Source organism: Enterococcus sp. DIV1304_2 (assembly GCF_050555445.1).
Classification (GTDB): domain Bacteria; phylum Bacillota; class Bacilli; order Lactobacillales; family Enterococcaceae; genus Enterococcus_B; species Enterococcus_B pernyi.
In genome coordinates this window covers 2,273,381-2,388,723 of sequence record NZ_CP187851.1, presented here as the reverse complement: position 1 = coordinate 2,388,723, position 115,343 = coordinate 2,273,381, and the positions used below count along the sequence as shown (strand labels likewise).

Annotated in this window: 89 protein-coding genes, 2 pseudogenes, 2 riboswitches and 2 other annotated features (1 of these 95 cut by a window edge); of the genes and pseudogenes, 82 read left to right on the top strand and 9 right to left on the bottom strand. The window is 38.6% G+C overall.

Annotation, left to right across the window (positions count from 1 at the left end; all coding sequences use genetic code 11):
- From IGJ14_RS10975 to IGJ14_RS10920, 12 genes are all read left to right on the top strand, one after another.
- Positions 1-112, top strand: the 3' portion of a protein-coding gene (locus tag IGJ14_RS10975) for an ADP-ribosylglycohydrolase family protein (protein ID WP_229078364.1). It extends 224 nt beyond the left edge of the window; the window shows 112 of its 336 coding nt (coding positions 225-336); its start codon lies beyond the left edge, outside the window; the stop codon is at positions 110-112.
- Between the two features lie 150 nt (positions 113-262).
- Complete coding sequence (locus tag IGJ14_RS10970) at positions 263-1,150, top strand: hypothetical protein (RefSeq protein ID WP_195475678.1); 888 nt, start codon at positions 263-265, stop codon at positions 1,148-1,150.
- Positions 1,151-1,207: 57 nt separating this feature from the next.
- Positions 1,208-5,173, top strand: a complete 3,966-nt coding sequence (locus IGJ14_RS10965; RefSeq protein ID WP_195475680.1) for an Eco57I restriction-modification methylase domain-containing protein — start codon at positions 1,208-1,210, stop codon at positions 5,171-5,173.
- Entirely contained in the window at positions 5,174-8,485 is a 3,312-nt protein-coding gene (locus tag IGJ14_RS10960) for a DEAD/DEAH box helicase (RefSeq protein WP_195475682.1), read from the top strand. It begins immediately after the preceding gene.
- A gap of 1,341 nt (positions 8,486-9,826) precedes the next feature.
- Positions 9,827-10,174 carry a hypothetical protein gene (locus tag IGJ14_RS10955; RefSeq protein WP_430607780.1) on the top strand — a complete coding sequence of 116 codons (348 nt, stop codon included), beginning with the start codon at positions 9,827-9,829 and terminating at the stop codon, positions 10,172-10,174.
- Positions 10,165-11,517, top strand: coding sequence for a T7SS effector LXG polymorphic toxin (locus tag IGJ14_RS10950; RefSeq protein ID WP_195475686.1), 1,353 nt, complete (start codon positions 10,165-10,167; stop codon positions 11,515-11,517). The genes IGJ14_RS10955 and IGJ14_RS10950 overlap by 10 nt, the downstream gene beginning before the upstream one ends.
- 12 nt (positions 11,518-11,529) lie before the next feature.
- Positions 11,530-12,015 carry a DUF2247 family protein gene (locus IGJ14_RS10945; RefSeq protein WP_195475688.1) on the top strand — a complete coding sequence of 162 codons (486 nt, stop codon included), beginning with the start codon at positions 11,530-11,532 and terminating at the stop codon, positions 12,013-12,015.
- Positions 12,016-12,412: 397 nt separating this feature from the next.
- On the top strand, positions 12,413-13,033 hold the full coding sequence (gene yqeK, locus IGJ14_RS10940) for a bis(5'-nucleosyl)-tetraphosphatase (symmetrical) YqeK (protein ID WP_195475690.1): 621 nt from the start codon (positions 12,413-12,415) through the stop codon (positions 13,031-13,033).
- Complete coding sequence (locus tag IGJ14_RS10935; RefSeq protein WP_195475692.1) at positions 13,018-13,230, top strand: hypothetical protein; 213 nt, start codon at positions 13,018-13,020, stop codon at positions 13,228-13,230. Before yqeK ends, IGJ14_RS10935 begins: the two co-directional genes overlap by 16 nt.
- Positions 13,231-13,649: 419 nt before the next feature.
- Positions 13,650-14,501 carry a PRD domain-containing protein gene (locus IGJ14_RS10930; RefSeq protein WP_195475694.1) on the top strand — a complete coding sequence of 284 codons (852 nt, stop codon included), beginning with the start codon at positions 13,650-13,652 and terminating at the stop codon, positions 14,499-14,501.
- Complete coding sequence (locus IGJ14_RS10925) at positions 14,491-16,326, top strand: beta-glucoside-specific PTS transporter subunit IIABC (RefSeq protein WP_195475696.1); 1,836 nt, start codon at positions 14,491-14,493, stop codon at positions 16,324-16,326. Before IGJ14_RS10930 ends, IGJ14_RS10925 begins: the two co-directional genes overlap by 11 nt.
- 14 nt (positions 16,327-16,340) lie before the next feature.
- Complete coding sequence (locus IGJ14_RS10920; protein ID WP_195475698.1) at positions 16,341-17,753, top strand: family 1 glycosylhydrolase; 1,413 nt, start codon at positions 16,341-16,343, stop codon at positions 17,751-17,753.
- A 148-nt stretch (positions 17,754-17,901) separates the two neighbouring features.
- On the opposite strand, the gene IGJ14_RS10915 is transcribed toward IGJ14_RS10920, so the two are convergent.
- Positions 17,902-18,537 (bottom strand): VanZ family protein, encoded by a 636-nt coding sequence (locus IGJ14_RS10915; protein WP_195475700.1) that lies wholly within the window; start codon positions 18,535-18,537, stop codon positions 17,902-17,904.
- 462 nt (positions 18,538-18,999) lie between these two features.
- On the opposite strand from IGJ14_RS10915, the gene IGJ14_RS10910 reads away from it, so the two are divergent.
- From IGJ14_RS10910 to IGJ14_RS10880, 7 genes are all read left to right on the top strand, one after another.
- Positions 19,000-20,562, top strand: coding sequence for a hypothetical protein (locus tag IGJ14_RS10910; protein WP_430607775.1), 1,563 nt, complete (start codon positions 19,000-19,002; stop codon positions 20,560-20,562).
- Positions 20,559-21,452, top strand: coding sequence for a hypothetical protein (locus tag IGJ14_RS10905; protein ID WP_195475704.1), 894 nt, complete (start codon positions 20,559-20,561; stop codon positions 21,450-21,452). Before IGJ14_RS10910 ends, IGJ14_RS10905 begins: the two co-directional genes overlap by 4 nt.
- 440 nt (positions 21,453-21,892) lie before the next feature.
- Positions 21,893-22,053: riboswitch (cobalamin riboswitch) on the top strand.
- Positions 22,054-22,242: 189 nt separating this feature from the next.
- On the top strand, positions 22,243-23,211 hold the full coding sequence (locus tag IGJ14_RS10900; RefSeq protein WP_195475766.1) for an ABC transporter substrate-binding protein: 969 nt from the start codon (positions 22,243-22,245) through the stop codon (positions 23,209-23,211).
- Positions 23,204-24,202, top strand: a complete 999-nt coding sequence (locus IGJ14_RS10895) for a FecCD family ABC transporter permease (RefSeq protein ID WP_195475764.1) — start codon at positions 23,204-23,206, stop codon at positions 24,200-24,202. Before IGJ14_RS10900 ends, IGJ14_RS10895 begins: the two co-directional genes overlap by 8 nt.
- A gap of 13 nt (positions 24,203-24,215) precedes the next feature.
- A complete protein-coding gene (locus IGJ14_RS10890) occupies positions 24,216-24,740 on the top strand; it encodes an ATP:cob(I)alamin adenosyltransferase (protein ID WP_430607772.1) in 525 nt (174 codons plus the stop codon).
- A 13-nt stretch (positions 24,741-24,753) separates the two neighbouring features.
- The gene (locus IGJ14_RS10885; protein ID WP_195273275.1) at positions 24,754-25,530 is read left to right on the top strand and encodes an ABC transporter ATP-binding protein; all 777 of its coding nucleotides are present in this window, start codon (positions 24,754-24,756) and stop codon (positions 25,528-25,530) included.
- A gap of 278 nt (positions 25,531-25,808) precedes the next feature.
- Positions 25,809-26,801: a virulence RhuM family protein gene (locus IGJ14_RS10880; protein ID WP_229053919.1), complete on the top strand. Its 993-nt coding sequence runs from the start codon at positions 25,809-25,811 to the stop codon at positions 26,799-26,801.
- Positions 26,802-27,018: 217 nt separating this feature from the next.
- Here IGJ14_RS10880 and IGJ14_RS10875 read toward each other — a convergent pair whose 3' ends face one another.
- Positions 27,019-27,222, bottom strand: a complete 204-nt coding sequence (locus IGJ14_RS10875) for a substrate-binding domain-containing protein (protein ID WP_324249545.1) — start codon at positions 27,220-27,222, stop codon at positions 27,019-27,021.
- An 856-nt stretch (positions 27,223-28,078) separates the two neighbouring features.
- On the opposite strand from IGJ14_RS10875, the gene IGJ14_RS10870 reads away from it, so the two are divergent.
- Together IGJ14_RS10870 and IGJ14_RS10865 are read left to right on the top strand one after the other, a co-directional pair.
- Complete coding sequence (locus IGJ14_RS10870) at positions 28,079-35,329, top strand: isopeptide-forming domain-containing fimbrial protein (protein WP_430607770.1); 7,251 nt, start codon at positions 28,079-28,081, stop codon at positions 35,327-35,329.
- A gap of 475 nt (positions 35,330-35,804) precedes the next feature.
- Positions 35,805-37,295 (top strand): peptidoglycan DD-metalloendopeptidase family protein, encoded by a 1,491-nt coding sequence (locus IGJ14_RS10865; RefSeq protein WP_195273272.1) that lies wholly within the window; start codon positions 35,805-35,807, stop codon positions 37,293-37,295.
- Between the two features lie 182 nt (positions 37,296-37,477).
- Here IGJ14_RS10865 and IGJ14_RS10860 read toward each other — a convergent pair whose 3' ends face one another.
- Positions 37,478-38,671, bottom strand: a complete 1,194-nt coding sequence (locus IGJ14_RS10860) for an ATP-binding protein (RefSeq protein WP_065096402.1) — start codon at positions 38,669-38,671, stop codon at positions 37,478-37,480.
- Positions 38,672-39,233: 562 nt separating this feature from the next.
- Here IGJ14_RS10860 and IGJ14_RS10855 point away from each other — a divergent pair.
- The 6 genes from IGJ14_RS10855 (at position 39,234) to IGJ14_RS10830 (ending at position 44,841) form a co-directional block, all read left to right on the top strand.
- Positions 39,234-40,118 (top strand): diacylglycerol/lipid kinase family protein, encoded by an 885-nt coding sequence (locus tag IGJ14_RS10855; protein ID WP_066025473.1) that lies wholly within the window; start codon positions 39,234-39,236, stop codon positions 40,116-40,118.
- A 349-nt stretch (positions 40,119-40,467) separates the two neighbouring features.
- A complete protein-coding gene (locus IGJ14_RS10850) occupies positions 40,468-41,496 on the top strand; it encodes a phosphate/phosphite/phosphonate ABC transporter substrate-binding protein (protein ID WP_066025507.1) in 1,029 nt (342 codons plus the stop codon).
- A 12-nt stretch (positions 41,497-41,508) separates the two neighbouring features.
- Entirely contained in the window at positions 41,509-42,261 is a 753-nt protein-coding gene (gene phnC, locus IGJ14_RS10845) for a phosphonate ABC transporter ATP-binding protein (protein ID WP_019722481.1), read from the top strand.
- A gap of 11 nt (positions 42,262-42,272) precedes the next feature.
- Positions 42,273-43,070 carry an ABC transporter permease subunit gene (locus IGJ14_RS10840; protein ID WP_195273271.1) on the top strand — a complete coding sequence of 266 codons (798 nt, stop codon included), beginning with the start codon at positions 42,273-42,275 and terminating at the stop codon, positions 43,068-43,070.
- Between the two features lies 1 nt (position 43,071).
- Positions 43,072-43,962, top strand: coding sequence for a PhnE/PtxC family ABC transporter permease (locus tag IGJ14_RS10835; RefSeq protein WP_066025474.1), 891 nt, complete (start codon positions 43,072-43,074; stop codon positions 43,960-43,962).
- A 42-nt stretch (positions 43,963-44,004) separates the two neighbouring features.
- Positions 44,005-44,841: a PHP domain-containing protein gene (locus IGJ14_RS10830; RefSeq protein WP_195273270.1), complete on the top strand. Its 837-nt coding sequence runs from the start codon at positions 44,005-44,007 to the stop codon at positions 44,839-44,841.
- A 306-nt stretch (positions 44,842-45,147) separates the two neighbouring features.
- Here the strand turns inward: IGJ14_RS10830 and IGJ14_RS10825 are convergent, their stop codons facing one another.
- A complete protein-coding gene (locus IGJ14_RS10825) occupies positions 45,148-45,837 on the bottom strand; it encodes an N-acetylmannosamine-6-phosphate 2-epimerase (RefSeq protein WP_104871300.1) in 690 nt (229 codons plus the stop codon).
- Positions 45,838-46,077: 240 nt separating this feature from the next.
- On the opposite strand from IGJ14_RS10825, the gene IGJ14_RS10820 reads away from it, so the two are divergent.
- The 16 genes from IGJ14_RS10820 (at position 46,078) to IGJ14_RS10745 (ending at position 63,575) form a co-directional block, all read left to right on the top strand.
- Entirely contained in the window at positions 46,078-47,271 is a 1,194-nt protein-coding gene (locus IGJ14_RS10820; RefSeq protein ID WP_019722476.1) for an MFS transporter, read from the top strand.
- Between the two features lie 302 nt (positions 47,272-47,573).
- Complete coding sequence (locus IGJ14_RS10815) at positions 47,574-47,906, top strand: nucleotide pyrophosphohydrolase (protein WP_065096396.1); 333 nt, start codon at positions 47,574-47,576, stop codon at positions 47,904-47,906.
- 28 nt (positions 47,907-47,934) lie between these two features.
- On the top strand, positions 47,935-48,648 hold the full coding sequence (locus tag IGJ14_RS10810) for a class A sortase (RefSeq protein WP_019722475.1): 714 nt from the start codon (positions 47,935-47,937) through the stop codon (positions 48,646-48,648).
- Positions 48,649-49,005: 357 nt separating this feature from the next.
- Positions 49,006-49,854 (top strand): BglG family transcription antiterminator LicT, encoded by an 849-nt coding sequence (gene licT, locus IGJ14_RS10805; RefSeq protein ID WP_195475736.1) that lies wholly within the window; start codon positions 49,006-49,008, stop codon positions 49,852-49,854.
- A 118-nt stretch (positions 49,855-49,972) separates the two neighbouring features.
- Positions 49,973-51,844: a beta-glucoside-specific PTS transporter subunit IIABC gene (locus tag IGJ14_RS10800; RefSeq protein WP_065096503.1), complete on the top strand. Its 1,872-nt coding sequence runs from the start codon at positions 49,973-49,975 to the stop codon at positions 51,842-51,844.
- 16 nt (positions 51,845-51,860) lie between these two features.
- Positions 51,861-53,306 carry a glycoside hydrolase family 1 protein gene (locus tag IGJ14_RS10795; RefSeq protein WP_104775898.1) on the top strand — a complete coding sequence of 482 codons (1,446 nt, stop codon included), beginning with the start codon at positions 51,861-51,863 and terminating at the stop codon, positions 53,304-53,306.
- Between the two features lie 289 nt (positions 53,307-53,595).
- On the top strand, positions 53,596-54,297 hold the full coding sequence (locus IGJ14_RS10790) for a GntR family transcriptional regulator (protein WP_010734698.1): 702 nt from the start codon (positions 53,596-53,598) through the stop codon (positions 54,295-54,297).
- A 279-nt stretch (positions 54,298-54,576) separates the two neighbouring features.
- Positions 54,577-55,911: a PTS sugar transporter subunit IIC gene (locus tag IGJ14_RS10785; protein ID WP_071867193.1), complete on the top strand. Its 1,335-nt coding sequence runs from the start codon at positions 54,577-54,579 to the stop codon at positions 55,909-55,911.
- Positions 55,912-55,935: 24 nt separating this feature from the next.
- Positions 55,936-57,024, top strand: a complete 1,089-nt coding sequence (locus IGJ14_RS10780; protein WP_195273268.1) for a DUF871 domain-containing protein — start codon at positions 55,936-55,938, stop codon at positions 57,022-57,024.
- A 9-nt stretch (positions 57,025-57,033) separates the two neighbouring features.
- Entirely contained in the window at positions 57,034-58,146 is a 1,113-nt protein-coding gene (locus IGJ14_RS10775) for an amidohydrolase/deacetylase family metallohydrolase (protein WP_195273267.1), read from the top strand.
- Positions 58,130-59,230, top strand: coding sequence for a DgaE family pyridoxal phosphate-dependent ammonia lyase (locus tag IGJ14_RS10770; RefSeq protein WP_335884519.1), 1,101 nt, complete (start codon positions 58,130-58,132; stop codon positions 59,228-59,230). The genes IGJ14_RS10775 and IGJ14_RS10770 overlap by 17 nt, the downstream gene beginning before the upstream one ends.
- A gap of 5 nt (positions 59,231-59,235) precedes the next feature.
- Positions 59,236-59,985: a 2-dehydro-3-deoxy-phosphogluconate aldolase gene (gene dagF / locus IGJ14_RS10765; protein WP_195273265.1), complete on the top strand. Its 750-nt coding sequence runs from the start codon at positions 59,236-59,238 to the stop codon at positions 59,983-59,985.
- 2 nt (positions 59,986-59,987) lie between these two features.
- A complete protein-coding gene (locus IGJ14_RS10760) occupies positions 59,988-60,995 on the top strand; it encodes a sugar kinase (protein WP_195273264.1) in 1,008 nt (335 codons plus the stop codon).
- Positions 60,996-61,826: 831 nt separating this feature from the next.
- Entirely contained in the window at positions 61,827-62,402 is a 576-nt protein-coding gene (locus tag IGJ14_RS10755; protein WP_195273263.1) for a TIGR00730 family Rossman fold protein, read from the top strand.
- Positions 62,402-62,842 carry a nucleoside 2-deoxyribosyltransferase gene (locus IGJ14_RS10750; protein WP_065096837.1) on the top strand — a complete coding sequence of 147 codons (441 nt, stop codon included), beginning with the start codon at positions 62,402-62,404 and terminating at the stop codon, positions 62,840-62,842. The genes IGJ14_RS10755 and IGJ14_RS10750 overlap by 1 nt, the downstream gene beginning before the upstream one ends.
- Positions 62,843-62,858: 16 nt before the next feature.
- Positions 62,859-63,575: a deoxynucleoside kinase gene (locus IGJ14_RS10745; protein WP_195273262.1), complete on the top strand. Its 717-nt coding sequence runs from the start codon at positions 62,859-62,861 to the stop codon at positions 63,573-63,575.
- Between the two features lie 180 nt (positions 63,576-63,755).
- Here the strand turns inward: IGJ14_RS10745 and IGJ14_RS10740 are convergent, their stop codons facing one another.
- On the bottom strand, positions 63,756-63,938 hold the full coding sequence (locus IGJ14_RS10740) for a hypothetical protein (protein WP_010734708.1): 183 nt from the start codon (positions 63,936-63,938) through the stop codon (positions 63,756-63,758).
- A 352-nt stretch (positions 63,939-64,290) separates the two neighbouring features.
- Positions 64,291-64,707, bottom strand: coding sequence for a hypothetical protein (locus IGJ14_RS10735; protein ID WP_023520141.1), 417 nt, complete (start codon positions 64,705-64,707; stop codon positions 64,291-64,293).
- A 304-nt stretch (positions 64,708-65,011) separates the two neighbouring features.
- Between IGJ14_RS10735 and IGJ14_RS10730 the strand changes: the two genes are divergently transcribed.
- From IGJ14_RS10730 to IGJ14_RS10715, 4 genes are all read left to right on the top strand, one after another.
- On the top strand, positions 65,012-66,406 hold the full coding sequence (locus tag IGJ14_RS10730) for a glycoside hydrolase family 1 protein (protein WP_195273261.1): 1,395 nt from the start codon (positions 65,012-65,014) through the stop codon (positions 66,404-66,406).
- 192 nt (positions 66,407-66,598) lie between these two features.
- Positions 66,599-67,147: a hypothetical protein gene (locus IGJ14_RS10725; RefSeq protein ID WP_229053917.1), complete on the top strand. Its 549-nt coding sequence runs from the start codon at positions 66,599-66,601 to the stop codon at positions 67,145-67,147.
- Between the two features lie 312 nt (positions 67,148-67,459).
- Positions 67,460-69,538: an LTA synthase family protein gene (locus IGJ14_RS10720; RefSeq protein WP_195273259.1), complete on the top strand. Its 2,079-nt coding sequence runs from the start codon at positions 67,460-67,462 to the stop codon at positions 69,536-69,538.
- A 481-nt stretch (positions 69,539-70,019) separates the two neighbouring features.
- Positions 70,020-70,886 carry a helix-turn-helix domain-containing protein gene (locus tag IGJ14_RS10715; protein ID WP_066025490.1) on the top strand — a complete coding sequence of 289 codons (867 nt, stop codon included), beginning with the start codon at positions 70,020-70,022 and terminating at the stop codon, positions 70,884-70,886.
- A gap of 180 nt (positions 70,887-71,066) precedes the next feature.
- On the opposite strand, the gene ndk is transcribed toward IGJ14_RS10715, so the two are convergent.
- The gene (gene ndk, locus IGJ14_RS10710; RefSeq protein ID WP_010734714.1) at positions 71,067-71,501 is read right to left on the bottom strand and encodes a nucleoside-diphosphate kinase; all 435 of its coding nucleotides are present in this window, start codon (positions 71,499-71,501) and stop codon (positions 71,067-71,069) included.
- A 143-nt stretch (positions 71,502-71,644) separates the two neighbouring features.
- Positions 71,645-71,817, top strand: a riboswitch (M-box (ykoK) riboswitch).
- Between the two features lie 343 nt (positions 71,818-72,160).
- On the opposite strand from ndk, the gene mgtA reads away from it, so the two are divergent.
- From mgtA to nhaC, 15 genes are all read left to right on the top strand, one after another.
- On the top strand, positions 72,161-74,809 hold the full coding sequence (gene mgtA, locus IGJ14_RS10705; RefSeq protein WP_023520136.1) for a magnesium-translocating P-type ATPase: 2,649 nt from the start codon (positions 72,161-72,163) through the stop codon (positions 74,807-74,809).
- 1,385 nt (positions 74,810-76,194) lie between these two features.
- Positions 76,195-81,039 carry a hypothetical protein gene (locus tag IGJ14_RS10700; protein ID WP_430607760.1) on the top strand — a complete coding sequence of 1,615 codons (4,845 nt, stop codon included), beginning with the start codon at positions 76,195-76,197 and terminating at the stop codon, positions 81,037-81,039.
- 31 nt (positions 81,040-81,070) lie between these two features.
- Positions 81,071-81,454: an LPXTG cell wall anchor domain-containing protein gene (locus tag IGJ14_RS10695; protein ID WP_195273257.1), complete on the top strand. Its 384-nt coding sequence runs from the start codon at positions 81,071-81,073 to the stop codon at positions 81,452-81,454.
- Positions 81,451-82,176: a WxL domain-containing protein gene (locus IGJ14_RS10690; RefSeq protein ID WP_010734719.1), complete on the top strand. Its 726-nt coding sequence runs from the start codon at positions 81,451-81,453 to the stop codon at positions 82,174-82,176. Before IGJ14_RS10695 ends, IGJ14_RS10690 begins: the two co-directional genes overlap by 4 nt.
- Before the next feature lie 38 nt (positions 82,177-82,214).
- Entirely contained in the window at positions 82,215-83,003 is a 789-nt protein-coding gene (locus IGJ14_RS10685) for a WxL domain-containing protein (RefSeq protein WP_195273256.1), read from the top strand.
- A gap of 17 nt (positions 83,004-83,020) precedes the next feature.
- The gene (locus IGJ14_RS10680) at positions 83,021-83,758 is read left to right on the top strand and encodes a WxL domain-containing protein (protein ID WP_019724077.1); all 738 of its coding nucleotides are present in this window, start codon (positions 83,021-83,023) and stop codon (positions 83,756-83,758) included.
- 155 nt (positions 83,759-83,913) lie between these two features.
- Positions 83,914-85,005, top strand: coding sequence for a DUF916 and DUF3324 domain-containing protein (locus IGJ14_RS10675; protein ID WP_195273255.1), 1,092 nt, complete (start codon positions 83,914-83,916; stop codon positions 85,003-85,005).
- A gap of 121 nt (positions 85,006-85,126) precedes the next feature.
- Positions 85,127-85,690: a hypothetical protein gene (locus tag IGJ14_RS10670; protein ID WP_195273254.1), complete on the top strand. Its 564-nt coding sequence runs from the start codon at positions 85,127-85,129 to the stop codon at positions 85,688-85,690.
- A complete protein-coding gene (locus tag IGJ14_RS10665; RefSeq protein ID WP_195273253.1) occupies positions 85,668-87,140 on the top strand; it encodes a helix-turn-helix domain-containing protein in 1,473 nt (490 codons plus the stop codon). Before IGJ14_RS10670 ends, IGJ14_RS10665 begins: the two co-directional genes overlap by 23 nt.
- Before the next feature lie 114 nt (positions 87,141-87,254).
- A complete protein-coding gene (locus IGJ14_RS10660; RefSeq protein ID WP_010734725.1) occupies positions 87,255-87,929 on the top strand; it encodes an HAD family hydrolase in 675 nt (224 codons plus the stop codon).
- Between the two features lie 123 nt (positions 87,930-88,052).
- Positions 88,053-88,287: a binding site (T-box leader), on the top strand.
- Positions 88,288-88,324: 37 nt separating this feature from the next.
- Positions 88,325-88,564: a binding site (T-box leader), on the top strand.
- A gap of 64 nt (positions 88,565-88,628) precedes the next feature.
- Positions 88,629-89,702, top strand: coding sequence for a methionine ABC transporter ATP-binding protein (locus IGJ14_RS10655; RefSeq protein ID WP_010734726.1), 1,074 nt, complete (start codon positions 88,629-88,631; stop codon positions 89,700-89,702).
- A 1-nt stretch (position 89,703) separates the two neighbouring features.
- Positions 89,704-90,384, top strand: coding sequence for a methionine ABC transporter permease (locus tag IGJ14_RS10650; protein WP_034686720.1), 681 nt, complete (start codon positions 89,704-89,706; stop codon positions 90,382-90,384).
- 15 nt (positions 90,385-90,399) lie between these two features.
- On the top strand, positions 90,400-91,239 hold the full coding sequence (locus IGJ14_RS10645) for a MetQ/NlpA family ABC transporter substrate-binding protein (RefSeq protein WP_108145850.1): 840 nt from the start codon (positions 90,400-90,402) through the stop codon (positions 91,237-91,239).
- Between the two features lie 23 nt (positions 91,240-91,262).
- Complete coding sequence (locus tag IGJ14_RS10640; protein WP_195273252.1) at positions 91,263-92,468, top strand: M20 family metallopeptidase; 1,206 nt, start codon at positions 91,263-91,265, stop codon at positions 92,466-92,468.
- Positions 92,469-92,877: 409 nt separating this feature from the next.
- Complete coding sequence (gene nhaC / locus IGJ14_RS10635) at positions 92,878-94,290, top strand: Na+/H+ antiporter NhaC (protein ID WP_066025497.1); 1,413 nt, start codon at positions 92,878-92,880, stop codon at positions 94,288-94,290.
- Between the two features lie 281 nt (positions 94,291-94,571).
- Here the strand turns inward: nhaC and IGJ14_RS10630 are convergent, their stop codons facing one another.
- On the bottom strand, positions 94,572-95,936 hold the full coding sequence (locus IGJ14_RS10630; protein ID WP_195273251.1) for an amino acid permease: 1,365 nt from the start codon (positions 95,934-95,936) through the stop codon (positions 94,572-94,574).
- A 295-nt stretch (positions 95,937-96,231) separates the two neighbouring features.
- Here IGJ14_RS10630 and IGJ14_RS10625 point away from each other — a divergent pair, with 295 nt between their 5' ends.
- The 18 genes and pseudogenes from IGJ14_RS10625 (at position 96,232) to IGJ14_RS10540 (ending at position 111,693) form a co-directional block, all read left to right on the top strand.
- Positions 96,232-97,122: an oligosaccharide biosynthesis protein Alg14 gene (locus IGJ14_RS10625; RefSeq protein WP_065096059.1), complete on the top strand. Its 891-nt coding sequence runs from the start codon at positions 96,232-96,234 to the stop codon at positions 97,120-97,122.
- A 59-nt stretch (positions 97,123-97,181) separates the two neighbouring features.
- On the top strand, positions 97,182-98,282 hold the full coding sequence (locus IGJ14_RS10620; protein ID WP_108145848.1) for a glycerate kinase family protein: 1,101 nt from the start codon (positions 97,182-97,184) through the stop codon (positions 98,280-98,282).
- A gap of 251 nt (positions 98,283-98,533) precedes the next feature.
- Positions 98,534-100,048, top strand: a complete 1,515-nt coding sequence (locus tag IGJ14_RS10615; RefSeq protein WP_195273250.1) for an Lsa family ABC-F type ribosomal protection protein — start codon at positions 98,534-98,536, stop codon at positions 100,046-100,048.
- A 104-nt stretch (positions 100,049-100,152) separates the two neighbouring features.
- A complete protein-coding gene (locus IGJ14_RS10610; RefSeq protein WP_195273249.1) occupies positions 100,153-100,680 on the top strand; it encodes a histidine phosphatase family protein in 528 nt (175 codons plus the stop codon).
- 155 nt (positions 100,681-100,835) lie between these two features.
- Complete coding sequence (locus IGJ14_RS10605) at positions 100,836-101,417, top strand: polymer-forming cytoskeletal protein (protein ID WP_019723609.1); 582 nt, start codon at positions 100,836-100,838, stop codon at positions 101,415-101,417.
- Between the two features lie 223 nt (positions 101,418-101,640).
- Complete coding sequence (locus IGJ14_RS10600) at positions 101,641-102,159, top strand: hypothetical protein (RefSeq protein ID WP_195273248.1); 519 nt, start codon at positions 101,641-101,643, stop codon at positions 102,157-102,159.
- Positions 102,159-102,488 carry a hypothetical protein gene (locus IGJ14_RS10595; protein WP_229053915.1) on the top strand — a complete coding sequence of 110 codons (330 nt, stop codon included), beginning with the start codon at positions 102,159-102,161 and terminating at the stop codon, positions 102,486-102,488. Before IGJ14_RS10600 ends, IGJ14_RS10595 begins: the two co-directional genes overlap by 1 nt.
- Before the next feature lie 326 nt (positions 102,489-102,814).
- Positions 102,815-103,333 (top strand): hypothetical protein, encoded by a 519-nt coding sequence (locus tag IGJ14_RS10590; protein ID WP_195273247.1) that lies wholly within the window; start codon positions 102,815-102,817, stop codon positions 103,331-103,333.
- Between the two features lie 2 nt (positions 103,334-103,335).
- Positions 103,336-103,809 (top strand): annotated as a pseudogene (locus IGJ14_RS10585) (lipase family protein); the annotation flags it as partial.
- Positions 103,810-103,976: 167 nt separating this feature from the next.
- Positions 103,977-104,495 (top strand): hypothetical protein, encoded by a 519-nt coding sequence (locus tag IGJ14_RS10580; protein WP_207463579.1) that lies wholly within the window; start codon positions 103,977-103,979, stop codon positions 104,493-104,495.
- A gap of 4 nt (positions 104,496-104,499) precedes the next feature.
- A pseudogene (locus IGJ14_RS10575) lies at positions 104,500-104,844 on the top strand (triacylglycerol lipase); the annotation flags it as partial.
- A 151-nt stretch (positions 104,845-104,995) separates the two neighbouring features.
- On the top strand, positions 104,996-105,508 hold the full coding sequence (locus tag IGJ14_RS10570; RefSeq protein ID WP_195273245.1) for a hypothetical protein: 513 nt from the start codon (positions 104,996-104,998) through the stop codon (positions 105,506-105,508).
- Positions 105,508-106,863, top strand: coding sequence for a lipase family protein (locus tag IGJ14_RS10565; RefSeq protein WP_430607748.1), 1,356 nt, complete (start codon positions 105,508-105,510; stop codon positions 106,861-106,863). The genes IGJ14_RS10570 and IGJ14_RS10565 overlap by 1 nt, the downstream gene beginning before the upstream one ends.
- Before the next feature lie 16 nt (positions 106,864-106,879).
- Positions 106,880-107,185, top strand: coding sequence for a hypothetical protein (locus IGJ14_RS10560; protein ID WP_065096410.1), 306 nt, complete (start codon positions 106,880-106,882; stop codon positions 107,183-107,185).
- Between the two features lie 19 nt (positions 107,186-107,204).
- The gene (locus IGJ14_RS10555) at positions 107,205-107,477 is read left to right on the top strand and encodes a hypothetical protein (protein ID WP_010734740.1); all 273 of its coding nucleotides are present in this window, start codon (positions 107,205-107,207) and stop codon (positions 107,475-107,477) included.
- A gap of 271 nt (positions 107,478-107,748) precedes the next feature.
- Entirely contained in the window at positions 107,749-108,816 is a 1,068-nt protein-coding gene (locus IGJ14_RS10550) for a DUF871 domain-containing protein (protein WP_195274272.1), read from the top strand.
- Positions 108,813-109,706 carry an N-acetylmuramic acid 6-phosphate etherase gene (gene murQ, locus IGJ14_RS10545; protein WP_195274274.1) on the top strand — a complete coding sequence of 298 codons (894 nt, stop codon included), beginning with the start codon at positions 108,813-108,815 and terminating at the stop codon, positions 109,704-109,706. Before IGJ14_RS10550 ends, murQ begins: the two co-directional genes overlap by 4 nt.
- A 13-nt stretch (positions 109,707-109,719) precedes the next feature.
- A complete protein-coding gene (locus IGJ14_RS10540) occupies positions 109,720-111,693 on the top strand; it encodes a glucose PTS transporter subunit IIA (protein WP_195274276.1) in 1,974 nt (657 codons plus the stop codon).
- 36 nt (positions 111,694-111,729) lie between these two features.
- Here the strand turns inward: IGJ14_RS10540 and nrdI are convergent, their stop codons facing one another.
- Complete coding sequence (gene nrdI, locus IGJ14_RS10535; protein ID WP_430607743.1) at positions 111,730-112,179, bottom strand: class Ib ribonucleoside-diphosphate reductase assembly flavoprotein NrdI; 450 nt, start codon at positions 112,177-112,179, stop codon at positions 111,730-111,732.
- A 208-nt stretch (positions 112,180-112,387) separates the two neighbouring features.
- Here nrdI and IGJ14_RS10530 point away from each other — a divergent pair, with 208 nt between their 5' ends.
- Together IGJ14_RS10530 and IGJ14_RS10525 are read left to right on the top strand one after the other, a co-directional pair.
- Positions 112,388-113,812: a basic amino acid/polyamine antiporter gene (locus IGJ14_RS10530; RefSeq protein ID WP_023520116.1), complete on the top strand. Its 1,425-nt coding sequence runs from the start codon at positions 112,388-112,390 to the stop codon at positions 113,810-113,812.
- Positions 113,813-114,148: 336 nt separating this feature from the next.
- Positions 114,149-114,940 (top strand): TraX family protein, encoded by a 792-nt coding sequence (locus IGJ14_RS10525; protein WP_430607740.1) that lies wholly within the window; start codon positions 114,149-114,151, stop codon positions 114,938-114,940.
- Positions 114,941-115,343 lie beyond the last annotated feature (403 nt).

The following is a 115,343-nucleotide window of genomic DNA, read 5'->3' as shown; positions in this document are numbered from 1 at the left end:
TATGTATACGGTAGCGGTGAACACTGGAAGTTTGTTTGGGCTGTTTATGGGTACATGTCAGATTATGAGCGAGAAGTTTGTTGGAAATAACAATACTGTTGAGTTAGATTAAAGCTAGATAGAGATTTTCAGTTGTTTATATTTAACTTAAACATTGGTACAATAAGGATGTACCAAAGCAGCTGATAATTTTAGACGGTATTGCTGTCGCTTTGCAGTTGTACCGTTTTTTAGTATTTAATTAAAATAGGAGGTGTGATTTTTGAAAGAATCTTTAGCAGCAGAAGAGATCGACATTAATGAGAACATCTTACTGCGCCAATCAAGTGAGCTGTTGAAGCTTTTGTTGAAAGACCGCACGACCGGCAGAAATATCATCTGGGCTACCAATACGTATGAAAAAATGGGTAAAGGCTATAAAGCAGCAGATAGCATCACGATCAAGCACGTCACCGGCACGCAGCAAACACTGATCCGACCAAGAGTTGAAAAACTGAAGTATGAACAAAAAAATCGGACGAAAGGCAAAGCGGAGGTGTTTACAACAACATGGATCGTCAAGCTGCAAGCGGATATCGTTGATGAGGAATTTCAGCTTTTGCCATTAGAAGAGTACGTTGAAAAAACTTGGTTGGAAATCACTTCCGGTGAAGCGCCGTATATGGTCAGCCGTTATGATTCAGTGACAGGCGAATATTTATCAATCAGTGAGCGTGTGGGATTTGTCGATCGAAAATTAAAACGAATCAGCGATGAAGTCGCTGACCCGTCAGAATGGATCAGACTCGTCAAAAAAGCGTATCAAGCGAGCTACGGCTATGAATATCAGGGTGATTCGCTCTTGATTGCGCGGGAGAATCTGCTGTATACCTTTATTGATTATTACCACGAAAAATTCAATCATGTACCGGATCTGGAGCTGCAAATAGAAATTGCCAAAATTATCAGCTACAACGTGTTTCAAATGGATGGTTTGAAATATATTATCCCGCTAAGCGACCAAGCCGATGATATCGAACAGTTAGATTTGTTCGGCGGCTTTGAAGAATTCGCTGAGATCGCTGAACCAAAAGGTATTTTCGTTAAGATCAAGGATTGGCAGGCGAATAAACTAATTGAGTTTCGTTCGCTGGGAGATTCGGAGGAATAGCGGTCAGGAGAACTTGTCTGAAGTTCTAAACATAGGGAAATTGGGGAGTGGAGACGATTGGCAACAGCAATATATGAGACTGAGATCATCGATGAATTGATTCAAGGCTATTTGCCGCACTCGATCTATGCATTTGAAACGAATACTTATCCGAACTATCTGAAAGTCGGCGATACTAATCGAAAAGTTTCGATCCGGCTAGCAGAGTGGGCAACGATCTACGAAAATCTTGAAAAAAGATACGAAGCAGAAGCGATGATTGTCGATGAAAATGGCGAAAAAACGATTTTCTTCAGAGATTATGCGCTGCATGCTTTTCTGGAAAAAGAGAAAAAACGGGAGCGGCTGTCTAACACGGCATGGCAGCAAGAATTTTTTAAAGAGGCGACGACTGATGATTTAGATGAAGGTCTGAAGGATATCAAGCAGGAGTTTTCCAAAGAGGGTAATCGGAAATATCGGTATTATCATGTTGGGGAGGAGAATTCTCAAGTGGAAGAACATTGGCGCCCTACAAAGGATTATCTTCCTCGACAAAATCAAAAAGAAGTGATCGAAAATATCGTTGCCGCTGTTAATGCGGAGAAGAAAAATCTGCTGCTGTATGCGGTTATGCGTTTTGGAAAATCGAATGTCGCGATCTGGGCAGCACAAAAACTGAACATGAAATTGACTGTGATCGTTACGGGGAAAGCAGATGTGGAGGCTGAGTGGCAAAAAACAGTAGAATCACATAAAGATTTTACGAATTTTGTTTTTACCAAAGCTAATGGGTTTGAAGAAGCTTCCCAAGAATCAGAGAATCAAGATAAAAATTTCGTGGTCTTTGCCACTTTGCAAGACCTTGCTGGCAGTTTGAAAACGGTCAAAAAGAAACATGAATTTCTTTTCAATCAAAAAATCGATTTTCTAGTGATCGATGAAACGCATTTCGGCGCGCGCGCTAAAGTTTTCGGCAATGTGTTGAAAAGCAAGGAAGATCCAGATTCTTCACGGTTTGACGGTACTGTTTTGAGCGAAAGTCAATCAGGAAAGGTGATGGTTAATGTACTGAGCCTGAATCCAGATGTAACGCTACATTTATCTGGCACACCTTACCGAATCTTGCTTAGTGGCGAGTTCGATCAAGCTGAGATAGTGGGTCAAATCCAGTTTGCGGATATTTTGGAAGCAAAACGGCAATGGATAAAGGATCATCCCGTAGAATATGAAGAAACACCATGGGAAAACGATTATTTCGGATTTCCGGAAATGTTGCGTTTTGCCTTTAAACCGGATAAAAAATCAGAAAGTCTGCTGAATAAACTGAAGGCTGATGGTGCTTCAGCCGAATTGAATATCTTGTTTCAACCGCGAAGCACTAAAGATGAAGACGGCGCAACGACTAAGTTTACTTTTGAATCTGAGGTACTAACGCTGCTAAAGGCTATCGACGGCTCTGAACCGGATGAAAATATCTTTCCGTTTTTAGATTATGACAATATTAAACGCGGTAAGCTGACGCAGCATATGGTTTTTGTCCTGCCATATAAAAATTCCGCTGATGCGATGGAACGCCTGCTTGCGGCTGAAAAGGAAAACTTCAAAAATTTAAATCAGTACGAGATCCTCAATGTAGCCGGCAATACAACGACATTAAAAAAAGTTAAAGAGGTTACCGACAAGATTGCTGAACTGGATGCCTCTGGCAAGAAGACGATCACTTTAACAGTCAATCGTATGATGACAGGGGTAACTGTACCAGAATGGGATACGATGGTCTTTATGAAAGACACCGCAAGTCCGCAAGAATACGATCAAGCAATCTATCGGCTACAATCACCTTGGATCAAGGATATCCTCGATAAGGAATCGGATGAATCAGTCGGCAAAGAAGATATGAAGCCGCAAACCCTGCTGATCGACTTTTCGCCGAATCGCGTCTTCAAGATCGAATCTGAACGTGCGCTGATCGTCAACGCCTCCAAAGACCGTTCCGGTAATGATGAACAAGAAAAAGAATTACAACGCAGCTTTCAGTATTCACCGATCATTTATTTGAACAAAAATAAATTGGCGAAAGTCACACCGGTCGATATCATCAAACATATCCGGGAGTATTCAGAAAAAAATAGTATCAAAGATGAAGCGTTGAGTCTGCTGATCGACTTTGATCTGTTGAACGTGCCTGAGATCTTTGATGTAATCAAAAAACAGCCGGTACTAGATCCGAAAAAAGGCTTGCTGAAAGCAGCTCATGAAGGTAACGAGACAGAATTGGAAATACCTGAAGCAGCTAAAGACAGTAAGAATAATAAGGCGAGGCTGGACAAAGCGGCTGGAATGGGTACAGATAAAAAAAAAGATGAAACCAAAGATATCGAAAAGAAAATGCGCGCTTACTACGCTCGTATCTTGATCTATGCCTTTTTAACGCCGAGACGTGTCCGCAATCTAAGCGAGATCATCGACTCGATCGGCAGCAATGAACGACTTACACGACATTTAGCATTAGACAAGACTTTCTTGTTCTTGATGAAAGAAAGGCTGAATTTTGCTGTCCGTACAGCTTTGGACAATAAGATTGAAAACATCGGCGAATTACGCAGTGAAACACAAAACGATAAAATCACCGAAAAATTAGCCCGCTTAGGCAATATTTCTTCTAATGAAGTCATCACACCAGTCGAAGTCGCTCAAAAAATGGTCGATGCGTTGGTGACCGACGAATTTATCGCCGAATATAAAGAACAGCCCAAAAAAATCCTTGATCTGACTGCAAAATCAGGCGTCTTTTTGATTTGTGCTTATCAAAAGCTGAAAGCAGCTGGGATCGCCGAAGCAATTTTAAAAGACAATCTGTACGCGGTCGCGACTTCACCGATGACTTATGAATTCACTAGAGTGGTATTTGAAACGTTCGGCTGGAATCTGGATCATTTGGCGGATGTGGATCAACTGAGCAGTCAGCAGATCATCAAGGAAAAAGAGAGTACAACGATTCAAAAACTAAAAGATGGATATGGAGATGAGAATGTGAAATTTGATGTATTAATCGGGAATCCACCGTATCAAGAAGAAGCAAAAGGTGCAGGACGGCAAGCAACACCGTTATATAATCTATTTGTTGAGGCGGCAAAAAATTTGAATTCCGATCGTATTTGTATGATTATCCCATCAAGATGGTTCGCAGGCGGTATGGGATTGAATGGATTTAGAAAATCTATGATGAACGATAAACATTTAAAAAGACTTGTGGATTATACAAACTCAAAAGATTGTTTTCCAGGTATCAGTATTAGTGGGGGGGTCTGCTATTTTTTACGTGATGTAAACTATTACGGTGATTGCAAATTTACGAATATTACAAATAGTGAAAAAGATACGATGGTTCGTCCATTGAACGAGTTTCCAGTATTAGTAAGATACAATAAAGCTGTATCTATTATTCATAAGGTGTCGCAGAGTGGAGAAGTTTCTTTGAATACAATTATGAGTCCTTTGATGCCCTATGGATTATCCACAAATTATAGAGGGACATCTGAACCGAGTAGTCAAGACGACTTAGTTTTGTATGCGAGCAATGGATCAACTTTTATTTCTAGATCTGTTATTACGAAAGGACAAGACACAATCAATAAATATAAAATCTTAATCAGCAAAACGAGTGCAGAACACGCGGGAGAACCAGGAAAAGATGGGAAATTCAAAGTTATTCCCTCGTCAATGCGAGTTATTGGTCCGAACGAAGTCTGTACACATTCATATTTTGTTATGGGAGCATGGGATGATAAAAATATTGCTGAAAATGCATTTTTATATATGAAAACAAGGTTTGTACGTTTATTAGGATTACTTGCTATTAGTGGATTTGGATTAGCTAAACAGACATTCCATTTCGTACCTCTCCAAGACTTCACCCTAAATTCCGACATCAACTGGTCACTATCCATCCCCGAGATCGACCAACAACTCTACGCTAAATACGGCTTATCCGAAGAAGAAATCAACTTCATCGAAACCAAAGTGAAGGAGATGGAATAAATGAACATCACCACCATGATCGCTCCGAAACGTGAGATCAAGCCGACGATCTACGCTTATATCACACCGACGAATACCGCCAAAGAAGGTTGGATCAAAATCGGTTATACGGATCGTGATTCGGATAAACGCATTTGGGAACAGACGCATACTGTTGGGATTGAGCCGAAAAAATTATGGGCGCATGAAGCGCGTTTTAACGGCGGCGGATATTTTTCTGACCGGGATTTCCATGCGTTTTTGCGCAAAAACGGTGTGCGGCGCAATAAAGGGACGGAATGGTTTTTCTTTAATGGTCATCCTGAAAAGGCTTTGGCGTTGTATCGGGAGTTTGTTTTCAAAGACTATTCCAAAGTTCAAAAAGAGCAGCAGCTGACTTATCGTTTGCGTGATGAACAGGAAGCAGCAGTTGAGCAGACTTTGGAATATGCAGAAGAACATCCAAGCGGAGAATTTTTGTGGAATGCCAAGCCGCGTTTCGGCAAGACATTGGCTTCATATGATCTAGTGCGCAAGCTGGAAGCGCTGAATGTCTTGATCGTGACGAATCGCCCAGCGATCGCGAATTCTTGGTTCGATGATTTTACGAAATTTATCGCTTGGCAGACCGAATATAAGTTTGTCAGCGAATCGGATTCTTTAAAAGATCGTGCGCCGATGTCGCGCAAAGAGTTTTTAGATTATGCGGTCGATCATGATAATACGAAACAGATCGCGTTTTTGAGTTTGCAGGATCTGAAAGGTTCGCTGTATTTTGGCGGCGGCTATGACAAATTGAAATGGGTGGCGGATACAGATTGGGATATTTTAATCATCGACGAAGCACATGAAGGCGTTGATACATTTAAAACTGACATCGCTTTTGAAAAAATCAAACGCCAATTCACGCTGCATCTCTCCGGCACACCATTTAAAGCAATCGCCAAAGGTTCTTTTGCTGATGAGCAGATTTTCAACTGGTCGTATGAAGATGAACAAGCCGCTAAAGATAGTTGGACCGGCGAGGAAAATAATCCTTATGAAAATCTACCGCAACTGAATATGTTTACTTATCAGATGTCGCAGATGATTACCGATGAAGTCAATCAAGGCATGACTTTGGAAGATGGCAACAATCTCGATTTTGCATTTGATTTGAACGAATTTTTCGCTACAAAAGATAACGGTAGATTCATCCATGAAGCCGATGTCAAAAAATGGCTGGATACATTGACTCACAATGAGAAATATCCATTTTCCACACCCGAATTGCGCAGTGAGCTGAAACACACTTTTTGGCTGTTGAATCGGGTCGCTAGTGCGAAAGCTTTGCAGACGCTGTTAAAAACCCATCCAGTTTTTGAAAACTATGAGATTATTCTAGCGGCAGGCGATGGTAAAGCAGAGGGTGAAGACACTGCTGAAAATGAAAAATCATTAGCAAAAGTGCAAAAAGCGATCAAAACTTATGATAAAACGATTACACTTTCTGTCGGTCAGCTGACCACTGGCGTAACGATTCCAGAGTGGACTGCAGTAATGATGTTGAGTAATTTGAAATCGCCCGCATTGTATATGCAAGCCGCTTTTCGAGCACAAAATTCTAATGTTTGGACTGAAACAGTCAACGGTGAAGAAGTGAGGTATCAAAAACAAAATGCTTATGTATTCGATTTTGCGCCAGAACGAACACTGATCATTTTTGATGAGTTTGCGAATAATTTATCGACGCATACCGCATCCGGCGGCGGCACGACTAAAGACCGCGAGAAAAATATCCGCCGTCTGCTGAATTTCTTCCCGGTCATTGGTGAAGACAGCGAAGGTCAGATGATGGAACTGGATGCAGCCCAAGTCTTGAAGATTCCTAAAGCGATCAAAGCTGCCGAAGTCGTCAAACGCGGCTTTATGAGCAATCTGTTATTTGCCAATATTGCTGGTATCTTCCAAGCACCGCAAGTTGCTTTGGATATTTTGGATAATATGGAATATGTCTCACAAGGCAAAGTCACAAAGCCGGAAGACAAAGCACCGATCGACACGAAAAAGATCAAGGTCGATCAAGACGGCCAAGCAATGTTTGAACCTGAGGTCGTGATCAATAAAAGCAATGTGATTTTTGGTAAAAAACAGTATAAAACTGAAAAACTCCAAGTTATCGTCGCAGAAAAAGTCAAACCGATCGCAGACAAAAAATCTGCCTCGCAGTTTTCAACTACGATCAGTAAAACAGTCGTTGAGGAGATGTTTAAACCACAATTAGCAGAAGTCAAAGAAGAGTATAAGCTCACTGCAAATACGGCTAAACAAATCGAAAAGAAAGTCGCAGAAGAAATCAAAACAGTTGTTGAAAGAGCGAATTCAGACTATTTGATCGAAAAAGCCCACATCGATAATGCCTTAAAAGAAGAAATCAAAAAAGCGGAAGACGAAGAAAAACGTGAAACAGTCAAAGCACAGTATCAAGAAAAAATTGAAAAAGCAGAGAAAACATATCAAGAAGAAGTCCAAAAACGCGTAATTGAAACCGTTGAAAAAAAACAAAAAGAAATCATCGAGACTCAAGAACGCAAAATCAAAAATAAAACCAAAACTGAAGTCGAAGAAGATGTCCGCGGACGCCTGCGCGGTTTTGCCCGCACAATTCCAAGCTTTATTATGGCGTATGGCGATGATGATTTGACTCTGACAAACTTTGATCAATACACACCAGCAAACGTGTTCCAAGAAGTCACCGGCATCACCGTCGATCAATTCCTATTCTTGCGAGATGGCGGCGATTACGAAGAGAAAGGCGAGCAGCATCATTTTACCGGAAAATTATTCGATGAAGTCGTGTTTAATGAATCTGTTCAAGAGTTTTTACGAAAAAAAGCGGAACTAGACAATTACTTTGAAGAAAAAGATGAAGATATCTTTGATTATATCCCGCCGCAAAAAACGAATCAGATCTACACTCCAAAATGGGTCGTGAAGATGATGGTCGATGACCTGGAAAAAGAAAATCCCGGTATTTATGATGATCCGGATAAAACATTCGTCGATCTCTATATGAAGTCGGGCTTGTATATTACAGAAATCGTTAAGAGATTATATAATAGCTCGGTGATCAAGGTGGTATTTCCAGATGATAGTGAGCGGATCAAGCACATTTTGGAAAATCAAGTTTATGGATTTGCACCAACTGAGATCATTTACAAGATTGCCACCAATTTTATTTTCGGAAATCTGGATGCATCGATCAGCCGGGATAATTTCTTGCAAGAAGATACTGTACCTTACGCGAAGAAAGGAAGATTGCAAGATTTGATTAATTCATCATTTGGGGAGTAGAACTACGAGATACGATCAATTTTTTTATTTTTTGGAGCAGAAAAAACGATTTTTAATATCCCGTTTTATTAATTGTCATCTGTTTTGATTTCTGAAATAGCTCCTCAAAAGAGTTAGAGTTTTGAATGCCATAGTGAATGCCATTTCGTTTATTTTAGTTGAATAACATTGATTGTGTAATAACTAAAAAATAGGATAAACCTCTGATGCTAAGCGATTTTGCTGGCTGTTAAAATCGTGATCATTAGATGGAAGAGTCTGTGGGATAAGTAAATGAATTATGCGGTCTCTTTGTTAATAAGGACTGCGGATGAGTTCAATCAAGTAAAAGAGTGTGGGACAATCATCAGAAAATATCTGATGATTGTCCCATTTTTTCGTTTTTTTTTAATTTAAGGAACGAAAATTTTGTAAACTAATGATAAAGTTTAGAAAGATTGATATCATTGATGTCAGTTAAATATATGGGATAATAATTTTTCTGAAAATATTAAAAGGTTTATTCTTTTTATCAAAAAACTGATGCAGAACCTTGTGTATAAGAGTTTAAGCAACTCGTCAAGGAACGTTTGGGAATAAGTCGTTGTTGATGTCGTAATGGGATACTGTTGCGTATCAAGTGAGTATTCTTGGTGACAAGAAGAAAGCCAGTGTAAAAGCATTGGAACGCAAAGAACGTGTGCAAAGTGTGACCAAATGTAAGGTAGCGAACTTGTCGGGACGATAATAGAAAGCTAAGTTGATAAGACTTAGCCTCTCCGTGAAGAGATTTGCTAAGGGATTGGTATTTCACACTGGCGGAAACATCCAAAGAAGTCCTTCGCCGTGAAGTGATTAGAAATAATCTATAAGACAAGAAACGCGTGAGAGTAGCAGAAGGCGGTATATGTTGATACTATCATAATCAAAATATACCGAATGCCCCTGTGGAATTTGTAGGCTGTCATGCCTGACCACATCTCGTAAAGCTGCAATATGCCAGCGGTCGCTCCGACTGGTACGGTATTGTAGAATGTGTGACTGAACAACATTGCAATCGCATGGCGTAGAGAGAGACACTCCGCATAGTTTTTTGGTAAAGGGCGTAAGCCTTTTTCTTTTGCATTTTTTTATATTCAAAAGAACAAATACAAAGAATTGAGCGATTATGATATCAAAACTACATTTTATGAGATTTTTAGTTTTTCGATTTGTATATTTGGTAAGCTTTACTTAGAATGCGCTTTCTTCACAAAGGTTTATGATATATCTTGGAAGTAGCGAAATGTTCTTTAAAGCGGCAAAATTATTACTTCTAAGAAGGTTCAAATCAAATGTATGAGATTGAATGGAGGTAAGTAAATGAATGATGAAATGCTAAAGAATCAACAAGAAATTGTCAAAGTGGAACAGCATCAAGAAAAATTATCGAATGAAAAACGTGTATTAGAAGAAAAACTGCTTCAGTTGCAAGATGTACTTCAAAGAGGTTTTCAACAATTAGCTGAATCAAACCATGAGGCATTGCAACGAGGTTATACCTCAACACAGTGGTTACATAAAAATAATGAAACAAAACAACATAGTTTTCAACGTCAGTTAAGACAAGCCAATGAGGAATTAAATGATACATATAATAAAGCGATACAGAAATTAGAAATAGAACGAGAAGAATTACAAGCGCAGAGGAGAAACCTCTCATGGGATTGATTTATGTCAGTAGTGAATCTTCGGACTTTATGTCTGCACTTAAAAGTAATTTAGAAAGTGGCAAAGAAACAGTTAGTCAATTGAAATCGGGGAGTCAAAAAGTTGTCTCAGCAGTAGATGGCAAGCAATTATCTGGTGCGGCTTATACAGCAGGAAAAGGTTTATTCACGGACTTGGTCATTCCAACGATCACCCGCACAACAAATACCATTGAACAGATTGAACAAGAATTGAAAAAATACCAAAATGCCGATAAAATAGTGGCAAGTGAAGGCGAATTGAATGAAGATAAGTTAAATCAACAGATACAAGTCACACGTACAATGAAAAACTCAGTGGACCAGACCTTATTTTTCGTCCGATTACAAACGACACTGAACCCAATTGCAAGTGTACTAGATACATTGTTGAATGTTCAAAGAGAGTTGGAACGAATGACTGATAGCTTTCAACAAGACATCGATCATTTACAAAATCAACTAAGAAAACTACAGGATTTTAATACACAAACAAGTGGTTTATTTGCTAATAGTCTAAATGAGTTGAAGATAGCGATGCAAGGTGTATTGATATTAAATAATACGACAATCAAAAGTGATGGCTCATACTCATTACCAAAAGGTACAAATAAAAGTTATTTTGAGAAAATAAAAAAAGACGTATCTTTGGTTATTGAATCAGGAGATCAAGAGATTGAGTTAATCAAAGGTACAGATAGTCTAGAAGAAATCAATCGCAAAACAATTGCTTGTGCGAATATAGGAATCAATCCTTATACAGGAAAGAAGATCAGCCAGGAAGAAGCGAATAAATTCAAATATGCTGCATGGTCAGGAACCCTTACAAATATTGGCGATACAGTGATGGGCGCATATTATGGAAATAAAGGTGCTTCGAGATTAGATGGCGTCGATGATGTTGGGAGTGTCAAGAAAAAATCTAATAGTGAGAGTACTGGTGGGGCTACTCAGAAAGTTATTTTTGAATTTAAGAGTCCTGTGTTAGATGGCAAGCGAGTCGGGGGTGGAACAACAGTTGATGATATAAAACCAATTTGGGGAAAAGATCCTTTAGGCAAACCAATTATAGATAAGGAATTTCCACATGTTCCAAAAGAACATGGATTTAGCAACATTGTTGACAATTATCCAACTGTTGCAAATGAGTATTCTTTAGTTGGTGGAGATGGAATTAGTAGAAGATTTTTTCAAATTGAAGGAAGTAACAATGGAAAAATAGGTGTTTTTGAATGGATTGTCGAACCTAATGGTAATATAAGCCATAGAAGATTTATAAATGGTGGTACGTTGACTGGAAAACCAAATCAAGTTCCTAAAAAATAAAAGGAGAAAATAATGAATTTAGCCTGTTTTAAAGAAAAAGATGTGAACTATAGTTGGAAAACTATCTATGTTGGAGTAATTCAAAAATTTTTCGATCTAAAAGTAATTTCTGACTATGCGATAGAGCTAATGGATCAGGGAAATGATGATGATTTTATTAATGAACTTGCATGGGGAATAAAACCTGACGAATTACAATCAGTGTTATTTGAATTGAAAAGAAAGTACTTTCCTAATGTGGATGAAGGCGGTAATGATTACAAATTTGAAGAACAAAAACTTAGATTTATTTATTTATCTAAACTAAATGATGCTATGAATGATGAAGATGATTTGTTAAATGGAATTGCAGAATTCTATAATAACAATGGGTATCCAGAAGATATGGTTAGCTTCATAAATTATATGCCTCAAGAAGTTCCTACTACAAAAAAAGATTTGATAGAAAGATTCTATCAATTCTTAGATTCAGAAAATGAAAAAATTAATGAAAGATGAAATAGCACTTTACTCCTAATTAAAATTAAATAGTAAAGTATTGACCAGTAAATATACCACCTAGAGCAATCAAATCGTCAATAGTTAATAACAAAAAGAAGCGATTCAAATTTATCGTTTCTTTTTCTACATATGAAGTTATTACACACTTATCAAGAAAAGTAATGAAGTGGAATTAAATTACATAAAACAAATCTTTGGCAAAGAAATTCAGTATTTAGACAAGACCGAGATAATTGTTAAATCAGAAGAAAAATTAAGAATATATTTAAAAGTAGAGTATAAAATATCTAATTCTCTATGTATATTTCTTCTATGTAAGGCTCGATTTTTTTAATAACCATAAGTAGTAAATAATTCATTTGAAAATACACATAGTAAGTAAATGGAGGAAAAAATGACAATAGTGAATAGTTTGGCATTAAGAGATGATGTTTATCGTTTTCTTGAAGAACATAACCATATAAAAACTTATGAACATTGTATAGCAGTCGGCGATTGTGCGGAGAAACTTGCTGTAAATTACAATATCAATGGCGAAAAAGCCAAAATAGCGGGTTATTTACACGATATATCCGCAATTTATCCAAACAATTGTAGAATTACTATAGCAAAAGAAATGGGGATAGAACTAAATCAAGAAGAGTTGGTATTTCCAATGATCATTCACCAGAAGATTTCAAAAAGAATGGCAGAAAAGATTTTTGATATCACTGACAATGAGATATTATCTGCAATTGAGTGTCATACAACTTTAAGGGGGAGGTATTCTCAACTAGACTTAGTTGTGTTCGTGGCAGATAAAATAAGTTGGGATCAAGATGGAATTCCTCCGTATCTAGACGGGTTATTATCAGCACTTGAATGTTCTTTAGAAAGTGCTGCATTGTATTATATTAAATATCTATTAGATCAAGGCGTCAAAGTTATTCATCCATGGCTAAAAGAAGCACATGAATCATTGTCTAAGGCAGTTAGCAAAGGAGAGGACGGGAGAGATATATGCCAGAATTTATAAATTTACCAAACTTTTATCATGATAGTGAAATTTTAAATAATGTTGATTTACCTGAAGAAAACCAATCTTTACAAATCCAAAGAACTTTAAAAGAAACAGAAAAAATCCAAAAATCTGTTTTTTCTTTGGAAGATAGTGAAGAAAAAAGAAAAAGGAGAAAACCATCTACTTTTCAAAAGAACAGTGAGAAATGCTGAAGCGAAAAGAGTACTTTGAATGTAGTACTCTCTTTTTTTTACTATTACAGTTGAGTATCAGCTTGTCATAAAAAAAGAGCAAAATCCTGATGGAATTTCTTATAGATGAGATCTTGCTACAGTTGTTTTATGAAATAAATCAAATAATAGATGGATGAAACAACCAATGATGTAATAGAAAAAATTGGCTGATAATCATTCCTTTTTGTTATGCACTAGCAAAGAAAGCGTTGACATTTCCGCAAAACACATTTATCATATAATTATATATCATCAATAAAAAGAAGAACCCATTTGATACGCGGCAGTATTAAATGCGAGTATGTTACTGCAATGCAGGCAGAACTCAAAAAAGATTTTAAGGCTTGAGCCCTTAAATCTTTTTTGAGTTCTTTTTTTTGGAAAGGAGAATAAGGCAAGTGAAAATAATACAGATAATCAACAACAATGTGGCATTGATCAAGAAGGGCGGACATGAGGTCTTTATTGTTTCCAAGGGCATCGGCTTTCGAAAGAAAAAAGGTCAACAGGTTTCAGAAGATGACATCGAAAAAATGTATATTTTGGATTCTTATGAAATGTTGGAGCATTTTAGTTACTTACTTTCAAAGTCGGATTCAAATGACATTCTTTTGATTAGTCGGATCATTGAAAATGCAGAGGGGAAACTTGGCATCAAAGTGAGTGATTATTTAACACTAACATTACTGGATCATTTAGAGTTTCTTTTAGAACGAGCTGAAAAGAACCAGTTTATTTCAAGTCCGTTGATTTGGGATATTCGCCGGTTTTATCCTCGTCATTTTGATCTCGCACTGGAGAGTCTTGAGATGATCGAGAAAGAAAAAAACCTAAGTATTCCTAGTGATGAAGCGGCTTCTATCGCGTTGCATTTCATCAACTTTTGGGACAATAAGAAATCTGATCGGTTACTGGAAATGCAAACATTGAGTGATATTGTCTCTATTATTGAAAAACACTATACATTTAAAATCGATGAATCTTCGACTAACTTTATGAGGTTTTCAACACATTTGCAATACTTTATCCAACGGATCATCAAAAGTGAGTTGGCACAGTCAGAAGGAAGTATTTCTTTATTGTATCAACAAATCAGTCAGCTATATCCGGAGGCTTTCAAAGCGGTCCAAAAAATAAAAATTTATATCAAGCATCAATTTAAAGCAGATCTTTCCATGAATGAAGAAACGTATTTGATGATGCACATCAATCGATTAACAGAAAGGATTGAAAAAACAGATGAAATATGAAAAGTTAAATAAAGCAATTATTGAATTGGTTGGCGGAAAAGAAAATATTGTAGCTGCGGCCCATTGTGTCACACGTTTACGTTTGACGTTAAATAATCGCAACTTAGCGAAAACAGAAGAAATCAAAGAACTAGACGGAGTGATTGACGTCGTCTCTAATGACGTGGCGTATCAGGTCATTATTGGTACACATGTCACTGAAGTCTACAATGATTTCATGTCATTGACAGGCTTAGGGGGTGGGAGTGAGTCTACTTCTGAGAAAGAAAAATTATCATGGAAGAAAATCCCTACAGCGGTGTTATCGGTGGTTTCTGAATCGATGACTTCAATTATCGAAGTGTTGATTGCGGCGGGGATGATTGCGGGAATTTTGAGTTTGCTTTCTTTGACGGGAATCGTTTCGGCAGAAAGTCCAACGTATCAAATTTTTCAAACATTACAGACGTCGATTTTTACTTTCTTACCAATCTTTTTTGCCTTTTCATCGGCTAGAAGATTGAATGTCAATCCGTATGTCGCAACTGTGTTAGCTACGACTGTGATGTCTTCAAATATCACTGGTGCGGAGGGACTAAGTTTGTTTGGCTATCAATTACCTGTGATTGATTATTCCCATACATTCATTCCAATTTTATTAGCAATCGCCTTGTTGAAATTTGTGACTACTCAGTTAGAAAAAGTAGTGCCGAAAGCGATTCAGCTGTTTTTTGTTCCAGCTGTTTCCTTGATGATCGTATTGCCCGTTCTCTTAACCGTTTTTGGTCCGGTGGGTATGTGGATCGGTTCTGGTATTTCTTGGGTCTTTACGATGTTGTCTGAAAACATTGGCTATTGGATCGTAGTGATGCTTTATGCAGCTTTCCAACCGTTCTTGATCGTCTTAGGTGCTGCGAATTTCTTATTCCCGATCGGATTGACTTTCTTTGCTGAACTGGGCTACGATCCTGTGATTACTGGAGCTGCCACGATTTCAGATATTGCCGTTGCTGGAGCGATGATTGGTTATTTCTTGAAGACGAAAAAAGAGAAAGAAAAAGCGACATTTGGAACGATTGGTTTTTCAGCGGTCATGGGAATCACAGAACCAGCTATTTTTGGGGTCTTCTTAAAATATCGCCGACCATTTATTGCGGTAATCGTTGGTGGTGGGATTGGCGGTTTGATTGCAGGATTAGCGGGTGTCAAAGCATGGACCATGGCTTGGGGATTAGCAGGATTACCTGCTTTCTTGATTGGTGGAACGGCGAATTTTATTTGGATGGTCATTTCATGCGTCACCGCATTTCTCCTAGCGGGAGCTGTTGCCTATGGGCTGGGGATGCCACAAGAAGAAAAAGATGGTAAAAAAGGAAAAACACTGACGAAAGCTGGGCAAATCGCATTGGAAAATGTCAGCTCAGGTGAAGTCATCCAGTTGAGTCAAGTTTCAGATAGTGCGTTTGCTTCAGGCGCTTTAGGTAAGGGTTTTGCAGTGATTCCAGATGAAGAAAATGGCGAAATTTTTGCACCCATCGCAGGAGAAGTCACCGTAGTTTTCCCCACAAAACATGCGTATGGAATCAAGACAGAAGATGGGGTAGAAGTATTGATCCATGTGGGGGTTGATACAGTCAACCTTGAAGGAAAAGGATTTACTAGTTATGTAAAAGTCGGCGATCAGGTAAAAACAGGCGATGTTTTAGCCACGGTTGATTTTTCTGTCATTAAAGCAGCTGGTTTTGACTCAACAGTGATGGTCGTTGTCACAAATAGTGCAGACTTTTTGGATGTGGTTCCGTTGGCTGATGACAATACAAATCAAGTGTTAGCAGTGATTATTTAGGAGGCGTAAGAAGGATGAGAACAGATTTTTTATGGGGCGGTAGTATCGCTGCCCATCAAAGTGAAGGTGGATGGAATCAAGGTGGTAAAGGAATTTCCAATATGGATCTAGTCACGAAAGGAACCCGGGACACTCCACGAGAAATCCACAAAGAACTGAAAGAAGGATTCATTTATCCTTCTCATACGGGGATTGATTTTTATCATCGCTACAAAGAGGATATCAAACTATTTGCGGAAATGGGTTTTACAGCACTAAGGATCTCAATCGATTGGACACGGATTTTTCCAAACGGTGATGATCCAGAACCAAATGAACAAGGCTTGAACTTTTATGAAGAAGTAGTAGACACTTTACTTGCACATGGTATTGAGCCAATCATCACATTCTTTCATTTTGAATTACCAGCTAACTTGATTGTAAAATACCATGGTTGGACGAGTCGCAAACTAGTTACTTTATTTGAAAAGTATGCTGAAACATTGTTTGAACGTCTGAATGGTAAAGTGAGTTATTGGGCGACATTCAATGAAATCAATCATTTAGACCCAAACTCGAAAGCGGCAGAATTTTTTACGTACTACATTTCTGGTCTTAAATTTGAAGAGCTCGAAAATCCGAAACAAGCGATCGCACAAATTGCGTACAATACGGCACTTGCTAGCGCGAAAGTCGTTAAGTTGGGACATCAAATCAATCCCGAGTTCAAAATTGGGTGTGTCTTCGGTATCAATCCGCAATATCCGGAAACTTGTAAACCAGAAACGATGTTAAACAACTTGTTGGAAAACGAAAAAGAATTGTATCAAATGGATGTGATGTGTCGTGGCAAATTTCCACAATACAAATTGAAGGAATTTTCAGCACAAAGCATCATGATCGAGCAACAAGAAACGGATGCGAAAGATTTTCAACAAGGAACGATCGACTATATTGGTTTGAATTATTATATGTCCAGTGTCACTCCGAATGAACAAAAAGAGAATGAAGCGTTCTTTGGAGGCATCCAAAATCCGTATCTGGAACTTTCTGACTGGGGCTGGGCCATAGATTCTGTTGGCTTACGCTATACAATGAACTGGTTGTACAGAAGATACCAATTGCCGCTAATGATCACTGAAAACGGGTTAGGCGCTGAAGATGTGTTAGAACCTGGGAATATCATTAATGATGAGTACCGTATCGATTATCTTAACCTCCACATTTCAGAAATGAAAAAGGCAATCACCGAAGATTATGTAGAATGTCTTGGTTATCTCTCTTGGGGACCAATCGACCTAGTTAGTGCTTCTACCGGCGAAATGTCGAAACGGTATGGATTTATCTATGTTGACTTGGATGATGAAGGAAAAGGCACCGGTAACAGATATAAAAAGAAATCATTTGACTGGTATAAAAGAGTGATTGAAACAAACGGAACAGAATAATAAAAAGCTAGAAACCTCTAAAGAAATGTTCGTTCATTCTTTAGGGGGTCTAGCCTTTTTCATAGATGTAGTATTTCTAAGACAACGAGAGGACAACTGACGTCAAAACATTTAAGTGATGGCGATATGTTTTCCTGCTTATTGCGTATTAACTAAAAAATGTATTAGCGAAAGCAATAAAAACGACCAATACAGGAATCGTCCATGAAAAATCATACGTTTTATCAAGGATTTTGTTTGACGAATGATTGATCATTCTTAAGATGACCTCAATCAGAAAATAACCTAGAATCATTCCGAGTACATTTGAAATTAAATCATCAATGTCTGTTGCTCTAGCTACCGTAAATAGTTGGCTTATTTCAATCAACAATGAGGTACCAAATCCAAGTAAAAGAGAATAACTGAATTTTCTATACTTGTTGCTAATTAACGGACACAAGAACCCGATGGGTATAAAGCAAAGAATATTAAGAATATAACCTGCATTTATTCCATCTATAAAAGGGATAAGATTGATATTCGGATTGAAAATACTCTCACCAAATCCACTGATTCTATTCAACTCACGAAGCGTAGGAACACCGAACACATTGAAGAATGTGAAACTCATATAATAAAATAGTAAAAGTGCTGATAGAATGCTTACCAATTTAAAAGAACCTTTATTTTTTCTGGTGAACCAAAATAAAAAACTTGCCAAAATTAATAGTCCTACCAAGAATACAGGTTTTAAAGTCAAGATATCTATGATAGATTCCCAGAATCCGATTTGTTGTATCATCTTTTTGGCCTTCTTTCCTTAAGTGAATGATTATTTAGTCTGTATAATCATCTCATAGAAGGAAACTCTAGCCATCAGCCTGTAGACTTATTTTAGGAGTGATATGAGTGTGCTGATAAACTGGTAAATGATACAAGATGAAGCCGGTTGGTACTAAATGATAATTATGATACGTAGAAACGATTGATAAAAAATGATTAAATAGCAAAATATAGCCCTAGATACTTATTGAATTCCAGTATATTAGGGCTGTTTTTGTGTGCGTATAAGACTGAAAGTGTTCGTATACGACGTAGATGATTCTTATCCAAACGATTTTAATTTAAATAGGAAAAAATTACGTATAGTAATAATGAATGAAGTAGATGGGGGTAAATAAATAGAAGTACAGAGAGAAAATACTATCAAGTATTACATTAATAATAGACAGCCATCACTTATCTAATTGAAAGGACAAAAATTATGGGATTAATCTATTCAGCCACCGAATCTTCTAACTTAATAAGTAATATGACCACTAATTTATCACTTGCTCGTACAACGATCGACCAATTACGAACAGGTAGCCAACAAATTGTTCAAGCAGTTGACGGAAAAACACTCTCCGGATCAGCTTATCAAGCCGGTAAAGGACTGTTTTCTGAATTGATCATTCCTACAGTCAATCGGGTAAACAATGCGGTACAAGGAATTCAATCAGATCTGAATCTTTACTCCGCCGCGCATCAAATCGTTTCTAGTGAAGGATACTTGGACGAAGAGAATTTAAGCGGACAGATTCGGGCTAAATCATTTGCTAAACAATCGATTGAAAACCATGCGCAGACGATCAGACACATCGCTAATATAAGCATCTTACCAGGCATCACAGAAGTGCTGACCGACTTCCATCGCAACCTGATGAGAATGTCAGACAGCTTACAAGAAGACATCTACAAGTTGCAACGCAAACAGCAAAAACTCAATGCCTTTAACTCTCAAACCAGTGGACTGTTCAACAACAGTCTACTGGAATTAAAACTCGCCATGCAAAGTGTCTTAGTTCTGAATCAAACTACCGTAAAGGCAGATGGAAGTTATACATTGCCGAAAGGGGTGGATGGAAGTTGGTTTGAGAAGTACAAACCAAACGGACAGACATTGCTGGAAGAATCTTCAACTAATGCCTTCTTAGAACTGTATGCGGAGATTGAAAAATTAGTTCAACCTCTAAAAGAAGGGAAAACCGATGCAATCAAACGACTTGAAATGTTGCTCAGAAATTATCCTGATGCATTAGTAAACAAGCTGGCATCCAACGATGAATTTTGGATGCTTACCAATTATCTACCTTCGGGTATGAAAACTAGATTATTTAGTTTTCTTACAAAATACGAAATGTTAGGTAAAACTGTTGCTCAAGGAAAATGGATTCCTAAAATCGATACGATAGGTAAGGCCTATCAAAATTTTACTAAGTTTACCTCGCCCGTAAAAACCTACGTCAGCGAAGGCTTGAAGAACTCCCACTTGATACAAGGAGCTAAAAAATGGGGTATCGCCAAAGGAATAGGAACGGCAGGCCAAGTAGCTACTTATGCACAATTAGGTGTGACATTTGTTTCAAGTGCAGTAAATGAGTATGGAAAAACAGGTAGTGTAGGAAAAGCAGTAAAGGGCGGAGGGATTGATATGGTTAAAAGTATAGGACCGTTGGAGGGGATGACTATAGGCGCTAAAATCGGTGGGGTTGTGGGGACTATTGTACCAGGAGCAGGTAATGCTACTGGCGCTTTTGTAGGCTGTGTTGTTGGAGGGCTTTTTGGTTTAGGAAATTCAATTGTACAGTCAATATGGCCCGACAGATATGATAAATGGAAGAATTCAGTTTACCAAAAAGAAGATAATAAAAAAAGTAACAATAAATTAGAGTTGGATAATTTAAAGTTAAGAAGTACAAACTGGAATGTTAGTGCTTCTGGAAAACCTTTTGGTAAAAAAATGAATTTTGTATATATACCTAGTTATAGAGGAGTAGCACAATGAATATCAAAAGATTTTTTTCAGCTACTTTTGAGGAAAGTTTACATTTAGAAGATGATCGTTTTGTTAAAGATTTGTATGCTGGTATTAAGATACAAGAGCAAGAGAAAAGAAACCTTCATCCTCTATTTCAATTAATTATTTATATACTTATGATTTTACTTATCTACGGATTTTACTACTTAATTAATTCTTGGATGGAAAATGAAGTGTTACATCAATTATTTAAGGAACCAAAAATTAATTTTGTTTCAATGCCTATTTTTTGGTTTGGTTTGTTGATATTTTCAATAATTAGTATTTTTATGATCACTAAGATGAATGATGGAACGAGATTTTACTTTATTTTTATTAATTTAAACATCTACATGATTTGGCTGATGCTAAGCATAAATTTGTTCTTCATTACATTCTTTATCGAACCACTTACGATTTCTGGAATACTTATTTTAATTTTGTTTCAGATTTTAAGTGGTTATATCATTTTTGAGAAAAAATTGTATGGTCTTGCTAAACAATTATTCGGTAACCACGAGTCAAAAAATCAATTTTCAAAATTTATTGAAAGAATAGTCACCTTTAGCTATAAACTCGGTGGAATCTTTTGGGCAATAATACTACTTTTAAATTTTATTTTTCCTAGTGGACTAAATGATTCCTCGGATATTACTACTATTTCAAGTACCGTAATAATGTGGATGATTGTAAATATCAGTTTTACTGCAGCAGAGGTGCATATTTCCTTTCCGTATTTATTGTATGGATACTATAAAAATAAGTTTCAAGAAGAGTATCGTGAGTGGGAAGGGAAAGGGCAGTTAGAATGGTACGGAGAGAAGTATTTCAACAAGCATATCAAAGGAACAGCCAAAGAAAAAAAAGAGAAGAACTAGCCAAAAATCTTGGGTCTCACCGTCTATCAAAATGTAAATTTTGGATTGAATATTAAAATGAATCGCCTTAATCTGATAAATCTTTTCTTATTCTAATGAATAACATATGAAATTTTTGCATGATTTTTAACAAATTTTTGTCCTTTTACCTTACACTTACATGATAGGAGTGCCTATCAAGAGCTTTGTTTTATTAAAATAAAAAACGTTAGAAAAATCAACGAATGCTATAGTGTCGTCAGTTTTTTATACTATGAATGAATGCCATTTAAAAAAACAGAGAATAATATATTTTTGTTGAAAGTAAAGCGTTTTGTTGCCTTTTTCGCTTGATTTTCGTATATCTTTTATGAAATCCATATGTTAAAGTATTGGCGGAGATACTTTTGTTGATAGAGCTAAAATTTCCAAGAGATAAATGAGTGAATAAAAGTGAATTTAAAATAAAATAGTCGATTAGATGTCAGGGAAAGAGGTGAAAGTCCTCTACAGACCTACCTACTGTAAGGTGGATGAAACCAATAGGACCACAGATCATTCTGGAAGGGTTGGGAGTAAAAAGAAGCCAAGTCAGGAGACCGGTCTAACGGCAATCATGTTCTTTTGTAGGAGAAAGATCAAGCGTTTTTTTGTGTGATCAATCAAACTGTCTTCTCCTGTAAAAGGAAAGGCAGTTTTTTATTACTTTTAAAAGAGTTTGCTTGATAAGGGTATGGAAATGTAAGGGCTATCGTAAACAAAGTGATCACTGGGAAAAGTAAAAATGAGTCAAGGAAAGTGGGAATAGATGATGAAAAAATTATCGAAATTAGTTGCTGTGTTGGGATTGAGCGTAGTCTTTGGTTTAAGTGCTTGTTCAAATAATAATGATCAAACAAGCGGTACAGCAGAAACAACAACAGCTTCAGAAGTTGCTCTACCAACAAAAGATCGTGGTGGCGAAGAAATCGAGATTCCAGAAGAAGTGGATAAGATGGTTTCTCTAGTACCTTCAGTTACACAAGTGATCGATGATCTAGGACGTAAAGATCAATTAGTAGCTGTTGACACACAAAGCCCAGCAATGACGAAAGATATCGATGAGTTGCCACAAATCGATATGATGGCTGTGGATGCAGAAACATTGATTTCATTGAACCCACAAGTGATCTATGTTTCAGATATTAGTCTGCATGGTTCTGAAAACGTTTGGTCACAAGTAAAAGATGCCGGAATTACTGTTGTAAATATTCCAACAAGTAATACTATTGAAGATATTGCTTTAGATGTCCAATTTATCGCTGACACTTTACAAGAGCATGAAAAAGGACAAAAGCTAGTAGATACAATGAACAAAGAGATCGATGAAATCAAAGAAATTGGAGCAACGATTACAGATAAGAAAAAAGTATTGTTTGAAATTAGCGCATTACCTGAGATCTATAGCTTTGGTCAAGGTGTTTACTTGAATGAAATGATCGAACTTATAGGTGCAGAAAATGTCTTGGCGGATCAAGAAAGCTGGATTCCAGTAACAGAAGAAGCTGCGATTGCTAGCAAGCCAGACGTGATTTTGACGAACGTAAATTACTTAGATGATGCAGTGCAAGAAATCTTAGATCGTGGAAGCTGGAAAGACGTTCCTGCGGTGAAAAATGAAGCAGTATTCTATATTGATAACGCTGCGAGCTCTTTACCAAACCACCATATGACAAAAGCCTTAAAAGAAATGGCTTTAGCAATCTACCCTGATGAATACAAATCGTTGGAAAATGAATAAACAAAGTCGGTTGCTGTTAGCAGTGGTCTTGAGTATCATCGTGGTATTCTTTGGGATCAAAATCGGAAGTGTATCCATTCCTTTTGATACATTGATTCAAGCATTATTTTCAAGAGGAGACAAACAGCTAGATGCAACGATCGTCACCATTCTTTGGCAGGTTCGCCTGCCGAGAGTGGTTTTGGCGTTTCTTGTAGGAGCTGCTTTGGCTGTGAGTGGAACGGTCATGCAATCCTTATTAGGTAATCCGTTGGCTTCCGCTTATACGCTAGGTGTGTCATCAGGGGCATCACTTGGCGCTGCGTTGATCATTGTTTCAGGAATCACTTTACCGTTGTTCCCGAATTTCACATTACCTCTGACAGGCTTTATTTTTGGTTTAGCAACTGTGTTTATTGTTTTGGCAATGAGTCAAAGATTAGATCAGCAATTATCGAACCAAACAGTTATTTTAGTGGGGATGGTCATGACCTTATTTGTAGGTGCAATGTTGACGATCGTCACGGCATTGTTCAAAGATCATTTACAGCAGTTAGTTTTCTGGCAAATGGGGAGTTTTTCGGGAAGCACTTGGGCAAAAATCCAAATCTTTTTACCCATTTTACTGATTGGAACAATCGCTCTTTGGTTTTCTGCTAGAAGTTTAGATGTGTTATCTTTAGGTGAAGAAGAAGCAATGATTTCTGGTGTAGATGTCCGAACGATCAAGCTATGGGTCATGGTCCTTGCGGCTTTGCTTGCAGGAAGTGCCGTTTCATTTGTCGGCGTGATCGGATTTGTTGACTTGATTGCACCTCACGTCATTCGCCGCTATTTCGGTGCTAGCCATCGTTGGGTCATTCCAGGAGCAGCACTGTTAGGTGGCAGTATGATGGTCGTCGGCGATACGATTTCTCGAACGCTATTATCTCCCCAAGAAATCCCGATCGGCGCAGTCACCGCATTGATTGGTGCGCCATTTTTTGCCTATGTTTATTTCAAACGAAAGTGAGTGTTTTACAACTATGAAAGATATTTATCGAAGCCCTTATGAGGCATATCCATTTTTAGCAGACGATGCAGATGATTTACGTTGCGATTATGAATTATACACCGATCGCTTATCTTCAGAAATCGGATTATTGCGCGCAAAATGTGCAAACTCTCCTTTTTACGAAGAGTTAGAGAAAATCGGTGAATTGGTTTACCATGCCAATGCGTGCGTGCGTACAAAAATGACGATCACGCAAGAAGAAATCGACTGGTTAAAGAGTCGTGTCGATGAATTGAATGCAGAAAGAACAAACCAAAGCGGACCATTCTTCTTACCTCAAGGAAGTGAACGAGGTGCATTAGCTCATATTTTACGTGTCGATTGTAAAGTAATCGTTCGTTTACTGTATCGCCATCTTTATCAAGGCAAAAAAGTCGATTCAGGCTTGCTAGACTTTTTCAATTTATTGTCGGGTTATTTCTTCATGGTTGCGCTGAAATTCAACCGAGAAGACGACGTAGCAGAAATTCCTTTTGTCAGCAGAAATTACCGCTAAAGGAGGAAAAGTGATGACCTTGAAGCTATCGCAAGTCACAGCTGGCTATGGCTCAGTAAAAATCATCAAAGAAGTCTCCTTCGAGCTGAACAAAGGTGAGAACCTATGTATCTTAGGACCTAACGGCTGTGGCAAGACAACCGTATTAAAATCAATTGCAGGCATCCTTTCCTACGAAGGATCGATCACGATTGATGGAAAAGAAGTCCGTACAATGAAGCGTAAAGAAGCCGCACGAAAAGTCGCCTTACTTAGCCAGTTTTCAACTATTTCTTTTGATTACACCGTCTATGAAACCGTCATGATGGGGCGTTATACGCACATCAAACAAGGACTATGGTCGGTCACCACAGCAGAAGACAGAGAAAAAGTCATGGAGTGCCTAGCACTGACTAATTTATTAGAGCTGAAAGACCATCCAGTCAACCAACTTTCCGGTGGCCAAAAGCAACGCGTCTTTCTAGCCAAAGTATTAGCCCAAGACCCAGATATCCTATTATTAGATGAACCCAATAATCATCTCGATATCAAACACCAACTCGAACTCATCGGCTATTTAAAAGACTGGGGCAAGAACCAAGACAAAACAATCATCGGTGTCTTCCACGACATCCGTTTAGCCCTGTCATTAAGTGATCAAGTCCTATTCATGAAAGCAGGCCAAGTCATCAAGCAAGGCCCATTTTTGGAAACAGCTTCAAGAAAACTACTCAAAGATATCTTTGATGTAGATCTAGTGAAGCATTTTCAGGAACAGAGTGAGATTTGGGAGAATTTGGGGGAAGGATAAAGGAAACGTACAAAAGTTGATATAAAAAAAACTAAGACTTTTAGCGAAGTCTTAGTTTTTTTATACATAATCGTTTTATCGCATTATTTGGCGTATATATAAGTGACACGATTTTTTGCTATAATACAAATAAATCAGTTGAAGATCATATTTTTGGGGAGTTGCCAAGTAAGAAAAATGTTCGCTCGAGTTACATATGATCTGAATCAGGTATCGTGGCAAATTTAGCAACTATTTTAATAGAATACAGGTGGAATCAAGAAAGGAGAATAATCAAATTGAATGAAATCCAATTTTTGATGTATGAAGACAGTGAAAAAGTGGAAGTAGTGGTGCAAGATGAAACCATTTGGGCAACACAAAAGACAATTTCGAAGCTTTTTGATGTTGGCATTCCAGCAATTAGTAAACATCTGAAAAATATATTTGATTCTGGTGAATTGATAGAAGATCGAACTATTTCCAAAATGGAAATAGTTCAAAATGAGGGTGGAAGGTCAGTAAAAAGGGCGACCACATTTTATAATCTTGATGTCATTATTTCTATTGGTTACCGTGTCAACTCACAAAAAGCAACGAAATTTCGTATTTGGGCAACGGATGTCTTAAAAGACTATATTCGAAAAGGGTTTAAAATTGATGTCGAACGAATGAAACAAGGTGAACATGCGTTTAGTAAAGACTACTTCCGAGAGCTACTCGAAACAGTTCGTTCAATTCGTGCAAGTGAGCGCCGTATCTGGCAACAAATCACTGATGTTTTTGCAGAAATTTCTTATGATTATGATAAAAATGCAGAGGTAACAAAGCAATTTTATGCAACTGTACAAAACAAATTCCACTACGCGATTACAGGAAGAACAGCCGCAGAAATCGTTTATGATAAAGCGGATAAAACGAAAGAAAATATGGGACTCACTACTTGGAAATACTCACCAGATGGACGGATATTACAATCGGATGTCGCAATAGCTAAAAATTATTTGACTGAAAAACAAATTCGTAGTTTAGAACGAAATGTTTCCTCTTACTTTGATTACGTAGAACGTCTCTTAGAAGATGAGATATTACTTAGCATGGAAGATTTTGCAAAAAGTATTGATGAATTTTTAGCCTTCAATCGTTATCAGATCCTTGAAGGAAATGGACAAATTAGTAGTAATATAGCCAAGAAAAAAGCAATCGATGAGTACAAGGAGTTCAATAAGCATCAAAAAATCGTTTCTGATTTTGACAAAGAAGTGATGAAAATCAGGGGAGAGATGGAATAGTTATTGTTTTGTAAATCAACTATGATATGAAAAAATTGAAATTAGTGTTTTTGTATAATAAGACAAAAAAGATATTAGAGAAATAACAAGAATTGAATAATTTTTTTGATAAATCACAAAAAAAACGCTGAACAGCCACCTCCACTCTAGCTGTCCAGCGGTTCCTTCATTTATCCACTATCCTCACCGCCCCCCAAATATTCAACTCCGGTACGATCTATTGATGGATGATCGGCTCGTCTGGGTGATTGATACGATGTAACAAGGTTCGGATGGCGAGTTGGCTCATGAATTCCAAGTTGTTGGCAACGTTGGTCAATCGTGGGATTACCATGCGTGTGAATTCTGTTTCGTCAAAGAAAATGATACTAATGTCATCTGATATCGTATAGCCAGCGGATTGGAGATAGCTGTTGAGTATGAAAATTTATACTGACTTGATATGTTTATTGATGTACACAAAGACAAGTAAGTATGAAACGATAAGACATAACGTTCATCGGATTAAAACCTAACATTTATATAATTAATAAACGATTAGAAAAAAGGAGCTATTTCTTTTTTAATTATAAATTGTTATCTAATGACTAGACATTTTCACTTATTTTTGTTTTTGCTTTGTTATTATAAAAAGTTTTTAAAAATGTATATTTTTGTTTTTTTATCCCTTTATTTTATGATTATATCTGATTTTTGAATAGTAATACAAAGAGAGCGAGATTTCTAGAGAGTAAAACTATTAATAACTTACATGGTTGCTTGAATTAGACAGATTATTCGTTCTGTTTAAAATCAACAATTTGCTAAAGGTGAATTTAATGTAACATAACAACCAATCATTTTGTTGATAACATTATAAGGTGTTTGGAAATAAGGTTTCATCGTTGAAATAGAATGGATTATTGATTCATTCCTTTTTATATGGCTTTTTAGGCTGGTTTATAATTAGGAATTTCTGACATTTTCTTTCTTTACGTAAATCATTGCACACTTTCTTTTACTAAAAAAATTGGTATCAATGAGAAATGATTCGCTTAATAGGCAGTTTGATTTGTAGTTTTTTTATACATATATATAGGAAGAAAGTTCTTTTTTAAGATAATAAAATAGCATATTAGTCGTTAATCTCCTTCTTTTTTTCACTAAAATATTCGTGTTATAGGCGTATATATATGGTGTGTGATTTTATATATGAGAAAACACTCATCTACAAACCCGTTTTCTTTGTGTTATTTAAACAACGATTATATAGTGGGGTGAAGGAGGTTATTTTAAAAATGAAAAAAGTGTATAGAGTTCCATTCAATTATTTAGCTGTTGTTATGTTGTTGGTAGCGAATCTGTTGCCTGTTACGAGTGTGTTTGCAGAAGGGGTGGCACCACCGAATGAGAATGTATTCGACTCTCAAAGTTTATCGATCAAAGCAGATGCTGAAGCGAATACGGAGAACCAGCAATTAGTGGATGTGACGTATGAAGTGACGAACAAAAGTGAGGCACCCATCAATCAGTTGATCATCCATCAAAAAAATGAAAACGATACACCTGTTAAATTTGATGAGCAAACACTAAAAAATAATCAGAAGTTAGTCGAATCAACCGATCCAATCGTTTCGTTTGAAAAGATGGAAAAAGCAGAAGGAACCCAATTACGGATTGCTAGCCTTCAACCAAATGAAACAAGAAAACTTTCCATCACCGGGGAACAAACGAATCGATCCGTGGATCAATTAGCAGTTGTGATCAAAGAATCAGAAAACAAATTAGGTGAGCTCAAGCTCAACTTTCCCAAAAAAGAACTTGCACCAACTAGCACTACCTCATCACCTATACAAGAATCTACCGCACAACAAGAATCATCGATACCCAGTCAACCAATCAAAGAGCCAACCAAAGAAACAACGGCAGAAAGAGAATCGACTGTGCAAACAGAAGAAACACAAACAGAAGAATCACAGTCAACAAGTGAAGAAGCAGAGGACCTCGATCCTGGATTACCTCAGGCAGCTATGCCTCAAGGCCCTAGAATTGCGCCAACACCAGGACGAGGCTTTGATAAACCAATCTATAATAGCGTGCACAAAGGCGAGCTTTTTTCTACAGGAAATACTAATCTAAAAATACTTGATGAAAAAGAGTATCGGGCTAATATTTTTTTGAATACTAAAGCGCCTAGCAGCGGCTATGCGATCAATAACTTTGTTTTAGAATTTGCTGATGTAGATGGCGACCCGACAACTTATAATTCTAGTCGCGCATATATTGATCTAGATGGTGCGAAAGAGATTGCTTGGGCGGGGTTATTTTGGAGTTCTTCTCGTTATAAAGGCCCTGCATTTGGCACCAATCTTTCGGATGAAGAAATCAGTGCCCCAGTCAAATTTACTACGCCAAATGGCACATCACAAAGAGTTGCCCCACAGTATTATCATCGAATTGACCAAGATAAAACTGATCCTGGACAATACTTTGGCTATAACAATACAGGCTTTTCGAATTATGCAGATGTCACATCGATTATTCAAGGCGATGGCAGTGGAACTGGTGGCTATACCTTAGCTGATATCCCTATGACAAAAGCCCTAAACCAGAAATCTCAATACTACAATTTCAGTGGTTGGAGTCTATTCGTCGTAACAAAAGATCAAGCAAAACATTCTCGAGCATTCAATGTATACTACGGTGCTAGAGGAAATAAAGCGAATACCAATAATGAGTTTGTCATGAAAGACTTTATTACAGCCAAACAAGGAAAACTAGACCCTATTGTCACCTGGTTCACTGTACAAGGGGATAAATTTTTTACTGGTGACAATGCGCAAATCAAAAACAGCGCAGGTGACTATATCAATATCATCAACACAATCAATCCAGTAGGAAATGTCATGAATGCCACAGTGTCGGATAATGATAAGCATATGGTTGACAAGTATCCCGGTCAATTCAATCCAGGACATCCGAACTTTTTAGATATCGATATCGATCGTCTTTCTATACCCGAAGGACTGATCAAAAATGGCCAAAATCAAATCAGTTTCCGAACGACTAGTGTGGGGGATGACTTCTCCACGAATGCTGTCGGTTTCTCTGTGAATGCTGAGATTCCTGAGCTAGAGATCAATAAAGAAATCGTGAATCCTAAAGAGACGTACAAGATCGGAGAGACAGTCACCTATCGGGTGCATGTGAAAAATACAAAAGAAAATTCAGAAGCCGTGAATACGTTGTCTAAGGATGTTTTAGATAGCCGTTTGGATTATGTTCCTGGCTCTTTATCAGTTGTGAGTGGTCCCAATGCTGGGAAAAAAACTGATGCTTCTGGCGATGATCAAGCAGAATACACAGCAGCTAACCGGACGATGACGGTTCGTGTCGGTGAAGGTGCAAATGCTACAACAGGAGGCAGTTATAAAGGAACGACGGCTGAAACAGTGTATGAATTCCAAGCGAAAATCAATGGTACAGCCATAGCCGAGCAATTGATCCCCAATCGTGCAACTGTTCAAGGGACAGATGTAGCAACTAACACAGCACTTGAAAATCAATCGAATGTGGTTGAAGTAAAAGTAGAAAAAGAAGAGTTAGCAGGAAAGATTGAAAGCACGAAAACGGTCAATAACCAATCGCCTAAAATCGGTGAGGAAATCGACTATACGATCAACTTTAACAATACGGTAGAAAATGGTGTACTGAATCAAGTGACGATCACGGATAGCTTGCCTAAAGGCTTGACGTATGTCGAAAATAGTATCGCAAGTAGTGGCAATGATCCTAAACCAACGTCAATGACTGTAGTGAATGGAAAAGTAACGGCTGTATATCCAAAAATCACTGATACAGCGACACGATCGATCACTTTTAAAGTCCGTGTCAATGAAGACGCCGTTGCAGGACAAGCGATCATCAATCAAGCAATCGTCGACGATGGCGTAAATCCGCCAATTGAACCAGAAGTTCCTGTAACACCTGTAGAAACACCAGGAGTATTGGAAAGCAATAAGTCTGTGAATGATCAGTCACCGAAACTAGGAGACGAGATCGAATATCGTATCACTTTCCGCAATAAGATCACAAAGGGTGTCTTGAAACAAGTAATGATCAAAGATACCTTGCCAAAAGGTTTGACCTATGTGGAAGGTAGTTTGAGCAGCGAAGGGGATGATCCCCAACCGACCAATCTAAGTTACAAAGACGATACGATCACCGCTGAATATGGCAAGATCAGTGATACGAAAACTCGCACGATCGTGTTTAAAGTGAAAGTCAATGAAGAAGCGAAGGTCGGCGAAACGATTGTCAATAAAGCGACCATCGATGATGGGACGAATCCGCCAGATGAACCGGAAACACCAGTGACACCAGAAGAAACACCAGGAGTATTAGAAAGTACAAAAACAGTGAATCATCAATCACCAAGAATCGGTGATGAAATCGAATACCGGATCACGTTCCGTAACAAGATCCAAAATGGTGTCTTGAAAAAAGTAACGGTCACCGACAACTTGCCTAAGGGCTTGACGTATGTGGAAGATAGTTTGACCAGCGAAGGCGACGATCCCCAACCGACGAAGTTAGTGATGGAAAATGGGAAATTGACAGCCGAGTATGGGACGATTTCTGATACGAAATCCCGTACGATCATGTTCAAAGTAAAAGTGAATGAAGAAGCAAAAGTTGGTGAACAAATCATCAATAAAGCAACGATCGATGATGGCACGAACCCACCAGATGAACCGGAAATACCTGTCACACCTGAAGAGACACCAGGAGAGTTAGAAAGTACGAAAACGGTCAACAATCAATCACCAAAAATTGGGGATGAGATCGAGTACCGCATCATGTTCCGCAATAAGATCCAAAATGGTGTTTTGAAACAAGTAACAGTGACGGACAACTTGCCTAAAGGGTTGACGTATGTCGAAGGTAGCTTAACAAGTGAAGGAAACGAGCCACAACCGACCAAATTAATAATGGAAAATGGAAAGTTGACTGCCGAGTATGGCGCAATCACTGATACCAGTACTCGTTCGATTGTCTTTAAAGTAACCGTCAACCAAGAAGCAAAAGCGGGTGAAACAATAGTCAATAAAGCAACAATCGACGATGGCACGAACCCACCTGACGAACCAGAAACGCCAGTCACACCAGTAGTGACACCTGGGCAATTAGAAGTAACGAAAACAGTTAACCATCAATCACCAAAAATCGGTGACGAAATCGAATACCGTATCAGCTTCCGTAATAAAGTCACCAATGGAGTCATCGACCAAGTAACGATTACTGATACGTTGCCTAAAGGCTTGACGTATGTCGAAGGCAGTTTGACGAATGAAGGCGCTGATCCGCAACCAACTAGCTTAGGCATAGAAAATGGAAAAATAACTGCTGAATATCGTAATATCACCGATACGTCTGTGCGTTCGCTTGTCTTTAGAGTCAAAGTCAATGAAGAAGCGAAAGTGGGTGAGCAGATTATCAATAAAGCAACCATCGATGACCATATCAATCCGCCGGACGAACCAGAAACACCAGTGACCCCAGTGGAAACACCGGGAGAGCTAGAAAGTACAAAATCAGTCAATCATCAATCACCAAAAATCGGTGAAGAAATCGAGTATCGTATCAACTTCCGCAATAAAGTTACTAATGGCGTATTAAATCAAGTGACAGTAACTGACAAGTTGCCTAAAGGTTTAACTTATGTGGAGGGTAGTTTGACAAGCGAAGGGGACGATCCACAGCCAATAAATCTGACAGCAAAAGATGGAACGATCCTCGCAGAATATGGCAAGATCAATGATACAAAAGTCCGCTCGATCGTCTTTAAAGTGAAAGTCAATGAAGAAGCAAAAACAGGTGAAACGATCGTCAATAAAGCAACCATTGATGATGGCACGAATCCGCCAGACGAACCAGAAACACCAGTGACACCAGTGGAAACACCTGGTGTATTAGAAAGTACAAAAGTAGTAAATGATCAATCACCGAAGCTGGGCGAAGAAATCGAATACCGTATCAGTTTCCGCAACAAAGTCACAAATGGTGTCTTAAAACAAGTGACAGTGACGGATAACTTACCAAAAGGCTTGACGTATGTGGAAGGTAGCTTGATGAGTGAAGGGGATGACCCACAGCCAACAAGCTTGACTATGGAAAATGGCAAAATGGTTGCCGAATACACAGGGATTGCCGATACGAAAGTGCGTTCAGTTATCTTTAAAGTGAAAGTCAACGAAGAAGCAAAAGTCGGCGAAACGATCGTCAATAAAGCCACCATCGATGATCATATCAATCCGCCAGATGAACCAGAGATTCCAGTAACTCCAGAAGAAACACCGGGCGAACTAGAAACAACGAAAACAGTGAATAACCAATCACCGAAACTTGGGGAAGAAATTGAATACCGTATCACGTTCCGTAATAAAGTGACAAATGGTGTCTTGAACCAAGCGACAGTAACGGATAACTTGCCTAGAGGCTTAACCTATGTCGAAGGTAGCTTGACGAGTGAAGGTGACGATCCCCAACCGACAAGTTTAGACTACAACGACGGTACGATCACCGCTGAATATGGCAAGATCAATGATACAAAAGTCCGTTCGATCATCTTTAAAGTCAAAGTCAACGAAGAAGCAAAAGTCGGAGAAACGATTGTCAATAAAGCAACCATCGATGATCATATCAATCCGCCAGATGAACCAGAAATTCCAGTAACTCCAGAAGAAACACCGGGCGAACTGGAAACAACGAAAACAGTGAATCATCAATCACCAAAACTTGGGGAAGAAATTGAATACCGTATCACGTTCCGTAATAAAGTGACGAATGGTGTCTTGAACCAAGTGACAGTAACGGATAACTTGCCTAAAGGCTTGACGTATGTGGAAGGTAGTCTGAAAAGCGAAGGCGACGACCCACAACCGACAAGTTTAGACTACAAAGATGGTACGATCACCGCTGAATATGGTAAGATCAGCGACACAAAATTACGCTCGATTGTCTTTAAAGTCAAAGTCAACGAAGAAGCAAAAGTCGGCGAAACGATCGTCAATAAAGCGAACATCGATGACCATATCAATCCGCCAGACGAACCAGAAGTACCCGTGATCCCAGAAGAAACACCAGGAACATTAGAAAGTACAAAAACGGTCAATAAGCAAAAAACAAAAGTCGGTGAGGAACTCGAATACCGAATTACTTTCCGCAATAAAGTGACGAATGGTGTCTTGAACCAAGTGACAGTGACGGATAACTTGCCTAAAGGCTTAACCTATGTCGAAGGTAGTCTGACAAGCGAGGGAGACCAACCGGAACCAACAAGTCTAACCTACAAAGATGGTACGATCACTGCCGAATATGGCAAGATCAATGATACAAAAGTGCGTTCAATTATCTTTAAAGTGAAAGTCAACGAAGAAGCAACAGTCGGCGAAACGATCGTCAATAAAGCCACCATCGATGATCATATCAATCCGCCAGATGAACCAGAAGTACCCGTGATCCCAGAAGAAACACCGGGAAAATTAGAAAGTACAAAAACGGTCAATAAGCAAAAAACAAAAGTCGGTGAGGAACTCGAATACCGAATTACTTTCCGCAATAAAGTGACGAATGGTGTCTTGAACCAAGTGACAGTGACGGATAACTTGCCTAAAGGCTTAACCTATGTCGAAGGTAGTCTGACAAGCGAGGGAGACCAACCGGAACCAACAAGTCTAACCTACAAAGATGGTACGATCACTGCCGAATATGGCAAGATCAATGATACAAAATCTCGCTCAATCATCTTTAAAGTGAAAGTGAACAAAGACGCCGTATCAGGAAAAGAAATCATGAACATTGCTACAGTGGATGATCATGTGACACCGCCAGACGAACCAGAAGTACCAGTGGTTCCTGAAGACCCAGATCAACCAAAAGTTCCAGATGGTAAACTGGTAAGTGAGAAAACTGTTAATCAGAAAACAGTAAAAATCGGTGAAACAATCGAGTACCGTATCAGTTTCCACAATACGGTAGAAAACGGTGTGTTGAATCAAGTGACTGTCACCGACAAGTTACCGAAAGGTCTGACGTATATTGAAGGTAGCTTGACAAGTGAAGGCGACGAACCACAGCCGACAAATTTAACTTACAAAGATGGTACGATCACTGCCGAATATGGCAAAATCAATGATACAAAAGTCCGCTCGATCATTTTTAAAGTGAAAGTGAATGAAGAAGCTGTATCAGGAAAAGAAATCTTGAATATTGCTACAGTGGATGACCATGTGACACCACCCGATAAACCGGAAGTACCAGTGGTTCCTGAAGACCCAGATCAACCGAATAAGCCAGACGTACCAGTTGTACCAGGAAAAGAAGTGCCTAACCGACCAGAGCCTAGAAAACCTGCTCCAAAGGAAAAGGAAGCAAGAAAGTCATTTCTTCCTAAAACAGGCGAAGAAATCTCTTATACGCTGATTGCTCTAGGTGGTATCCTCGTAGTAATCGTAATGGTCGTGGCAGTCAAGAAAAGAAAACAATGATTCGTCAGAACGTAAAAAACTGAATAACTGAACTGTCTTTAATTTGTAGCAACCTTAATTCAGATGATTGGTTACTCTATCTTTTTTCGATAGCAAATTTAGCAGAAACCGTCCTCCAAATAAGTGAATAGCAATATTTGGAGGACTATTTTTTATAGATTGTTCGATGCTACTCTGTTAAAAAAAAGGGTGAAATAGTAATGTCAAGTTCAAAATTTGCACTAAAATATGAAAAAATATGGACTGCTTAATCCTTCTTATTCCTGTTAAAATGAATTATAATAAAGTAAAAGTCTGTCGTATGATCTCAGTGTTCGCTAGATATTTTCACTTAACGTTTGTTATTAGTAGTGGAACGAAGCATAAATATGAGATAAATAATTGTTATTACTTTATAAAAATTATTATTTTTTTAACAAAAAATTCATAACTAACATGTATCTTAAAAATAACTAAAGAAAAGGATGTAAGAAAATTGAAAAAAAAGTCTACGTATAAATTAGTTTCATTTGTATTTCTTTCACAAATGTTACTAACTACGCCTTTACAAGTATTAGCAGATGAACAAGTTTTTTCTGCGGACCAACCAGTAACAGCGGAAGCCCAAACAGAAACAACGACGGATTCGTCTGATACCACAGGTGAAGATAACACAACAGATACAACAACAGATGGTACAGAAGAATCAACGCCACCGTCTACTGGTGATTCAAGTGAACCAACTACACCTGATACTTCAGAACCGACAGAGCCAAGCACACCGGAGGAAACAAAACCAACGGAGCCGACAGAACCAACAGAACCGACGAAGCCGACAGAGCCAACACAGCCGAGTCAGCCACAAAAACCAACGCCACCATCAACTGGCGGTTCTACTGGAGAAACACAACCAACTACACCACAGCCGAGTCAGCCGACACAACCAGTGACACCACCAGCTGCACCTGTGGCACCAACGCCTGCTCCTGCAGCGCCAGTTGCTCAAGAGGTACGTCAACCTTCTGCAACTACACCGATCCAAGATCTTGTACCATCAAGTCAAGAAACGGATGAAGGATCGATCCATTTTGAAAAAGATGAATCAGTTGAGAGCTTCATTCGCAAAATCGGTGAATCTTCTCGAGAAATCGGGCAAGAACATGATTTATACGCATCAGTGATGATCGCCCAAGCGATTTTAGAATCAGCTAGTGGACAAAGCCAGTTGGCGCAAGCCCCTAACTACAATCTTTTTGGGATCAAAGGTACACACGAGGGCAATGGTGTGACTTTTGCCACACAAGAAGATGCTGGTGATGGTACATTGTATACGATCCAAGCAACATTCAGAAAATATGCCAACTATGAAGAAAGTCTTGAAGACTATGCTAAATTAATGACTGAAGGCTTGACTGGAAATAGTGAGTTCTATTCAGGTGCTTGGAAATCCAATGCAGAAACTTATAAAGAAGCAACAGAATTTTTAACAGGTCGTTACGCAACAGATACAAGATATAACGAAAAACTAAATGGTCTGATCGAAACTTATGATTTAGAACAATATGACAAAGAAGTTGCCGGACCTGAAGTGAACAAAGAAGGATATATCGTGCCATTAAGAAATTATACGATTTCTAGCCCATTTGGTCCTCGTGGCGGTGAATTCCACCGTGGATTAGATTTTGCGGCACCTCAAGGGGAGCCAATCTATGCTAGTAAAGCAGGTACTGTGATCAAAGCAGAATTCCATCCTTCATGGGGGAACTATGTAGCAATTGAACATGAAGATGGTACGACAGCACTTTATGCTCATCAACAAGAATACATCGTGAAAGTTGGCGATGAAGTTGAACAAGGGCAAATCATTGGGTTTGTCGGTTCTACCGGAAATAGTACAGGCAGTCATCTGCATTTTGAGATCAGTCGTGATAACAGCTTAGCACAAGCGCAATTGATTGATCCAGCAACCATTTTATTTGCAGAGTAAGCTTCCTATCAAGACAAAGAATAGCTGAATAAACATATTAAAATCTGTACCTAGAAGCATCCAATCGGTTGTTCTAGTGTACAGATTTTAATATGTTTTTCTTTTTAGTTTCAAATATACAGTTACAGGATAAGAGTAGGTGAGAATCGGATTGAACCAGTTATCACTTACTTGAAAAGCATTTATTTATCAAGTAACCAATCCACGATGTATTGAATGGGAATACCATCTACTTGATTGATCTCATAATATTTACCGGTAATCACTATCTTTTTATGATTATCTTTGATGTGAAGTAAATTGTCAGTTTCACGATTATTGTTGGGAAGCTCATAAGTCACTTGGATATAGAGTGTTTCATCTAGTTTTTTTGCAACAAAATCGATTTCCTGATTGTCCAGACGGCCAACATCTACTAAATAACCTCGTCTTAGCAACTCGACGTAAACAATATTTTCTAGACGATTAATATAATTACCGTCTTTTCTTCCTACCGCATTTCTGCGAAGTCCAGAATCGATAATGAAATATTTTCCATTCGTTCTTAAATATTCTCGGCCTCTAATATCATACTGTTGCGCGCGATAAAAGAGATAACCATGTTCTAATAGATCTAAGTAGCGATTGATGGTATGCGTGCTTGTTGTGATTCCTTCACTTTTTAATGTGTTCGCAATTCTTGACGCATTGACGAGTTGTCCAACATTGTCTGATAAAAAACGAATCAGTGCTTTTAACACTGTTGCATCTTTTACACCGGCACGCAAGGCAACATCATTCAGGACGATCGTATCAAAGATCCCTGATAAAATCGTATCTTTGATTCTTTCATCTGCCAAGACTACACTGGGGAAACCTCCGTATTTTTCATATTCTTGATAAGCTTGATCAACAAACCGAGAGTCTTTTGCAATGTCCTTAACAGTTAAAAACTCATCGAAGGATAAGGGATATATAGGAATCTCGATGTAACGGCCACTAAGTAATGTAGCAAGTTCTCCAGATAACATATTCGCATTTGAACCAGTGATGACTAACTCGCAATTAAAGCTAGTTTTTATGCCATTAACGACCCGTTGCCATCCATCGACAAGCTGGATCTCATCGAATAAAAAATATACTTTTTCTTCATCTTGAGGAATCAATGGTGCTAACACGTCCCTAAATTTCTCTGCATCTGTGACTACTTGATAATTGAATGATTCAAAATTGATATAAATAATATGATTTGGTTCCACACCCTGTTCCAATAAATAGCGTTGGTAGAGCATAAGTAACACAGATTTACCAGACCGTCTAACGCCAGTAATGATTTTGATGAAATCAGTGTTCTGTAAATCGATCAATTGATTTAAATAATCAGGTCGTTGAAACAAAGTTATCCCTCCTCCAATATCCTATTGTTGGTGTAAGTATACCATTTTTGAAGTTAACTTCAAAAAAATCATTATTTTCAACAAATTTGAAGTTAACTTCAAAATAATGTTTTTTTATCGTAAATTAGAAGTTAACTTTAAATTTATGTACATGATATGATGTATTTTTCATTGTTTTTCGTTATTATAGAGCAAGATTTATTTTGACAAACTTGAGAGAAGCGATTACACTGGTGAAAAGAAGCACACAACGATGTGTGCGTATGAATACGGCAATGACGCCTAAAAAAGTAGAGCTTTTTCTGCTTTTTTAGGCTTTTTTTATGGAGGAGAGGTAAATGAGGAGAATCATTTTAATAGAGAGAAAATAGTGGAGAATTCATGTGACATACTTAAAGTAGGAGATATTCCTATAATAGTAAATAATTCCATGCAGTTTTAAAAATTTTGTTACATTTCTGGAATAGTTTTTGTTCGTGCTATCCCCATAGCATCATTCCTTAGAATTTTCTTGTTTTATGTTATTGTAAGAGAAAGAACAAACAAGAAAGGAAGAAATCGGATGAAAAAAGCGTTGTTGATCGTTAACCCTAGTTCTGGAGGAGAAAAAGCAAAAGAATATGAAGAAATGGCAGAAAATAAATTGCGTACCATTTTTGAGGAAGTCCAAGTCTTGCACACTGAAAAAAGTGGCGATGCAACAAATTTTGCTCGTGAAGGGGCGTTGGAAAAAGTCGATAGTGTCTTTGCGATGGGCGGTGATGGAACAGTCAATGAGGCAATCAGCGGTCTCGCAGAGCAAGAGGAACGACCAAATTTTGGCTTCTTTCCTTTAGGAACGGTCAATGATCTAGCCCGAGCATTGAATATGCCGATTGATCCAGAAGAAGCCATCCAACAATTCTCGATCGAACACACGAAACCGTTAGATATCGGGAAAATCAATGATCAATACTTTATGAACGTCGTTGCCATTGGAACGATCCCAGAAGCAATCAATGACGTTGATCCTGAAAAGAAAACCAAATTAGGAAAGATGGCTTATTTTATTTCTGGCTTCAAACAACTGACGAATACCCAATCCTATACGTTCCGGGTGGAAGCTGATGGCGTAGAGGAAGAAATCGAAAGTAGCACACTGTTGATTGGTTTGACGAACTCGGTCGGTGGATTTGAAACACTCTTACCAGAGGCAGAAATCAATGATGGCAAGCTTCATTTTGTATATTTAAAAGACCGCTCATTTTTTGATACCTTAAAAGCAGTACCTGATTTGATCAAAGGGGTTGATGCGACGACGGAGAATCTTGCGTATCAAACCGCAGAGAAGTTAGTGATTTCTTTAGTGGACGAAGAAGAACTGGCAACAAATATCGATGGAGATGAAGGAACAAAACTTCCAGTAACGATCGAAGTATTACCGTCTCATCTATCCGTTTATTGTTAGAATTAACTTAAGTAAAATCAACTAGACCAACTGCCTAAAATCACGAACATGAAAGATAAAAATAGAAAAGGGTGACTCGGTGAGGAAACAAATCAACCGAGTCACCCTTTATTTTTTGCGTTTTTTTGTAAACATTGGATGAATTTGTTAAGAGGATTTTTTATGGTTTTCATTTATTTCAAAAAAAGACGCGGATGTACCAAGGTGTTGGTTGATCAAAGAAAAGAATCCTTGTTTTACAAATGATTTACAATCTTCATCTACTCCTATCGCGAAGTCCATTAGAAATTTACATTGAGTCAATAAAATGAAAGATGTACCAAATAAAAAACAAGGGAGCTTACCACACATGTTTTGGAATAAAAGACGATTGAAACTTATTAGTGCGATGTTTTTCATGACCGGCTTATTTTTATTAGCTGGGTGTAATTCTAATGCTCAAGCGGATGGCGAAAGTCAACATTCTTCTGAGCCAATCAAGATTGCTTTTTATCCCAATGAATCAGCAAGTGAATTTGAACAATCAAGAAATGAAATCCAATCGATCGTATCAGAAGCAACAGGCAGAGATGTCGAAATCGTCATAAGTACGGACTATAATATCGTGATCGAATCCATTGCCAACGGACAAGTAGATTTGGCGTATATGGGACCTGATGGCTATATTGAAGCAAATCGTAAAAATGATAATGTACAAGCGATTTTAACAAATTCGGGTGCAAGTGGCACTCTGGAAGATGCTGTTTATTACAGTTTTATTGTCGTCAATGAAGAAGATACAGCAGAATATCAAGAGGGTGATGGCTATACGTTGGCCCCGATCGAAGGCAAAACGTTTTCCTTTGTCTCTAATTCTTCGACTTCTGGCTTTAGAGTACCAAGTCAAGCAATCGTTGATCAGTTTGGACTTGGTAGTTCGGATGAATTGATCATCGATGGCGATTTCTTCAATAAAGTACTTTTCGGAGGTTCGCATCAAGGCTCTGCCGTCAATTTGCTAAAAGGAGATGCTGATGCAGCAGCATTTATGAACATGGCTCAATATTTTGATGTCGTGGAGGGGGAAGAAAACAAAGCTGGTGTCGTTTACCAAGTAAAAGCCGATGCAGAAGCACCATTTGACACAGTACGAGGCGAAAAAGTGCGTGTGATCCATTCGATTCCAGTGTTAAATGGACCATTTGTTGTCAACAGAGATAATCTGGATGAAGAAACAGTCGATAAAATCACTCAAGCCATGATGAGTGAAGAAGTGACGAATAATGAAGCGATCTTTTCACCAAAAGACTCAGAATCTGTGGGTCTATATCAGAAAGAAGCCGATGAACAATTTGTAGAAGTCACTGATAGTTTCTATGACCCACTTCGCTCGAAGTAGAAAGGACGAGCCATGCTATTACAAGTAGACTCGATTTCAAAAACCTATAGTAACGGGAAACAAGCGTTAAAGGACATTTCCTTTCAACTAGAAAAAGGAGAATTTGTTTCGATCATCGGACCATCTGGGGCAGGAAAATCCACGATTCTACGTTGTATCAATCAGTTGATTTCTGCCAATGAAGGGGCTGTCTTCTTTGAAGATGAGGACATGCAACGTCTAAAGAAGAAGTCTTTGCGCTTAAAAAGAAGAAGAATCGGTATGATTTTCCAGCATTATAATTTAGTCAGTCGCCTCACAGCTGTTGAGAATGTCCTTCACGGTAGACTTGGATACAAGTCTGCCGTGAAAGGCTCGATTGGTGTCTACAATGAAGAGGAAAAACAGGAAGCCTTCGATTTGTTAGAAAAAGTCGGATTATCAGAATTTGCTTATACACGTTGTGATGAATTGAGTGGTGGACAAAAACAACGTGTCGGGATTGCTCGAGCGTTGATGCAACGTCCTGCGTTGATCTTATGTGACGAACCGATTGCATCCTTAGACCCCAAATCTTCGAAAGTCGTTATGGATTATTTACGGCAAGTGACGAAAGAATTAGATATTGCTTGTTTAGTGAATCTTCACCAAGTAGAGGTTGCGATCGATTATTCCGATCGGATCATTGGCGTAAACAGTGGCAATGTCGTGTTCTCTGGGAACCCAGATGAACTGACAACAAATCAAATCAATCAGATTTATCAGTCTGATGAATTGTTAGTATAGGGAGGGCTTGGATGGATAAAACACTGAATCAAGATCTCTTTCGTAAAAAGAAGCAGTTTTTATTTGTGACACTCTTTAGCTTTGTTGTCGTGTACGTTGTCTTTTCACAATTTGTTGGCTTTCAATTTGGTGCAGCTATTGCGGCGATTCCCCAGAGTTTTGTTTGGTTGTTCACCAATTTTATCCCAACGGAAAATTCGATCCAATCCTTGCCATTGATTTTATCTAAATTACTTGAGACGGTTTTGTTGTCGATCACAGCAACGATGACTGCCACAGTATTTTCATTGATCACGGCAATCATTGGTTCAGAGACAACTGGTCTGAACAAGGGAACAAAAACAGTGGCGCGGGTCTTTGCTAGTTTTTTTAGAAATATCCCGATCGTGGTTTGGGCAATGGTCCTACTGTTGAGTTTCAAACAAAATGAATTTACTGGCTATTTAGCCATCACTTTTACAACGTACGGTTACTTGACGCGCTCGTTTATGGAAACGATCGATGAAGTGGCAGGAAGTATCACAGAAGCGATGACGGCGACTGGTGCTTCTTACTTTGCGATCATTTTTCAAGGCGTCTTACCGATGGTCTTTGGTCAGCTGATCAGTTGGATCTTGTTCATGATCGAAAACAACATCCGTGATGCAACATTAGTCGGCATATTGACCGGAACGGGGATCGGTTTTCTGTTTGACCTCTATTATAAGAAATTTCGTTACGATATGGCAGGAATGGTCATCTTGACGATCGTCATCATCGTGATCGCACTGGAACTTTCGTCCAATAAAATTAGGAGGATGATTCATTGATATGGTCCAACGACAAAGTGAACTTGAATTAGCGGTGACAGAAACCGTCTTAGCCCAACCGACAAAAATCAGAAGAAATGCTAAAAAGAAAATCCGTATTCGCGTGTGGAAAACCTATCGGATCGTCCCTTGGGTCTTGTTTACGCTACTGACTAGTATATCGATCTACACCTTATTCACGATGGATTATGGCGAGGTTGTATTGCTGGATGCGACGCGACAATTTTTTACAGACTTGCAACGGATTTTTCTCCAGCCAAGACTCTCTGGACGTTTTTCTTTTGAGACATTGCTCCAAGCTTTAGGTATGACGGTAGGTTTGGCGGTGATCACCACATTGCTTGGAGGTGTGACAGCCTTCTTGATGGCGTTATTTACAGCAAGAAATATCAGCCATTCAGGCCTATCAAACGCGATCCGAACAGTGATGTCCTTCATCCGTGCGGTGCCAACGATCTTGTGGGTCATGATTTTCTCGATCTTGATTGGATTGGGTGCGAATGCGGCAATTATTGGCATGTCTTTTCACACGATTGCTTATCTTACAAAGGTCTTTTCTGAGAGTATTGAAGAAATCGACTCTGGTGTGATCGAAGCATTGCGTGCGTGTGGGGCAAGTTGGTGGCAGGTGGTGTTCCAAGCAATTTTACCTTCTTGTATGACCGCTTTGCTTTCTTGGTTGTTTATCCGTTTTGAGATCAACTTTACCAATGCGATTGCCGTAGGTGCCGCCGCAGGAGCGGGTGGTTTAGGGTTCCAACTTGCGATGACAAGTAGTTTTTATTTTGATTTTCATGAGATCGGCGTATTAGTGTATATGATTTTAGCAGTAGTTGCGATCTTAGAAGTCGTGGCGATCAGACTACGAAAAAAATATATCATTCACGCTTGATTGAGATGAAATTGACTGGAAAAAAGGAGAGGAGAACGTCGAGTGAAAGCAGATTTGCACGTCCATAGTTACTTTTCAGATGGTAGCAGTTCACCAGAAGAACTACTCAAATTAGCATTGAAGCATCACATGAATATCCTGTCCGTCGTAGATCAAGATACCTCGGCGGGATTAGCTCACATAAGACAGGTCTTCGCTCCTTCCCCAATCAATTTTATTGAAGGCATCGAAGTGACCGCTTATGATTTCAAACGCCGGCAACAGGTACATATCTTGGGGTATAATTTACTGAATTATCAGTATATCGAACAGTTATGTGAACCGTTGCGTGCGGCGCGAACAAGAAATACCTTACGTCAGTTGAGACGTATCCAAACTGAAGGATTTCGTATCAAAGAAGAGCAAGTAAGACAGTTTGCGAAACAGGCGACCGCTCTTTACAAACAACACATCATGTCTGCGTTGATCAAAGCAGGCTACGATACATCGATTGACGGACATCTTTACCGTAAATTATTCAAATATAATGATTTTGGTCAAGAAGAGGCAGAAATGATCGATGTCTACGAAGTGATCCAAGCAATCAAGCTCGGCGGCGGGATGTCCGTCGTTGCCCATCCGGGAAAGCTCGACAGTTTCGAGTTGATCCCTGAGCTGGCTTCGTTTGGTATTGATGGTATCGAAAAATATCATCCAGAACATAGTTTGAAAGATCAACGAAAAGTACAGGAATTAGTTGATCGTTTCAATATCCACTGTTTTGGAGGATCTGATTTTAAAGGGAAGAACGGACCGGATTATTTTGGTGAGTGTGCCATGGCTAATGTCCGTGAATTTCCTGACGAGTTATTACTCGATGCACATATGAAAGCCAACTAAACGTTATTTTCTTTTTTATTCTATATTTTATTTAGCCCCCCGGCTGAAAAGACGGTCTTTCCATTCGTGCGATCATCCTTGCACGTGTTGAAAGACCGTTTTTTGTGTAGGTAAAAAGTATCTAGTACGCCATTACTGTCTAGAATGGAATAAACGGAGTTCAAGAAGGGGCACTTTAATAATAAGAGGGTACTTCTGTTCTCGCCGTTTATTCGGCTATAGGTGGGGGAGGTGAACGAATGTCCCATTCCCTGATCAGTGTGAACCGTTACTTCAAGACAGTGTTTTTTTTGTTTTCAAGTGTTGTCAATCTAACGCAGCAACAAATCGTTGCGTGATCTCTTGTGGGCGGGTAATGGCGCCGCCAACCACGATACCAGCTACACCTAACGCTTGGATTTCCTTGGCTTGTTGGGGCGTGTGGATCTTTCCTTCTGCAATCACGCATACATCTGCTTCAAGAAGGCGTTTGATCAACACCACATCAGGCCCTTCTGTTTCTTCACTTTCTTCGGTATAACCGCTTAATGTCGTTCCAACAAAGTCGATCCCGGCTTTATAAGCATTGATTCCTTCTTCAAAGGTCGCAATATCTGCCATGAATAATTGATGAGGATATTTCGTTTTGATTTGTTCAATGAATGCGTTGATCGATAAGCCATCGTGTCGTTTACGCAGGGTACAATCAAGTGCAATCACTTCTACACCAGTGGCGACTAATTCATCCACTTCTTTCATCGTTGCAGTGATAAACGGTTTTTCAGGTGGATAATCCCGTTTGATAATACCAATCATCGGTAAATCAACTTTTTCTTTGATCTCTAAAATATCTCTGACTGAATTTGCCCGAATACCGACTGCGCCAGCTTTCTTTGCAGCTAGTGCAAAATAAGGCATCAAGCCACCTTCTTCTGAATAAAAAACTTCGCCAGGTAATGCTTGGCAAGAAACAATCAATCCATGACTGATCTGTTCTAAAAATTCTTGTTTGTCCATTTGTCAAAAACTCCAATCTGAAAACAATAGTAAGCCATTTCTACCAAGAAATATAGCATCCGCTTTCATGAGTGTAAAGAGAAAGGGCTTTATTCACAGCACCTTCCATTGGAAAAATCATTCTTTTACAAAAGAAGGATCAAAATTTTTTCGCATATACTGAAAAAGTTCTTGATTTTTTCTTGGATTTTGGATATGATTTTAACAATTTAGGGTGATTTAAAGAAAAGGGGAAGAAAAATGACGAAGTATCAACGAAAGGTATTATTATCAACATCGGCGGGTATTGCTTTAGAAAATATGGATATTATGTTTTTAGCTTTTTCATTATCTTCAATGATCGCAACTTTTAATATTAGTGGAACGCAAGCAGGGTTGATTGCAACGATCACTAATTTAGGGATGCTCGTTGGAGGTATTTTTTTTGGATTGATGGCGGATAAATATGGGCGAGTCAAAGTGTTTTCACAAACCGTCATTTTGTTCTCGATTGCTTCTTTACTCATGTATTTTGCTTCGAATATTTATCTTGTTTATCTGTTTCGTTTTATCGCAGGAATCGGCGCTGGCGGGGAATACGGTGCATGTATGTCTTTGATTTCTGAAAGCTTTTCAAAGAAACAAATCGGGCGTGCATCTTCTGTCGCTGCAATCGGCGCACAAGTTGGTGCAGCTTTGGCCGCCATCTTAGCAGCAGTAATCATTCCTTTGTTTGGCTGGAAAATGCTTTATGTCATCGGTGTCTTGCCGGTCTTGATGGTTTTGTTTATTCGAAGAGGGCTAAAAGAACCAGAGGCATTTGAAGAAACAAAAGAAACTGGGAAAAAGACAAAGCTTAGTCATTTGTTCCAAACGAAACACATGGCATGGCAAACGACAGGTCTTAGTCTGATGGTTACTGTACAGATTGCTGGTTATTTCGGCTTGATGAATTGGTTGCCTTCAATCATGCAAGCACAATTAGGCCTATCAGTTTCGGGTTCCTCTTTATGGATGATCAGCACGATTTTGGGGATGTCATTAGGGATGATGACGTTTGGGATCATCATGGATAAAGTTGGGCCAACCCTCGCATTTGGCTTATTTCTGATTTGTTCCTCTTTGTCTGTCTTTTTACTCGTACTTGCACACAGTCAATGGAGTTTAGTTGCAGCAGCAGTAGTCGTAGGTTACTTCATCAACGGAATGTATGGTGGTTATGGAGCGATCATCAGTAGTTTGTATCCAACAGAGATCCGTGCCACGGCGAATAACTTTATCATGAACCTAGGACGAGCAGTAGGCGGTTTTTCATCGATCGTGATCGGCTTTCTAATGGATCATTATAGTTTGACGGCTGTTATTCTATTTCTGAGTGGAATTTATTTAATCAGTTTACTTGTCTTGATGACTTTATCAGGCGTAAGAGATCTGAAAACAAGTTTACAACAATAGTAAATGGATCAAAGCGATATTCTAACATATGATTAAATTGAGGCTGTGACAGAAGCGTTTGTTCTAAGTAGGAGAAGACGAATGTCACAGCCCCAGTTTTACATAAAGCACCGACCCAACCAATCCAAACGGCGAACTTGGCGTGGATGAGACGTAAATGATCCTTTTCCTTGATTTAAAACCGGCGATAAGATATTTCTTTTTTCTGAAAAATAGAACAGATTATTAAAATAAGTCTAAACTATTTTTTCGCTAAACATGGTATGATTAATGTAACTTGATTTAAAATTAGGAGAAGATCAATGGAAAAAAGCATGGAAAAAATCAATCAATTTAGAGATAATCGCAATTGGCGGCAATTTCATAATGAAAAAGATTTAGCAATTTCGATTTCTTTAGAAGCCTCAGAATTATTAGAGTTATTCCAATGGAAGCAACCAGAAGAAGTCACCACCACTCAGCTTGAACGAATCAAAGAAGAACTAGCAGATGTGTTGATATACTCTTATATGATGGCCGACAATCTAAATTTAGATATCGATACGATCATTGAAGAAAAATTAGAAAAAAACAATCAGAAATACCCAGTAGAAAAAAGTAAAAACAACAAAGAAAAATATACAGAATTATCATAGGAAGATAAGCGTGGAAGGTGGAAGATACATGAAAAAAAAAGGAAGAGTCAAAAAGTGGCTGGTCAATTTCCTATTGTTTCTACTATTATTAGTAGGATTAGCCTTGATCTTTAATGAACAGATCAAAGATTTTTTTGTTAAAAATACAGGAGATGCGTACGCTATTTCTAATGTGACTCGTGATGATATTGTCAAAAATAATCAAAAAGAGGCAAACTTTGACTTTGATTCAGTTGAATCAATGAGTTCAGAAGCGGTGTTAAGAGCCCAATTGAATCGACCAGATCTGCCAGTCATCGGGAGTATCGCTGTTCCATCCGTTTCGATCAATTTGCCGATTTTTAGAGGGTTAGATAATGCAAACTTATTGTACGGTGCCGGAACATTAGACCCAGATCAAGAAATGGGGAAAGGTAACTATGCCTTAGCAAGTCACCGTGCCAACAATCCGGAATTACTTTTTACTCCGTTAGAAAATCTAAACTTAGGGGATAAAATCTATATCGTCGATTTGGAAAACGTCTACACGTACAAAGCGACATTCAAAGAAAAAGTCGACCCTTCAGCAACAGAATTATTGAACATCGAAGAAGGAAAAGAATTGATCACCTTGATCACTTGTGGTGATATGGATGCCATTACACGCCTAGTCGTCCAAGGAGAACTCGAAAGTATCACACCAATGAAAGAAGCCACCCAAGAAATGAAAAACGCCTTTGACATGCCAACGAGAACGTTTTAGAAGAGGTTGTGAAAAAGCCGTCCTGATATGAGTAGTATGATAGAACAAAACTTTTCATATTCTGATCAGCAACATTACAATAGAGAAAAAAGGATAGAAATGACTCGTTCATTTTTATCCTTTTTTCGGTATTCTAATCGCATGTATATTGGATTCAGTGTTATAAGATGCTAAAAGTTATTCTCTTTTTCAAAAAATAAATACTATGAAAAGGGTTGCATAACAAACGTAATAGTGGTATAGTAAACATAGTTAATCGATGGATTGTTACTGTTCGGCAGGCAAAACCAGAATTCAGCTAGTACTTACGGGCGGATTCTAGGTTTTTTTTATTTTTTAGTTGGGAGGGCGATGTAGATGGTCATAGAAAAAGTCTTGAATAATAATGTCGTCATTTCGAAAAATGAATTAGGCGAAGAAATCATCTGCATGGGAAAAGGCATTGCTTTTCAAAAAAAATCCGGCGATATGATTCCTAATGAATCGATCCAAAAAGAATTTGTGCTAAAAGATTCTTTTACTACGCATCAGTTCCAACAATTGATGGCAGATGTCCCATTAGAAGAGGTCGAGCTGGTGAAGCAGATCGTGGATCTCGCCGAAGAACAACTAAACATCCAATTATCGCCAAACATCTATTTGACACTGACCGATCATATCCATTATGCGATCAGTCGAGCAAAAGAAAACATCGAATTACCGAATCCTTTATTATTTGAAACAAAAAAGTTTTATCCTAAAGAATATCGAGCAGCCAAACAAGCCCTTCAACTTGTTGAAGAAAAGCTCGGTGTGACTTTACCAATGGATGAAGCAGGCTTCATAGCCTTTCATTTCGTCAATAGTGAACAAGGAAATGGCGACATGCAAGTAACGATGGCGGCAACGAAAATGGTGCGAGATATCCTAAGTATCATCAGTAAATTTTTCGGCATCGCCTTTGACGAAGATTCCTTGAATTATCAACGGATCATCACACATTTACAATTTTTCACACAACGATACTTAAAAGATGAAGCTTCGGATGAAAAAGATGAATTTCTTTATGCACTTGTCCAAGGAAAGTATCCTAAAGCGTTTCGCTGTGTGGAACGGATCAATGAGTACCTTGTACAAACGCAACAAAAAGAGATGGGACCAGGGGAGCAAATCTACCTGACGATCCACATCCAACGTGTAGTAACTGAAAAACAAACCCAATCATAAGGATTGTTACTGGATCAAGCAGGCAAAACCTAGATTGAAAATATGGACACGTCTTATCACGTGACCGTTTTTTCAATCTAGGTTTTTTATTTTTATCAAAAAGAAAGAAGGAAAGAATATGGATAATCAAGCAGTAGGACGGAGAGTCTGGGAAGCCGTAGGTGGAGAAAAAAATGTCAATAGTTTAGTACATTGTGCGACAAGATTACGTTTCAAATTGAAAGATGAATCGCTTGCCGACACACAGAAATTAAAAAATGATCCAGATGTCATCCAAGTCGTTCAAAGTGGCGGACAATACCAAGTCGTGATCGGCAGTAATGTGTCTGATGTCTATCAAGCAATTGTGGATGAACAAGGCTTGGGCGAAGGGGCAAGTTCAGAAAGTGAGGATACAAGTAAAAATCCTTTGAATCGCTTGATCGATATTATTTCAAGTATTTTCACCCCGTTCTTAGGTGCTATGGCAGCTGCTGGGATATTGAAAGGTTTCTTATCACTGGCGACAGTTCTCGGTTGGTTGGCAGCAGATAGTGGTACTTACCAAATCTTGTTTGCAGCAGCAGATGGAGTCTTTACTTTCCTACCAGTGATGTTGGCCTTTACAGCCGCAAAGAAATTCAAGACCAATCAATTTTTGTCCGTAGCAATCGCGATGGCATTAGTTTATCCAACAATCACGCAATTAGCAGGATCAGGTGTTGCAGTTGATTTCTTTGGTCTTCCAGTGATCTTATCTCAATCAGGCTATACTTCTTCTGTTATTCCAATCATCTTAGCGGTTTGGGTACAAAGTAAGTTTGAGCCACTTGTGAAGAAAGTTATTCCACAATTTTTACAAATGATTTTTGTGCCAATGATCGTCTTGTTGGTCATGGTGCCTTTGACTTTCTTAGTATTAGGGCCAATTGGAACCGTTATCGGTAATGCCTTAGGTGGGTTGTTCAATTCGATTTATAGCTTTAGTCCATTAGTTGCTGGGGTCATCATGGGTAGCATGTGGCAAGTATTAGTGATGTTTGGGATGCACTGGGGCTTTGTGCCAATCATCTTCTTGAATATCGAACAATATGGCTTTGATGTTTTGATGCCAATGCTTTTACCAGCAATTTTGGCACAAGGTGGTGCAGCATTAGGTGTGGCTTTACGTACGAAAGATTCAAAATTACGCTCATTAGGGATCTCTTCAATGATCACTTCGTTCTTTGGAATCACTGAACCGACTGTTTACGGTGTGACTTTACCTTTGAAAAAACCATTTATCGTTGCCTGCATTTCCGGTGGGATCGGTGGAGGAATCATCGGGTTTGCTGGCGTAAAAGCATTCTCTAGTGGTTTGATCAGTTTACTGACCATCCCAACATTTATTAGTACCGATCCAGCGCTTGAATCAAGTGTAACTATGGCGATCATCGGTACAGCAGTTGCTTTTGTTCTTGGGTTTGTCGGTACTTACTTGATTGGTTTTGATGAAGAAGTTCAAGATGAAAAATTAGAAGCAACAGAAACAACCACAGGGGATACGATCAGCACAGCACGTCACAATTTGAAAAGTCCATTGACTGGAAAAGTCTTACCACTGACAGAAGTACCAGATAAAGTCTTCTCTTCTGGGGCAATGGGAAAAGGGATTGCGATCGATCCTGAGAAGGGGGAATTAGTTGCTCCGGCAGATGGCGAAATCACGACGATTTTCCCAACAGGTCATGCAGTAGGTTTGACAACCACAGATGGTGTAGAGATTTTGATGCATATCGGGATGGATACTGTCGAATTGAATGGTGAAGGATTTGCAACATTTGTCAAACAAGGAGACAAAGTAAAAGCAGGGGACTTGCTTGTCCGCTTTGATATTGAGAAAATAAAAGCAGCAGGCTATAGCGTGATCACCCCTGTGGTCGTAACGAATACCGATCATTTTGCAGATGTGTTAGAACTTGATCAACAAGAAATTATTGCTAATGAAGATTTTCTGGCAATTGTAAAATAAAAGGAGGAAAACAAACATGACAGCACGATTCAAAAAAGACTTTTTATGGGGTGGCGCAACAGCCGCCAATCAATTAGAAGGTGCTTTCGACCGCGATGGGAAAGGCTTATCTGTCGCCGATGCAATGCCTGGTGGTAAACAACGTTTTGCAATCATCGGGAGTGAAGAATTTGATTGGACGATCGATGAGGAGAAATACCTTTATCCGAATCATCGTGGAATCGAACATTACGATCACTTCAAAGAAGATATTGCTTTATTTGCAGAAATGGGCTTTAAAAGTTATCGTTTCTCCATTGCTTGGACACGAATTTTCCCTCAAGGTGATGAGCAAACACCAAATGAAGCGGGCTTAGCTTTTTATGATGAACTGATCGATACGTGCTTGAGCTATGATATCGAGCCAGTCATTACGATTTCTCATTATGAAATGCCATTACATTTAGCAAAAGAATACGGTGGTTGGAAAAATCGTCAGTTGATTGAGTTTTATGAACGTTTTGCTCGCACCGTGTTAGAACGTTACAGCAGCAAAGTGAAATATTGGATGACGTTCAATGAAATCAATTCAGCTTTCCATTTCCCAGCATTGAGTCAAGGATTGGTCAAAAGCAATGGCGCAAGTGACTACCAAAATATTTTCCAAGCATGGCATAATCAGTTTGTCGCTAGCAGTAAAGCGGTGAAGATCGCACATGAGTTGCGTTCGGATATCCAAGTAGGCTGTATGATAATTTATGCAACGACCTATAGTATTGATGCAAATCCGATCAATCAAGTGGCTACATTGATCCAAAATCAAGAGTTCAACTTCTTCTGTACAGATGTGCAAGTTCGTGGCGAATATCCAGCCTATACAGCACGTACGTATAAGAAATATGGAGTTGACGCCGCAAAACTAGAACAAACAGAAGAAGATTTCCAATTATTAAAAGAGTATCCAGTGGATTATATCGGGTTTAGTTACTATATGTCATCAGCTATCGATGAAACCAATCCAGATGCCGATACATCGAATGGAAACCTACTAGGCGGCGTGAAGAATCCATTCCTTGAAGCAAGTGAGTGGGGCTGGCAAATCGACCCAGAAGGATTGCGCGTGGCGTTGAATGAATTATATAACCGCTATGAAAAACCACTGTTTATTGTTGAAAATGGCTTGGGTGCGATCGATAAAGTGGAAGAAGATGGCTCAATCAATGATGATTATCGTATCGATTACTTGCGTCGTCATATCGAAGCAATGGCTGAGGCAGTTGCTGATGGGGTCGATTTGATGGGCTACACACCATGGGGCTGTATCGATTTAGTTAGTGCATCTACAGGGGAAATGAGTAAACGCTATGGATTTATTTATGTCGACCTTGATGATGAAGGAAATGGGACGTTAGCACGTACCAAGAAAAAATCTTTTGACTGGTACAAGGCAGTCATTAAAACGAACGGTGAAGAATTAGGATAAATAACGACTGGGCCATTTTTATAGAAAGGCCTTTCACCACAAAAGTCCTTACAAATTTAATGATTGTTTGAAATTTCTGATAAAATTCTCCTTGTTTTTATAATCGGCAATTATGTTATTAAAACAAGGATATAACAAAGGTACGAAAAAAGTAGGGTAATAAGCTTAGACGTTTTGTTATGTCTAAGCTTATTATTTGTACATAGGTAGACCAATTATCAATATTTCTATTCTTTTTTTTGTTTATTTATGTTATTCTTTTACTAACATAAAGGTGAAAGGTGAAGCTATGAAAAGAACGCGTGTATTATATTTAGAAGTAGCAGACAAGATCAAAGAGGATATTTTTTCAGGAAAGTATCCGGTGGGGAGTATGTTACCAACTGAAAATGAGTTAGAAGAATTGTTCCAAGTGAGTAAAATCACTGTGCGAAAAGCCATCGAGTTATTAGCTACAGATGAATATGTCGAAAAGAAAAGTGGTCGGGGAACGACAGTATTAAGCAATCGTCCTTACAATCGTTTATCTAAAGCCGAAAGTTTTACTCAGATCTTAAAAGATTCCCAATATGAGGTTCGCAAAGAAACGATTGGTTTAGAAAAAATCAGTATCAAAAAAGATCATCCATTATATTCGATGTTTGGTTCAGCTGCGGTATGCTTCAAGCGTTTGTACTATTTAAATGACCAACCATATATCTATTTTGTTCACTATTTACCAAAAGACATGAATAAAATGAAACAAAAAGAATTTGATAAAGAATCTTTGTACCGATTGCTCACACAGAATAATCACATTATCGACTCTTTTTCAGATGACTTTTCTGCCACGTTTTTAACAGATGAAGAAAAAGCACTATTAAAGACGACTTCAGAAATCGGGATCAAGCGTGTACGTCGATCAACGACGGAAGATCGAGAAGTGGTCGAGTATTCAGAGGCAATTTATCATACGGATCTACATCCTTATCATATCAACTACGAAACATAGATAATCGCAATGAGGTCGGGGCAGAAGTGTGTAACCTCGAGAAATAAGGCGTCATCCATGAAAATTGTTCTTCAAATTTTTGTGGATGGCGCCTTGTTTCTCGAAGAGGTTACTTCTGTTCCCGCCGTTTATTTCGGTTTCAGGAGGTGGGAGAGGCCGATTGTCTCAGTCTCTTTTTGTCAGAATAATCATATATTTTAATGAAAATGTTTACATTATATCATTAATATGTTATCTTTTATTTAAACATTATAATGTTTAAATAAGGGGGAGTAACAAATGGATAAATTTGTAGGGTTGATCGAACAAAAAATCATGCCTGTTGCGAATCGGATTGGTACACAGCGTCACATGACAGCGATTCGAAAAGGAATCATTGCGACAATGCCATTAACGATCGTTGGTTCATTTTTTACGATATTATTGAACATCCCGATTGCGTCGGTCGCAGCAGTCATTGAACCATATCGGGCAATTTTAGATATCCCATTTCGATATACAGTGGGGATCTTAGCTTTATATGCCACATTTGGGATTGCCTCTTCATTAGCAAAGAGCTATCGTTTAGATTCATTAACTGCCGGTATTTTAGCTTTGATGTCCTTTCTGATCGTAGCTGCGCCACCAACTCAAGTGTTGGAAGATCTTGAAGGGATAACCGCTGGACGCTATATCAATATTGCAAATCTTGGTTCAGGTTCTTTATTTGGGGCAATCGTAACAGCGATTTTGACTGTAGAGATCTATCGTTTCTTTATTGAAAAGAAAATCACGATAAAAATGCCAGATGGTGTGCCGCCAGAAGTGACGAATTCTTTTGTCGCATTGATCCCAGGAGCAGTGATCTTGATTTTCTTTTGGGTCATCCGTCATTTGCTTGGCTTTGACTTGAATGGTTTCTTGAGTCAATTGTTGATGCCACTTAAAGGCGTGTTAGCAGGGAACAGTTTATTTGGTGGACTACTTACGGTTTTCTTGATTTGTTTCTTCTGGGTATTAGGGATTCATGGACCAGCTATCATGGGACCGGTGATTCGTCCGTTTTGGGACATCTCGATTGCTGAAAATATCGACGCATTCAATGCAGGAACCAATGCACATGATATGCCAAATATCTTTACAGAACAATTTTTACAATGGTTTGTCTGGATCGGTGGGGCAGGTACGACCCTTGCATTAGTCGTACTGTTCATGTTTTCCAAATCCAAGTATCTGAAAAGCTTAGGACGTTTGTCGATCCTTCCCGGTTTATTCAATATCAATGAACCAATGATTTTTGGGGCACCGATCGTCATGAACCCAGTATTAGGCATCCCATTTATTGTCGCACCCTTAGTAACGACAACGATTTCTTATGTCCTTACGGTAAGTGGTTTAGTGCCAATGATGGTCGCACGGTTGCCTTTCGCGATACCAGCGCCATTTGCGGCTTGGATGAGTACCAATTGGAGTGTCGCTGCGGGTGTCTTAGTCGTGTTCAACTTCTTTATCACTTTGGCGATCTATTATCCATTCTTCAAAGTATTTGAGAAACAACAGCTGGCACAGGAGAAAGAAGAAGAACAAGCAGAACAAGCCTCTGTCCAGATCACCGATGGTATCACAAACGAGTAAATAGAAAAGAAAGCAGGCGTTAATATGAAACGTTCACTAGGAATCTCTCTTTACCCTGATCATAGCGATCCCCAAGAAGATCGTGCGTATCTTGAAATGGCACACAAATACGGGTTTACTCGAATTTTTATGAGCATGTTAGAAGTGACTGAGGAAACAGAACAAGTCAAACAGAAATTTCAACAATTGATCGAATATGCTGCATCACTTGGCTTTGAAACGATTTTAGATGTCGCACCATCGATTTTCGAACAGTTGAATATTTCATATGATGACATGAGTTTCTTTCATGAACTAGGTGCAGATGGGATTCGTTTAGATTTAGGCTTTGATGGCAGAAAAGAAGCGCTACTGACTTACAATCCTTACCAGTTAGCGATTGAATTGAATATGAGTAATGATGTGGCCTATTTAGAAAATATTTTGAGCCACCAAGCGAATACCCCGTTTTTATACGGGTGTCATAATTTTTATCCTCAAGCAGGAACTGGACTTCCTTATGAATTTTTTGAAACGTGCAGTCGCCGATTTAAACGCCAAGGCATCCGTACTGCCGCTTTTATTACCTCTCAAACGGGAACAATCGGCCCTTGGGATGTAAACGATGGCTTACCAACATTGGAAATGCATCGCCAGTTAGGTGTCGTTCCAGCGGCTAAACATTTATTTGCGACTAATCTTATCGATGATGTCATTATCGGCAATGCGTATGCTTCAGAAGAAGAGTTGCAAGCGTTAGGTGCAGTTGATCGATACCAAACTGTTTTTGCTATTGAGTTTCTTCCTCAGACCCATGAAGTCGAACGAGGAATCGTTTTGAACGAACAACACGTTCGCAGAGGAGATATCACGTCGCAAGTGATCCGTTCAACAGAAGTGAGAAAAACGTATCAAGCAGATGCTAATCCTCCTCATGACAATGAAGAAACGTATCAAGTGGGTGATGTCGTCATTGGAAATGATTCCTTGGGGAAATACAAGAATGAGTTACAGATCGTCTTAACGCCACATCACGATCCAAGAAAAAATAAAGTAGGTGCCATTGTGGCGGATGAACAACTGCTACTATCCTTCGTCCACCCTTGGTCAAAATTCAAATTTATAGAAAAGTAGGCGTTTGTCATGTTTGATTTAATTATAAGAAATGGCAAGGAGTTAGGTAAAGACCCTGTTGATATCGGTGTGAAGAACGGCAAGATCGCTTTGATCAGTAAGCACATCGAAGAATCTGGGAAAAAAGAACTGGTACTTTCAGATGAACAGTATCTCTCCGCAGGGTGGATCGATGATCATGTCCATTGTTTTGAAGAAATGACATTATATTACGACTATCCCGATGAAATCGGTGTGGATAAAGGGGTAACCACGGTCATTGATGCTGGAACGACAGGTGCGGAGAACATCCATACATTTTATGAACATGCAAAGCAAGCAAAGACAAATGTTTTTGCTTTATTGAATATTTCAAAATGGGGGATTGTGGAACAAGATGAGTTGGCAGATTTATCAAAAATCCAAACAGATCTGGTTCATCAAAAACTAACAGAATTGCCTGATTTTATTGTAGGGCTAAAAGCTCGGATGAGTAAAACAGTCGTGGGTAAAAATGGGATTACGCCTTTAAAGTTAGCAAAAGAAATCCAAAAGCAAAATGCTGGATTACCATTAATGGTCCATATCGGTTCTGCGCCTCCACGTTTAGATGAAATTTTAGCGCATATGGGAAAGAATGATGTGATGACCCATTGCTTCAATGGAAAGCCTAATGGCATCATTGATCCAGCGACCAATGAAATCAAATCCTTCGTCAAAAAAGCCATTGCTGATGGTGTGGTGTTCGACATCGGACATGGGACTGATAGTTTCAATTTTGATGTGGCAGAAACTGCGCTCCATGCGGGAATCAAAGCCGATTCGATCAGCACAGATATCTATATCAGAAATCGTAAAAATGGTCCGGTATATGATTTAGCAACGACTATGGAGAAACTCTACGTTGTCGGTTATTCTTGGCAAGAAATCCTTGAAAAAGTGACCAGCGCACCAGCGAGACAGTTCAACCTAGCGACAAAAGGCAACATCAAAGAAGGCTTTGATGCAGACTTTACGATTTATAATTTTCTCGATCAAGAAAAACAATTGACGGATTCGAATGGCAATACACGAACGACCACACAGCAAATTATCCCTGTAAGCGTTATTATTGGAGGTGTCAGTTATGACTGTGAATCATGAGAAATTTGGCTTGAATGAAGTGATCAATGCTTCTGGTCGAATGACGATCTTAGGCGTGTCCACTTTGAGCGAATCGGTGTTAGAAGCCCAGCGTTTTGGGGGCGAACATTTTTTTGAAATGGCTGAATTGATGAAGAAAACCGGTGCATACTTGGCAAAACAATTAGAAGTAGACGATGTTCAAATCGTTTCTTCCGCATCTGCTGGAATCGCTCAATCCGTTGCTGCGGTGATTGGTCAAGGATCGATGTACCATGTGCATCACCCATATGACGAAACGATCAAACGCAGAGAAATCATCTTACCCAAAGGCCACAATGTCGATTACGGTGTGCCAGTGGAACTAATGATCCAACAAGGTGGCGGGCGTGTCATTGAGGCAGGGTATGCCAACCAATGCACGCCTGACCATATCGAGGCGATGATCACCGAGCAAACAGCAGGTATTTTGTACATCAAAAGTCATCATACCGTACAGAAAAGTATGTTGGATGTGGCAGAAGCGGTAAAAGTGGCTAATCACTACGAACTGCCTTTGATCGTTGATGCAGCAGCCGAAGAAGACTTACTGAAATATACCGCATTAGGCGCTGATCTAGTGATCTATTCAGGTGCCAAAGCGATTGAAGGTCCAAGTGCAGGGATGGTGATTGGTAAAGATCCGTTCGTTTCTTGGGTTCGTCTGCAATCACAAGGCATTGGTCGATCGATGAAGATCGGCAAAGAAAATGTTTTAGGCTTTGTCCAAGCAGTCGACGATTATTTGATACACGGTAGTGAATCAGGTGAATCGATGAAAAAAAGAGTTCAGCCATTTGTCGAAGCACTGGAAAAGTTGCCAGGTATCAAGGCTAAAGTCGTCCAAGATCCAGCTGGGCGAGAAATCTATCGTGCCAGCATCCAAGTCATTACAGGCTCTGCCAGGACGATCATCGAGCAGCTAAAAGCAAAAGCCCCAGTCATTTATACCAGAGAGTACCAAGCGAACAATGGGATCATTGAGTTTGATATTCGCTCAGTGACGCAAAAAGAGATGGAACAGATCATCCAACGTTTAAATGAAATCTTACAACCAAAGGAGTAATCATGATGTCATTGACCCCAAATTATCTTGAAGATAGAATCTGTTTGAATGTGCTAGCCAATTCTGTCGAAAATGCAAAAGAATGTTATGAAGCAGCCGAAGGGCATATCCTACTAGGTGTTTTATCCAAAAATTATCCGAGTGATGATGCAGCTATCACAGACATGAAAAAATACCAAGAAGCAACAAATAATGCCTTATCGATCGGCTTAGGTGCCGGCGATCCAAGGCAAAGCCAGATGGTGACTCGCTTGGCGAAAGTATTACAACCGCAACATGTCAACCAAGTTTTCACAGGTGTTGGCGCTTCTCGTGCGGTCTTAGGACAGTCAGACACGATCGTCAATGGTTTAGTTTCTCCAACTGGAAAAGAAGGATACGTCAATCTTGCCACTGGTCCTTTAAGTAGCCAAGGCCCTGCTGCGATGGTACCGATCGAAACAGCCATTCGTTTGTTACAAGATATGGGCGGAAGCTCGATCAAATATTTTCCAATGAAGGGATTGGCGCATAAGAAAGAATATGAAGCTGTTGCAGCAGCTTGTGCAGCGTTTGATTTTTATTTAGAGCCAACAGGTGGAATCGATTTGACGAATGTTGAAGAAATCGTTCAGATCGCATTAGATGCAGGAGTCAAAAAAATCATCCCCCACGTCTATAGTTCGATCATTGATCCAGAGACAGGTGACACTCGACCACAGGAAGTCCGTCAGTTGTTGGAGATGATGAAAAAATTAGTGAAAACAGGTGAGTGACCATGAAAATCGGTGCATTTGGTGAAGTGATGTTGAGGCTGACACCTCCTGAATATCTGATGTTGGAACAAACGCACACTTTGCGTATGGCTTATACTGGAACAGGTGTGAATCTAGTTGGTAATCTAGCACATTTTGGAGTGGAAAGTTACTTGTTGACGGCATTACCAGCCAATCGTTTAGGAGATGCAGCGTTAGCTAATTTGAAGAGTTTAGGCATCAATACCTCCTATGTCATTCAAAAAGAACAACATATCGGTACTTATTTTGCTGAGATGGGCTATGGGATCAGACCAACAGAAATTACCTATCAAAATCGTAAAAACAGTTCTTTTGGCTTAGCTACAGTGGCTGATTATGCCATCGAGGACTTTATCGAAACAGTTGATTTAGTCCACATCTGTGGCATCAGTTTGAGTTTGAATGAGCATTCAGCGGAAGTGGCACTTGCTGTAGCAAAAACAGCGCATAGGAAAGGAAAAAAAGTTTGTTTTGATTTTAATTTTCGTCCGAGTCTAAACCAAGAGCCAGATAAAAAAAGAGTGATGAAGGAACGTTATCAAGAAATACTGCCCTATTGCACGGTCATCTTTGGTTCTGTTCGTGATTTGTCTGAATTATTAGAGAGGCCGATCGACCTTTCCAGTCCTTCTGCCAAGATTCGTTCGTTCCAAGAATTTTTAAGTGATTACCAAATTGACTGGTTTGCTGGTACGACACGGCAATCAACCAGTGAAAAGAAACAACTAAGTGGTTATCTGATGACTTCGACAGAATGGATCGAAACAGAAGCGTATCCACTGGATAGTTTAGATCGTATCGGAGCAGGTGATGCCTTTGCTGCGGGGATTTTATTAGGCTATAGTGAGGATTGGTCATTGGATCGAACCGTTCAATTTGCATTAGGTAATTCACGCTTAGCCCACACGATCCAAGGGGATGTGCCACTGACGACCAGAAAGCAAGTGGACCAATTATTGACGCATCCAACGATTGATTTAAATCGATAAAATAAGTTATACAAAAAAATGGGCGAAAAATGGTACAGTTTTTCGTAGCTTTTCAGATTCGCTTGACTCTCTATCTGGGAATCAGTATCATAAATGGCAGATAGAAACAGTCAAATAAAAAAGGCCCCCCAATTTTTAGTGGCAGCTAAAAATTGAGGGCTTGAGTAGTCAACGCATTGACCAATCAAGTTTGCCATAGTCAATGGAAACCATCGACCGAGTTCATTGTATCGAATCTTAAAAGAGATTGCTAGCTTTTTTGTCGATTAAATGAATAAAATGTATGGGCTTTTATTTACTGTGCCAAAAAGAGGAGGGACAATCGCCCTCTTCTTTTTTTGTCCAACACGTATACCCAAGGACGATTGATCAGAAGTAAGATCGAAAGAATAAGTAATGATCCACAACATCGTTTATCGCTTTTTCCGAACTCTTATCAATGATCAAGGCAAGTCATGCGTACTGACCTCAGCCATGCTTTGACTGTTTTCTATCTTCTAACGGATCAGCCATTGAGAATTTGTTGATCGATACAAATAAAAATAACAAAAGAAATAAAATAGATTTCTTTCTTCAACAGAAGTCAAATGTTATTCGCAAGAAAGTCGAAAGAAAGAGAATACCACAAATTAAGACCTTGCGTTTTTGTAGTTTTTAGTTATTTAAAAAATAGTATTAAAACATAATCTATTGAAATGCTAGTCTAAGACAAAACACTATATATAGTGTTTTTTATTTTTCATAACACTAAAATACAACTAAATCTAGTCTTTTATTTTAAAAAAACAAGAGTAGAATAAAGGTAGATCGATTAGTAAGGATGTGTTTTTTTTGAAGTTGACTATTTTTTGTGGTTCACGTTTTGGGCAAGATCAGAAGTATATTCTGTTAGCTGAAACGATTGGAAAATATATGGCAGAAAAACAAATTGAATTGGTTTATGGTGGCTCAGATTCGGGTGTCATGGGTGTTTTTAGTCGCACGATCTTACAAAATGGCGGACAAGTAACAGGAATCTATCCAGTCGGGCTGTTTTCTGAAAAATTACCAAAAACAGATGTGACGACGTTTATACCAACAGAAACGATCGATAAACGTAAGGAACTATTATTCGAAAAAGGGGAAGCAGTGCTGGTTTTTCCTGGAGGACTAGGTACACTTGAAGAATTTTCGCAGCTACTCTCCTGGATGGCGATCGGCTTGGTACCAGAAAAACCAATGGGTATCCTTGATGTTCATGGGTATTATTCAGGATTGAAAGAATTGATTAGGAATTTTGCAAGAGAAGGATTTATGGCTGAGAAATGGCTCAACCATCTTTATTTTTCAAATGATCCTTTTGAGCTGATCGATCAATTATGTGCAACAGAAAAACAAACGAAATCAATGATGCAGGAGATTAAATAATGAGTTATATTTATTTAGCAGGACCTTTCTTTTCAGATGAACAAATCGAGCGGATTGCTCAGGTTGAAACGGCATTGACTGCCAATCCAACGGTGGATAGTTTCTACTCGCCAAGACACCATCAACACAGTAATTATGAGATGTTTAGTAGCGGATGGGCGCAAGAAGTCTACGAGAGAGACATGAAAGAACTTGCCTCGGCAGACTTGGTCGTAGCAATCCTAGACTTTGAACATCAGACGATCGATCCTGGCACTGCCTATGAATTAGGCGTCGCCACGATGATGGACAAACCGATCATCATTTTTCAAGAAGAAACGGTACCTACTAATTTGATGATCACCCAAAGTTTACATTCATATGTAAAAACGATCGAAGCGATCCAAGCATATGATTTCAAGATGTTACCAAAAAGTGCTTATAAAGGCGAATATTTATAGAATGAGAAGGGATTAGATGTCAGTGATATTGATTTCAGGAACAATTGGCGCAGGAAAGAGTAGTTTGACCGATATGCTTGCCAAAAAGATTGATTCAACACCATTTTATGAAAATGTAGAGGACAACGAGGTACTACCTTTGTTTTACTCTAATCCAGAGCAATATGCGTTTTTATTACAAATCTTCTTTTTGAATAAACGATTTTTAGCTATGAAAAATGCACTGAACCATGATGATAACGTATTGGACCGTTCGATTTATGAAGACAGTTTATTGTTTCATCTAAATGCTGATTTAGGTCGTGTGTCAGATATTGAAGTCCAACAATACGATAACCTCTTAGATACGATGCTTCATGAATTAGATGATGTTGCACCTAAAAAAAGACCCGATCTACTCGTGCATATCAAAGTCTCTCTTGATACGATGTTGGCACGAATCAAAAAACGTGGACGAGACTATGAACAATTGGATAGTGATGAAACGCTCTATCAGTATTACCGCTCATTAAATGAACGGTATGATCAATGGTACGAAGACTTTGATGTTTGTCCAAAAATCCAAATAGATGGTGATGCCTTTGATTTTGTTGAAAGACCTGAAGATGCACAAGTCGTGATAGAGCAGATCCAAGCAAAATTAGCTGAATTAGAAGAACAGCAGTCTGGAAGTTATTATACTGACAATCAACATGCTAAAGGGCAGCAATTAGATTCGTCAGGTACTATGTAAGGCGAGACAAAAGTAAAATCCGCTTTTATTTTCAACCTGTAAGTGAATAAACGATGGAGATAGAAGTTCTCTCTTAAAAAAATAAGGCAACAACTACAAAAAGTGGAAGAATGATTTTTGTAGTTGCCGCCTTATTTTTAGAGACTAAACATTTCTGTTCCGCGCTCTTTTTTTGTATTTTTAACTATTTGTTTCTTTGTTCGACTCTTCTCGGCTTGTAAAAAACTCAAAAGGTTGATTCGAACCCTCGATCATTTTATGGCAATGGTCACAAAAATTGGCTCTTCCTTGGTCGTTGATCTCTGTGTGTACATTTTGATTCGTCGTACAGGTACAGTAATCTTGAGTATTTGCTGTCTGCATATTCTTTCTCCTTAGTATATCAAGTGCTTCTTTACTATAGCAGAAACACAGGATAGAAACAAAATTAATTAAGAAAACTTAGAATTTTTAGCGATGAGCATGTATCAGAAAATTGACGCATCATTGTGAGCTTTCATAGTGAAAAACGGCTAAAAGATGCACGATCTAATGAAAAGAAACATGAGTGGGACAGCATATTCTAAAATTGAATAAACGTCGAAATAGCAGTAACCGTTTCGAAAAATAAGGCACCATCCACAAAAATTAGGAGAACAATTTTCGTAGATGGCGCCTTATTTTTCGAGATGAAACATTTCTGTCTCGACTGCTGCTTTTATGTTATGCACTCAAACTATAACGTATAGATATTACCTTCATCATCTTCTATACGAAAATTACCGATTTTTCTAAAATGAAAAGTCTGAGTCGAACCGTCTTTTTTACCAACGATCGTATACTCCTCATTTTCAGTTGTGATCTTGACATCGGTTAACACGATTTTCTCTGGAGACGTGCTTGCTGTATCAGTTTCAGACTCAGCATATGTTCGTGTCCATTCCATCGTGTCATCTTTAAATTTGATCTCTGCATTGGCAAGGTCCATGTTTTTTCGGACCTTCAGTGTATAGGTGCTATTTGTTATATCAGATTTATCCGCCTGAAAAGTGGTCGTATTCGTTGTTTCTTCCGTTGAGTGATTTGATTGATTACAGCCAGAAAAAGCGAATAAGGCAAAAATCAACGTAAAGTAAATCAATGTTTTTTTCAAAATAATGCCCCCAGTAGATTGGATAAAGTGATTATACCATTGAATCCAGCAACATGAAATAAATGGCTACAAAAAGTAAGTTTTTGAAGCGATTGATGTTTTAGAGTGGTTCCAGGAGAAGTTTGCTGGGAAGTAAAGTAAACATTTTTAGTCTTATGGATTCGATTTTATTATTTATCCTAATTGGTCTAGTCTTTTTGGAGAAAACGGTTTATAATAATGGTTGTAAGCGGAGAAAACGTTTGCTGTATTGTGATGTGCGACATAAAAAAACATAAATGAAAAGAATCAACGAGGTGCAAAAATGACAACATATCAATTTCCAGAAAAATTTTGGTGGGGTTCTGCAGCAAGTGGGCCACAAACAGAAGGACGGGTACCTGGCGATCATAAAGGAGACAATATTTTCGATTATTGGTTTTCCAAAGAGCCAGAAAAATTCTTTGATCAAGTCGGTCCGGAAAAAGCGTCGCAAGTCTATACAAAATATAAAGAAGACGTTCAGTTGATGAAACAAACCGGACATAATTCATTTCGGACATCTATTCAATGGAGTCGCTTGATTCCAGATGAAACAGGTGCAGTCAATCCCCAAGCAGTCGCATTTTATAATAGTTATTTTGATGAACTGATTGCACATGGTATTGAGCCATTTGTTAACTTGTATCATTTCGATATGCCGATGTACCTTCAAGAAAAAGGTGGTTGGTTCGCCCGTGAAACTGTCGAAGCTTATGAAACGTATGCCAAAACTTGTTTTGAATTATTTGGAACGAAGGTAAAAAAATGGTTCACGCATAATGAACCAATCGTTCCTGTCGAAGCTGGTTATTTATATCGTTGGCATTATCCTGAAGAGTCGGATATGAAAAAAGCAGTTCAAGTTGGCTATCACGAGGCATTATCTTCTGCGTTAGCTATCAAAGCCTATCATGAAACAAAACAAGACGGTAAAATCGGGATCATCTTAAATTTAACACCTAGTTATCCAAGAAATGAGAACGATCCTGCCGATGTGAAAGCTGCGCAAGTCGCCGATGCCTTTTTCAATCGCTCATTTTTAGATCCCGCTGTTAAAGGAGAATTTCCACAAGAATTGATCGAGATCGTAACTGAGCTAGAGATTCTTCCGGACATGCAGGAAGAAGATCTAGCAATTATCAAAAATAATACGGTGGATCTTTTAGGAATCAATTATTATCAGCCACGCCGTGTCAAAGCTAAAGAAACAGCAATCGATACAACAAATGGCCCAATGCCCGAAGATTACTTTGATAACTATGAAATGCCGGGACGTAAAATGAATCCTTATCGCGGGTGGGAGATTTATGAAAAAGGTATTTACGATATCTTGATCAATGTTCGAGACAACTACGGCAACATCGACTGTTTTATCTCAGAAAACGGTATGGGTGTTGAAAATGAAGCCCGCTTTATTGAAGCTGACGGAATGATCCATGATGATTATCGCATCGAATTTGTCCAAGAACACTTAAAATATGTGCATCAAGCAATCGAAGAAGGTGCGAACTGCTTAGGCTATCACATGTGGACGTGTATGGATAACTGGTCATGGACGAATGCGTATAAAAATCGCTATGGCTTTATTTCAGTCGATCTAGCTGATGGCAAACGGACGATCAAAAAATCTGGCTACTGGTTCAAAGAAGTAGCTGATACAAATAGTTTTTCTGTTTGATTAGAAATTTGTTCTTTTTTGAAATTTTTTAATTTAAAAAATGATCCCGAGATTCACGATGATCTCGGGATTTTCACTTTCATACATCATCGATATGCGTTATTTTTTATCTTTTTCTTTAATTTCTTCGCTTAAAGTTTCATTTTTTGTATATAATAGATTAGGTAAATTTGAATGGGAGTGGAAGAAGGTATGCGAAAAAAAAGGCCTTTTCTTCTCTTTTGGTTAATTGGCTTTTTTATAATACTTATGTTATCCGCAGTATTTTCTGGTAAAATGACCGCTGATCTTGCGCACAAAGAACCAGAAACAACCATTGCAAATAAAGCTTCAGTAGATGAATTCAAAAAAGAATTTTCAACCTATTGGTGGGCGGACTACGAAGTTGTAGCGAACTATGAAAAGGGAGAATTAGAGATTTATCTGCCAAAAGACAAGGAAAAAAATCAATTCATCAATGTCAATGATGTATTAAGTGCCATTTCAATCAGGCAAGTCCAACACGGAGACAAGCACTTGAGTGTGCTGCTTTTGACCGAAGATAAACAGAAAGTCGCACGGTTAAAAAATGGAAAGGTATCTTCTAGTTATTCTGAAAAAGTAGACCCAGACATGGTCAATCAACGCTTGACTGAATGGCGGAAGACGACAGAAGAAATCCAAGAAATAACTGAAACCACCACCTCTTCATCCGAAGAGACGTCCAATACGACTAATTCTAGTGTAGTAACTGGACCGTAACAGCAACAAGCGCATAAACAAGTGAAAAAAGTTCAAATTTTCTAACATAAAAATATTGAGATCTGCTAGTGGAAGAGTTGGGGCAAGAAATGTTCAGCTCTGATCAATAAGGTGGAATCTAGGCAAATTAAGATAATTCGCCTAGATTCCGCCTTATTTTCGAAGCAGTTACTTTCCGGAAAGCAGAAAAGCAACGATAGAACACCAGTTATTAATTTATAAAAAAGAGTAAAAAAACAGATTTTTTTAGCAAAAACTAAATGTTTAGGAGCAAAATAGACAGGAACAATAATTTAGAGAGAAGTGGTGACTTTGACACAACTAAAAAAAATTGGCCAACATCAAGTACTCATCGTTTTGATTGCTGGCTTTTTCTTTTGGATGAAAACGATTTTTGCCTACTATACTGATTTTTCTTTAGGCGTAGAAGGAAGCATCCAAACGTTTATTTTATGGATCAATCCAATAGCGACAACGCTATTGTTTTTCGGGATTTCTTTGTATTTTAAGAAAGTCAGAACAAGTTTGATCGTTTTATTTATCATCGATTTTTTAAACACGTTATTGCTATATTTGAATATTATTTTCTATCGTGAGTTCACAGATTTCATTACCGTTAAATCAGCACTAGGTTTCTCCAAGGTTTCCCAAGGATTGTCTGGTAGCTCTTTTTCCTTGATGAAGCCCCATGATATCCTTTATTGGGTCGATATCGCCATCTTTGCTTTTCTGCTGATTCGCGTATTTATAAAAAAAGTACCACTGAAAGCACCACCTGTACGTAAGCCAGTGGCGGTTGCGGTGACTTGTTTATCTGCTTTGATTTTCTCTGGAAATCTTGCAATGAGTGAAGCAAATCGCCCTCAATTATTGCAACGGACGTTTGACCGTTCCTATATTGTGAAGTATCTTGGTCTGGATGCGTACACGATCTATGATGGGATAAAAACAGGGATCACTAGCAGTGTCAGAGCGCATGCAAGCAGCAATGGCTTAGATGAAGTTCTCGATTACACCAAATCTCACTACGCTGCTCCTGATTCAGAGATGTTTGGACTTGCAAAAGGAAGAAATGTGATCGTATTGCATTTGGAAAGTTTTCAACAATTTTTGATCAATATGAAAGTAGATGGACAAGAAGTCACTCCTTTTTTAAATAGTCTCTTTACCGATCAGGGAACAATCAGTTTTGATAACTTTTTCCATGAAGTTGGACAAGGGAAAACCAGTGATGCGGAGAACATGTTGGAAACCGGGACGTTTGGGTTGCCTCAAGGTTCGTTGTTTACAGAATTAGGTTCAGATAATGTGTTCCAAGCTGCTCCAGCCATCTTGGATCAGACACAAGGCTATACCAGTGCGGTTTTTCATGGGAATGTCGGTAGTTTCTGGAATCGTGATCATGTATACAAAAATCTAGGATATGATAATTTCTTTGATCGCTCATATTTCGATGATTCAGATGAGATGCTTGGCTATGGTATTTTAGATAAAAATCTATTTCGAGAATCCGCAAACTATCTTGAACATTTGCAACAACCATTTTATGCGAAGTTTCTCTCTGTCACGAATCACACCCCTTATTATACAGATGATAAAAACTTTGATTTTCCTTCGTTAAATACAGGAAATAGTACCGTTGATAATTATGTGCGGACGGCCCATTATTTAGATCAGTCTCTCAAACAGTTCTTTACTTATTTGAAAGCTTCTGGGATTTATGACCATTCGATGTTCGTGATTTACGGGGATCATTTTGGTATCTCAAATACGGACAATAAAGACCTTGCTTCAGCACTAGGAAAAGATCCAGAAACATGGGGCGATTTTGATAATGCGCAGATGCAAAGAGTACCGCTGATGTTCCATATTCCAGGTTATACAAAAGGAACCGTCAAACATGAGTATGGTGGTGAAATCGATGTTTTACCAACTTTACTCCATTTATTAGGAATCGAGGACAAAAATTATATCCATTTTGGTACAGATTTACTTTCACCTCAACATGATCAAGTCGTGGCATTTAGAAATGGGAATTTTGTCGCGCCGGATTACACCGTACTAGGTGGAAAAATCTATGATACGAAAACAGGGGTATTACTCGAAGAAAACCAAGCAGCGGAACAAAAAGTCGCACAAGAACAAAATCAGGTGAAAACAGCTTTGAGTCTTTCTGATAAACTCAATCAAGAAAATCTCTTGCGATTCTATGTGCCAAATGGATTTACGACAATCGATCCTGCAAAGTATGACTATAAGAATCAAGTGCAACGGAACCAACAAATTGAAAAAGAAAAAGGTGCAGCTTCAACAAGTGTCTATTCTAAAAATCATGATCAAACAACAACCAATCTATACCCTGCAGAGGATGGATCGGCGGACAAACCATAGACATGGCTAGATGTCGGTGAAGGAGCAAGCTATCTGAAGGCTTCTTTCACAACCTGGATCAACGGTGTTCAATCAGCAACACTTCAGTAATAAGTCAAAAAAACCTAAAATGAAAAAGCCATTTTTGCTTTTTCTGCCTTATTATTCAGTGCTGAACGCTTCTTTCACAACCTTGATCAACGGTGTTCAAGTAGCTGACCTTCAACACTAAGCTGAAAAATCAAAAAATATGAGGAACTATTTTCTGCCTTTTCATCTTACTGTTCAGGTCAAAGCGCTTCTTTCACAACCTTACAAAACTTCTAAAAAGTTGTAATTTCACTTTTTAGAAGTTTTTTTATTGTTCTTCAAATATTTTTTTTATTTATGCGTACTTAATTAGTGAATGCAATAAATATTTCGATAGTTATTTCTCTTTTTCGGTTGTTGTTCTGACGAAGAGGATCTTATTGGAAAATGCACACACTAAAGGAGGCATATTATGCACGATGGAGAATTGATCAAAAAATTACGGGTAAGTCGCAAGTTGACACAGTCACAATTGGCAGAAGGGATCTGTTCAAAAACTTCGCTTGTGGGGATCGAGAATCGTACGATCAAAAAAATTTCTTTTTTAACACTGATGGCATTTCTTGATCGGTTGAATATCACACTTACTGAATACGAATCGCTACGAAATCAAGTGGAAGAACCACGGAAAACGAGAAAAACACGTAATCTTTTGAATAAAGTTCAGGAGGATGATTTTGATCCCTACAAAGAAATCGCCGACAATCGCAAGCAATTTAAGCGAACGGCTGATCTTTACTATCTCGTACTGAATATACATATGTATTGGAAATCAAGTGTGAAGCCAGATATCCAATTGGAATTTTTGGGATATGAGATACGAATGATCGAAGATTACTTTATGAAACTGAAAGAATTTGGTCGATATGAACTAGACTTATTAGCAGAGTTCCCCTTTATTTTCAGCGATTCCTTTATCGAAAACAATTATTTGAAAATTAAAAAAAGAATGCGTAAAGCAATGAAGTCAGGTTATGATCAGTGTTTGTTTCTTTTTTTAAAGAATTTAACTGTCTATTATATCGACAAAAAAAGATATAAAAAAGCACGAAGCATCAATGAAGATATGTATCGTTGTTTAGGTTTGAAATCAAAGACAGCTGTCATTTACGAGAGTTTGATGTCCGATTATTATCGTCGATTGATCGCCACCGCATTAGGGGAACCAATCAAAAAAGAGGAGTTTGAGTCATTATTTGCAGTGATCGAGTATACCTTAGGCAAAGAAGAGCGAGATGAATTAGAAGAAAAACTATTGTCTATCCAAGCACAACGCTAGAGATTTGCTGAAAGCGGCTATTTAGTGGGCATTTGACTTAATACAAAAGGAAAACCAGTCCCTCTAGTATTGAGTCAATCCTCTCACTAAACGTGTGGAGCATGACCTCTAACAGAAGGACTGGCATATCAATAAGATGATCAAAAATTGATGCACTCAAAAAGTCAGTGAGCAAAAAATTTATTTTTTCGCATCTTCTACTTTCTTTGTATCGAATGGCGGAAAGAAACGTGTGATCTCAGTATTGGCTGCATCTCGTGAATCCGAAGCGTGAATGATATTTTCTGTACCAGGTAAGGCAAAATCGCCTCTGATCGTCCCAGGAACGGCATCTGCTGCTTTTGTTGCACCGACCATTTTGCGTACGAGATCGATCACATCTTCACCTGTTAATACCAGATAGACGACTGGACCAGAAGTCATATAGTCGATCAAGTCATCGAAAAAGCTTCGATTAGATAGATGTTGATAGTGTTCTTTTGCTAGTTTTTCAGTCATCGTCGCGAATTTCATTTCAGCGATTGCGAATCCTTTTTCTTCAAAACGCTGGATGATTCGGCCAATTAAATGACGTCTTACCCCATCAGGTTTGATAATAACAAGTGTACGTTCCATATCCTTCACTCCGATCTGTTGTGATAGGTTCATTATACCTAGAGAAAGAAAACATGACAAACGAATCCCTTAGAGTTTCAACTTTTTTGAAAATGTGTTTGACATTCCAGCCAATAGTTGTTACATTAGGTGAGGAAAAACTGAATAAGATTTGTTAGGTGAGGCTCCTATACAAACATAGGCTACTGCCCAAAAATGTCGAGAGACGCCAATGGGTAGAACAGGAATTGTCGAGATAAGGCTTTTCATAAGGTAGCTAAAAGCTCTTTTGCTTTTTACGTTGTATAGTGCCAAAACTCAACGAGTAGATCATCCATGCTTTTTTTTGTGCACTTTTTTGACCTTTCGCTGAGTTTTGGCGAAAGGTTTTTTGTTTCTCACCAATCTGTTTTTTCAAATAAAAAGGTGTTAGAGGGTGATCAAGTTGGGAAGTTGAAGTATCCAGTAATAGGGCAAGAAAGTAATGTAAGTAAACGAAAGGAGATGAGAACAAATGGATGAAAGTCCGGTGTACAAGGAGACAAAGCGTTGGTATGTTGAGACTATTATCTATCTGTTCTCAGCGCCTTTAGAACACTCTGTCTCCGTTGATTAGATAAACGATCAAGCGCACAACAGATATCAGTGTGTGCTTGATAAGATCAAAGGAGGAACACGAGATGGAAAAAAAGAAAGAAACAAAAAAAGTCTACGCTGGTTTTGCTAGTAAAAATAAGCAACAGTTATTTGACTTATTTCAAACAACACAAAAAGGCTTGTCTTCAGAACAAGTAGAAAATTTAAGAGAAACTTATGGAAATAATAGTATTTCATATGGAAAGAAAACGCCGTTTATTGTAGAAGTGATCAAGGCGTTTATCACCCCTTTCACATTAGTATTGATTGCTTTAGGAATTATTTCTTTTATCACCGAGTATCTATTAGCTGCTCCAGCAGATAAAGATTTGTTTGGTGTAATCATCATTTTTGCCATGGTGTTAGTCAGTGGCACGATGACCTTGATCCAATCCGTACGTTCGAACCAAGCTGCTGAAAAGTTGAAATCATTGGTGAAAGTAACAGCTGCCGTAAAACGAGATGGTGAATACAAAGAAATTCCTATGGAGGAAATTGTTTGTGGCGATCAAGTTCGTTTGTCAGCGGGAGATATGATCCCAGCAGACATGCGGTTGCTTTCTGCCAAAGATTTATTTATCTCACAAGCGGCATTAACGGGTGAAAGCTATCCCGTTGAGAAACATGCGACTGTGTGCTCTGGAAGAACACAAAGCGAAACGAGTTATGAAAATATTGCATTCATGGGAAGCAATGTGATCAGTGGTAGTGCAGAAGGTATCATCATCTCTGTTGGGAACGACACGATGTTTGGACATGTGGCACAAAACTTATCACAAAAACCGATAAAAACAAGCTTTGAATTAGGCATCCAAAAAACATCCATGTTGTTGATCAAATTCATGGCATTGATGGCACCAACTGTGATCGTGATCAATGGATTTACAAAAGGAGACTGGTTAGAAGCATTCTTGTTTGGTTTATCAGTCGCTGTTGGGTTAACACCAGAAATGCTACCGATGATCGTTACGACAAATCTGGTCAAAGGTGCCAGTGCTATGGCGAAAAAAGGAACAGTCATCAAAAATCTAAATGCCATTCAAAATTTTGGTGCGATCGATGTCCTTTGTACAGATAAAACAGGTACATTGACTCAAGATAAAATTATTTTAGAATACCACATGGATTGTGAAGGAAATGAAAATGACCGAGTACTGCGCCACGCCTACTTGAATAGTTACTACCAAACTGGATTAAAGAATCTTTTAGATGTTGCCATTATCGATGAAGCAGTTGAGACGTTAGATACAGAGAAGATTCGTTATCAAAAAGTAGATGAAATACCCTTTGATTTTGAACGTAGAAGAATGAGTGTCGTGGTGGCTGACCCAGCTGGAAAAACGCAAATGATCACAAAGGGTGCGATCGAAGAAATGTTAAGTATCTCTTCATACATCGACCTTGGTGGTGAAGTCAAACCATTGACTGCTGAACAAAGAGAAACAGTTTTGGCGAAAGTGAAGGACTTGAATGAAGATGGGTTGCGTGTGATCGGTGTCGCGCAAAAAACGAATCCAAGTGTGGTTGGAGAATTTTCAGTGAAAGATGAGTCAGAAATGGTCTTGATTGGCTATCTTGCTTTCCTTGATCCACCAAAAGAAACAACCAAACAAGCATTGAAAGCTTTGAAAGATCATGGTGTTGCTGTAAAAGTATTGACTGGTGACAACGAGTTGGTCACACGTTCTGTTTGTCGACAAGTAGGCTTACAAATCAATGAATTGATCACTGGCGAGAAAATCGCTGAGATGTCTGATAAGGAATTAGGAAAAGTTGCTGAGGCACATGATGTCTTTGTCAAATTGAATCCGCAACAAAAAGCACGATTAACCACTGCCTTACGTAACAATGGTCACACAGTAGGTTTTTTAGGCGATGGTATTAACGACGCACCAGCAATGAAAGTCGCAGATATCGGTATTTCAGTAGATACAGCAGTAGATATTGCAAAAGAATCAGCGGATGTTATCTTGTTAGAAAAAGATTTGATGATTTTAGAAAAAGGATTATTGTCAGGTAGAGAGACTTTCGGCAATATTATGAAATACATCAAAGCGACAGCTAGTTCAAACTTTGGCAACATGTTTTCTGTCTTGGTAGCTAGTACATTCCTTCCATTTTTACCTATGCTACCGTTACAAATTTTATTCTTAAATTTGATTTATGATGTATCTTGTATCTCTTTGCCATGGGATAGAATGGATAAAGAATATTTGCATGAACCAAAAAAATGGGAAGCATCAAGTATTGGCAAATTTATGGTGTACTTCGGACCAACGAGTTCCGTTTTTGACATCACGACCTATCTATTGATGTACTTTGTAATTTGTCCAGCAGTGGTTGGTGGAAGTTACCATACATTGACTGGCTCACAACAAGTTCTATTTATCGCATTGTTCCATGCTGGTTGGTTTGTTGAATCTTTATGGACGCAAACCTTAGTGTTACATGCGTTACGGACACCTAAAGTGCCTTTCTTGCAAAGTAATGCCACTTTTATTATGTTTTCAATTACAACATTAGGTATTCTAGTAGGTTCTGTTCTTCCTTTTACTAATTTTGGTGAAGGACTAGGATTGTTACCATTACCAGCTAACTATTGGATTTGGTTGATCGTGACTGTTATCGCTTATTTAGGATTAGTTACATTCATGAAAAAAATCTATATCAATAAATTTGGAGAACTATTATAAAAGAAAATCTTTTCTGCACTTTCGTACGAGGAATTTGAGCATCCTTCAGGTAAGATTTCAATAAAAAAATAAACTTCATTTAAATGGTTCGCTTATTCTATAAAATTTTAGTGAATCGCTGCATCGTTCCATCAATAGTAAAACGCTGATAGATTAGGTATTTTAAATACCTAATCTATTTTTTTTCTGCGCTACTAAAAAAGTCAAGTACTCGCGTAAGTTATATTTAAATAATTTTTCAAAAAAGAATAAATTATATTTAAATATAACGGAAACAAGCGTTATACAATGTGTTCGAGCGATTGTTTAAAAGCAATCTATTATTACCCGTTGCCAGCTATTGTTATGTTGGATAAAGAAAATCTATGATTCAAGTAAGACTCAAAATGCTTGATTTTTAGAAAAACTAGATAACGATAAACCATTGATATAGCAGTTCGATCAAACATTGAATCAAATGGATCATTTGTCTCACTTCTTGACTCGCAACGGGATAAGGGGGCGAAGAATGGATCAATTGAAGCAATCCGACGGGGAAATACTCTTGGGAAATACAATCATAAGAGTATGCTGGGAATCGTGGCTTCAATAGAAGCGGGAATGATATATTGTCGTAGTTACTCTAAGTAGATTTAAGCAAATAACTAATGATGAGTGAGTGTAGTTGGGGTTACGGTCACGAATAGTTGCGCTATCGTTTATAAAAAATAGCTGTTTGTTTAGATCGGTAGCTAATAATGTTGAGACAGGTAGATAAAATTTTTGTTACAGAGGTTTGAGTCGAAAATAGTGGAGTCTAAAATTGATCCTTTAAGGTCGGAACATAAGTGTTCAAACAAATAAGCCATCATTCATGAAAAATTGTATTTTACAAATTTTTATGAATGATGGCTTATTTATGAAAAATGGTGTTTGGGAATAGAATGTATTCATTTTTGAAGGGATTACGCATGGTCATTCGATGAGTATAAACAAAAAAAAGATTATAATGCAAAACTCGAAATAAAAAAACAACAAAACGCACTCGGAAAAATAGCCGTTTAAAAAAATGACTGGTTCTTTACTATATTATAATTCATGAAAATTTCATTCGTTTTTCATGGTAGAAAATTAAATAAGCAGAAAATGGGTGATAAAGCGAATTAGCGACACATGATTAACGTTGATATAACAGCTTTTTTTACTTTCAATTGAATTTTTAAAATCACTTGTTATTTTTAAAAGTCAAATAATATGCTCTGAAAAAAATTAATCGTTTTTCAGTAATAAAGAAATTTTTTTTAAAAATAACTGAATTTAACATTATACAATACAAAAAGAATCAAGCAAGCAATAATAATTATCAATAAGTTAATTTTGTTGTATGAAGCAGAAGGGAAGATAAGATGAAAAAAAATATTGTTATGTGTGTTGCCGCAATGCTTCTTTTTTCAGGAATAACTTCTCCATTGTCAACCGTCGTGCAGGCAGTGGATGCTGAAAATGACTCAGTCACTCTATCACCCACAACTCAAACAGAAGAGTCGATTGATCAAACCATGCAAAGTGAAGAGACAGTCACACAGACAACAGAATCAGTAAAAGAGGAGGTGAAACAGTCAGAGGCGCAGACACAAGAATCGACGACTGAAGAAAAACACTTTACTTTAACTTTTATGACAGATAGCACTCATTTATTCGAATCAGGAGCGGAAGTTAAAGAACTGACAGTGAAGGAAAACGAAAAATTAGCAAGTAATGATATCCCGAGTTTTGCGGATGATCAACCATTGAACGGTTGGGAAGTTGAAGGCAAACTCTATACGAATGAAGAAATCAGCCAATTAACAGTGACGAAGGATCTACAACTAAAAGCAGTATTTAAACAACAGGCATTCCGCTCTTTGAGAAGTACAGATGCTTCGATCAAAGATACGATTGCTACCGCGGATAAGACGAAAGTACTTGTTGTACCAAATCCTACAGATAGTACGCAAGCTTGCCAGACATATGCTGCATCAGATACCGGAGTAAAAGCGGCATTAAATGATTTGTATCATGCGGGCAATATGCAAGATTACGTCATGTATATGGGATCAAACGTCACATTAACAGCTGCAACAGTCGCTAACAATATTCCAAGTACGGTCGATGCAACTAACGCTACGTTTGCCTCATTAAAAGATAAAGTAAATAAACTAGTGATCACTGGCCATTCAGATGATCCAATCACACAAGATTTAACGGTACCATCTGGTGCAAAAACACTTGCTTTTACTGCGAATGCTTACTTTGGTTCAACGATTACTTTACGAAATATTAGCTATACCGGCTCTTACTTCTATATGAATGGACACAGCTTGAATTTGAATGGGGGAGCAAACGGTAATGGTATTTCAATCTATGGTGGAACCAATTCAGGAGATGTCGTAGGGAATCCGGTAAACACTATCAATACGACAGGTTCTTATACATGGAATATCTTTGGTGGTAATCAAAATGGCGGTACGCTGAAAGGGAATACGAGTATCGTTATCAACAATACGAATAATGGGGGAATCAATACATTAGCAGGGGGAGCTAATATTGGTACCGTTGATGGAAACGTCTCTACGATTATCAATAATGCGGGTGGACGAATCACAAATTTGTACGGTGGTGGAAATGGAACCAGTGCGACCAATACAGCAAATGTTACGGGTACTGTATCTACAACTATCGGGATTACCAATAGTGCAACAGGGTTTCAATTAAGTACCTTTTATGGTGGTGTCATCTACGGGAATATTGGTGGAAAAGTAACCAATAACATCTCAGGTTATGGTCGTTGGTACGGCGCAGGGGAACGATTCATCGGTGGGTCCTCTCGAGGAAATATCGGAACCAATCGTTCAACTGACGGAATCGAAACAAATTTGGATAGTAGTTTATACAGTGCTGGACGGGCAGAATTTGAAGGCGGCAATCGTTATACCGGTACGGTCACTGGGAATATCACGAATACGGTCAAAGCAGGAACCCCATCTGCCGGTGGAATCAATGACTTCAATGGGGGCGCCGGCAATAACGTGGTTAAATTCAATAAAAGTGGGATTGGGGCATCAAATGAAACAACCTATGATGCGTATACACCACAACAAAGAGCAGATTTAGCCAAAGCTGCGGCAGAGTTCAAAGTCTTCGGCAACATCACCTCAAAATTAGTCAGTGGCTCATTCAATAATGGTGCAATTTGGACAACAGCAGCCGGTCGCGGTGGCTACATCGAAGGCAACACAACGATTGAAGTTGGAACGGCTAATGCAGATGGTTCAATCGGCGGAGCTGGTTTTGCCTATTCCGGATCAATGCCAACCGATTTAGACTATTCGACCACGAAGAAAAATCGGGGGGAAGCTTCGGTTTGGGACATCGTAGGTGGAGGTGGCTATCCTGCTTCAAATGATACATGGGACATCTATATCAAAGGAGATACACAAACGATATTAAACAATACCGTAGCACGATGGACTTATGGTGGTTCTTATTCAGGGGTTATTGAAGGAAATAGCTCAAACATATTGAATGGGGGGATCGCTGATACGTTAGAAGGTACGGGCTATGCAGGTACACGTGTGTATGGTAACGGACAAACCATCGTCAATGATGGTCAAGTAGACTGGTTCTTGTCCGGTGGCGGATGGGATGACAAAAAAATTGTCGGAAACGTAGGAGTGACCGTTTATGAAGGAGTCATTAATGCTTCAATGGGTGCATCCTATGGCGCAAGTGCTGGACATACTGTCACTGGAAATTCAGATAATCGCATCTATGGTGGGAACTTCTCTGGTACACCACGAACTGGTTCTAATGGCTTTTCTGGTGGTATCACAAACTATGGGTCACTACTTGGAAATGCTAGTTTACTCATCGATTTACGAAACTATGACGGTGAATTCAAGTTGCCGGGTAATACGTATATCACAGGTGGACGACCATATGGACAAAACACGAATTTGGGGACATCTGCAGACAATACGATTACGTTGAATATCTTTACCAAACCAGGTGTGGATTCATTAAATGGTGCGAGCATTTATGGGGATGGTGGTAGTAATGCTGCGTACACCAAAAATGGTTCGATCCAGATGAATATCCAAGCGGAGGGTTCTAGTATTGGTAATCTGTATGCTACACAGTATTCCAATATCAGTAGTGGGAAAATTTTGCGTAATGTTACTGCTAACGTTCAAGGAGCGGTCAGCATCAACGGTTTATCCGGTGGTGCAGCCAATGATAACTTTACGAATACGATCGCTAGTGCTAGTACAAACAAAGTCGTGTTCAATTTTGGTGAAAATGTCGATGGTACAAACAACTATCAAACAGATCCAGTCAATCTAACTGGTTTAGGAATCGTCAATTTCACTGAATTAAATGTAACGAATGGATTGAAATTAATGGCAAATGGCGGAAATATCAAAAATGGTTTATCTGCGACTGCTGCCAATCATGCAACGACCTATCATTCATTTGGGGACATTCATCTGTCAAAAAATGCTGGGATCGGCGTTTCAACTTCTAATAACTTGATTTCTGCAGCTAAGTTGACTATAGAGGATGAAGCCACTTTAGAAACGATTCCTGGAACAGGAAAAGTCAATATTTCAGATGTCGAGTTTCCTGATCCTGCAAAAGATGAATTAGTCTGGATCAAGTCAACTACTGGAGATTCAGCAACACAAGTAGATAGTACCGGTACATGGTTCGGTGCAAATAAAGCCTATCAAGTTTTGACAATCAATCCAACGATTGCCAATGCAACAAAGCTAACACCTTTGAATTTCAGAGGAACTGAAAAAGCAACTGGGAAAAGCTTCATCGGAGATAACGATGTCTCAAAATCCGGTAGTGGTTATGGTATCGCCATACCTGGTTCAGTTATCGATTATGAAGTAGAAAATCCTGGGATCGCTCAAGGCAAAGGAAGTATTTTTCATAACGTCAGTGAAGTGAAAGAAGGAAATGCGCCATTAGTCTTGGATGCGTGGGGAACAGAAACCGCAGGTACAAAAGTTCAAAAAGGACGCTTAGTGATTCCATCAGGAAAAGGTATCACACCAAGATTAAGCTTTGAACCAGAAACACAAGCAACTGGTTCATGGTTGTACCATGCAGAAATCATCAGTACAAAAAATGGAGACACGCCTACAACGATTGCTGAACAAAAAGATTCTTCAACGATCGATTGGCAATCGCCAGATAGCGAATACAGTTATGAAGTCAAAGTGAAGTATTCGAATGCAGCTGAGCTTTCTGCTAAAAATGTGATCATTTCTGAAAAAGAAGCACAAGATTTAGTCGATAAACAATCGATTTTAACATTGATGGAGGCGAAGGGACGTCCATTCTTTACGGATTCGATCACCGCTGATGTGATGAACGAGATCAAGCAACCACTAGCAGCAGATGAAGTTTCCAGAAAACATGTCATTGATTACAAAGTCGGTACGACAGGGAATGAAAAGGAACAACAAGCAAACTTGATTGTTGTAAAAAATGAAGCAACGATTTCGACGGATCGCAGTTTTGCCGTCTATGCAAAAGATGTTCGGATGAGTTTATCTGATGCCAATGGATTGACGTCTCAACAAGAGTTGAATCAACGAACATTGGCACAAGTGATCTTAGCTGATGGCAGTGCGAATCAAGTACCAACGTTGACAGACGCAACGTTTTCAGCAATCAAGAATGCGACAGAAGCGGAAGTTTTAAAAAATGTTTCAACGACGTATAGCTATCAACTAAATGGAATAACAACTGAAAAAACAATCAATGTAGCAATTACAGGTACATTAGAGCTTAAAGAAGTACCAAATACGATGAATTTCGAGACACAAAAAGTTAAGACAACGACTCAAACGTATTGGCCATTGATCGAAGGTGATTTGATCGTGAAAGATACAAGAGGTTCTGAACGGGATAGCTGGCAATTGACAGTCACTGAAAAACAACCTTTGACTTCGGGGACAACCCAACTTTCTAATACACTTTCATTTACAGACGGTACAAAGAATACCGTACTCGGCCCCAATGCAGTGATCCTAGAAGAGAAGACACTGACGACAAATGGTGAATATCTTGTCAATCAAGAGTGGGGACAAACGAACAACAAAGGAATCAAGTTAACTGTTCCTCCGGAAAAACAAAAAGTCGGAAGTTATCAAGGAACATTATCATGGTCATTGGTTGCAGCCCCTGGTAACCCATAGAAAACACGACGATAGAGAATAGGTGGGAAAGATGAAGAAAAAAAGGTGGAAGATCCTTGTGTTGTTAGGACTTCTTTTTACTCAAACGCCAATTGGTCTAGCCGATGAAGAGCAATCGTTCAAAAGTGAGGGTGTTACAGGATTTTATGGCACCTATGAATATCCTGAAGCAGGAAGTAGCAGTTCCGAAGAAGGGGTGGGTGAGCCAACTTTCCCCAGCTCTACTCAAGAGGATCAAACGTCCTCTGAAAAAAATGGAGCAACTGTGGAACAGCAAGAGGCGATACAAGGGGATAGCAAACAGTTACCAAAAACTGGAGAATACAGGAGTAAACAATTTACGATTATTGGAAGTTTCCTTCTTTTGATCGTATTGATAATTATTGTTATAAAAAGGAGAAGAAGAGAAAAATGAAAAAGACAACGTTGTTAACAGCTGGAATTATTTTATTTAGTACACTAGTAGGAACAAGCACAGTATTTGCTGCGGATGAAACTGCAAGCTATGAGACAAATGGAGTGATCGCATTTGAAGCAGATACCGATCCAACAAACCCGGTTGATCCAACTGATCCAACAAGTCCGGTAGAACCAGTGGATCCAACTGATCCAAATGGACCAAATCCAGGGACGAACGGACCATTATCAATTGATTTTGCTTCAAGCTTCCAATTTGGGAAACAAAAAATCACTACTGTCACAAAAGACTACTATGCACAGATCCAAACATTCAAAGATGGAACAGACGGACCAAACTACGTCCAAGTAACAGACAAACGTGGAACACAAGAAGGATGGAGCTTATCCGTCAAGCAAGACAGTCAATTCAAAACTGCTGCTGATGAAGAGTTATCTGGTGCAGTACTATCCTTAAGTAACGGTGCAAGTGCATCGATCATGGATGATCAATACAAACCAGATCTAGTAACACAAAACACATTGACTCCTGGAAGCGAATCAGTCTTGATGACTGCTGACGCGGGTAAAGGCATGGGAACTTGGATCTACAAATTTGGTACGGATGCCACACAAGGCGCAACTGCTGTAAAACTTAACGTACCAGGTAAAACGGTCAAATTAGCGAAAGAGTATAGCACCACATTGACATGGAGCCTTAAATCTACTCCAGCACCATAAAAGAAAAAGGCAGAAAATGAATCACTTTGGGGGATCGTATGAAAAAAACAGTAAGTGGTTTAATGATCATTAGTCTTTTGACAGGAGTTACGGTTACCGTCCAAGCAGTCGATCAAGCAAAGTATACAAGTAACGGTACGGTCAATTTTATACCTGATACGGAACCAATCGATCCAGTCAATCCAATCGACCCTGATCCAGACAAACCGGTTCATCCAACTAATCCAGATGGAACGGACCCAGAACCAGGTACAAAAGGGCCACTATCGATCGACTTTGCTTCAAGTTTTGATTTCGGCATGAATAAGATATCGAATAAAACAGAAACCTATTATGCCAAAGCACAGACTTATGTAAATGACGATGGCACATTTTCGGATCTAGTCACACCAGATTATGTCCAAGTGTCTGATCACCGAGGAAATAATGCTGGTTGGACATTGAAAGTATGTCAAAACGGTCAATTTAAGAACGATGACACATTAAACAACACGTTGACTGGCGCGGTAATCGAATTGCAAGATCCGGTAGTCAAATCAAATGCAGAGGGTGTGGCTGCACCGACTGCGACCACTGAAATCGCCTTAGATCCAAACGGTGCAGAATCGATTGTTCTAAGTGCAGGACAAGATGCAGGTTCTGGTACGTGGATCGAAGCGTGGGGGGATAAAGTGGAGACAATCACAATGAAAGACCAAAAAAATAAAGACGTATCCTCAATGGTTACAAAAAGTGTTTCATTGACCATCCCGGGTAAAACGCCGAAAGATGCAGTCACGTACTCAACAACATTAACTTGGAATCTATCTGATACACCAGGAAATTAAGAATGGAGAAAATAAAAATGAAAAAATCACAAATGATCTTATTATCAACAATGTTATTAGGCGGAGTATTCAGCACAGTTAGCGTAGCAGCAGCTGATGGTGGAGAGTATACTTCAAATGGTGTCATCAATTATGTGCCAAATACAGAGACGACTGATCCAGTTGATCCACTTGATCCAGAACAACCAGTGACGCCAGTTGATCCAACAAATCCTGATGGTAAGCCAAATCCAGGTACAAATGGACCATTGTCGATCGACTTTGCTTCAAGTCTAGTCTTCGGTGAACAAAAAATCACGTCTAAAACGCAAACATACTATGCTGCAGCACAAAAATATAAAGATGCAAGTGATGTTGAAAAAGAAGGACCAAACTTTGTTCAAGTATCTGACAACCGCGGAACTGAAACAGGTTGGACATTGAAAGTAAAACAAAATGCACAATTCAAAACAGCGGAAGACCAAGAATTGACAGGTGCAAAAATCACATTATCAAATGGTAATGTCGTGACTGGTTCACAATCAGCAAAACCAACAGGCGTTGCAACTTTCAGCTTAGATCCAAGTGGTAGTGAATCATTAGTGATGAGTGCGAAAAATGGTGAAGGTGCTGGAACGTATTTGATGGATTGGGGAAATTCAGTGGATACTGCGAAAAATAGTATTGCACTAGAAGTACCAGGTTCAACGACAAAATACGCAAAAGCTTATCAAACAACGTTCACTTGGACGTTAACAGATGCGCCAGGAAACTAATCGAATACAATCTGGTCAAGGCAAAAGTGAAAGAACTTTTTGTCTTGACCTCAAAAAAATTGGTGCAACGCAGTGATATTAGTTACCTTTGAAGGGATAGAACGCTTCTGTCATAGCCTCGCCAACATCTAATTTATCAGGGAGTTAAAAATATTATGAAAAAAAGATTTATCCTTATTGTCAGCCTCATTGTTGCCATGCTAAGTATGGTTCCAGTCCAATCAACTTTTGCATCAGAATTTAATTTTGCGGTTACCCCAGTGATTCCTGAAAATCAAATCGATAAAGAAAAAACATATTTCGATCTATTGATGGAACCTGACAAACAACAAACAATCGAAGTCCAATTACGCAATGACACAGACAACGACATCACGATCGAAACCACGATCAACAGTGCAACAACTAATTTGAATGGTGTGGTGGAGTATGGTGAAAATAAAATTGAACCCGATAATAGTTTGGTTTACAATTTAAAAGATTATGCGAAAGCAGAGCCAGAAGTGACGTTACCAAAACATTCGGAAGTGACAGTGCCAATCACAGTCACGATGCCAGCAGAAAAATTTGATGGTGTCATGGCAGGCGGGATCACTTTTAAAGAAAAAACGGATGACACCCAGAGTTCTTCTTCAGAAGATAAAGGGTTAGCCATCAAAAATGAGTATTCTTATGTGGTTGCATTATTGATCCGTCAAAATATGACAGCGATCAAGCCTGATCTCAAAGCAACGAAAGTGGAACCCGCACAAGTCAATGCGAGAAATGTGATCAATGTACATTTGCAAAACCCTCACGCGGTTTACTTGAATCAATTGAATGTAGCAACAACGATCACGAAACAAGGATCAGCTGAAACACTCTATGAGAGTCAAACGGAAAGTATGCAAATGGCGCCTAATTCTCACTTTGCTTACCCCATTTCTTTAAATGGTGAAAAGTTGGAAGCCGGCAAATATACGATGAAGATGACTGCATACGGTGAAAAAGCGGAAGACGGGGAATACAAGGTTAAAACTTCTAGTGGCTCTGAGGAAACTTACAAATATAAATGGGAATTTGAAAAAGACTTTGAAATCAAAGGCGAAGTTGCTAGAGAATTAAACGAAAAAGATGTGACGATCGAACAAGACAATACTTGGATCTATCTATTATTCGGTATCCTATTATTATTGATTCTTCTACTTCTATTTATTTTTTGGAAAAGAAAAAAACAAAAAGAAGAAGACGAATCTGAAAATAAATAATATCAATCCCTGATAAAAAAACGTCTGACTGATCAAATAGATAAGATCAGTCAGACAATTTTTGCTTGAAAACGTATGGTTTCACTTACTTAAAATGTCTAATCAAAAAAGGGGGAGAAAAGTGAAAAGACAAAAAATCGCCATATTAGGAACACTTTTGTTCGCGGCAGTCTATTTTGAATCTTCCAACTATATATATGCAGAAACGATCATTTATGATCCGTTGAATCCAACAGAAGAAATCCAAATTCAACCAGTTACTCCCCAACGGTCTGTAACGGATGAGAAAGAAGCAGAGGTTGAACACACCGAACAATCACAAGATACTGCAATTATAAATAACGAAAAGCAGGAAGTTGAAGAACAACCACCAGCCGAATTACCGTATCAAGATTCTTCAATTCCTAAAAAAAAGCAACCAAACAAAACAAAATTATTAGATAACCAGGGCGATATTATTAGGCAGATTGCTAGTACATCACGTAAAATAACCTTAGATGATCAATTTTTTTCTGATGATCACTCTCATAACCAAGTGATGTTGCCACAGTCGAGTGGTTCTGGTTCTGCTAGTTCAGATAATAGTCAGATGGCAGCAATGAGCTACTTATTTTCAGGTACGATACTCTATGGAGAAAAACCAGAAGGTAGAGGAAATCAAAATGTTCAAACTATTTTTAGATAAGCCAGCGCAACGAAAGTTAGAGTTGCTACGTTATTTGGAAACAAAGCCACTTTTAATTGAAAATCATGAAAAAGTGCTGGAAGAATTGGATATCTCTTATTTTTTGCTGAATAAGTCAATGGAAGAATTGTCACATGATTTTGTGGACTATGGGCTAACGGATGAATTTCAACTGTTTTTCGAAGGAAATAACGTCCGACTGATTGAGAGTGGTCGAGGGAATTCGACAATTTTAGGTGAAATGTATGTCCGCCATTCCTTTGGTTTTTTGATGTTACAAGAAATATTTTTTGAAACGTTCGAATCTGTCAATGACTATGCGATCAAGAATTATATCAGTCATCCCCTCGTCTACCAAAAGCTGAAAGACATGCGTACGAGATTAGCAGACAAAAAACTTACAGTCACAAAAAAATTCTTACTAAGTGGGGAAGAAGGCTCTGTACGTGGATTGGTGACGTTTTATTTCACCAAATTATACGGACGGGCTTATTCGGTTTATCCAACAGAGATCACGAAACCAGTGGAAGAATTGATTCGGTTGCTTGAACCGAAATTCGCTGCTTCTTTTACAGGTTTTAGTGAAACAAAACTCCAACATTTTCTTTCAGTCAGCTTGATTCGAATAAAGCAAGGTTGGCGAATGTCCGAGAATAAAAAAAGTCAATTGACATTCAATAAAAAAATGTTAGAAACTAATGATTTCTTTCGAAGCATATTTTCTTGGCTTGAAAAAGAGGCAAAGATCGATACGGAAAAAGAGCTATATAGCGAAGCGCAACAGATTTTTGCTTATCTTGTTGTCGAAGGCGCAATCAATGAGCCGGAACTTATTGAGGGAGTGACACTAAAGGAAATACTTGCCTTGAATGACTTATTTCTTGAAGAACTTGGGCAAGCATTTATTCTCTCAGAGAATCAGCTAAAAGAAATCAGAAGACAGCTGACGGTCTTGCATTTGAAGATCAAATATTTCAAAGAAGAAAATATTGATGACAATAACAACCTGGATGTCACTTATTTTTATGAAATGTATCCAGAATATTTTTTGTTTTGCAGAGATTACATCAAAAAACAAAAAAAGAACAAGCAAATTTGGCGCGCAAAAGAATTTTTATTTTTTCATTATGTGTTAGTGATGATGGATACCTTACCGATCGATCAACAATTGAAACCGCTCCGTATTTGTATTGATTTTTCCTTTGGTCCGCAATTTAATGCGTTGATCAAAAATAATATCCAGAAAATCTCTGACTTGAATATCATCTACCAAACGAAGGCAGATGATGAAACAGATCTACTTTTGACAGATAAAGAAATCTGTTCTTTTGGAGACTTGTTCCAAATCATATGGTTAGTTCCTCCAAGGGCAGTCGATTGGGCTAATTTTACGAATCAATTATTAAAGATTCGTAGAAATAAAATAACTAAAATGAATCCGAATAATTGAGTACGGAGGGTGAATGTAATTACCACTCATAACAAAAATGCTTGAGATCCCATTGGTTTGAATGAAAAAACATGATACACTACAGATATTGTTTTTTTGAAAGGATCAGTGGATATGAAGGGTGCAATATTTGACTTAGATGGACTATTAGTTGATACAGAAAGAACTTATCGTGACGGTTGGCTATGGGGATTCAAGCAATTTGATATCGAAATACCTCAAGAAATCGTTGATACATGGGGTGGAAAAAATTGGAAACAAAGCTATGATTTGTTGATCAAAATGGCGGGAACACCGGAAATGGTACAAAAGGTTCGCGAAAAACGAGAAGAATATTTTTATCAACAACTGCATAGTGGCGCTATCCAATTAAAACCTCATGCAAAAGAAGTATTGAAAGAATTGAATGACCAAAAACTCATTCTTGGTCTCGCAACGACGACGGTAACAAAACGAGCAAACAATATTTTGGATCAATTTTCTTTGAAGCCTTATTTTCATACATATACCTTTGGGGATGAAGTGTCTGAAAATAAACCTTCACCAATTCCTTATCTAACTGCGCTAGAGCGGTCGGGATTGACAGCGTCAGAAGCCTTTGCAGTGGAAGATTCTTTGGTTGGTGCGACCGCCGCATCACGAGCAGGAATGGGTGTTGTTTTGATTCCAGATTCAAGCTTTGATCGGGCTTATACCGAAAGAGAAAAAGCAGATTTATCGATCTTAGCAGAAGGTACCGATCTTTTGATCGTGTTGGAGATGTTAGAAAAACAAAAAGGAAAAAAATAAACGGCTGGAAATCCAGTACCACCAACGATTTTTTTATTGATCAATCGACTGAGTGCATATTTTTTAAAATTTCTTGCTTGACTTTTTGTTTTCACTTAGATAAAGTGTTCTCAACAACAAAATATGGATTCGTTGATAAGGAAAGTAAACTTGGAAACTTCAAAGAGAGGCTCTGGTTGGTGGAAAGAGTCAAGTAAGAAAAGTTGAAAAATGGCCTTGGAGAATAACTTGTCGATAAGTAGGCAAGTTCGGAAATGTCTGACCGTTAAAACGGACAACCAATCTCTCGTCAAGAGATGTTGGATCGAGGGAAGGAAACTTCCGAATAAAGGTGGTACCACGATACGTCGTCCTTTTATCAGTAGATTTATGCTGATAAAAGGATTTTTTTTATATTTTTTGCGTTGAAATAGTAAGTACAAATACAAAAACCTTTAACAGAGAGCTTCGGTAGCTGAGAAGAAGCAAGGCGGCATGTTTGGAAAATGGCTATTGAGCAATTCACCCCGAGCAAAATTGTGAGACGGTGACGGTCGCAACCGTTAGCTTGCTAGAGTATGATTGTACTCGAAGAGGAGTTACATGTAAGTGTAACTTGAACATGAGGTGGTAACACGCAAAAAGGCGTCCTCAAGAAAGTGATGAGTCATTTTCTTGAGGATGCCTTTTTTTATCGTCAAACCGAAGGAGGAGTTAAAAATGATCGAATTACAAGCAATAAATGTTTCTTTCCAACAAAAAGAAAAGACGATCCAGGCAGTGAAACAGGTGGATCTTTCGATTGCTAAAGGGGATGTTTACGGGATCGTAGGTTATTCAGGTGCTGGGAAAAGTACGCTGGTTCGTGTCATGAACCTGTTACAAAAACCAACAAGTGGCAAAGTCATCATCAATGGAACAGAGCTAGGAAAACTATCCCCGAAAGAATTACGAAAAGAACGAAAATCGATCGGGATGATTTTTCAACATTTTCACCTAATGGAAAGTCGCACGATTTTTGACAACGTCGATTTCTCGTTGAAATATACGAAAAAATCGAAACAGGAGCGTCGTCAAAAAGTTAATGAGCTTCTAACATTAGTCGGGTTAGAAGAAAAAGCTACTGCGTATCCAAAACAACTTTCAGGTGGACAAAAGCAAAGAGTTGCTATCGCTCGTGCATTAGCCAGTGATCCGCAAGTATTACTTTGTGATGAGGCAACGAGTGCCTTAGATCCAAAAACGACCCATCAGATTTTAGCTTTATTGAAAAAACTGAACCAGCAATTAGGATTGACGATCGTTTTGATCACACATGAGATGCAAGTCGTTAAAGAAATCTGCAACAAAGTAGCTGTGATGGAAAACGGGGAAGTGATCGAACAGGGAAGTAGCGTTCAGATTTTCAGTGCACCAAAAGAAGTTTTGACGCAAGAGTTTATCCGAACAGCCACCCACGTTGACCAAGCATTAGAAACGATTCGCTCGCATCGTGCTTTTGCAGATCAGTTGACCAATAAATGGTTAGTGGAATTGAGTTATGTGGGCACACAAACGAATGAACCGTTGATCGCACAACTTTATAGCAAATACCAAGTCAGTGCGAATATTTTATACGGCAATGTAGAACTATTACAAGAAACCCCATTAGGACGATTGATCGTTACTTTATCAGGAGAGATCCATCAACGAGAAAAAGCCTTGGCTTATCTTATTGAATCCGGTGTACAAGCAACGATTTTACAAAAAAATGGCGCAAGTAAGGAAATGAAAGTGATTCAAGGAGGACGCTGATATGACCCATTTCTTAGAAACCTATTTACCCAATGTCTATTTGATACCCGATGAATTTATTGAAGCGACGAAACAAACGTTGTATATGTCTTTTTGGACCGCGTTGATCGGAGGTGCGATCGGTCTTGGTTTTGGGATCGTATTGGTTGTGACACGACCCCAAGGATTGCTTGAAAATCGCTTGCTTTATGAGGTGCTAGACAAAGTCATCAATGTTGTCCGCTCGATTCCCTTTATCATTTTACTTTCTTTACTGGCATTGACGACTCGCTTTTTAGTCGGTACTACGATCGGTGCGAAAGCTGCTTTAGTCCCTTTGATCTTTGGTGTTGTGCCATTTTTCGCTCGACAAGTAGAAAATGCGTTGTTAGAAGTAGACCCTGGAGTGATTGAAGCGGCCGAATCAATGGGAACCAGTCCATTAGGGATCGTTTTTAGAGTCTATTTGATCGAAGGCTTGCCAGGGATCATTCGTGTCTCTGCATTGACGATCATCAATGTCATTGGCTTGACTGCCATGGCAGGAGCGGTAGGGGCAGGAGGATTAGGAAACCTAGCTATTTCTCGTGGGTATAATCGTTTTCAAACAGACGTGACGATCGTCGCCACTTTGTTGATTTTGATCCTTGTGTTCTTAAGTCAATGGATCAGCAACTTATTGATCAAAAAAATATCACACTAAACTGGAGGAATCATCATGAAAAAACTCATTCGTTATACAGTACTTGCTTTTGTTGCACTTATTTGGTTGGCTGGCTGTAGCCAAGGAAATGCCGAAACAGACACAAACAAACAAACGACAGTAAAACTTGGGATCATTGGAGAGGACACTGACGTTTGGGATGATGTCAAAGCACGTTTAGCAAAAGAAGATATTGACTTAGAATACGTGAAATTTACCGACTATAATCAACCGAATGCTGCATTAGCAGATGGCTCGATCGATCTCAATGCTTTTCAACATCAATTCTTTTTAGACAATTACAATACGGAACACGGAACGGATCTAGTCTCGATCGGCAACACAGTGAATGCACCTTTAGGGATCTATTCCAATACGATCCAATCCATTGATGATATCAAGGATGGCGCAAAAGTCGCTATTCCTAACGACGTCACAAATGGCGGACGGGCGTTGCTATTGCTACAAACAGCTGGTTTGATCAAAGTTGATCCAGCGAAAGGCCAAACGCCGACTACTTCAGATATCACTGAAAATACAAAAAAACTAGACATCTCTGAACTGGATGCCTCACAAACAGCTCGTGCATTGAATGACGTGGATCTTTCAGTGATCAACAGTGGTGTGGCAGTCGATGCAGGATTGAACCCAACGAGTGATGCGATCTTTTTAGAACCTGTCGATGACAGCGCCAGACCATATGTCAACATCATTGTAGCAAGAAAAGAAGATGAAAATAACGAAATCTATCAAAAGATCGTTGACACCTATCAAACGGAAGAAACAGCAAAAGTGATCGAAGAAACATCAAAAGGATCAAGCGTACCTGCGTGGGAAACATTTGGTAAAAAATAAAAAGCAAACTGGAGGAAGCCAATATGACAACATCTACTTTAACAACACATTCTTTTAAGGAAGCAATCCAGCAACGATTAGCTGAATATCAAGCATTAGCACTAGATATCCATGACCATCCTGAGGTAAGTAATTATGAGTTTTATTCCTCAGATGCCTTGATCAAACAATTAGAAAAAGAAGGATTTTCTGTCACAAAAGATGTTGCTGGTCATCGAACAGGATTTGATGCTCGTTACGCTTCAGGAAAACCAGGACCAACGATTGCTTTTTTAGCAGAATTTGACGCTTTACCAGGAATCGGTCATGCTTGTGGACACAACTTGTTTGGTACGTATTCTGTCTTAGCTGCCAGTGTCTTGCGCGAACGAATTGCTGAGATTGGTGGAGAAATCCGCGTATATGGCACACCTGGAGAAGAGGGAGGCGAAAACGGATCAGCGAAAGGAAGTTTTGTACGGGAAGGCTTCTTTGAAGATGTGGATGCGGCACTTTGTGTCCATCCTGCATACCGATACGGTAAAACGACAGAATCGTTAGCCAATGATCCAGTAGATATCAAGTTTCATGGGGTTGCTTCCCATGCGGCTGCCGCACCAGATAAAGGAGTGAATGCCTTAGAAGCGTTGATTCAAGTGTTTAATGGAATCAATGCGTTGCGCCTGCAACTACCAAAAGACGTCAATATCCATGGCATCATTACGGATGGTGGGGTTGCTGCAAATGTGATTCCTGAATATGCAGCGGGTCGATTTTACTTGCGAGCAAAAAATCGTCAGACATTGAATGAGGTGTATCAAAAAGTCGAAAATATTGTGAAAGGTGCGGCTTTGAGTACGGGAACAAGTTATGAATTTGGGTTGTTCCAAAATTCTGTCGATGATGTCATCGTGACGCCTTCGTTTGATGCGCTGTTCTTCAGCCATGCAAATGCAGCAGGTGTACCTGATGAAGAAATCGAAACAAAAGAACAAACAAGTCTAGGCTCTTCTGATGTTGGTAACGTGAGTCATGTGATTCCGACGATCCAACCAACCGTCTCGATTGCTGATGAATATATCGCCGGTCATTCGGAAGAATTTAAAGCAGCTGCTCGCAGTGAAAAAGGACTAGCTTCGATTGCCATTGCTGCTGAACTATTGGCAAATACTGCATTAGATCTATTTGAAAAGCCAGAACTACTAGATAAAATAAAGCAGGAGCATCAAGCAATCCTTGCAAAAAAATAACAGGAAATGATGGATGGAAGAAATGACTTGCTGATTGTGAATCATAACATTTGTTTTCAGAAAAAACACATTTAGATTGACAAATTGTCAAGATGCAGGTAAACTTCATGAAAGTTCACTTTTCACCCAGTAGTAGTTTTGGTGTTTTGTTCAGAAAGTCGGTGGTTGCTGCGAACCGACCAAGCCAATACTATGAATTACAGGAAAAGTTTTAACAATTAAATCATTCAAATCAAAGTGAAAAACAGATCTGTTTTTAATTAAGGTGGTACCGCGGAGAAATTCGTCCTTAGTTGAAAACAGATCTTTTTGTCTTTTTTTTAGGGAGGAAACGCAGATGAATTGTGGCGGAGTCATTCGATATCGAAGCTTTTTTAAGACGTAACAAACTTAAAAAAGGAGAATGGATATGGAAAAAATAAAAAAACCTAGTTTTATAGAAGCAGTGAGTGTATTAATAATTATCGTTGCAACGATAGCAGCCGGAGTAGTTGGCTTTAAGATTTCACCGAATATCGCGATTTTGATTGCTATTGGTATGGTCATGGTCTACGCAGTAGTGAAGAAACAGCCAACCGATCGATTACACGAAGGAATCATCAATGGTCTCAAACCGGGAATCATCCCGATCTTTATCTTTATTTTAGTCGGCGCATTGATTGCGGTCTGGATCCAAGCTGGCATCATTCCAACGTTGATGGTCTATGGCTTTAACATCATTAGTGTCCCCTGGTTTGTGCCTTCAGTTTTTGTTGTGTGTGCCATTGTCGGCAGTGCAGTCGGTAGTGCCTTTACTGTCATGTCAACCATCGGTATCGCCTTTTTCGGTATCGGCACAACGTTGGGATTGAACCCCGCATTAGTTGTCGGTGCTATTGTTTCTGGGGCAGTTTTTGGAGATAAGATGTCGCCATTATCTGAATCGACAAATCTGGCAGCAGCCATTGTTGATGCGGATCTATTTAAACATATCAAACATATGATGTGGTCAACACTTCCGGCATTTATTGTTTCTTTGATTTTGTTTGCATTTTTAGGACATACAGATAAAGGTGCCAGCTTGACAGAAATCCAAAATGTAACAACTATTTTAGAAAACAACTTTACGATTTCGATCTGGTCTCTAATACCTTTATTCTTGATGTTGGTTTGTGCTTGGAAAAAAATTCCAGCGATCTTAACGATCCTGTTGAATATTGCCGTAGCAGTTGGAATGATTTTTATCCAAGATCCAAGCACTTCCTTCTCAGGACTAGCGACAGTCCTCGAATCTGGTTTTCTATCTGAAACAGGAAACACGCAAATCGATGCGTTACTTAGCCGCGGTGGGATCGAAAGTATGATGCCTACAGTGTCCTTGATTATTCTAACGCTTTCATTAGGCGGTTTATTGATTGAATTTGAGTTGATCTCTACAGTTATGGAAGTGGTATCGAAGAAAATGACGACGACACCTAAACTGATTTTTACGACACTAATGACAAGTATTGGTGTCAATCTATTTATCGGTGAACAGTTCTTATCTGTGATCTTACCAGGAAATGCGTTCAAAGAAACATACAAAAAAGCAGGACTTGATCCAACTGTTTTGAGTCGTACCTTAGAAGATGGAGGGACAGTTATCAATTACCTTATTCCTTGGGGGATTGCCGGTAGTTTTGTTGCCAGCACGTTTGGAATACCAACGATGACCTACTTACCATTTGTATTTTTCAGTTTGCTTTCTCCCGTCTTTTCGATGGTCAGTGCCATTACTGGTTTAGGTATTGCAAAAAATAAAGAAAAGCAGGAACAATTGAACGTTGTGAAGGAAACGATATAAACTCAAAAAAATAGTCACCCAATCAGCGGGGGGCTATTTTTTTTTTGGATAATCAATGGATTGACTCATCAAGTGAACGTATCGATGAAGTGAAACAACATCTGTTCAAGTGTCGTTGCAAAAAAACGAGGGGGATCTTTTTGGACGAATGGTTCATTCAGGCTCAAAGTTCTCTAAAAAGACTAATAAAAACCAGCTAGAAAGCTCAAAGATCCATCAAGTGATCTCGTATTTTCTAGCTGGTTCATGGGGAAGTTTTAGTTATCTATCTTTACCATCAATCAAATCGAAGAAAAAGGCTCATTTTTTATCGCAAAGACATCTTTTTTCTTTTGATAGCTAAAGAAAATCACCGCATATAATAAAGCTGTCAAGACCGTTACACCAATTGAATTTGTCATGAGTATCCCAATCAAGATCAAGCTTAACGCGATCAAAGCAAATAAATTAAAACTTTTGGCTTGCCAAGTGCCTTTCTTCAATGCTAAACGAAAAGCGGCAGCGCTGATCATTAGCCAAATCACGAGTACCGTATAAGAAAGAGAACCGGCTAAGTAACCGAAAAGTTTGTCACCTACGAAATAGGAAAGGATGACCCCTAGATATAGCACGCTGGTACAAAATAATACAGCACGTTGTGGCACATAATGTTTGTTCAACTTTGCCAGTTTCTTGGCGGTGCCTTTTTTGTCTTTCAAACGGAAAAACAAGAGACGAGAAGAAGCATAAACGCCAGAATTGATCGATGAAAAGAGTGCCAAGACAATGACGAAGTTCACGATATCACTAGCAAAAGGGATATTCATCTGTTCAAACACCAAGACGAACGGGCTAACCGCAGAACCAGCTAAAGTATTCCAAGGGAAAAGAATCAGCAATAAGAAAAGCGGAATAATATAGAAGGAAACAATTCGGCCCATGACCCCTTTTATCGCTTTTGGTATGGCTTTTTTAGGCTCGTCCGCTTCACTGACAGTAATTGCAATCAATTCTGACCCGCCATATGAATAGATAACGACAAGTAATGAACTAACGACCCCTTTTAATCCATGGGGAGTAAAGCCACCGTGATCAGTCAATTGACTTAATGTAGGGAAAATTCCAGTTCCTAACATTTGTTGTCCGACGAGATATAACCCGAAAAGAATCATCAAGATAATGACACTGATCTTCGCAAAAGCCAACCAATATTCGGTTTCAGCAAACAAGCGGACAGAATAAAGATTGATCAGAGTCGTTAAAATAGCTAAAAGCAAGATGAAACACCATGCAGGTACATGCGGAAACCATAATTGTAAGAAGGAAGCTGCTGCTACAGCCTCAGCGATGATATTGATCATCCACATGGAATAATAGACCCAGTCGACGAAATCCGCAGAATGATTACCTAAATAAGGGCGAATCAAGCCAGACAATCCATGTTGTGTATCCCCACCGTCTAAAACTAACTTACCCAGACCACTCATCACAATAAATAAAATACCACCACCGATCAAAAAAGCAAGCAAGACCGCAGGACCAGCGATCCCAATGGCTTCACCACTTCCTTTGAATAAACCAGCACCAATTGCACCACCCAAAGCAAGCATCGTGATGTGTCTGGAGCTTAGCTGTTTTTTTAATTTTGTTTGTTCTGTACGTTCCATCAAAAACCCTCTTTTCTAAAAACATGAATGAAAAAACAAATAGGTTATAAAATAATATTCTCTATAATAACAAATTGTCTGACAATTACAACTATTCTGAAAACTTTTTTGTAATTTTTAATGAAACAATCATAGAACTCTTATCTGTTTTGATAATTATTGTTATATTTCTATAAAAAATAACTTGAAACGAAAGCGTTTCATTCGCTTTTTCCTTTCATACAGGGCTATTATAAGAGGAAACCCATAATTAATAGGTTTGTTTTGAGTAAGTAAAAATAAGGAGTTGATAACTATGAGCCAACACGAACGATTGCTTATAGCGAAAAATAAGGCGTTATATTTTTTCCCATACGTACAAACAATGGACGTCATCTCAGCAAAAGATTTGATGGATGATTCCTTTATGTCATCGTTCCAACAGCAACTCGATCAATATAAACTAATTATTTTTTTAGATTATGGTTTTGATGTGGCATTTGCTTCTCGTATTCGACCGTACACAAATGCGAAGATCATTCTCTTCTTTTGGAACCATTTTAAAGAAGAACACCTTCAATTATTGAAGAAAGCAGAAGCAGAACCAGCAATTGATGACATTTACCATTTTGATATTTTAGAAGCAAAAGAGTTAGGGATTAAACATAATAGTTCTTTTTATTCAAAAGAGATGGAATTACCAAAAGCTGAAGTCACGACTGATCTGTTCTTTGGAGCAACTGATAACGGCAGAAAACAACGAGCAGATGATTATCAAGCCGCATTTGAACAGTTAGGTATTTCAACAAACTTTTATATTTTACCAAGTCGTGGAAATGATCAAGAAGGGTATCTGACCTATACAGAATATTTGCAAAAGACGAATGGTTCGACCGGTATTTTGGAATTGTTGCGAGAAGGTCAAAGTGGTGTGACTTTACGAACATTTGAATCTATTTTCTTCCAAAAAAAATTAGTCACTGATAACAAAGCAATTTCCGGGTATCGTTTCTACAATCCACAAAATATTTTCTTGTTGGAAGAAAGGAATTTGGAGGAACTTCCTGCATTCTTAAATAGCCCTTATCAAACCGTCGATCGTGAGATCATCGAATTTTTTGATGTAGAAAATTGGTCACAGCGGTTTATCGATTATGATCCTAAAGTATTTTCTATCTATGAATATAGCGGTATTGAAGCACGTTAGATATGATATAGTTAAAGAAAAACACGTTGTTCAATCATCGCAGAAAAAGGAGTCTCAGAATGAAATTACTTGCAGCAATCGATTCGTTTAAAGGTAGCGCATCGTCTATTGAACTCAACCAAGCAGCATTGCAAGGCTGGGGGGAGGCGGAACAAACAGTCAATCAACCCATCGCAGATGGTGGCGAAGGAACTGCTGAAGTGATTTACGCTACTTTAGGCGGGGAATGGCGAACACTTTTTTGTCCGGATTTGCTCTTTCGGAAAAAAGCATGTCGTTATTTACTGACACAAAAAAAGAACCGTCAGTTAGCCATCATTGAATCGACGGAAGTCATTGGATTGGACTTGTTGACCGAACCGACAGATCAAACGATCCGGTTAGCTTCAAGTTTTGGTTTAGGAGAGTTGATCAAAGATGCTTTGGATCAGCAAGTAGACGAAGTTATCGTAACATTAGGTGGTAGCGGTTGTTCTGATGGAGGCTTAGGTTTATTGCAGTCATTAGGGGCGAAACTAAATGGCGTTACAGAAGGGAATCCTTTGTTATCTATCGAGACAATCGACGTCTCTCAATTAGAGCGAATCGAGCAACGATTGACGATCGCAGCGGACGTTACGAGTCCTTACACTGGCAAACAGGGGGCGACTCAACTATTTGGGAAACAAAAAGGTGGTTCACCAGAAACTCTAGCATTTTTGGAAGCCCAAGCAGAAAAGGTCGTTGAACAAATCAAGGAAAGCACAGCAATTGATTTGAATAAACTCGCTGGCAGTGGCGCAGCTGGTGGAATCGGAGGCGCTCTAGCCATTGTCGGGGCTACGATGAAAGCAGGTTTTATGACTGTCTCTGAGTTAGTAGACTTAGAAGATAAAATCAAATCAGCCGATATCGTGATTACAGGAGAAGGACGGATCGATCAACAGACAATTCATGGGAAAGTGCCTTATGGTGTGGCTTCTTTGGCAAAAAAACACAACAAAAAAGTTGTAGCGTTCTGTGGGAGTCGGGAAAAAGATTTAGGTGAATTAACGACGATTCTTCCTAGTGTATTTAGTATCCAAACTGGCCCAACTTCTCTTGATAAGGCATTGGATCATCAAGAAACACTTGAGAACGTCAGACTGCTTTCACAGGCAATCAGTGGCTTGTTTCAATAATTTATTGGTTGACAGTCTTAAAACACCTATGGTAACCTAGTGGCAAATAAAGACAAAGTGAGGGATCCGCGCATTGAAAAAGTAAGTCAATTTGTTGAAGCTGCATTTTAACTATACCTTGTTCGTTCAAGGGGATAGTATGCAGATTTTCAGAATTGGCTGCTTTCAATGAGTGGGTCTCTTTTTGTACTCATCTTCTTTGACCAGTTCTGAAAATAGGACTGGTCTTTTTTATAACGAGGTGAAGATAAATGTCTAAAATCGAAATCAAACAATTGACGTTTGGCTATGACAGCCAAGACGATCTGTTATTCGATCAAGCAAACTTAAATATTGATTCCACATGGAAATTAGGACTGATTGGTCGAAATGGTCGTGGTAAAACGACGTTATTAACTATTTTGCAAAACAAACTACCTTATCAAGGACAAGTGACCCATCAACAAGAATTTGTCTATTTTCCACAACAGGTCAGGGAAACGAATCGACTAACCTATGATGTGTTGTTAGAAGTTTCAGATGGTGAGTTATGGGAGATCGAGCGTGAGCTGATGTTGATGCAAGCAGATCCGGAAATTCTCTGGCGCCCATACGATTCCCTTTCCGGCGGAGAAAAAACAAAAGTATTGCTGGCTCTCTTATTTACCGATGAGCTGCATTTTCCACTGATTGACGAACCAACAAATCACTTAGATGTGATTGGGCGTCAGCAAGTAGCTGAATACCTGAATAAGAAAAAACAAGGGTTTATTGTTGTCAGTCATGATCGTCAGTTTATTGATGAAGTCGTTGACCATCTTTTGGTCATCGAAAAAAGTCAATTAGTGATCTATCAAGGAAATTATTCCGTCTACGAAGAACAAAAGCGTAGAAAAGATGAGTTTGAGTTAGCACAAAACCAAAAAATCAAAAAAGAAGTCGGACGTTTGAAAAAAACCGCAGCTGAAAAAGCGGAGTGGGCTAACTCTCGAGAAGGAGACAAAACAAAAAAACGTGTTGGCTTTATTGATACCGAAGCACGGCGTGTCAATCGTGGCGCAATTGGAGCGGATGCTGCTCGTACAATGAAACGTTCAAAAGCGATCGTCAATCGGATGGAAACTCAAATTAGTGAGAAAGAGAAATTACTGAAAGATCTAGAGTCGATCGATTCATTGAACATGTGCCCAAATCAGTCGCATCATAAACGCTTATTGACAGTAGAAAATCTACAATTAGGCTATGAAGAGATGTTATTCGATCCTATCAGCTTTAGCATCGAGCAACAAGAGTGTGTGGCAATAACTGGACCTAATGGTAGTGGTAAATCATCGATCATCCAGTATTTACTTGGGGAATTTACTGGTCAATCCAAGGGGGATGTCACACGTCCAGCAACAATCAGCATCAGTTATGTTCGCCAAAACTATGAAGATAACACCGGATCATTAACAGATTTTGCGCAAAAGAATCAGCTAGACTTGGAACTCTTTTTAAATAATCTTCGTAAATTAGGAATGGAAAGAGACGTGTTTCATACCTCCATTGAAAACATGAGTATGGGGCAAAGAAAAAAAGTGGAATTAGCCAAATCATTTGCACAATCCGCAGATCTTTATATCTGGGATGAGCCATTGAATTATCTGGACGTGTTCAATCAAGAACAAATCGAGCAGCTTTTAGTACAAGTCAAACCAGCGATGTTGATCGTCGACCATGACCAGCGATTCTTAGAAAAAGTCTCAACGAAAAGAATCGACTTGAGAAGAAGAGAAACACACATTTGAATCACTAAGGCTAATCGAACGTCGTCGATTCCAAGCAGATGATCCATTTGGACTGAAATTGTATGATAAAATTGAAAGAGCATAAAATAAAGGAGAGTTATCTAATGTTATATATTACTAGACATGGCGAAACGACTTGGAATGCTCAAGGCTTAGTTTGTGGCCATGCAGACATCGAATTAACAGAAAAAGGGAAACAACAAGCAGAAAAACTCGCTGAAAAAGTTGCAAACTTGGAGGTACCGATCACAAAGATCATCCATTCCCCTTTGCAACGCGCAAGAGATACGGCACAAGCGGTAGCCAAAAAAGTTAATCTACCTATGACAGTGGATGAACGACTGATCGAGATGGATTTTGGGGATTATGATGGGCGTCCTAGCGAAGACGAAGACTTTCAACGTGCACGCCAAAATTTTGCAGTACGTTTTCCAAATGGGGAATCGGTTTTAGATGTGTATGCACGGATCACGCCGTTGTTAAAAGAGTGCTTAGAAGATGAGGATAATGTCTACTTGCTTGTTTGTCATAATGCCCTGATCCGAATCATCAATGCCTATTTTCATCCGATGCCAAATGACACATTCTTTGACTTTTTTGTTGAAAATACGGAATTAGTTACATTTGACTAGCTGTTTTTATTCTTGGCGTAACAAGAATAACTAGAGGATGTTATCGTAAATTTTCTACTATATAAAATATTTTTTCTTATCATGAAGATTATTTCACATAAGTACGCTTTCATGGTATAATTTCATAGGAATACAAAAAGAGAGGAAGAAATTTAATGTTATCAAAAAAATTATCTTTATTAGGTTTAACAGCAACAGCACTTTTGGCTTTAGGAGCTTGTGGTGCTGACAACAATGATTCATCTAATTCTAGTTCAGCTTCATCAACAACAGAAGTAAGTACAACAGAAAGTTCAGCAGATGTTGTATCAACAGCTTCAATCAGTGATGATCCAGCTGTTTTAGAAAAAGCAATGTCAGCTGACGGTAACTGGATCGTTGCAGCAACAGGTGATGTGACATTCTCAAATGATGTAACTATCGCAGGCGAATTCCATGACAAAGATGATGCAAGTGCAGACATCTACCGTAAAATTGCTTTGTACTCACAAGACGATGACCGTAACGTAACTGCTGAATACACAATCACTGTTCCAACATTGATCGTTGAATCAGAAAACACAAATATCGTTCACGGAACAATCAAAGGTGACGTACTTGTAAAAGCGAACGGCTTTGTATTAGACGGAGCAAAAGTAGAGGGTAACGTAACATTTGAAAAACAAGAATACCAAGATTCAGCAAAACTTGACGAAAACGACGCATCAGTAACAGGCGACGTAACAGTTAGCGAATAATCTTATAGTCATAAAGACATCTAAAGCAGAAATCCTTCTGTTTTAGATGTCTTTTTTCATTAAAAAACATTCGATATCAATCCTTAGTGATACGACCATAGGCATAGTGAGAAGTTTTACATAAAAACAATTGAGCGGGAAAAACGTATATAACTAAAAAGAGACTAACCTTATGATAGAAAATAATATGGAGTAAAAGACATTCATAGATAAAGGAGGAAATATGAAAAAACGGCTTTTGCTAGGTGTGTTAGTGATCATTATCTTAGGAGGAATTGGAGGAAAAATGTATATGGATAAAAGAGAAGGAGATCGTCAAGAACTGTTGGAAATACAGAAAGATTTGGCGAATTATGTATATAATAATTATCGTCTCTATGTAAACAATCGGGAGAAAGAAGAAGAAATTTTCAGAAAGTATGACCGCGGACAAGGTGAAATGACAACGGAAGAATATTTGAAAGCATTGTTGGAGGTCAGAGAATATGAGGAGATAACTAAAATTGAATTTACTGGATATTCCATTGATCCAATGAATTCATTAATTATCTATTTCACAGTTAATGATGTCTATCAAGAAGAAGTATGGTTAGATACAAGGTCAGCAGAAACAGACAAGTTCATTTATACAATAACAAATAGTACAGGTGAGGGTCCCTATTATATCACTGAAAAAGAAGCAAAAACTCAACTTATACTCCCTGATGATCAAATTATATACTATAGGGGAGGGATAGACTAATGGACCAAAATAGAAAGATATCTAAATTTGTATATCGCATCGAAAACGGTCTAGTAAAAATCGGTAAACTAGTAAAAGGGACTCAATTTATCGTTATAGATACAATAGATACAAATAAAGACAAAATCGGCAATGAATCTAAGCCAAAGAAAAATAGTATGCAAGCAATGGTAGTTGCTAAAATAAAAGAGGAATATCTTGGTTATAATGAACAGCAATTAAGAAAAGTACCTGGTTTCCCCGACTCCGTCATCACCAAAAATCTTACGATTACCTATGCTGGCACGACTTCGGTCAAAGATTGGCATACAAACTTCGTTGAAATTTGAGGAAACAATAAACACTAAAATGGAGCATTTCTCTCCGCTTTGAACTATGCCCGTGAAATTGAAAAACATTACCCAAAGTCAGAGGGTTATACGATTTCATCGACAGGGTACTCAGTAGGTGGAGCTAAAGCAAACTTCTTGTCGCAATAATCAAAGGCAATGACAAAGTACTTACTGAAATAATTAATTTTTATCGTGGACATACATAACTATCAAAATCAGAGCGTTCAATAAAAAAGATTGTATCTAACATAAAAAATTCCAGAATAAGTAAGAAGCTTATTCTGATTATATATAAAACTAAAAGAAGTCTGAAAGGAGGATATATGAAGAAACGGTATTGGCTAGGTGTGTTAGTGATCATTATCTTAGGAGGAATCGGAGGAAAAATGTATATGGATAAGAGACAAGAAGATCGCCAAGAATTGCTGGAAATACAGAAAGATTTGGCGAACTATGTGTATAACAATTATCGGCTCTACAAGAAAGATCCAAAGAAACAAGAGGAAATTGTAGAGGAATACCAAAAAGATGGAGGAATAACAACCGAAGAATACTTAGAAAGAATGTTGAGTATCAGAGAGTATACAGATATTGAGAAAATAGAATTTACTGGATATACAGTAAGTCCAATGAATTTTTTAGAAGTACATTTTAATTTGAATAACTCTAACAAGCATATCGCAACTTTGGGAGTAAAATCCGCAGAAACAAATAAATGGCGCTACAATGTCGATATAGGTAGAAAAAAAACTGAAGACAAGTATTTTATAGAAGTAAGAGAATTTCCTAATGGAATAGAAACACCTACTGAAATAATTGAATATTATTACGGAGGTTTATAATTATGGATCAAAATAGAGATTTTTCCAATGAGGTTTATAAAGTTGAGCATGGAGAAATTGAACTGAACACTAAAATTGGAGAAAAACAAAATTATTTAGTTATAAATACCATAGATACCAATAAAGACAAAATCGGCAATGAATCTAAGCCAAAGAAAAATAGTACGCAGGCAATGGTAGTAGCAGAAATTAAAGATGAATTCAAAAAACTTAGTGATAATGAATTAAGAAAAGTACCTGGCTTCCCCGACTCCGTCATCACCAAAAACCTGACGATTGCCTATGCTGGCACGAATTCGCTCAAAGATTGGCATACAAACCTCGTGGAGATCTGGGAGAGCAATAAACACTCAAATGGTGCATTTGCTTCTGCCTTGAACTATGCCCGTGAAATTGAAAAGCAGTATCCCAAATCAGATGGCTATACGATCTCAACGACAGGACACTCGTTAGGTGGAGCTAAAGTACACTTCTTGCCGCAGCAATCAAAGACAATGACAAAGTATCTACTGAAATAATTAATTTTTTATCGTGGCCATACATAACTATAAAAAGAGTTATATCTTATATAAAAAATTCCAGAGTAAGTAAAGAGCTTATTCTGATCATATATAAAACTAAAAGAAGTCTGAAAGGAGGATGTATGAAGAAACGATTTTGGTTAGGTGTATTAGTGGTAATTATTTTAGGAGGAATCGGAGGAAAAATGCATATGGATAAAAGGGAAGAAGATCTTCAAGAATTGCTGGAAATACAGAAAGATTTGGCGAATTATATGTATAACAATTATCGGCTCTACAAGAGAGATCCTAAGAAACAAGAGGAAATCGTAGAGGAATACCAAAAAGAAGGAGGAATAACAACCGAAGAATACTTAGAAAGAATGTTGAGTATCAGAGAGTATACAGATATTGAGAAAATAGAATTTACTGGATATACAGTAAGTCCAATGAATTTTTTAAAAGTGCATTTTTTGATAAATGATTCAAATAAGCAAATTGCTACATTAGGTGTCAAATCTGCTGAAACTGATAAATGGATTTATGATATCGATTCAGGTAAAAGTAAACCCGGTAATAAATACTATTTAGAAGAGCTAGAATATCCCAATCGTAATCAACTAAGCGAAATAAAGATTGTATTTTACAATGGAGGGATATAATTCAATGGATCAAAATAGAAGATTCTCAGATGAAGTATATCAAGTTGAAAATGGTAATCTAGTCGTAGGTGATAGGATAAAAAGAAATAAAAACTATATTGTTATAAATACCCTAGATACCAACAAAGATAAAATTGGTAATGAATCTAAACCAAAGAAAAACAGTACACAGGCAATGGTTGTTGCTGAACTTAAGGATCGTTATAAGACATTTGATAATGAAGATCTAAAGAAAGTCAAAGGCTTTCCCGACTCCGTCATCACCAAAAACCTTACGATTGCCTATGCTGGCACGTCTTCGCTCAAAGATTGGCATACAAATCTTGAGGAAATTGGTGAGAGAAATCAACGGTTATGACGTATTACCTATTCATATAATTATCTTTTATTGTAGAAGTACATAACTATGAAAAAAATATATATTACATAAAAATTCCAGAATAAGCGAGAAGCATAGTCTGAACATATATAGAACAAGATAGAATCTGAAAGGAGGAGCTATGAAGAAACGACTTTGGTTAGGTGTATTAGTAGTAATTATTTTAGGAGGAATTGGAGGAAAAATGCATATGGATAAAAGAGAAGAAGATCTTCGAGAATTGCTGGAAATACAGAAAGATTTGGCGAATTATGTATACAATAACTATCGGTTATATACAACCAATGATGAGGAAACTGATAGGTTTACACAAGAATATAGCAATGGGGATTTGACAACAGAAGAATATGTAGAAAAAGTGGTAAGTGTTAGGAAATATATAGATATAAACAAAATAGAATTTACTGGATATTCGATTAGTCCGATGAATTCATTAGTCATCTATTTCACAGTTAATGATGTTTATCAAGAAGAAGTAGGGCTAAACACAAGATCTGCTGAAACAGATAAGTTTATTTATAGAATAGCTAGTGGCAGAGGTAATGGGCCTTATTTTATAGATGAAAAAAACGAAAAACAGGAAATCGGTATCTCAGATGATCAAATAATCTATTATACAGGGGGAATAAATTAATGGATCAAAATAGATACTTATCTGAATTTATTTATAAATTAGAGAGTGGCGAAGTTAAATATGGTAATAGACCTCTTGGAACAGATCATATAGTTATAGGTACTGTGAATACCAATAAAGACAAAATCGCTAATGAATCCCAGCCAAAGAAAAACAGTATGCAGGCAATGGTAGTAGCAGAAATTAAAGATGAATTCAAAAAACTTAGTGATAATGAATTAAAAAAAGTACCTGGCTTCCCCGATTCCGTCATCACCAAAAACCTTACGATTGCCTATGCTGGCACGACTTCGCTCAAAGATTGGCACACAAACCTTGAGGAAATTGGTCGAAGTAATAAACATCCAGATGGCGCATTTTTCTCCGCTTTGAACTATGCCCGTGAAATTGAAAAGCAGTATCCCAAATCAGATGGCTATACGATCTCAACGACTGGGCACTCGTTAGGTGGAGCTAAAGCACTTTTTGTCGCAGGGCTCAATGGTTATGACAGTGTGACGTACGGCGCGGCGGGACCAGGGCTTGCACAAGCATTATTTGATAATCATCCCGGTACCCTGATCAATATCTACGACACTTCGGATGTCGTCACGAGTGGGCTTTTCACTGGTGGGAAAGGGATGCTTCCAATCAATAGTTTTGGAATCGATAATTCGGGCTGGGAAACATTTGGCCATTCGCTGGATCAATTCAGAACAGATGAAGAGGGAAATTATATCGATAAGCATGGACAGATCATCGTATACGTCGATGGCAATGGGGGGATCTTGTTAGCCCCAACTTTGTGGCAACAAACACTTTTGGAAAACGAAGCAATGATCAAACTACTAGCAGTCAGTGGCGAGCATACGCTAGATGAAATCAAGCGTTTGAAAGAAGAAAATGAGTGGCTCAAGGTTCAAATCAAAGAGTTCTTGACATTAAAAGAGTTACAGCAGAAGCTGACTGCAAGTGGTGGCGGACTTTCTCAATCAGAAAAAATTTATTTAGAGGATAGCCAAGCATTAGCTGTCGTACGGACCGCAGCAAGTAAATTTGATGAGGCGATGAGCAATGTTCGCGTGATTTACCAAAACGGGATCACGGAGTTGGAAGAGTTATGGAATGACTGGTTGGGAAGAGTACGCAATTATACGCCACATTTGACGTACAACGAGGTAATTGAAACATTAGCCGAAGTTAATTGTACAAAATGGGAGATTGTCGATGAGCCAACACAGGAATTTAGAGATAAGATCCGCCAGATCGATCAGATGTCGGAACAGTTTCAAACGCTCGCCGATGAAATCACCCGAAAAATCAATGAAATGGTGGCACGTGACAAAGAATTAGCGAATCAATTGTTTGGGGTATAAAAGGAGGAGAGGAAAATTGAGTCAGGAAATACAGCTTTATGAAACATATCAAGCAACGAAACGAGGGTTATCAGAGCAAGAAGAAGCAATGATTGCAACAGAAAGAAAAGTCCATGAGCTAGCGGAAGCAACTTACAAAGATCTCCGATTGATTTTGCGCTCTTTTTCTGAACCACAAGAGGCCTTTGACTATGGACGTATCATGATTTCTCGTTTAGAAGAGGATCTGTCGACGGAATTGCGCCATCAACGAAAGAAAATCCAGCTTGACCTAGAAGATAACGAGCAGGTCTATCGTAAGAAACTGGCACAATTGGATTAAAAAGAATGGAGGTTTTGAGATGTTTGAAATGATTGAAACGATTGATCAATGGTGGGAGAAATATCAGAAAGATATGGAGAAATGCTTAACTCGTTCACTTGGAATCGCGCTGAAAAGTGAGAAGGGATTGAAAATAAGAACGACAAATCAATCTGGGAAGAATGAGACAAATAGAGCAAAACGCACGATTTCTTCAGCAGGTACAGGATTGAAGGAGACCCTCAAAGGGCAATTTGGCAACAAAGTGTCGCTAGCTTTAGACGAACAAGAAAAAGCCTTAGACAAAGGTTAGTGAAAGAAACACAAAAAACCTATTCTTACATAAATTGATTAAAGGATTCTGTCAGAATTGATCAACTGAATAATCTATAAAAGCCGAAAATAGGTTGGACTATTTTCGGCTTTTTTGGATTAGTTGCTTAGATGAATTCATTGATTCGTTTTTTTTTTACACTATCAAGAAATGAAATTTAATATATTTTATATTTATGTTGAAAAATTATTTCATACGAAGTATAATCAATTTATAAATGAATGCGGATACATGGCAAGGGGGAGAGTACATGTTTGGTTTTTCTGTATTTATGAATCAAGAGTTGTCTGAAGAAACGAAAACGTATATCCATGAAATGGCAGAGAAGGGATTTATTGGTATCTTTACATCCATGCATATTCCAGAAGATGATCCTTCAGCTTATAAAAGGCGTTTGACGGAACTTGGCCAAGAAGCAAAAGCAACCGGATTAGAGTTGATGGTAGATATATCGGGTAAGGCATTAGAGTTGGCAGGGTTCTCCTTAGAAAATCTTGAGCCATTAAAAGAGATTGGGGTGACAGGTCTGCGGATGGATTATCACCTGTCGAACCAACAGATTGCGAAGTGGTCTCATCAATTGAAAATCAGTTTGAATGCAAGCACGATCACTGAACAAGATGTGCAAGAATTAAAAGAAGCAGGTGCTGATTTTACTCAGATGGAAGCTTGGCACAATTATTATCCGCGCCCAGAAACAGGGTTAGACAAATCGTGGTACCAAAGAAAAAATCAATGGTTAGCAGAACAAGGATTTACGATTCAAGGATTTGTACCAGGAGATGAAGTGTTGAGAGGGCCTTTATACAAAGGACTTCCAACATTGGAAGAACATCGTTACCAACATCCTTTGGCAGCAGCGCTAGACTTAGCTTCATGTGGAACGGATCTGATCTATATTGGTGACGGTGGGCTATCGCTGACCACGCAGGAACAATTTTCGTATTATAAAGAAACAGGTGGTATCTTATTGCATGTGACATTGTTGGACCCAACATTTGGTCCAATCATTTTAGGTACACATACGAATCGACAAGATGAAGCTAAAGCTGTGGTACGTTGTGCAGATGCACGATTTAGAGAAATCCCTCCTATTCCTGCTCGACTAACAGATGAACGGAAAACAGGTACGGTCACGTTAGATAATGAAGCGTATCTTCGCTATATGGGTGAAATCCAACTAATGAAAGAAGATTTACCAGCAGATGAAAAAGTCAATTGTGTGGCACGAGTGATCTCGGCTGATTTGCCATTGATCCAACAAATCCATGCAGGAATGATTTATAAATTTAAATGTAAAGAAGGAATTGAGAAATGACGATCGATTTAGATAAATTAACAACGGAACGTAGAAATCAAAAGACATTTGGTTTGGATGAGATGAGTGTTTCTGAAGCCGCTCGCTTGATGAATCAAGAAGATCATGAAGTGGCGGCAGCTGTCGCAAAAGAACTACCAAGTATTGAACCAGTGATTGAAGCCGCGATTGTTTCTTTCAAAAAAAATGGACGCTTGATCTACATGGGCGCTGGCACAAGTGGACGATTGGGTGTACTGGATGCAGCCGAGTGTGTTCCTACATTTGGTGTAGAGCCTGAAATGGTCATTGGTTTGATTGCAGGTGGTGAAGCGGCTATGACTGTCGCAGTTGAAGGTGCAGAGGATTCACTTGAGTTAGGGAGAGAAGATTTGATCCAGTTGAACTTGACGGAAAATGATTTGGTCGTAGGTATCGCGGCTAGCGGTCGCACGCCTTATGTGATTGGTGGCTTAGACTATGCTCGTGCAATCGGCGCAAAGACGGCAACGATTTCTTGTAATAAAGAAGCTGAAATCAGTCAACATGCTGATTTTCCTATTGAGGTAGATGCCGGACCAGAATTTTTAACAGGTTCGACACGTTTAAAATCTGGAACTGCACAGAAATTGATTTTAAATATGATTTCTACAATCAGTATGATCGGTATCGGAAAAGTATTCAATAATCTAATGGTCGATGTCAAGCCAACAAATGACAAATTAGTCGAACGTTCAAAGCGAATCATCATGGAAGCAACAGAAGTGGATTATGAAACAGCAGAAAAATACTTTTATGAAGCGGAACAAAATGTTAAACTAGCGATCGTTATGTTATTGACGAATAGTGACAAAGAGACAGCAAAAAGAAAACTAGCTGAGGCAGACGGCTTTGTAAAACGAACGTTGTAAGGGGGAAAAGGAAATGGCAAAAAATGAATTGACTTTGACAGAGCTGGCAAAACAAATTTATGCTGGAGCTGGTGGCATGGGCAACGTAGACAGCGTTGTCCATTGCATGACACGGGTTCGGATGAAGGTCATTGATGAATCGTTGGTCGACGTAGCGAAATTGAAAGCGATACCGGGCGTGTTAGGGGTAGTTGAGGATGAACAGTTACAAGTCATCATCGGACCAGGGAAAGTAAACAAAGTCGCACAAGAAATGGTTGACCAAGCAGGAGTCAAACTAGGTGAAAAAATTCCTGGAAACCCTAATGTTACAACTGGTTTATCAGGGAAAGACAAGGTCAACGAACGTGCCCAAGAGATGAAGAACGTACAAAAATCAAAACAAAAACCGTCAAAAATCAAATCAATTTTAAAAGATATCTCGAATATATTTGTCCCAATGATTCCAGCTTTTGTTGGTACAGGGATCGTTGCAGGGATTGCCGCAGTATTGACAAACCTTGTGACAGCCGGAACCATCGATGGTGCATCATGGCAACAGTACATCGACATCATGAACATTCTTAAAAATGGGATGTTTAGTTATCTTGTCATCTATACTGGGATCAATGCCGCTCAAGTATTTGGCGCAACGCCAACACTTGGTGGAGTAATCGGTGCGGTTGTCATGTTGACGGGGATGAATCCAGAAGCTCCTTTGACGAACTTGTTTACTGGAACGCCACTTGCTGCCGGACAAGGTGGGATCATCGGTGTGATTTTTGCGGTCTGGTTGCTTTCAATCGTTGAAAAGAAATTACACAAAATCGTTCCTGATGCAGTAGACATCATTGTGACCCCAACTCTTTCATTGATTGCTATCGGGCTGATCGAGATTTTCTTGATCATGCCATTAGCTGGTTTTATCTCAGATGGTATGGTAGGAGGGATCAATTGGGTACTTAGTGTGGGTGGTGCCTTCTCAGGATTTGTATTAGGTACATTATTCTTACCGATGGTCATGTTTGGCTTGCATCAAATATTGACTCCGATCCATGTGCAAATGATCGATGAAACAGGACGTACATTATTATTGCCTATTTTAGCAATGGCAGGAGCTGGACAAGTTGGTGCTGCGCTTGCTTTATGGGTACGTTGTAAGAAAGACAAAGAATTGACTGAAATGATCAAAGGTGCGTTACCTGTAGGGATTTTAGGGATTGGTGAACCATTGATCTATGGTGTTACATTGCCTTTAGGTCGTCCATTCATTACTGCTTGTATTGGAGGCGGTATCGGTGGTGCGGTGATTGGCTTGATCGGGAATATTGGTGCCATTGCTATTGGTCCTTCTGGCGCAGCGTTGATTCCTTTGATTTCAGGTGGCAAATGGTTTGGCTACGTCCTTGGATTATTAGCTGCTTATGCGGGCGGATTCTTAGCTACTTTCTTATTCGGGATTCCTAAAGAACAATTAGCGAAAGAAGAATTAGCAGAAGAAGCACCTGTTTATACAGCATCAAGTACTGACTCAACAAATCAAACACAAGCCGTTCAATTATGTGCAGTAGCAGATGGTACAGTGCAATCAATCGAACAAGCAAGTGATCCTGTATTTGCTCAAAAGATGATGGGAGAAGGGTATTTTGTTGAACCAACGAATGGTCATATCTATGCGCCAACTTCTGGGATCATCAGCTCTATTTTCCCAACGAAACATGCCATCGGATTAACAACAGCTGATGGGTTAGAGCTATTGATCCACATGGGAGTCAATACTGTGGAACTAGGTGGAACGCCATTTGATATAAAAGTGAGTGAAGGACAAGCTGTCACAAAAGATACGATGATAGCGGACGTGGATCTAGCTGCGATCAAAGAGGCAGGAAAAGAAACCGCTATGATGGTTCTCCTGACAAATATGGAACATGTCCTAACGTTTGTTTTAACACATACAGGTGAAGTAACAGCAAAAACACCTGTGATGGATGTGGAAAGTGTAAAATAATAAAAAGCGCAAAATCAAAGGATTTTGCGCTTTTTATTAAGCTCCATATCGTTGAACTAAGGCATGGTAGATTCTTTCAACATCTATTGGTGTACCACGTAATTCATAATCTTCTACCATAGGGAAGCCGAATTGTTCAGCATATTGTTTCGCTGTCAAACAATATTGATAGTTAAAATTTTTATTTCCGCTACCGACAACACCAAGACAAAGCGCATGATTTTCTTGATATTCCAAGTATTCTCGCATGGTTTCTGTCAAAATCTCTTGGTCACCACTGTCAATGCCATTGCCTCCTTCTAGATAGGTTGGCACAAACACAAAGAAAGGTTTAGTTTCTTTTTCAAAGTCGCTATTTTCATGGATCTCTTTCAGGTGGACTAAGGGAAGTGAAGCATCTTTTTCATGTTGTTCCACAGCAAATGCTGCTAATTTTTTGACAAATCCTCGGGTGTTACCAGAAATTGAGATATATAAGATATTCATGATATCGTCCTCCAATCATTCTTATCCAGTATAGCATTTTTTTGTTTTTTGGGTAGATAAGAAGAGGAAGAGAAGCGGTCGCTTTCCTTGTATAATTAGAAAAAAATAGTTACAATTAAATTTCAATTAGAATTATTTAGAAAAAAATAAATGAAACGAAGTTTTGCTATACTTTGCATAAAAGCGGTTTATTTTGGAGGATGCGTACATGGACACAGAGCAACAGAAAAAAGGTATTGGATTGATCCCACTAGCGGCCTTAGTGATTGGGTCAGCGATTGGAGGTGGCGTTTTCGGTATTATGACCGACATCTCAGGATCGGCTGGTGGCCCAGCATTGTTCAGCTGGGTATTAGTTGGGACGTCCATGATGATGCTCTCTTTGTCAATCAATAATATCAATAAGAAACGTCCAGAATTAGAAGGTGGTATTTTTAGCTATGCCGAAGCTGGCTTTGGTCGATTTTCGGGATTCATCAGTGGGTGGGGCTATTGGCTGACCTGCTGGTTAGGAAACGTGGCATTTGCTACGCTATTGATGAGTGCGTTGGGCTATTTCTTTCCAGTATTCGATGGGGGGCAAAATGTCGCCTCGGTCATCGTCAGTACTATATTTTTGTGGGGATATGCTTGGCTCGTCAATCGAGGAGTCGAAAATGCCAGTTACGTCAATGCAATCGTGACAATTTGTAAATTAGTTCCGCTATTTTTATTTATCATTGTTGCTATCAGCACGTTCTCATTGCAACAATTCATCAATAATTTTTCAAGTGATATCATCTTGAATGCCAATGGACAGCCGATTCCTTTCTCAAGTCAAATCCTAAGTTGTATCATGGTGATGCTTTGGGTATTTGTTGGAATTGAAGGTGCATCTGTGGTGGGTTCACGAGCGAAGAAAAAATCAGATGTCGGAAAAGCCACGATTTTAGGAATTTTTGGATTGATCGTGATCTATGTTTTAGTTTCGATGTTGCCTTACGGTACGATGACGATGGAAGAACTCCAAACAATCCAAACGCAACCAGCAATGGGCTATGTGTTTGAGATGATGGTTGGTAAATGGGGAGCTGTCGTGATCAATGGTGGACTGATCATTTCCCTGGTCGGTGTATGGTTATCTTGGACGATTTTACCCATTGAAACGATGCGCAATATGGCGGATGACGGCTTATTGCCAGCGCGTTGGGGAAAAGTCAATAAAAAGGGCGCACCGACATATGCGATCGTATTAACGACTTTATGTACAAATGTCTTTTTGCTTTCGCTACTGTTTACAGATAGTGCCTATAACTTTGCTTATACCCTCGGAACAGCAGCGATCTTCTTTACGTGGTTATTCTTAGGATTGTATCAAATGAAACTATCTTATCAAAGAAAAGAATGGGTCCAATTCTTGGTTGGCTCATTAGCAAGTGCTTTTCAAATTTGGGCAATGCTATTTGTCGCTTTCAATGAAGTGATGCTCGTTCTTGTATTATTTTTACCAGGTATCTTATTTTATCTCAAAGCAAGAAAAGAAAAACAGCAAGCTGTTCCACAGACAAAACTTGATTATTTATTGCTTTCGTTAGTCTCGATTTTTGGAGTAGTGGCATTGGCATTATTTGCCACTGGAGTGTTACATCTATAAAACCTACGAAAGTTTAATACCATTCTTTTTATATTACTCAAAAACATCTGAGCGATCGACCAAACCTGGTCATTGCTCAGGTGTTTTTTGCTATCTGTTATCTGTTCCTTCGATTGAAAAAAAAAAGACTTTCTCAAAATGGTTTTACACGATCGTATACTCAATTTCAGTGAATCAGAATGATTTTATTGTCACATCTCACACAATGAGGTAGTTACGATTTGGATGATTGTTCAAACAAACAATTTTGTAAGAGAAAATGGTGAGAGAAAGATGGTCGAGGTAGGCGGTGATTGGCTATACTTGATTCTTGAGGTATAAAAATGGAGGGAACATATGAGAGTGAAAGGGTTGACGAGCTATCAATTGAAATGGATAGCGATTGTTTTTATGGTCGTTGATCATATCAATAGTTATTTTGGGATGCAATTAGGATTACCAAGTTGGGTCTCGTGGTTGGGACGTTTTGTTGCGCCATTATTTGTATTTTTATTAGTTGAAGGTTTCAAGTATACCCATAGTAAATATCAGTATGCGAAACGATTAGGACTGGCGGCTTTCGTCGTAGCTATCGGAAATATCATCTATCAGTTATTAACAGGAAGTTACATCAGTGAATATAATCATCAACCAAACTTTTATTTATTTTTAGGTCCACATAATATCTTTTTGACATTATTTTTGCTGTTTTGCTTGATGTGGCTTCTTTCTACAATAAAAGGAAAAACACTTTGGAGAAAAGTGATGCTTTTAGTAGTAGCATTTTTATTGATCATGATCACGGTAGCTTTTTCAGAAGGTGGCATGTATTTAGTTCCAATGTTGTTACTAATGTATTTCTTCCGCGAGAAAAAAGAACGAGGGAAATTGGTTCTAGGCATTTTTGTTTATACGCTGATTTTATTTTGTCTAGCAATTTTATCCTACACACAAATGCCGGAATATCAATCATTGTATCAATTTTTAACGTTTGATAACGAATTTATGATGGTCACAGTGATTCCGTTTATCATTCTTTATAACGGTAGACTAGGTGGGACAGGACGCGCATTCGACAAGTACTTTTTCTACTTGTTTTATCCGCTACATCTATGGATCATCTACTTGGTTTTTTCTTTTGTTCATTAAGAAACAAATGACTAGCTTGTTTAAACAAATGAGACGAGGTCGGAACAGAAGTGTTCAGCCTCAAGAAATAAGGCACCATCCACAAAAATTGTTCTTCAAATTCTTGTGGATGGTGCCTTGTTTTTTCGAAGAGGTTACTTCTGTTCCTGTCGTTTATTCGGTTTTAGGGGAGAGAGGACTAATGTCCCAGAAACGTCTCATTTATTTTTATGAGTTGTTTCAAACATTACAGTTTTGATTCCTTAGTTAGATGTAAAGAAATGTTATGTAGTTCAAGAAAATTGGCAGTATAAATAAGACTTCAAGTCATTTGTTGTTATGGAATTGACAGAATTTTTAAAATATATAATTTTTTTTTGTAAGAATTCTCTATATTTTCAATCAATTTTATTTTATAATGAAA

Excerpts from the sequence above, each read along its gene's own strand:
- IGJ14_RS10960 (WP_195475682.1), top strand. The coding sequence starts at position 5,174 with ATGAACATCACCACCATGATCGCTCCGAAACGTGAGATCAAGCCGACG.
- IGJ14_RS10955 (WP_430607780.1), top strand. The coding sequence starts at position 9,827 with ATGAATGATGAAATGCTAAAGAATCAACAAGAAATTGTCAAAGTGGAA.
- IGJ14_RS10950 (WP_195475686.1), top strand. The coding sequence starts at position 10,165 with ATGGGATTGATTTATGTCAGTAGTGAATCTTCGGACTTTATGTCTGCA.
- IGJ14_RS10945 (WP_195475688.1), top strand. The coding sequence starts at position 11,530 with ATGAATTTAGCCTGTTTTAAAGAAAAAGATGTGAACTATAGTTGGAAA.
- yqeK (WP_195475690.1), top strand. The coding sequence starts at position 12,413 with ATGACAATAGTGAATAGTTTGGCATTAAGAGATGATGTTTATCGTTTT.
- IGJ14_RS10935 (WP_195475692.1), top strand. The coding sequence starts at position 13,018 with ATGCCAGAATTTATAAATTTACCAAACTTTTATCATGATAGTGAAATT.
- IGJ14_RS10925 (WP_195475696.1), top strand. The coding sequence starts at position 14,491 with ATGAAATATGAAAAGTTAAATAAAGCAATTATTGAATTGGTTGGCGGA.
- IGJ14_RS10920 (WP_195475698.1), top strand. The coding sequence starts at position 16,341 with ATGAGAACAGATTTTTTATGGGGCGGTAGTATCGCTGCCCATCAAAGT.
- IGJ14_RS10915 (WP_195475700.1), bottom strand. The coding sequence starts at position 18,537 with ATGATACAACAAATCGGATTCTGGGAATCTATCATAGATATCTTGACT.
- IGJ14_RS10910 (WP_430607775.1), top strand. The coding sequence starts at position 19,000 with ATGGGATTAATCTATTCAGCCACCGAATCTTCTAACTTAATAAGTAAT.
- IGJ14_RS10905 (WP_195475704.1), top strand. The coding sequence starts at position 20,559 with ATGAATATCAAAAGATTTTTTTCAGCTACTTTTGAGGAAAGTTTACAT.
- IGJ14_RS10900 (WP_195475766.1), top strand. The coding sequence starts at position 22,243 with ATGAAAAAATTATCGAAATTAGTTGCTGTGTTGGGATTGAGCGTAGTC.
- IGJ14_RS10895 (WP_195475764.1), top strand. The coding sequence starts at position 23,204 with ATGAATAAACAAAGTCGGTTGCTGTTAGCAGTGGTCTTGAGTATCATC.
- IGJ14_RS10890 (WP_430607772.1), top strand. The coding sequence starts at position 24,216 with ATGAAAGATATTTATCGAAGCCCTTATGAGGCATATCCATTTTTAGCA.
- IGJ14_RS10885 (WP_195273275.1), top strand. The coding sequence starts at position 24,754 with ATGACCTTGAAGCTATCGCAAGTCACAGCTGGCTATGGCTCAGTAAAA.
- IGJ14_RS10870 (WP_430607770.1), top strand. The coding sequence starts at position 28,079 with ATGAAAAAAGTGTATAGAGTTCCATTCAATTATTTAGCTGTTGTTATG.
- IGJ14_RS10855 (WP_066025473.1), top strand. The coding sequence starts at position 39,234 with ATGAAAAAAGCGTTGTTGATCGTTAACCCTAGTTCTGGAGGAGAAAAA.
- IGJ14_RS10850 (WP_066025507.1), top strand. The coding sequence starts at position 40,468 with ATGTTTTGGAATAAAAGACGATTGAAACTTATTAGTGCGATGTTTTTC.
- phnC (WP_019722481.1), top strand. The coding sequence starts at position 41,509 with ATGCTATTACAAGTAGACTCGATTTCAAAAACCTATAGTAACGGGAAA.
- IGJ14_RS10840 (WP_195273271.1), top strand. The coding sequence starts at position 42,273 with ATGGATAAAACACTGAATCAAGATCTCTTTCGTAAAAAGAAGCAGTTT.
- IGJ14_RS10835 (WP_066025474.1), top strand. The coding sequence starts at position 43,072 with ATGGTCCAACGACAAAGTGAACTTGAATTAGCGGTGACAGAAACCGTC.
- IGJ14_RS10825 (WP_104871300.1), bottom strand. The coding sequence starts at position 45,837 with ATGGACAAACAAGAATTTTTAGAACAGATCAGTCATGGATTGATTGTT.
- IGJ14_RS10820 (WP_019722476.1), top strand. The coding sequence starts at position 46,078 with ATGACGAAGTATCAACGAAAGGTATTATTATCAACATCGGCGGGTATT.
- IGJ14_RS10815 (WP_065096396.1), top strand. The coding sequence starts at position 47,574 with ATGGAAAAAAGCATGGAAAAAATCAATCAATTTAGAGATAATCGCAAT.
- IGJ14_RS10810 (WP_019722475.1), top strand. The coding sequence starts at position 47,935 with ATGAAAAAAAAAGGAAGAGTCAAAAAGTGGCTGGTCAATTTCCTATTG.
- licT (WP_195475736.1), top strand. The coding sequence starts at position 49,006 with ATGGTCATAGAAAAAGTCTTGAATAATAATGTCGTCATTTCGAAAAAT.
- IGJ14_RS10800 (WP_065096503.1), top strand. The coding sequence starts at position 49,973 with ATGGATAATCAAGCAGTAGGACGGAGAGTCTGGGAAGCCGTAGGTGGA.
- IGJ14_RS10795 (WP_104775898.1), top strand. The coding sequence starts at position 51,861 with ATGACAGCACGATTCAAAAAAGACTTTTTATGGGGTGGCGCAACAGCC.
- IGJ14_RS10790 (WP_010734698.1), top strand. The coding sequence starts at position 53,596 with ATGAAAAGAACGCGTGTATTATATTTAGAAGTAGCAGACAAGATCAAA.
- IGJ14_RS10785 (WP_071867193.1), top strand. The coding sequence starts at position 54,577 with ATGGATAAATTTGTAGGGTTGATCGAACAAAAAATCATGCCTGTTGCG.
- IGJ14_RS10780 (WP_195273268.1), top strand. The coding sequence starts at position 55,936 with ATGAAACGTTCACTAGGAATCTCTCTTTACCCTGATCATAGCGATCCC.
- IGJ14_RS10775 (WP_195273267.1), top strand. The coding sequence starts at position 57,034 with ATGTTTGATTTAATTATAAGAAATGGCAAGGAGTTAGGTAAAGACCCT.
- IGJ14_RS10770 (WP_335884519.1), top strand. The coding sequence starts at position 58,130 with ATGACTGTGAATCATGAGAAATTTGGCTTGAATGAAGTGATCAATGCT.
- dagF (WP_195273265.1), top strand. The coding sequence starts at position 59,236 with ATGTCATTGACCCCAAATTATCTTGAAGATAGAATCTGTTTGAATGTG.
- IGJ14_RS10760 (WP_195273264.1), top strand. The coding sequence starts at position 59,988 with ATGAAAATCGGTGCATTTGGTGAAGTGATGTTGAGGCTGACACCTCCT.
- IGJ14_RS10750 (WP_065096837.1), top strand. The coding sequence starts at position 62,402 with ATGAGTTATATTTATTTAGCAGGACCTTTCTTTTCAGATGAACAAATC.
- IGJ14_RS10745 (WP_195273262.1), top strand. The coding sequence starts at position 62,859 with ATGTCAGTGATATTGATTTCAGGAACAATTGGCGCAGGAAAGAGTAGT.
- IGJ14_RS10740 (WP_010734708.1), bottom strand. The coding sequence starts at position 63,938 with ATGCAGACAGCAAATACTCAAGATTACTGTACCTGTACGACGAATCAA.
- IGJ14_RS10730 (WP_195273261.1), top strand. The coding sequence starts at position 65,012 with ATGACAACATATCAATTTCCAGAAAAATTTTGGTGGGGTTCTGCAGCA.
- IGJ14_RS10725 (WP_229053917.1), top strand. The coding sequence starts at position 66,599 with ATGCGAAAAAAAAGGCCTTTTCTTCTCTTTTGGTTAATTGGCTTTTTT.
- IGJ14_RS10715 (WP_066025490.1), top strand. The coding sequence starts at position 70,020 with ATGCACGATGGAGAATTGATCAAAAAATTACGGGTAAGTCGCAAGTTG.
- ndk (WP_010734714.1), bottom strand. The coding sequence starts at position 71,501 with ATGGAACGTACACTTGTTATTATCAAACCTGATGGGGTAAGACGTCAT.
- mgtA (WP_023520136.1), top strand. The coding sequence starts at position 72,161 with ATGGAAAAAAAGAAAGAAACAAAAAAAGTCTACGCTGGTTTTGCTAGT.
- IGJ14_RS10700 (WP_430607760.1), top strand. The coding sequence starts at position 76,195 with ATGAAAAAAAATATTGTTATGTGTGTTGCCGCAATGCTTCTTTTTTCA.
- IGJ14_RS10695 (WP_195273257.1), top strand. The coding sequence starts at position 81,071 with ATGAAGAAAAAAAGGTGGAAGATCCTTGTGTTGTTAGGACTTCTTTTT.
- IGJ14_RS10690 (WP_010734719.1), top strand. The coding sequence starts at position 81,451 with ATGAAAAAGACAACGTTGTTAACAGCTGGAATTATTTTATTTAGTACA.
- IGJ14_RS10685 (WP_195273256.1), top strand. The coding sequence starts at position 82,215 with ATGAAAAAAACAGTAAGTGGTTTAATGATCATTAGTCTTTTGACAGGA.
- IGJ14_RS10680 (WP_019724077.1), top strand. The coding sequence starts at position 83,021 with ATGAAAAAATCACAAATGATCTTATTATCAACAATGTTATTAGGCGGA.
- IGJ14_RS10675 (WP_195273255.1), top strand. The coding sequence starts at position 83,914 with ATGAAAAAAAGATTTATCCTTATTGTCAGCCTCATTGTTGCCATGCTA.
- IGJ14_RS10665 (WP_195273253.1), top strand. The coding sequence starts at position 85,668 with ATGTTCAAACTATTTTTAGATAAGCCAGCGCAACGAAAGTTAGAGTTG.
- IGJ14_RS10660 (WP_010734725.1), top strand. The coding sequence starts at position 87,255 with ATGAAGGGTGCAATATTTGACTTAGATGGACTATTAGTTGATACAGAA.
- IGJ14_RS10655 (WP_010734726.1), top strand. The coding sequence starts at position 88,629 with ATGATCGAATTACAAGCAATAAATGTTTCTTTCCAACAAAAAGAAAAG.
- IGJ14_RS10650 (WP_034686720.1), top strand. The coding sequence starts at position 89,704 with ATGACCCATTTCTTAGAAACCTATTTACCCAATGTCTATTTGATACCC.
- IGJ14_RS10645 (WP_108145850.1), top strand. The coding sequence starts at position 90,400 with ATGAAAAAACTCATTCGTTATACAGTACTTGCTTTTGTTGCACTTATT.
- IGJ14_RS10640 (WP_195273252.1), top strand. The coding sequence starts at position 91,263 with ATGACAACATCTACTTTAACAACACATTCTTTTAAGGAAGCAATCCAG.
- nhaC (WP_066025497.1), top strand. The coding sequence starts at position 92,878 with ATGGAAAAAATAAAAAAACCTAGTTTTATAGAAGCAGTGAGTGTATTA.
- IGJ14_RS10630 (WP_195273251.1), bottom strand. The coding sequence starts at position 95,936 with ATGGAACGTACAGAACAAACAAAATTAAAAAAACAGCTAAGCTCCAGA.
- IGJ14_RS10625 (WP_065096059.1), top strand. The coding sequence starts at position 96,232 with ATGAGCCAACACGAACGATTGCTTATAGCGAAAAATAAGGCGTTATAT.
- IGJ14_RS10620 (WP_108145848.1), top strand. The coding sequence starts at position 97,182 with ATGAAATTACTTGCAGCAATCGATTCGTTTAAAGGTAGCGCATCGTCT.
- IGJ14_RS10615 (WP_195273250.1), top strand. The coding sequence starts at position 98,534 with ATGTCTAAAATCGAAATCAAACAATTGACGTTTGGCTATGACAGCCAA.
- IGJ14_RS10610 (WP_195273249.1), top strand. The coding sequence starts at position 100,153 with ATGTTATATATTACTAGACATGGCGAAACGACTTGGAATGCTCAAGGC.
- IGJ14_RS10605 (WP_019723609.1), top strand. The coding sequence starts at position 100,836 with ATGTTATCAAAAAAATTATCTTTATTAGGTTTAACAGCAACAGCACTT.
- IGJ14_RS10600 (WP_195273248.1), top strand. The coding sequence starts at position 101,641 with ATGAAAAAACGGCTTTTGCTAGGTGTGTTAGTGATCATTATCTTAGGA.
- IGJ14_RS10595 (WP_229053915.1), top strand. The coding sequence starts at position 102,159 with ATGGACCAAAATAGAAAGATATCTAAATTTGTATATCGCATCGAAAAC.
- IGJ14_RS10590 (WP_195273247.1), top strand. The coding sequence starts at position 102,815 with ATGAAGAAACGGTATTGGCTAGGTGTGTTAGTGATCATTATCTTAGGA.
- IGJ14_RS10580 (WP_207463579.1), top strand. The coding sequence starts at position 103,977 with ATGAAGAAACGATTTTGGTTAGGTGTATTAGTGGTAATTATTTTAGGA.
- IGJ14_RS10570 (WP_195273245.1), top strand. The coding sequence starts at position 104,996 with ATGAAGAAACGACTTTGGTTAGGTGTATTAGTAGTAATTATTTTAGGA.
- IGJ14_RS10565 (WP_430607748.1), top strand. The coding sequence starts at position 105,508 with ATGGATCAAAATAGATACTTATCTGAATTTATTTATAAATTAGAGAGT.
- IGJ14_RS10555 (WP_010734740.1), top strand. The coding sequence starts at position 107,205 with ATGTTTGAAATGATTGAAACGATTGATCAATGGTGGGAGAAATATCAG.
- IGJ14_RS10550 (WP_195274272.1), top strand. The coding sequence starts at position 107,749 with ATGTTTGGTTTTTCTGTATTTATGAATCAAGAGTTGTCTGAAGAAACG.
- murQ (WP_195274274.1), top strand. The coding sequence starts at position 108,813 with ATGACGATCGATTTAGATAAATTAACAACGGAACGTAGAAATCAAAAG.
- IGJ14_RS10540 (WP_195274276.1), top strand. The coding sequence starts at position 109,720 with ATGGCAAAAAATGAATTGACTTTGACAGAGCTGGCAAAACAAATTTAT.
- nrdI (WP_430607743.1), bottom strand. The coding sequence starts at position 112,179 with ATGAATATCTTATATATCTCAATTTCTGGTAACACCCGAGGATTTGTC.
- IGJ14_RS10530 (WP_023520116.1), top strand. The coding sequence starts at position 112,388 with ATGGACACAGAGCAACAGAAAAAAGGTATTGGATTGATCCCACTAGCG.
- IGJ14_RS10525 (WP_430607740.1), top strand. The coding sequence starts at position 114,149 with ATGAGAGTGAAAGGGTTGACGAGCTATCAATTGAAATGGATAGCGATT.